Raw genomic sequence first — 114,913 nt, forward strand, 5'->3', positions numbered from 1 at the left:
AAGTGAAATAGTCCTAATATCAGCACGCCAGACCGGCTAGCCGTACAACCTCACCAACACATCGTGTCGTTTAGGCCATCTTTAGGCGCTGCGGTGGAAGTACTGCTTATACACAAGTGCATTAAGCTCGAATACGGCCGAGTAAGAGAACCAAGCGGGGATCCTTGAGGCCATCGGACGGCAGTGTTGAGGAGAATCCTGGATTAGTTTGTCGTAGATTTTTCGTGTCTCCACCTGGCCGTCGACTTTGGTGGTCTGCACAATATTGTCTGGCGATACTGCCCTGCCAGGTTCATGAGTTGCTAACGAGGTTTAAAGAATGCCCTGTAGATCTCGGCTTCAGGCCTATTTTTCCAGTTGAAGCCGGAAGCCCATGTGCCTTGGTACGCCCTGCTGCCTTGCATGAGGCAGCGGTTTCGTGCGGCTAAACACCGGTGCGAGTGGTTGTACCATTGTCCACAACTCTAGACCGGCTTCTAGATACGTAGAGCGCCCCGAGCGCGTTAAATGTTCCTAGTAATCAGTAGACTGGCGCGGGTGTCTCCAAAGCTTGCTCGAAGGGGCCGGAAAGTGCTGTAAGCGAGTCTGAGGCCAAGCCGTAACTCTTGATACTCCCTCGAGCTTCTAAGCCTGCTTAACCGCCGTAGCGGCGTCCCACGTGAACGTCTACGCCGCCGAAGAGGCTGTAGCAATTGACGTTGATTTCTGGTGCGTCCACTGGCAGGTCATTCGGATGAATGGCGCTGTTTTCTACCTTGAGGTCATGCCCGCCAAAAAGGCCTACACCGCCGACGTGGACGCGGAAGCCTTCGGGGATATAGACATCCACGCCACCAAAGACGCCCACCGCCTCGATGGTGGTAGAACGACTGTGCAGGGCTACGCCCGTGAGATCAATGTCCACGCCGCCGAAAAGGCCCAAGGCCGTCAGGGAACGAGCTACTGCCCCACCGCTGACAGTGGAACCGCCAAAAATCCCCACCGCAAAGGAGCGGGTCTCCTGCACGCTCGGCTGTACCTGTCGGATGGCCTGCTCCACCTTGGCGATGGCTTTGGATTCTTGCTGCCCCGCGTAGGCTTTTGCGAGTTTTCTTTCTTGTCCAAAAAGGAGAACTTCTGGGTCCTCTACAAGGTCAGCCAGCGGCTCGATGAGCTCAGCGCGGGTCGTTGCATTTACGCAGGCGGCCGAGCGCTTTTCAAAATCATCGAGGTCAATCTGCCCTGCCGAAAGCGCATCCCCTAAGATGTCTGCAGCTTTCGTGCGTTCTCGGTGGTTACAGCGGATATCCAGCGGTTTCATACCTTTAATATATCCGCTTTCTCCGGCAGGCGCGCGAGTTATTCCTTGCCTTGGGCCCCTTAGAGGAATCGACCTCCGGCAGAAATTCTTCTACGCGCTCGCCTACCCCGGTCAGCTGCGCGATGGCGGCGACGGCGCGCTGCGCGCCCTTGCCGTCGCCATAGGGGGTAACGGCGTTGGCCATGGCGTCGAAAGCGGCGCCGTCGGAAAGCAAAAGCTTCGCCTCTGCCACGATGAGCTCGCGATTAGTGCCCACCAGCTTAACCGTGCCGGCGACAACGGCTTCGGGGCGCTCGGTGTTTTGGCGCATGACTAGCACCGGCTTGCCCAATGCTGGTGCCTCCTCCTGGACTCCGCCGGAGTCAGTCAGGATGATGGTTGCGCGGTTTTGCAGCTGCGTAAATTGGTCATAAGGCAGCGGATCCGTGATGATGATATTCGGCAAGTGGTCGACCTCTGGCAGAACAGCCTGGCGCACCTTAGGGTTGAGGTGCAGCGGCAGTGCGAAGTTAATCTCCGGGTAAGCTTCTGCCAAGTCCTTAACTGCACCACCAATTTCCTTCATCGCCTCAAGGTTCTCACGGCGGTGGGTCGTAACCACAACGAGGCGCTTATCGGAGTCTGCGGCTTCCGGCAGGGCAGTGTCCGCGAACTCCGTATTCCACGATGCTACTTCGAGCAGAGCGTCAATGACGGTATTATCGGTAATCACGATGCCCTTGGAACGCACATTCTCGCGACGTAGGTTCTCCATCGATCCCTCGGTTGGAGCCAAGTGCAGCTCGGCTACCTGACCAATGAGCTTACGGTTCGCCTCTTCAGTGAACGGCGAGTGGATATCGCCGGTACACAAACCGGCTTCAAGGTGAACGATCTTTACCCAGCGATGGAAACCGGCGAGTGTTGCAGCCATAGCGGTAGAGGTATCGTCCTAGGAGATGATGACGTCTAGCTCTTCTTCAATGATGGAGCCCAATCCAGCAATGGCGCGGGAGACAAGCTCATTAAGCCCCTGTCCCTGTTTCATGAGCCCCAGATCGTGCTTCGGCTGGATGCCAAACATGGTGTTGACCTGCTCCAGCATCTCTGTATGCTGACCGGTAGAGACTGGGATCGAATCAAAGCGCTCATCTTTATCCAGCGCCTTAATGACCGGTGCCACCTTGATAGCTTCCGGTCGGGTGCCATAAACGCACATAACCTTAGCCCTACGCATAGAACTCCTTTGGTGTTGATCAAGCGTTTACGGAAAGTTGTAAATACTTTAACTCTCAATCCGACTAGGCCACAAAGTTCAGGTTAAGCTACCGGCATTGTTGAATTCATTCGCTGACGCTCACGCCGCCGTCTGGGGCGACGGTCACCTTGGCCGCCATGGCGCGGGCTAGATCGAGGCGTTGCCACGAGCCTCCCTCTGCCTGCCAATCCAATGGATTGCCGGCTGGACGCGCAGTCTGGCGGAGGACCTCGGCACGCTGATCCCAGGTCAGTTCTGGGTGGGATGCTGCTAGCAGCACTGGAGCGGCCTGCGGGACGACCATCGGGACGTCGGTGCGGTAGCGCGGGGCAAAGTCATAGTCCATGAATGTGGAGTACTGTTCTACCGCATCGTCGGTGGACTGATAGTCGGCACCCTCTGCCCTATCCTGGGCCACCAATTCTTCCACCGTCTTGCCGGTGCGCCACTTAATCTCCTTGCGCACTTCCATCGAGGCTTGCCAGAGAGCATTGCGCATGCGCTTGTCATTGAGGCGGTCGGCTGCGGCGGCTTGGCCAGTCATGCGGCCGCCGATGACATCCAGCGGGTAATGCACTCCTAGGACCACGCGGTGGTTGCCGGCCTCTGCGCCTCGCAGCATGAGCTGTGGACCTACCTCAGGCAACATGAAGGACATCAGCGTGGTAATCCAGGTTGCCTGATTGGTATGACCCGAGGGGAACGCTGGCGAGGTGGGGTAAAGGTCCTTGGAACCATCGTCATAGCGCTTAATCGCCTGCGGCGCGCGCTGGTACGGGCGCTGATAGTTGAAGTAGTACTTTTCTGACATGGTGGAATTGGCTAGCCCACCCGCACGAGCGGCGTAGCCATTGCCCAAGAGGTATTCGGTTTTGGGCAGGCGGTGCTCGGCCAAGGCGGCGCGGAAGGCATCGCCTAGGTTCTTGCCCATCGAGTCAGAAACGGCTTTGAGCACGCTCGTCGAGCTGGCCTTGGCATCGGCCTGCGCGCGGCGGATTAAAGCGGGGTCACCGGCTGCGGCGTTATTGATGGCCACGGCCTTGTCCATATTTTCTTGGCGGATTTCTGGCTGGACCTTGATGTGATCAAAAAGCTGGACTACCTGCCAGTAGTTGCCAAATTGATAAGAGGAAACATCGGATTCAAAGCCCGCGATATAGTCCGTGCTAAACGGCTCTGGTACCGGGGCACCGGGGTGCTGGACTGGGGCTGGGCCGGTGGACTGCTGGGTGACAGGCTCACGCAGCTGGGGCACGGCTACGGGAAGGGCTGTGGCCGACGGTGCGAGGGCTATAGTCAGCCCAGTAGCCGCGCACAGGGCGAGCCCACGGACTGCGGGGCGAAGATTATTCCGATAGTTCAACGTAGAAACCTTTTGCTAGTATCAAATTCCCACGAATAATATCTAGCTAAAGTTAAGGGGAAGTGAACGCGACGCTAAACTCACATGCACAATCGTGGATTGGCGGTTAGACCTTTGCGGTCACCACTCAGCGTTCTTCAGCCCAATTGGGGCCTTGGTGCGCCGCGGCGGTATCCGGTTGGTGGCCGGAAGATTCCGCAGAAATGCTCGCGGTAAAAAGCGCGGCCAGCGCCACTGCTGAAGCCGCTGCCGAATCCCTGCGCTTGTTATTTTCCACACATTTAAACTAGCGCGTATTGCGCGCCATGAAAAGTGCTAGTCCAATGCGGGGCTAGCGCCACCCCTCACTCGTGGTTGGCGGCGCGCGCCAAAGCTTCGCGGTAGGCTGGTGGGGAACTTTTACTCGCACAGGAATAAGGGGACACGCTAAGCAATGATCCAATTCGTCTTCGGCGCCGCAGCAGGATACGTTTTTGGCACTAAGGCTGGCCGCAAGCGCTACCACCAGATCAAGGGCGCCTACGAAAAGGCCGTCAACTCCCCCGTGACCAAGTCCGCCGTCACTTCTGCACGTAAGGCGGTGGCCAACCGCTTGGACCCGGAACCGCGTATGCGCGAGGTTCGCGATTTGTCTTCCAAGCGCAACAGCAAGGGCCGGCTGCGCGGATCGCAGATGGATAATGCGGACCGCATTTATGAGCCCGATGAGGACTAGGTCGATTGCAGACTAGCTTTTAGGCCTCCTCCCCTCCCCTCGGTGCGACGACGATTTGGTCGCGTGCCGAGGGGAGATTCTTATGCTTGGGGAGGCGTGCCGCGGAAGGCACGGTCGTTGAGTTCGCGGCGGGCCTGCTCGAGGGCGACGAGGTCAGCGAAGAGCGAGTTATAGCTGGCCTCATCATCGGAGGGGCGCATGCGGCCGAGGCGGGCCTTGAGCTGGGCGATCTGATCGCCCACCACGGTTTCTTGCAAGCGGGAAAGGACAGAGTCGGCGTATTTTTCGGGGCCGACGTCGGTAGGCAGGATTGCTTCTACGGCGAGCTCGGAAACGAAATTGCGGCCGGTGAGATCCTGCATCTCGCCGGCTACTGCGGCAATCCATTCCACGGCGGGCATGGATGCGCCTTGGGCGGCGCCGCCGGCGGTGGAAATTGCCTGGCGGACGAGGCGGTAGGCGTCGTTAGTATAGGCGTCGGCAGTAATGCCATCAAAGTACGAGCCTGCTACCTGCGGCATCTGCAGAGCCAGCTTGAGGGCCTCGCGCTGAGGCCACAGGTGGGTTTCCTTGGGGCTCGGCGGATGGATCATCGGCACGTCCTGCTGCGCCGGCTGCTGCTTCGCGTTATCGAAGCGGCGGATCGTGGGTTTTTCGGCCTTCTTGGGCTTGCGCGCCTCCGCGCGGACCTGCTGGAGGACCTCCTCTGGGTTGGCCCAACCCACCCAACCGGCGAGGCGGCGGGCGTACTCGCGCTGGAGAGGCTGATCGCGGATCTGCGCCACCACGGGGACCGCGCGGCGCAGGGCCTGCAGGCGCCCCTCCGCGGTATCGATGCGGTACTCCGCGATGACGGATTGGATGACAAACTCGAACATGGGGATGCGGTCCGCGATGAGCTCGCGCACTGCGGCATCGCCCTTCTGCAGGCGCAGATCGCACGGGTCCATGCCGTCAGGTGCCACGGAGACAAAGGACTGACCGGTGAATTTCTGTTCGCCATCAAACGCGCGCATGGCGGCCTTCTGCCCTGCCTCATCGCCGTCAAAGGTATAGATGAGTTCACCGTTGAAGTAGGAATCATCCAGCATCAACCGGCGCAGCACCTGGAGATGCTCGCCGCCAAAAGCGGTGCCGCACGATGCCACTGCGGTCTTCACGCCGGCGGCGTACATAGCCATGACGTCCGTATAGCCTTCTACCACCACGGCCTGGTGGTTATCGGCAATATTGCGCTTGGCCAGATCGAGGCCGAAGAGCACCTTGGACTTGTGGTAGAGCATGGTCTCGGGGGTGTTCATGTACTTGCCGAGCTTGTCGTCGTCGAAAAGCTTGCGGGCGCCAAAGCCAATCACGTTGCCGGATAGGTCCTTGATGGGCCACAGCAGGCGGCGGTGGAAGCGGTCAATGGGACCACGCTTGCCCATCTTGGAAATGCCGGCCGCCTCCAGCTCCTCGAAGGAAAAGCCCAAGCGCAGCAGGTGCTTGGTGGCGGTATCCCAGCCCTCCGGCGCATAGCCGCACTCAAAGTCATAGATGACCTCGCGGGAAAAGCCGCGATCCAGCAGAAAATCGCGCGCGGTGGCCGCCTGCGGGGTCTCCAATTGCTGGCGGTAGAACTCGTGCGCGGCCTTATTCGCGGCAATGAGGCGCTGGCGCGTGCCGGGCTTCTCATTGCGCGCGCCCGTGGAACCGCCCTGGTAGTTAATGTGATAGCCGATCTTCTGCGCTACCGCTTCTACCGCTTCCGGGAAGGAAACCTGCTCCATTTCCATCAGGAAGCTAAAGACATCGCCGCCTTTGCCGGTGGAAAAGCAGTGATAGTAGCCGCGCTGCGGGCGCACGTGGAAGGACGGGGTCTTTTCATCCTTGAAGGGGCTCAGACCCTTGAGCGAATCGTGTCCGGCGGGCTTGAGCTGAACGTACTCGCCCACGATCTCTTCTAAAGGCGCGCGTTCACGGATAGCTTGGATGTCGCTGTCCGGAATTCTGCCTTTTGCCATGCGTACAGACTACCCCGCGCGCGGCGGGAATGTTCAACTGGCTGCGCCAGGATGGTGTGGTGCCTGTGGGTTCACGGTTTGGGCGGAATTTACCCTCTGATGGGGTATATTCCACCTGCCTTTACCTACCCCCGTGACGGGGAATTTTTGGCCTTGTTGGGAGCGTCGGCCGATTTCGGTATTCACCGCTGCACCTGCAAGAATAAAGGTATGCCCAAGTCCCAAGCGTCTAAGAAATCGCTCCCAGTAGCCCTCGGCGGCCTTGCGCTTGCCGTCGTTGCAGGCTACTTCGGCTTCGACCTCGGCGGCCATGATGATTCCTCTGCTTCTTCGCCGTCAGAATCCGCAGGAGGCGCTAAGGCTGACGACGCCGATACCTGCGAGATGTCCTCCCTCCCCGCCGAGGCGAAGGACACCGCGGACGATATCTTGGCCGGTGGCCCCTATAACTACCCGGATAATGACAACGCCCGCTTTGGCAACTACGAGGGACGCCTGCCGCAGCAGGACAAGAATTACTACCGCGAATACACGGTAGAAACCCCGGGCAGTAAGAACCGCGGCGCCCGCCGCATCATCACCGGCGGCGGCAGCGAGACCGACCCAGATGTGTGGTACTACACCGATGACCACTATGAAAGCTTCTGTTCTATCCCGGACGCGGAGGAGTAATAATGCAACGCATCCTCATTACTGAACACATCCGCACCCGCGCGGATTTCTTCAACGCGCTTGGCCGCACCCGCGGCTGCGAGGACTGCGGCCCCCGCAACCTCGATGACCTCGCGGACTTCCTACGCGAGCAGCGCACCACCGTCATCATCGCCTCCGACATGGAAATCGCGGACGCGGAGTTGGAGGGTGTTGTTACCGTTTTAGAGGATCAGGGCGTGAAGTTGGTGCGCTAGCGACTCGGGCCCTGGGGCTGGGGCGTTAGGTCCATTGATATCAGGCCGAATTGAGGGTTGTGCGCTCTCAATTCGGCCTTTTCGCGCTCAGATTGGCCTGATGAGTTTCGACCTAACTCTAGCGGTACAGGGTGGGCCAGGTTTAGCTGAGGAACCCCGACAGCTCCGCGCTCCGCCGAGCCAAACGCTCCAGGCGGGACTCGGTCATGGAGGCAATCTGGTCGATGATGGCGCGGTCGCGGCCGGCGTCGGTATCGGCCTGCTCCCACCACAGGCGGAAGGTGGCATCGAGGGAGCCGGGGGCGCCGGCGACGAGGTAGTCGTAGACGCGGTAGATGCGCTCGCGCTGACGGTCTTGACGTGCGAGGTGGGCGGGCTCGTCCATGACATAGAGGACGGCGATGGTTTTCAGCAGCTTAACCTCGGCTTCGGCTTGCTTGGGTACGACGAGATCGCCGTGCATGCGGCCAAGTCCATTGGAGGCGATGAGATCAGCATTGGCCTCGCTGGTGGCGCCAACGGTCGCGCCCACATAGCGGCCGACGAGCTCCGAGGTCATCTTCTTCAGGTTGGCGTAGTCGCGCAAGGAATAGTCAAAGTCACCGATGGCGTTGATAACACTTAAGTTGCGCAGGCTATCGGCCGCCTCCAAGAGCTCGTCGGCGGTGCCGCCGAAGGCCTTGGCGCCCTTTTCTGCTAGTTGGGCCAGCTCCACTAAGTCCCACAGCACGTTCAATGAAATGCGCCGGGAGATGATGCCATCTTCCACGTCGTGCACGGAGTAGGCGATGTCATCCGACCAGTCCATGACCTGGGCCTCGATGCACTTGCGGTTATCGGCATGGCCCTCGCGCAGCCAGTCCAAAAGGTGCGCGTCTTCGTCGTAGGCGCCGTACTTGCGGTTGGTGGTGCCATCCGGGTTGGTCTTGGTCCAGGGGTATTTGCAGGCGCCGTCGAGGGCCGCGCGGGTGAGGTTGAGACCAAAGCTTTGGGGTTCGCCGCGGGCATCGTTCACGATGACCTTTGGTTCTAGGCGGGTGAGGATACGCAGGGTTTGGGCGTTGCCCTCGAAGCCGTTGAGGGCAACCTCGTTGAGCGCATTCTCGCCATTGTGGCCATAGGGCGGGTGGCCAATGTCATGGGTAAGGCCGGCCATATCGCAGAGATCGGGATCGAGTCCGAGCCCGGAGCCGATGCTGCGCGCGATTTGGCCGACCTCCAGCGAGTGGGTCAGCCGGGTGCGCGGGGTATCGCCGTCGCGCGGGCCAACGACCTGCGTTTTATCCGCTAGCCGGCGCAGCGCCGCCGAGTGCAACACGCGGGCGCGATCGCGGGCAAAGACCCCGCGGTGTTCCTCCACAGGGTGGAAGGCTGAGCCCTTCGGCTTTTCATCAGCCAGGCGGGCAAAGTCGGCGGCGGAATAAGAATAGGACACGGCCTAAAGTTTATTCCGCGAACAGGCCTTTTGGGTGAGCAACGTGGCTTAAGCGCGGTCGTCTTCCTGCTGAATCGTCTGATGCCGCAGCTTCTGATTGGGCCGCAGCACCTGCTCCACGCGGTAGAAACCATTGCGCAGTGCTGCGGCACCGCGAGCGGGAAGCAGGCCGGCCACCAGCGCGTAAGCTACGCCACCGGTTTCGTGGGCAAGATAGCGCCACCAGGGCTTAGAAAAGCGCGCGGCCGGGTAGTACGGCGTGCCGGAGACGATGGCCGTAATGCCCTCTTGGCGGGCGATGAGTGCGGTGCGCAGGCGGTGGAGGGGATCGGTGATGATGGTGGCGTCGGAAAGCGCGAAGGCTTCCTTGACCGCACACAGGGAGCTGCGGGTATCCATGCCCTCCTCCACCGCGTGCACGGTCAGGTGCGGGAAGCGCTCGCGCAGGTAGGTGCGGCCGACACCGGCCTCCGTAAACCTATCCCCGGGCAGCTTGCCGCCCACGGTAATGACCTCCAACCCCTCGGCCGTGGCGAGCTCACCGGCGTGACGCAGGCGGCCGGCCAGGATGCGGGAGGCGCGGCCATCGTATTGGGCGGTTCCTAAAACAATTGCGTACTTCACTGCCCCACTACATTACCTGCCAGAGCGCAAAGTTAAGCCGGTAAAGTGGTGGGCATGAATTTGAGTGCACGTTTGGGCCGCGCGGCCATTGCCGCTTTCATTTTAGGCTGCACCTCCGTCGGTGCGGGGTCTGCCTTCGCCGCCGAGACCACCGCGGTGGCGCAGGGCACTGCCACCCTCCAGGACAAGGTCACCGATGAGGCCGGCGTGCTCAGCGCGGAGGAAAAGAGCCAGCTGGAGCAGAAGATCGCCCAACTGCAAAAAGACGAGCACCGAACCCTTTTTGTCTATATCACCGATGAGCTGGGCACGGATCCGGAAAGTTTTGCCGGCCAAGCGGTCAAGGACAAGGGGCCGAACTCCGCGGTCTATGCGCTTTCCATTGAGGAGCGCAAGATGGGCGTGCAGACCGGCAAGGACTGGCCGCAGGGTCGGCTGGACCAGATGTATGACGCCGCCTATGACAAGCTGGCCAGCGATGAATACGGTGCTTCGGCCGTCGCGCTTGCCGACGCCGCCCTGGGCAACTCCGCTTCAAATAGCTCCGCCTCCGATTCCTCTGGCCTGGCGTGGCTGGGCGGTGGCGCGGCCGCCATCGTCGCCGCCGGTGGCGGAATCATGTACTACTCGCGCCGCAATACCAAGAAGAATAATGCACAGACCTTGGAGTCCGCCCGCGAAATTTCCCCGGGTGACACCGACCAGTTGAATCGCCTGCCGCTGGAGACCTTGGAGCAGCTGGCCCAGGAGGAGTTGGTCTCTACCGATGAGTCCATCCGCCGCGGCAAGGAGGAGCTCAATATCGCGCTCTCTGAGTTCGGTCCCGAGCGCGTGCGCCCGTTTACCAAGGCAATGAACCACTCCACCTCTACCCTGCAAAAGGCCTTCCACCTGCACCAGCGCCTGGATGATGCCGTGCCGGAATCCCCCGCCGAGCGCCGCCAAATGCTGGTAGAAATCGTCTCCTCCTGCGGCCAGGCCGACGACGCCCTCGATGCGCAGGCCGAGGAGTTTGCCAAGATGCGCGATCTGCTCATCCACTCCGATGAAAAGCTGGACGAGCTCACCCAGCGCACCGTAGGCCTGCGCGCCCGCCTGCCGGAGGCCGAGTCCACGCTGGCCGGCCTAAAGTCCAACTATGACGAGCACGTGCTCTCCTCCATTGCCGATAACCCCGAGCTTGCCGCAGCGTCCCTCGACGAGGCCGAGAAGCTGCTCGACAAGGCTCGCGGGGTCCAGGCCCAGCCGGCCGGCCAGCAGGGCCCACTGGTGGGACTTATTCGCGATATCGAGCACGCCTGCGAGATGACGGATCGCCTCATTTCCGGCGTGGAAAACGCTGAGGAGAATATCGCCACCGCCCGCGGCAACCTTGAGGCGCTTATCGCCGAGGTCGAGGGCGAGATCGACGAAGCCCGCGAGCTCGAGCGCCAAGGCAAGGCCCAGGGAACCACCGCGGATTGGGACAAGCTCGAGGATCTTCTCGGCCGCGCCGGCACCGCCGTCAACGAGGCCAAGGCCCACGGCCACCAGGATCCGTTGGGCCAGCACACCGCGCTGACCTCCATCGATACCGAGCTGGATGAGGCGCTCGACCGCGTGCGTGAGAAGACCTCCACGCACGCGCGCCAGCTAGACCTCTTCCGCCAGCAGATTTCCGTGGCGGAATCCAATATCCAGGCCGCAGAAGACCTCATTTCCTCCCGCGGTCGCATCATCGGCTCGGGTGCGCGCACCGCGCTTGCCGACGCCAAACGTCTCCACGCCCAAGCCCTCCACACCGAGCGCAGCGATATTCGCGCCGCGCTGCAGTCCTCCCGCGAGGCGGTGGCCGCTGCCCAAGCGGCGCTGCAGCGCGCGAAGGAGGACATAGACGAACACCGCCGCCGCCAGCAGCGCCAGCAGATGGGCAATGCCGCCAATAACATCGTCACCGGCGTGGTCATCGGCCAGATGCTCGGCGGCGGCCGCGGATTCGGCGGTGGTTTCGGAGGCGGCGGCTTCGGTGGAGGAAGCTTCGGCGGCGGTGGCGGCGGAGGCGGCTTCCGCGGCGGCTCCTTCTAGGTCTCCCAGCCCCACGGCCCGGAAGCCCGGCAGGCCTCCAGTCCGGCTCTAGGCTCGCGCGGGGCCCAGTCTCCCCGGCGCTGGGCTAGGTGCGGAGGGTGCGCGGGGTGGCGTCGAGAAGCGCGCAGGCGTAGCTCAAGAAAATAGCATCGAGCTCCGGCAGCTCGCCCACGCTCACGCGCAGGCCATCGCCGGCCGGTGCGGTGCTGGCAACCTCGGCGCCCGTGCCGCGGGCCACGATGCGGCGCTCGCGGCGGAAGGGGTTGCGGCGCTCGAGCAGGTACTCGCGGTCGGCGCAGGTCGCGCGCAGTCGGGTGACGGTAATCCCAGCCTGGGAGACCGAGAAATCTTCGCCCGCCGCGGTCTGCGCGCGCAGGAAGAACCGCGGGGAGGAGGAATCCATCGAGGATTCCACAGAGAGGCGCTCACCGGCCGCGGTGGCAAGCACTCCGTCGCGCGCGGAGGCGAGCTCGTTGCCTTCGGCGTCAGTAAGCGCGCTCGCACGCCAGGTCCACTGCGCAGTCATTAGAAGATAAATAGCGCAGCGAGGGCAACGATGGACGCTAGGACCAAGGTGATGATCCACGCCCAGGCTTTGCCTTGGGTGGTGGCATCCAAGATGACGCGGGTAAACCAGCTTAGGCCGGCGATTTCGGCGGTGGTCAGGCCCTCGGCATCGTGCTCGAATTCCAGGATGGCCTTGCGCACGCCAGAATTGCGGGCAGAGAACTGGCCTACCTTTTCATCATCGACGTCATCGATGATCCAGTCGCCGCTGTTTTCGTTAATGAAGGTGAAGGTACGGCCGTTGAGCGATGCCTCTAGGCGCTTGTCGCGGCCGGGGCGGCCGGCGAGGCGGTAAATGGAGCCGTCGGCAAGCGTGGCAGAAGCGCCAAGGTCACTGACCTCGGTGCGCCAGAAGTGGCCGTCCACCTCCGCGGAATGCTCCGAGAATACGCCCAGTTGCTCCGGGCCTTCCTCGGCCAAGAGCACGGGCTTTGCGCGGTCGGAGCGATCCCAGCTGGTGTAATGCATTAATAGCACCCAATCAGGCGAGCGACGAGGTAAGCCTCGAGGTCATCGAGCTTCACGCGCTCCTGCTCCATGGTGTCGCGCTCGCGCACGGTTACGGCATCGTCTTCGAGGGTGTCGAAGTCGAAGGTGACGCAGAACGGGGTGCCGATCTCATCCTGGCGGCGGTAGCGGCGGCCGATGGCGCCGGAGACGTCAAAGTCCACGTTCCAGTGTGCGCGCAGCTTATCGGCCAGCTTGCGGGCCGGCTCGGAAAGCTCTTCCTTCTTGGACAGCGGCAGGACGGCCACCTTGATCGGTGCCAGGCGGCGGTCCAGGCGCAGGACCACGCGCTTATCGGTGCCGCCCTTCGCGTTGGGAGCCTCTTCCTCGTCATAGGCATCCACCAGGAAGGCCATCATGGAACGGCCCAGGCCGGCGGCCGGCTCGATAACGTACGGGATCCAGCGCTCCTCGTTGGCCTGGTCATAGTAGGACAGATCCTCGCCCGAGCCCTTAGCGTGAACGGACAGGTCATAGTCCGTACGGTTGGCCACGCCTTCCAGCTCGCCCCACTTGGAGCCCTTGAAGCCAAAGGCGTACTCCACGTCCACGGTGCGCTTGGAGTAGTGGGAGAGCTTTTCCTTCGGGTGCTCGTACAGGCGCAGGTTTTCTTCCTTGATGCCCAGGTCCACGTACCAGTTGTAGCGGTCATCAATCCAGTACTGGTGCCACTCTTCGTCCTCGCCCGGCTTGACAAAGAACTCCATCTCCATCTGCTCGAACTCGCGGGTGCGGAAGATGAAGTTGCCCGGGGTAATTTCGTTACGGAAGGACTTACCAATGTTCGCGATGCCAAATGGCGGCTTCATGCGCGAAGAGGTCATCACGTTCTTGAAGTTGACGAAGATACCCTGTGCGGTCTCCGGACGCAGGTAGTGCAGGCCCTGCTCATCGTCCACCGGGCCCAGGAAGGTCTTGAGCAGGCCAGAGAAGGCCTTCGGCTCGGTCCAGTCGCCCGGTTGGCCGGTCTCTGGATCATTGATGTCTGCCAGGCCGTTTTCTGGCTCGTGGCCGTGCTTTTCCTCGTAGGCCTCAATCAGGTGGTCCGCACGGTAGCGCTTGCCGGTGTGGCGGGATTCCACCAGCGGGTCAGAGAAAACCTCGACGTGGCCAGAAGATACCCAGACCTGGCGCGGCTGGATGACGGAGGTGTCTACACCCACGACGTCTGCGCGGGACTGCACCATGTGGCGCCACCACTGGCGCTTGATGTTTTCCTTGAGCTCTACACCAAGAGGGCCGTAATCCCACGCGGAGCGGGAACCGCCGTAAATTTCACCTGCCTGGTAGACCAAGCCGCGGCGCTTACACAGGTTTACAACGGTATCGATGACGGATGCCATTAGTTTTCGGACTCCTCTGGTAGGGGACAGTCTTGACAATCTCGTTCAGTCTAACCCGAAGCACTTCCCGGCGGTGGGATTGGGGCATGAATTTAATTTGAAATATATACGAGCTATTGAACACATCGGGTAATATAAGAGTACCCGACAGGTAATAGATATTGAATTGAAGGTGACACCCCCTATGACGACCACTGACACGGCCTTTATTAATTCTGCGGCCGCCGGCGTGATCGCTGCCCTCGATTCGCCCCTACGCATCGCAATCATTTCCCGCTTGGCCGAGCGCGATCACTTTGTCCACGAGCTGGTCAAGGCCACCGGCAAGTCCCAGCCCCTTATCAGTCAGCACCTGCGCGTGCTCAAGCAGGCGGGCATCGTAGACTCCGAGCGTAGCGGCCGCGAGGTAACTTACTCGCTCATTGCGCCGCGGGTTTTGGACCTGCTTGCCGACGCCGCCAAGATCGCCTCCTAACCCCTCCCCGCCTGCATAAAAAGCCGCCTGACTGTGCAGTTGTTGAAAAACTATTGATAATGTTAAGGGCATGGCTTTACACGACAGTATTCCCAAACTAGGCGCGCGCAATACCAAGCAGCGCACCGCAGTCGTTGAGGTATTGCGGGAAATGGAGAAATTCGCCTCCGCCAAGGAGATCTACCACGAGCTCCAGGAGCGTGAGGAAAAGGTGGGCCTGACCACCGTGTACCGCACCCTGCAGTCCCTGACCGATATCGATGCAGTGGATGCCCTCCACATGCCCAATGGCGAAACCCTCTACCGCCATTGCGATACCGATGCCCACCACCACCACTTGGTGTGCACCAAGTGCGGCCGCACCGAAGAAATCGATGGCGGCCCCATTGAAAAGTGGGCTACCTCCGTAGCCAAGGAATACGGCTTCGAGCTCACCGGCCACGATGCCGAGGTCTTTGGCATCTGCAGCGACTGCGCCGCCTCCGCATAATCGCGCTCGCGCCTCCCCTCAAAGTCGCCCCTCCCCTAACCTCAGCCTCCAGTTCCCGGCGGCTGAGGTTTTTCTTTTGCACTACTTCTTCACACCACCGAAGCGGCGGTCGCGCCGTGCATACTCCTCGATGGCGGCGAAGAGATCCTCCGGCGTGAAGTCCGGGAAGAGCTTGTCCTGGTAAATCATCTCCGCGTACGCAGACTGCCAGAGTAGGAAGTTGGAGGTGCGCTTCTCCCCGGACGGACGCAGAAAGAGGTCCACATCCGGCATGCCTGGGTCATAGAGGTGCTGCGTGATGGTCTCTTCCTTAATATCGCGCGGGTTAAGCTCGCCGGCGGCAACCTGCTTGGCGATGTCCCTAAAGCCATCTACCAGCTCTGCCCTACCGCCGTAGTTCACGCACATGGCCAAGGTCATCTTGGTATTGTCCTTGGTCAGCTCCTGGGCAGCCTCGAGCTCCTTAATAACCGAGCGCCACAGGCGCGGGCGGCGGCCCGACCACACCACGCGCACGCCACGTTCATTGAGCCACTCACGCTGGCGGCGCAGCACGTCGCGGTTAAATCCCATAAGGAAGCGGACCTCCTCCGGGCTGCGGCGCCAATTCTCCGTGGAGAACGCGTACGCGGAAAGGTAGGGAACGCCGGCGGCAAGGCAAGCATCGACGACGTCAAGAAGCACGGCTTCTCCGCGCCTATGCCCCTCGGTGCGCTTCATGCCCTTCTCCTGGGCCCAGCGGCCGTTGCCATCCATGACCAGCGCAATATGGCGCGGCATGAACTCATCCGGGATATTCGGCGGGGTCAAAGTGCGGTTCGGGTCTGGCGTAATCACGGGCTATATTCTACTGCTCCATAACCTGCAATGCGGAAACATTGCGCTCCATGTGCCACTGCAGGTACGCCCGCGCTAGGCGATGCCCCTCCTGCTTTTGCGCATTCGTCGGGTTCGTCGGGTGATTATGCGCCAAAAGCCACAGGTGGTGCAGGGTTTCCGGGTCTACTTCCGCAGCACCTGGCGGACGGCATTCGTGGCACGCTGCGCCGCCTACTGCCGGGTGGAAGGCGTGGTGCGGACCAGGCCGGTTGCACTGGGCGCAGTTGAAAAGGCTTGGCGCCCAACCGGCATGCGCCATGGCCTGCAGTAGGAAGGCATCCAGCGCCATGGTCGGGTCCGCGGTCTGGAGCTGCTCCAAGGTCGCGGTGACGGATTCGTAGAGGTAGGGATCATGGGCGGCGTCGGCAAATGCAAGGCGCTCGGCCGATTCCAGCACCGCGCACGCGGCCGTATAGCGCTCATAGTCCTCAATGAGGCGCGCGCCAAAGTAGTCGACGGTATCCGCCTGGGAAATGGTAGCTAGGTTCTTGCCCACATACAGCTGGACATCGAGGTTGACAAAGAGCTGCAGGCGCGAACCAAAGCGCGACTTGGCGCGGCGCACGCCTTTGGCCACCGCGCGCACGAGGCCATGATCGCGGGTAAGCAGGACTATGACGCGATCGGCCTCGCCAAAGTCGTAGGTGCGGATGACCACTGCGCGGTCACGATAGTTCTCGCGCATAGTGGATTAGAACCCGAGCCTACCCAGCGACTTCGGGTCAGACTGCCAATTCTTCAGCACCTTGATGCGCAGATCCAGGTACACATTGTGGCCGAGCAGCTTAATAATCTCCTTGCGGGCATTGCCCACAATGCGGCGGAAGCGCAGGCCATCCTTGCCCTCGATAATGCGCTTCTGGCCTGGGCGCTCCAGGTACAAAATGGCGTGGATATCCAGCACGCCCTCACGAGTGCGCGACGGCAGCATCTCATCAACCTGCACCGCCACCGAGTGCGGCAGCTCCGCCTTCAAGCCGGACAGAGCAGCTTCACGAATGAGTTCCTCGATGCGCTTTTCCTGGCCCTCATCGGTGATGTGGTCATCTGGGTAGAACTTCGGGCCTTCCGGCAGGTGGTCCACGATGACCTGCACCAGCTCATCCAGTTGCACACCCTCCTTGGAGGAAACCGGGATGACTACCGCATTCGGGTCATCCTGGGAGAGTAGCTCGTGCAGGGCCAACAACTGCGCGCCAACCTGATCTTTGCTGGCCTTATCCAGCTTGGTGACGATGCCGATGATCGGGGTCTTTGGCGCGATGCTGCGCACGTTTTCCAGGATCCAGCGGTCACCCGGGCCAATCTTTTCATCGGCCGGGATGGTCAGGCCGATTACATCCACATCGGCATAGGTGTCTTTGACTACCTCGTTGAGGCGCTCGCCCAAAAGGGTACGTGGGCGGTGCAGACCCGGCGTATCCACGACGATGACCTGGGCATCATCGCGGTGGACCAAACCGCGAATGGTGTGGCGGGTAGTCTCCGGCTGGTCTGCGGTAATCGCAATCTTCTGCCCCACCAGGGCATTAGTCAGGGTGGACTTGCCGGTATTCGGGCGCCCAACAAAGGAGACGAAGCCTGAGCGGAATCCCTCCGGGGTATCGGTGTATTGCGAATAATCAAGCGGGGCTGCCGTATTTTCGGCGCCTTCCGGCACGGCATCATCGGGGTCTTCTGGCAGACCCTCGAATGCCGCATCAAACTGTGCATCAAAATCAGAACTCATTACCCGCAATAATAGCCCACGGAGTCAAGATCTCCGATTAGTTCATATCCAATTCGCACCGGTGACACGACATAGGGCTAATCTATGGAGAAACCTCTTCTCCCCAGCGCATACCACGCTAACTCTCCGAAAGGCCCTCATGCCCCGCAATTCCCCTGCCCTACTTTTGGGCGCTGCCCTTACTCTGATCCTTTCCGCATGCTCCTCGCCCGATTCCGAGCCGCCCGCCGAGACGAGTACTAGTTCCTCAACTACCTCTACTTCGAGCTCTACTAATTCTTCGAGCACCACCTCTTCCACCACGACCAACAGCGAAGAGGCCATGACTGAAGAACCTGCAGATAGCGTTGCTGCTGAACCGGAGACCCAACCCCAGGCAGCAGCCGCGGAGCCGGAGTTACTGTATTGCGATATTGGATTAGGGGCAGTTGGACACTTCTCCGATGGATCTTGGCACCAAACTGAGCTCTGCAATACTCCAGAGCTACAGAGATCTGTTCGAGCCGAAGGAGTCTGCGGCGGTGAGGAAGGTCGCTATAAGTACCCTGAGGAATGGGCCGAGCTGTGCAACGGAGGCCTTCCACCTTCCGATTCAGACTATCTCGATAGCTACGGCGATATAGATGCAGGCTACACACCAGAGTCTGGCGCAGATACGAATACGCCAGCGGATTCGGATACGGGTGCGGTTGAAGGCTACGAGTATTAACAGATAGAAGGAAGAGCGTTAAGCAACGTCAAGGCCCTGCGCCCGTAAAGATGGGTGCAGGGCCTTGGTGGTCGATTATCGGGGCTTACTTAAACTCGTCCGGCAGCGGGCCGAGCTGCGGGCCGTCCGGGTAGTACTTCCAGCCGTCCTTGATGCGGACGTCGTCAGCCCAAGGCAGCCTATACTCGCCCTTGGCCAAGTCCTCGACCCAGGTGAGATAGTTGTCGGTCTTGCCGCCGGGGTAGCCCACGTACCCGCGGTTGCCCAGGTTGAAGATGTTGTTTTCTAGGCCCCAATTGATGCGGGCCTTATCAGCCAGCTCTGGGAAGATTTCGGCAGTGACGATTTCGCCGGGATTGCGGTGGCCCTCAGAAATCATGTGGCCGTCGTAATTGCAGACGTTGCCTTCACCGAAGTAGTAGAAGGTGTTGTCGTAGCCAGCCAGGTTCACGGAGGCGGTATACATCAGGTTTTGGAAGGCATTGGTCTTATTAGTCATGATCCACTGATCCTGGGTCTGCGTGGAGTAGCCAGAGATACGGATATAGACGTTGGCGCCCTTGTATGCAGCCTCGCGCGCGAGCTCAGGGAACATGCCATCGTGGCAAATGTTCACGGCAAGCTTGGAGCCCTTCGGGCCGTCGCAAACCGGCATGCCCAGATCGCCTGGGTACCAAGGCTCGATGGGAGTCCACGGCTGAAGCTTGCGGTAGTGCAGTGCGATTTCGCCATCGGAGTTGATGATGATGGCGGTATTGAAAGGCGGCTTTCCTTCCTCATGGTTTGGCTCCATGATGGAAAAGACGCCCCAGACATCATTGTCTTTGCAGGCCTGCTTGAACTGGTCCACCTTTGGGTCATCGAGGCCGATGAGGAATTCATCATAGGACCAAATCTTGGTGTTGAGACCGGAGGAAGAATATTCCGGGAAAACAATAAGGTCGAGGTCTGGGTAGCCGGCCTTGGTGGAACCCACCATGCGGCAGATTTCGTCCACACTAGCCTGGACGTCTTCCGGGGTATTGACCACCGGAACGGGATACTGAATGAGGGCCATCAACAGGCCGTCGGGGGATGCGCTAATGCTGCCGGTGCTGGACATAGTGGACTCCTATCGCAAGGTAGATGATGTGATGGGAGCCATATTACCGACGCACTAGTGGTACGTCACACTATTCGACCGGAGAAGTAGTCTCGTATAAGAGACTCATCGTAAGTCGCCTTGATGAAATAAGAGAGCCGAGCTAAGGGGAAGGTTTACTCAGCTCGGCCGACACTCGATAGACCTAGCAGATTAGGCCCAGGCGTGGATTAAAGCTCCTCGGCGCTGAATTGCATGCGCGGGTGCGCAAATACGTCTTGGGACTGGATGAGCTGGAGCTCGGCGGTCTCAGCCTCGTAGGTGTTTTCCAGCAGGTCATATACGGAAGAGGCGGTGCGGCGCAGGGACTCCTTAACATCGCTGGTCTCGGTGTAGTGGCCGGTAAACAGGGCGGCGGTGACGTCGCCGGAGCCGTTGCGCTTGAACGGCAGCAGCGGCGTGGACACAAGGAAGGCGCGGTCGCCGTCGACGGCAAGCATCTCAATCTGGTCGTCGGCAGTCTCTGGGCGCTTGACGGAGGTAACCAGAACGGTCTTCGGGCCGATTTCCTGCGCCTTCTTTACTGCGGCGAGGGTTTCATCCAGGGTGCCGACCTCGGAATCGGTGAGGTAACCCAGCTCAAACTGGTTGGGGGTGATGATATCGGCGACGGGCACGACGCGGTCGCGCAAGAGCGGCGGGATCTCATCGGAGACGAAGCAGCCGGACTTGGCATTACCCATTACAGGGTCGCAGGCGTAGAGGGCCTTAGGGTTGGCGGCCTTGATGCGGCGGACGGTTTCCACGATGGCGTCGGCAATGTCGGCGCCGCCCTGGTAGCCAGAAAGGATGGCGTCGATCTGCGGGAAGGCGCCGCGCTTTTCAATGCCGTCGATGATGGAGGTGACATCGCTGGCTGGAATCATCGGTCCGCCCCAGTCACCGTAGCCGGTGTGGTTGGAGAAATTCACCGTGTGAACCGGCCATACCTCATGGCCAGCGCGCTGCAGGGGAAAGACGGCCGCAGAGTTGCCAACGTGGCCGTAGGTGACGTGGGACTGGATGGAAAGGATAGTCATAGCTACCCATTGTGCTACGCTGCCCGCGCGCTCACCAAGGAAAAGACAAAAATTATTCCTCCGGGTTATCTTGCGGTTCGCCCACCGCAGGGATTCCGCCGCCGGGAACCTGCTTGTCTAGGTTGGCGCGCTCGGCGGCGTCAGGAAAAGCCTTGGGGCCGGAGGGCTTGGGCTGATAGGCAACACCGCGCTCGGCTAGATCGTCGTACCAATCCGCAAGCAGCTCGTTTTGGCGGCCGAACATTTCTTTTTCCTCGGCCGGAGTGGAGTGGTCATAGCCCAAAAGATGCAGGCACCCGTGGACCGTAAGCAAGGCAAGCTCATGGCCTAAGGAATGGCCGGCGGCTTCTGCCTGGCGCAAGGCAAATTCGGGGCACAGCACAATATCGCCCAGCATGGCCGGGCCTGGGTCGACGGCGTCGGGGCGGCCGCCGCCTGCAATCGCGCCGGGGGTGAGCTCATCCATGGGGAAGCTCATAACATCGGTGGGGCCTTCCAGATCCATCCAGCGCACGTGGAGATCCTCGATGGTCTTCAAATCCACACAGGTGATGGTGCACTCAGCATCGGGGTTAATATCCATGGCGCCGAAGGCATAAGAGGCGACGTCAATCAGCATCTCCTCGTTGACGCCCTCGAAGCCGGATTCATTGAGAAATTCGATACTCATTCCATTCCCTCGTATTCAGCGGCTTTCTTATTATCAAAGGTCTCATACGCATTGACGATGCGCCCGACCAGCTGGTGGCGCACCACGTCCTTAGACCCCAGGTCCGCGAAGTGGATATCATCCACATTGCGCAGGATGCGGCGCACGATGCGCAGGCCCGAGACCTGGCCGTGTGGAAGGTCTACCTGCGAGATATCGCCGGTGACCACAATCTTGGAGCCAAAGCCCAAGCGAGTGAGGAACATCTTCATCTGCGCCGGAGTGGTGTTTTGAGCCTCATCAAGGATGACAAAGGCATCGTTCAACGTGCGACCGCGCATATAGGCCAGCGGGGCGACCTCAATGATGCCGGCTTCCATGAGCTTAGGAATCATTTCTGGGTCGAGCATGTCCCGCAGGGCGTCATAGAGCGGGCGCAGGTACGGGTCAATCTTGTCATTGAGCGTGCCCGGCAAAAAGCCGAGCTTCTCCCCTGCCTCCACGGCCGGGCGAGTGAGGATAATGCGCGAGACCTGCTTGGTCTGCAGGGCCTGCACGGCCTTGGCCACCGCCAGGTAGGTCTTGCCGGAACCGGCCGGGCCGATGCCAAAGACTACCGTATTATCGTCGATGGCCTGCACGTATTCAGACTGACCCACTGTCTTTGGGCGGACGGCCTTGCCGCGGCGCTTAACGATGTCCGCCGCCAGCGCCGCCGATACCGACTGCGGCGCCTCCACGGCCACCATGTCCATGGTGTGCTTGACCGTATCGGTGGACACGGCGTGGCCGCGGCGGGCGATGGCCTCGAGCTCATCGAGGATCTTGGCGGCGCGAGCCACTTCATAATCAGGACCGGTGACGGTGACGACATTGCCGCGGGCAAACAGGTCCGCATCCAGGCGGTTATTGAGCACGCGCAGGTTATCGTCCGCACTACCCAGCACGCTGCTGACGTAGGCGGAATCTAGCTCACATTTCTTCGTGATGATAGGCACGTGCTTTAGGCTACCAGCGCCTGCTACCAACGCTCGGTGCGCATGCCGATTGCCGCTAGCGCCACCATTGCCGCACTCGCCGTGCGCAGCACTTCCGGGCCGAGCTTGATGGGCGTGGCGCCGGCTTCTTTGAGGCGATCGAGCTCAGCGTCGCCAATGCCGCCCTCGGGGCCGACGAGCAGGACGACGTCCTCTGTGAGCGGCACGTCCTTGATGGAGACGGTTGCTTCCTCGTGCAATACAAGCACGGTCGGTGCGTTGGAAGAAGCGCCGTCGCGGCGACCGGTGAGCTCTCGAACGAGCTGCGGGGTGGTCAGCGGACCGCGCACCTGCGGGATGCGGGCGCGGCGGGATTGCTTGGCCGCGGAATCAGCGGCCGCCTGCCACTTGGCCACCGCCTTCGGCGCCTTCTTTCCGTCCCATTTAGCCACGCAGCGGTCCGCCTGCCAGGCGATAATCTCATCCGCGCCTGCCTGGGTGGCGAGATCCACCGCGAGCTCGGCACGCTCGGATTTCGGAATGGCCTGCACCACGCTCACCCGCGGGGTGGGATCGGGCGCGGTCTCGATGGAGTCGACCGTACCTTCCAGGGAATCCTTGCCCGAGGTTACGGTGATGGTGAGGGTAAGGCGGGTACCGGTGCCGTCGATAAGCTCGAGGCGCTCGCCCTCCCCCATGCGCTTGACCGTCACGGCATGGCGGGCCTCCGGGCCGGAAAAGCTGAAGGCCTCGCCGGTGCGCGCGACGGAAAGATCCGGATGGATGAAGACGGGCAGCGACATTAGCGGCGGAACTTATCGCGGATGCGGCTGAAGAAGGATTCCTCTTGGCCGTCGCCGGTGGTGCGCACGCGCGCTCCCTCGTCGCGGGAGTTGCGGATCTTCTCCAGGGACTCGCGGGTCTTGCGGTCCAGGTCCTTCGGCACAACAACGTCCACGTGGGCAAAGAGGTTGCCGTAGCCATCGGTGCGCAGGCGAGGCATGCCGGCGCCATCGACCTTGATGGACTCGCCCGGCTGGGTGCCCGGCTCGATGTCGATGGTGAGCTCTTCGCCATTGAGCTGGTCGATGGTGAAATTGGTGCCCAAGGCGGCATCAATCATCGGCACGCGCACGGTGAGGTTCAGGTCATCGGCGTTGCGCTGGAAGACGGGGTGCTCCTCCGTGTGGACCTCGACGTAGAGATCGCCGGCTGGGCCTCCGCCGTGGCCGACCTCGCCTTGGGAGGCCATGCGGATGCGCATGCCATCATTGATACCGGCCGGGATATTCACGGTGATATCGCGGCGCTTCTTTACGCGGCCGTCGCCGGCGCAGTGGTTGCACGGATCAGTGATGACCTCGCCAAAACCCTGGCACTTCGGACACGGACGGGTGGTCATGACGTTGCCCAGGAAGCTGCGCTGCATCTCCTGGATTTCACCCATGCCATTGCAGTTATCACAGGTAACCGGCTTGGCCTTGGACTCGGAACCGGTACCACCACAGCTATCGCACAGCACCGCGGTATCCACGGTGACCTTCTTCTTTAGGCCGGTGTAGGCCTCTTCCAAAGTGATGCGGGTGCGCAGCAGGGCATCATTGCCCGGCTGGACGCGAGACTTCGGGCCGCGGGAACCGCCGGCGCCGCCGCCAAAGAATTCGGCGAAAATATCGCCGAGGCCGCCGCCACCGAAGCCGCCAAAGCCACCGGCGCCAGCACCGGCACCGCCGCCCTGCTCCATGGGGTCGCCGCCCATGTCCACGATCTGGCGCTTTTGCGGATCCAGCAGTACCTCCTGGGCCAGCGCGGCATCGCGGAACTTTTCCGCGGCAGCGTCATCATCCGGGTTCAGATCCGGGTGATACTTGCGGGCCATTTTGCGGTAGGCCTTCTTAATCTCCTGGTCAGTTGCGTTTTTATCAACACCGAGGATGCCGTAATAGTCACGAGCCACTGTAAGAGATATTCCTTCTAATTCGTCTTGTTGGGGTTAACTTGAAAAAATTATTCGCGGCCAGCCAGTTTACTCGCACTGCTCGCCGGCCAAAATTTCGCTCACATACCGTGCAACGGCAGAGACCTTAGAAATTGTTCCCGAGTAATCCATAAAGGTCGGCCCCACCACGCCGAGGCCACCGAGCGTGGCCACCTCATCGCCGGTGCCCAAGCCGTAGCCCGTGGCGACGACGGAGGCTTGGCGCAGCTGGTCTTCCTCGTTTTCCTCACCGATGACCACGGAGACGTTGCCCAGATCGGGCACGCGGGCAAGCAGCTTGAGGACGACGACCTGCTCTTCTAGTGCCTCAATAATCTTGGGCAAACCTTCCGGAAACTCGCGCGCCACGCGCGTCAGGTTAGAAGCACCGGCCATAATCAGCCGGTCGGAGGGCTGCTCCACTAGGGTCTCGATGAGGGTGGTGGCCACCTTGAGCACGTGGTGGCGGATATCCAAGGGGGCGTCATCGACAAGGTGGGCGAGTTCCACGGAGGCGTCGCTAAGCGTCTTGCCCACTAGCGCGCTATTGACGATGTCGCGCAGGCGGAAGGTCTGGTCCTGGTCAATGATTTCATCGAGCTCCACATTGCGCTGATCCACGCGGCCGTTATCGGTGATAAGCACCAGCAGCAGGCGCACTGGGGAGAGTGCCACGACCTCGCAGTGCTTGACGCGGGATACCTTGAGATTGGGCAGCTGGACGACAGCCGCTTGCTTCGTCACCTGCGCCAGTAGCTGCACCGAGCGGCGTAGCACATCCTCCAAGTCGACGCCGCCTTCCAAGAAGTTAAGCATCGCGCGGCGCTCCGGGGCCGACAGCGGCTTGACCTCGTGGAGGGAGTCCACAAAGTGGCGGTAGCCCTGCTGGGTGGGCACGCGGCCGGAGCTGGCGTGCTGCTGGGAGATAAGGCCCTGGGATTCGAGCACGGCCATGTCATTGCGGATGGTGGCCGAGGAAACTCCCAATTGGTAGCGCTCCAAGAGCGACTTAGAGCCAACGGGCTCCTGGGAGGCAATATAGTCCGCCACGATGGCGCGCAGGACTTCCTTGCGGCGGGCATCGGTTGAGGTAGACACTATGGCGCTCCTATTCGCTTCGGCGAATGATAAATTCTTTAAAGTTCGGGACGGTGTACCTGACTTTACCGTGCTCAGGGGAATAAATGAGACCTTTGTTTATGAGCTTAGCCCGCACCGGACCAAGAGCTTTATTATCCTTCCCTAGACGTTCACCGATTTCTTTCGTTTCCGCTGAACCATCGCCTAAGGCTGCCATGGCACTGAGATAGTCTCTTTCAGCTGGCGTAGCTCGATCCCAGCGAGCTTGGAAGAAGCCTGCGTCTAGTTGCTTTGTTCCCAAGCGAGCGGCCTGCCTTGCATCCGCAATGGTAAACGGTGAGATTTCGCCTACCTTCCAAATTTGGGATCCAAACTCCTGTAAAAAGTACGGATACTGTCCACTTGCCTCCGCAAGAAAATCCAGAGCGTCATCTTCGAATTCCACGTCTTGGCGCTCAGCGGGTGCAGATAGAGCTTTGCGCGCCGAATGCAAGCCAAGGCGGTCAATGGTGTGTACCTCAAACATGCGCTCCGCATAGGAGCGCGACCTAGCAACTTTTCCGGGCAAGCTCGGTAGACCAGCGCCGATTATATAAAAGGGTAGACGGTTTTGGCCTGCTTCATGCTGGGCTGAAATTAACGCCTCCATCATTTCCTCATCTAGGTCTTGCATTTCATCGATAAAGAAAGCAAGGGCCTTTCGATCCCTTTTTAGGGTTTCCGCTACAGCAGAGGTGACATCCTGCAGGTCGAGCTCTAGGTTTCCGGTAACAGGAGCTAAATCCTTAGTCTCCACTCCTAGGTTCATTGCTCCGTCCCCCAAGGAAAGGTGAAATGATGCAACCGCCCGCGACAGTGCCAAAGCACTCTCTTTCACCAACGCCTTCGCACGGTAGCGCAGCGAAGCTTTTCCTAGCCCGTTGGCAATTGCCCGCCGTACGCTCTCTGCCCCGCGCACTCCTTGCGAAGCTTCAACTTTTACCGTGAGCCAGTCACACTTATCGGCCCGTGATTTCAATTGGTTCAAAAGGACCGTCTTGCCGACTCCACGAAGGCCAATGAGCAGCATCGGGCGGCCAAGCAAATTGTTTTCTGCACGCTTAATCAAGTTGTCAAAAGCTTGTAGATCCCTGTCGCGCCCAGTGAGGACTGTAGGGGCAAGTCCCGAACCGGGGGTATACGGATTTAGTGCATCGTCCATATCAAAAGACTAACAAGAAAATAGCGGAATAACAGGTTTCTCATCGACTGAGTCAAAACTAACTGGTTTGGTTTCTACTGGACTAAGTCTAAAGATCTGGGAACGAGGATTAGGTTTCTTCGGCGACGAGGAGATCGGTGATGATGCCATCGGCCAGCAGGCGGCCGGGCTTGGTGATGCGTACGCGATTGCCGGCGCGCTCGAGCAGACCGCGGCCGATCAAGCGCTCGAGGGTGGGGGCAGCGTGGGCATCGAGCCAGGCCTCCGGGATGCCCTCGCGCAGGCGCAGGCCGAGCATGATCTTTTCCATGTGGCGGTCGGCGTCGGTAAGCGTCTCGGTTTCTTTGATGGGCAGCTCGTCGCGGCCGAGGGCCTCGATGTAGCGCGAGGGGTGCTTGACGTTAAAGAAGCGCTCGTTGCCCAAATGCGAGTGGGCGCCTGGGCCTGCACCCCACCAATTGCCGTCTACCCAGTAGATGCGGTTGTGCTCGCACTCGCCGCCGGGCTTGGACCAGTTGGAGACCTCGTACCACTCGAATCCTTCTGCCTCGAGGGTGGTAGAAATCATCTCATAGCGCCGTGCCAGCACGTCCTCATCGGGGGCGGGCAGGATACCTTTATTGACTTTGCGCGCCATGCGCGTGCCGTCTTCTACGATGAGCGAATAAGCACTGACGTGGTCTACGCCGGTTTCTAGCACTCGGTCGAGCGTCTCGCGCACATTGTCATCGGTTTCAGTGGGCGTGCCATAGATCATGTCGAGGTTGACATGCTCGAAGCCGGCGGCGCGGGCCTCGCGGGCGGCGGCAAAGGCGCGGCCGGGTGTGTGGGCGCGCTCGAGGACTTGGAGGACGCCCGGGGATGCGGACTGCATGCCGAGGCTGATGCGGGTATAGCCGGCGTCGGCAAGCTGGGCAAAATACTCCGGCGAGGTGGACTCCGGATTGGATTCGGTGGTGACCTCCGCCCCTGGTTTCAGGCCAAAGGTGGAACGGACGGTGTTCAGGATGCGGCTCAGGCCCTGCCCACCCAGCAGCGAAGGCGTGCCGCCGCCAATGAATACGGTCTCGGCCGGGCGGCCCACGCGCGCGGCCGCCAATTCCAACTCGCGATCCAAGGCATCCAGGTAGGGCCCAGTGAGATCACGCGGGCTGCCAAGCTCGCCCGGGGTATAGGTATTGAAATCGCAATACCCGCAACGAGTGGCGCAGAAAGGAACGTGGATATACAGCCCGAAGGGTTCAGTCATGGATAAAACCCTAATAGGCCGGGAACAAAATGGCCGAAAGCGGGGTTAAGCATGTAGTATGTTTCCATCTTCCCAAGTAGAAAGGCACCCTCAGTGGAACCTCCGAGTCGATGTCCCTACCTCCTTCTAGGCGGTGGGGAGTAAATCATGTTATCGGCTATTTTGATGATTCTGGCCGGCTTCGTAGTCATTGGCCTCATCATCGTCGCGAACGCATACTTCGTGGCCCAAGAGTTTTCCTATATGTCCGTGGACCGCACGCAGCTGCGGACCCAGGCTGCTGAGGGGGATAAGACAGCACAACGCGCGCTGGCTATTACTCAGCAGACCTCCTTTATGCTCTCCGGCGCGCAGCTCGGTATTACGATTACCGGCCTGCTCATCGGCTATGTGGCCGAGCCGCTCGTGGGCCAAGGCCTGGGTACCTTGCTTGGCGGCGTCGGCGTTCCCTCCGCGGTATCAGTCACCGTTGGTACCATCGCGGCACTTTTCATCTCCACGATTGCGACGATGCTGTTTGCGGAGCTCTTCCCCAAGAACTACACCATTGCCGCACCGATGAAGACGGCGCGCTGGCTGGCCGCCTCCACGCAGCTTTACCTGCGGATTTTCGGCTGGCTCATCCACTTCTTCGAGTACTCCTCCAATGCCATCCTCAAGCTCTTTGGCATCGAACCGGTAGAAGACGTCGATTCCTCTGCCACCGCCGATGACCTGGAATCCATCGTGGATTCCTCCCACGAGGCCGGCGATCTGGATGAGAATACCTACATGGTGCTCGACCGCCTGCTGGACTTCCCCGAGCACGACGTTGAACACGCCATGATTCCACGCTCCCGTGTGGACGTCATTGACCCGGACACCACCCTTGGTGAGGTCCGCGAGATGATGTCTACCGACCACACGCGCTACCCCGTCATCGACGATGAACACAATCCAATCGGCGTGGTGCATCTTATCGACGTCCTGGGAAGCGACCTGCCCGCCGCCACCAAGGCCACCAGCATCATGCAGGAGGCCGTCGTGGTCCCTGAGCTGATGCCGCTGCCGGATGTGGTGGAAGAGCTGCGCGATAGCGACCAGAAGATGGCGTGCGTTATCGATGAATACGGCGGCTTCGTGGGAATCGTGACCATGGAGGACTTGGCCGAGGAAATCTTGGGCGATGTCACCGATGAGCACGATATCGAAGAAACCGAGGAAATCACCGAGCAGGACGATTCCCACTGGTTGGTCGACGGCGATACGCCGATTGATGAGATCGAGCGCGCCATCGGCCACGACCTGCCTGAGGGCGACTTTGAGACCGTCGCCGGCCTCGTCATTGCGCACTCCGGTGCGCTGCCTGAGGTAGGCGAGGAACACACCATCCAGCTCGAGGCCGAGCCCGAGGACTGGGTGGACCACGATGAGGCCCCCGTTCGCTCCATCCGTCTGCGTGTGCAAGAGGTGGACCGCCACGTGCCGTCCGTGCTTGCCATCGAGCTGGTGGAGGATTACTCCGACCACTCCGATGATGATGCCGCTAAGAAGGAGGATGCATAATGACCGAATCTTGGTGGTTTAACCTCCTCGTTACCCTGCTTATCATCGCCGCTTCCGGCTTCTTTGTGATTATCGAGTTCTCCTTGATGGGCGCTCGCCGCAACCGTTTGGAAGAGGATGCAGAAAATTCCCGCACCGCTCGCGCCGGCCTACGCTCGCTCAATGAGCTGACCATCATGCTCGCCGGCGCGCAGCTGGGCATTACCGCCGCCACCTTTGTGCTCGGTGCTGTAACCAAGCCCTGGGTGCACCACCTGCTCATGGCACCGCTGGAGGCCGCGGGCCTGCCGCTGGGCATTGCCGACGTCGTCAGCTTCCTCCTCGCCCTCTTCATCGTCACCTTCCTCCACCTCGTGCTGGGTGAGATGGCACCGAAGTCTTGGGCTATTACTCACCCGGAGACCGCCCTGCAGTTCATCGCGGTCCCCGCACGTGGCTTCGTGTGGATCTTCCGCCCGCTGCTGAAGTGGATCAACGTCATGGCCAACAAAATGGTTTCCATGGCCGGCGAAGAACCCGTCGACCGCGCCGGTGCGGCCGGCTACGACGCGGAAACCCTGCGCACCTTGGTCGAGCACTCCCGCGAGACCGGCGCTTTGGACGATGAGTCTGCCAACCAGATTTCTGATGTCATCGAATTGGAAAACTCCACCGTTGGCGCCATGGCTCGCGAGCACGGCTCTGAGGTAGTGCCCCTGCCTTCCGACGCCACCGTGGAGGACCTCCAAGACCTCGTCGTACGCAAGAACATCATGCGCGTGCTGGTCTTCCCTAAGGACTCCCGCGTCCCCCGCGTGGTCCACGTGCGCGATACCTTGCTGGCAGAACCAGAGACCCCGGTTCTCGAGTTCTCCCGCCCTGCCCTGTCCGTGTCTTCTTCCACTACCGTGCAAAAGACTCTGGACCACATGCGCGCTCGCAACGAGCAGCTCGTCATGGTGGGCAAGGCCGATAAGGACAACGCCGTGTGGATCCTTACCTGGGACGACATCATGGGCCAACTGTGGCCGCAAATTACTGAGCAGCTAGATAAGGTCACCCCTCCCCCGGCCGTCTAGTTCCCGCCGCGTCCTCGCCCGTGCCCGTGCCCGCTTCATTGTGGCCGGCGCGGGCTTTGCCGTTTTCGCGCCCACGCGCAAGGGCTACTTCCCGGACTGTGGATAACTGTGGCCGTAACTTTCCCAGCCGCCACTTCGCTCACTCTCCTTTCCCTGCGGCCTTGTTATCCACAGGCCCGGCCGCCACCTCCTCGCACCAGCCGACAGCGTGCCCTTTCCTAGGAGTCATGACACCACCACTGACCAATATCGACTCCATCCGCACCAACCACCCCACCTTTTGGACCGACCTGAAAAACGGCACCTACCTCAAACTCGCACCACGCATCGCAGTCCAGCGCGATCACTACCATTGCCTCGACTTCCCCTCCCAGCTGCGTCTGCGCGCCATCGCCGCCGCCCGCAGCGCCTATACCGCGGTGCTCATCTCCAAGTCCGCTGCCCGCGTCCACGGACTGTGGGTCATCGCCACGGCCGAGGAAAAGATTGAAATGGCCCTTCCCACCAATACGCTTCCCCACAAGGACCGCCGCCATCCCGAGCGCATCTACCGCAAGGCTTCCCTTCCCGAACCCGTCCTCGTGGACGGCACCCGCTGCGTTTCCAAGGCCCGCGCGGTTATCGACGTCGCCCGCTACCACGGCTTCACCGACGGCCTCATCGCCGCCGACTCCGCTTTGCGCTCCGGTCTCAACCGGGAAGACCTCAAGGAAGAGTTCGCCCGCATGGGCCGGGTGCGCAATAGCCGCATCGTCCGCGCCGTAATCCACCACGCCTCTGCTCTTTCCCGCTCTCCCTACGAGTCTTTCGCTTGCGCCCTTATCATTGAGGCCGATTTCCCCTGGCCCATGTTCTTCGAGGCGCCGTTTAACGCGCTGCCTGGCATCACGACCGCCCTATGCATCAACAGCGCCTACCTCATCGACATCATCCCTGCGAAGGCGCTTGCCCACCAGCGTGAGCGCCACCGATGGCTGCGCGAGGCCGGCTTCACCGTCCTCTGCTATACCCCGCGGCAACTCATCGACCGCCCCACTCGCTTCCTGACCGACCTCATTTCCACCATCTCCGCCAGACAAAAGGCCGCCCGTTCTGCCTAAGACTGCGATTTTTCCTCCCGCCTTCCTCTACCCCGCCCTTCGCGCTCACCAGCGGTGCTTTCGCCGCGGAATCCGCTGCGCCGGTGAGCGCGAAGGGCAGGCGACGGCGAATGCCTCGCAAGAGAGCCCACCGAGACTTCACCCGCAATAAGAAAGAGCCTTCGCGAGCATATGCTCGCGAAGGCTCTACTACTTCCAGCTAATGCCTCAACAGGAAGGTCTTACTGGTTGATGCGCCATGGGACGCTATTCTTCGGCAGCATGCCGCGGGTGTAAAGGTAGTCAATGGTGGACAGGATGCCCAGCACCGTGCCGCCGCCTACGAGCGCAGCCAGGAAGGAGAACCCTGCGACGGAAGACATGTCTGCGTCCTTGCCGTCCTTACCGTTGATGCCTTCGCGGCCGTCACGTCCGTCGCGACCGTCTCGGCCATCACGTCCGTCTCGGCCATCGCGACCATCCTGGCCATCTTCGCCGTCGCGGCCGTCACGACCATCGCGTCCATCGCGGCCGTTCTCGCCATCCTTACCGTCACGACCGTCACGGCCATCGCGACCGTCGCGGCCATCTTGGCCATCCTGGCCGTCCTTACCGTCTACGCCATCCTGGCCGTCCTTACCGTCCTGGCCGTCTTTGCCCGGAACAACCGCAGCTTCGGTAGTGGAAGGTTCGGTGGATTCCTAAGAGGTCGGCTCTTCGGTGGCCGTTTCTTCTGCGGAGGTCTCCTCGGTGGAAGTCTCTTCTGCGGAGGTCTCTTCTGCGGACTCAGACGGGGTGCTCTCCTCAGAGGTAGCATCCTCAGAAGCCGGAGCCTCGGAAGTGGTTTCCTCGGAGGAAGGCTCCTCAGAAGGGTTGTCCTCAGCAGGCTGGTCCTTGGTCTTCTTACCGTTGAGCATATCGGAGCACAGCTGGCCGGCTGGGGCGTTCACGGCCGCGAGATCGGAAGCTGCGGTAGAGATGTTTTTCAGGGAGTCTTCGATGCTCTTCTGCTGGTCCTTGCTCAGCTTCAAGTCGCCAGCAACGCCGGCACCAGGAACCAGGCCGGCGATGGTGACGGCTGCATTAAAGAGCTTGAGGATTACCTTGGTGCCCTTACCAAAGGCGCCGTCCGCGAACTTGAGCAGGCCGGAAACGGTCTTCTTAGCGCCATCCGGGTTGTTCATATCAACGTCGGCATCGGCGTTATCGATACGGCCGATGGCCATGCCCTGGGCGCGGGAAAGATCCCAGGTCACGGTCTTGTCCTTCTCGCCTTCCTTGACCAGCTTGGCAATGCCGTCCCAGGTCTTGCCGGAAATCTTGTCAATGAAATCGGCCGGAACCAAGTCACCGACAACCGGGATGATCTCCCAGACGGTCTTGAGAATCTTTTCGCCGCCATCGTAGAAGGCCTTAGCCAGCGCAAGCTTGAGGTCAAGCATGTTGCCTTCCTTGTCAGGGGCATCAGTTACCTCACAGACGAGCTTGTCTTTCTTCTCATCCTTGACGACCTTGACGTTGACGTCGCCGTTGGAGGCCTCGGTCTGTGCAAGTTCCTCGAGGGTGGTCGGCTTTGCAGACTCCTCAGAAGCCGGAGCTTCGGCGGTCTCCTCCGCGCCGTCTACGGCGTACGGGGTGATGGACTCGGCAGCGTCTTCTTCCGCATCAAGTTCTTCCATCGCCTTATCGCCGGCGTTGTTTTCCTCCAGCAGGTTGCCGTCTTCATCGAATTCGATGCCGTTGAGGCTTACGGTATCGTCGGTGCTCTTTTCCTCGACGAAGGTGGTGTCGTCAGCCGCGACGGCGGTAGGCACAACAGTGATGGAAGAGAAGGTGGCTACGGCCACTGCGCTGGCAATAAGGCGAGAAGTTCGGCGTGCGCCCATGGATTAACTCCCTGTAGATGTGATTATAAATGAGATTGCGCTCGCCGCGTGTGGATGGTGCTAGGTCGCGGCGTTCGCATGGACAGGGAATACCGTACAGCGCGTTAAGAGTATTTTCTACTTAGATTTTAAGGTTGACTTAGCAACAATACCGCTGGATACAGCACCCAAGCCACTGAACAGGCATAACAGAAATTGTATAGAACGGCCGTTAACCTAAAATTTCCCTAAATGCTTCCCCGAATTGGGGCACCCTAGTGCAGAAAACTTCAACGGCCACCGAGAGAGGGAATCTCGGTGGCCGTGAACATCCCCTTGCGTGAAACAAGGAAGTCTATGTGATTTATGCAGTTGTAGCCCGGCGGGCCGCCTCGCGCTTAGCGCGGACCTTTTCCACCACTGCGGCAACGCGGGCGCGCTCTTCTAAGAACTGTGGTGGGTTATGCCCGCGCATCGTGCGGACATAGGCCGGGTGGGTATCAAGCACCGTGTGCTTCCACGCTTGGACCGCAATGAGTGCGGACTCGCCGGTGCGCTTGTACAAGTGCGGCAGCGAGACCATATCGAGGTTGCGGGCCACGGCGTCGGTTTGCGCGAGCACGTACTCGACTACCTCGCGGAGGTAATCCGCCACGGCCTGGGTGCGAGAGCGCAGGGACTCGGCCAGCTCGTGCACCACGATGGGCTTGGAGATGGGGAATCGCTCATCCAATAGGCGCGGGGTAAGTTGTTCCGGCTCTTCCACGTCATTCACGCCGGAAGAAGCGGCGGAAATGGTGCCGGAGCGCACGCCGGAGACTAGGGCTTGGCGCAGGCCCATTAGCTCGCCAACGCAGCGGCCGGAGTCAACGCGGGCGTCTTCGACGATATCGCCCAGCTCAGCTAGGCAATCCATGCACAGCTCTTCGTCCCAATCCTCGATGGCTTCAATGAGGTGCTCGAGATATTCTGCGACTTCGTCGCCGATATTGTAAATCTCTTGCGTAAGCTCGCGGTGGCGCAGCTCGGCGGCGATTTTATGCATAGGCTTCGAGCCACTCCTTCCACGGTCCCATTTCTAACCTCTAGTAGAGGTTGAGGTTTGCTGTAACGCCTCACGACTTTATGCGAGATCCGCCGCCACGAGCGTGCGACACTCCGAAGCCATTCACAGGTTTATGGCAGGTTCGCCCGCACTGGGGTGAGGATGGTGGGGTGAGCTGCAGAAGGGGGCGTCGGCAAGCAGGGCAAAAAGAAACACCCGAGGGAATTCCCTCGGGTGTACCCGTCGCGCAGTCTAGCGCTTGTACAGGTGCTCGATGGCCGCGGCATAGCGCTGCGCTACCACGTTGCGCTTGACCTTCATGGTGGGGGTCAGCTCGTTTTCTTCCTCGGTAAGGTCAGATTCAAGGATGTAGAACTTTTTGATGCCCTCCGCATGGGAGACGGTGGCGTTAACTTGGTTGATGGCATCCTGCAGCTCCGCGCGCAGGGTCGGATCGGTAGCCAGCTCGCGCATGGAGCGATTCTCCGGAATGTTGTGGTCCAGCTTCCAGCGCTTCAAAATGTCCGGATCCAGTGTCAGCAGCACACCGACAAAGGGCTTGCCATCGCCAACCACCATGGCCTGGGAGATAAGCGGGTGTCCGCGCAGGATATCCTCCATCGGGCCGGGCGAGACATTCTTGCCGCCGGCCGTGACAATGAGGTCCTTCTTGCGGCCGGTGATAACGAGCTTGCCGTCCTCATCAATCTCACCCAAGTCGCCGGTGTTGTACCAGCCATCCTCGAGGGCCTCGGCCGTGGCTTCCGGATTATTCCAGTAACCGTGGAAGACGATATCGCCCTTGATGCAGATTTCGCCTTCCTCATTGATGCGGAAGGTCACGCCACCCATTGGCGGGCCAACGGTGCCGATGGACTGATCCACAAAGTCCACCGCGGCCGCGGCGGCGACCTCGGTCAGGCCATAGCCCTCATAGACCGGGATGCCGATGCCGCGGTACCAGTGCAGCAGGTCATGGCCCATGGCCGAGCCACCGGTAATGCAATAGTTCACGTTGCCGCCCACGCCCTTGCGGATGGCGGAGTAGACCAGCTTGTCAAAGACCTTGTGCTTGGCCTTCAGCAGGCGGTCCGGGCCCTCCGGCTTATCCAAAGCCTTGGAGTACTCGATGGCTACCTTCTCGGACTGCTCAAAAAGCAGGGTCTTGATACCGGAATCGGCCGCCTTAGCAGCGGCAGAGTTGCGCACCTTCTCAAAGACGCGCGGCACGCCCAAGATGACGTTCGGGCGGGAGCGGGCGAATTCGATGGAGATGGTGGAAAAGTCCGACCAGTGGTTCTGGGAGGCACCACGCATGGCCACCGCAATGGATACCGCGCGGGCAAAGACGTGGGCCAGCGGCAGGAAGGTCAGGGTGTGGCTGCCCGGCACTGCGAAGATGCCGATGGGGTTGGTACACAGGCCACGGGTCTGGGCCAGCCAATTGCGGTGGGTCAGGATGCAGCCCTTGGGTCGTCCGGTTGTGCCGGAAGTATAAACCAAAGAAGCCAGGTCATCGGTGGAGGTGGCCTTGATGCGGGCGTATACCTCGTCGGCGGTCACGCCGCGGCCCTCGAACTTCAAGGTATCGATGGCAGAGGAGTTAATTTCCAGCACGCGGCGCAGCTGCGATGGGGAGCCCTTGAGGTTCGGCTCGCCGTCTTCTTGCAGCACCAAGTTTTCTACCAGCTCGGAGTGCTCGCGGGTTTCCGTGATGGCGAGCACGGCGCCGGAGTCCTCAATGATCCAACGCACCTGGGAGGCGGACGAGGACGGGTAGACCGGCACGGAGGCGGCACCGGCGGCCCAGATGGCGAAGTCCAGCAGGGACCACTCATAGCGGGTGGCAGAGATGAGGGCGACGCGGTCCCCCTGCTGCACGCCTAGGGCGATAAGTCCCTGGGCTACTTCAAAGACCTCATCGATGAATTCTTTGCCCGTAACGTTGACCCACTCGTAGTTAGCCGGGCGGGTAAACATGACGCCGTGAGGGCGCTTCTTCGCGGTATCCATCAGGGCGGTCAGGCAGGTTTCGCCCGGCTCGATAGTAAATTGCGCCGGGGTATGCACTTCTTGCAGGGTCACGCGGTGTCCTTTCGAACAGCTAATTATTAATCTTCGCCTACTGTACCAATCTGTTCCCCAGCAGGCGCGTTGTCCCCGTGGCACAATGTGGCCTGTGACTACCCGCGACTTGCTTGAAGAACTCGCTCAGCGCCACGGCGTGGCCACCAGCTATACCTCCCAATCTGGTTTCCCCGTCCACGTCGCTGAAGACACTATTGCCTATACCCTGCGCGCCTTGGGCGTGGCCATCGAAGACAATCCGGACGATGCGGCGCTCACGCAGCTGCTTTACGACGACTACCTGGACCGCTCCTCCCAACCCCTCCCCCACTGCGTTGTCGCGCCCCAGGGCCAGGAGCGCGGGTTCGTGGTCCACGTGCACGCGGGCGATGCCGCCGTCGTTCACATTGAGCTGGAGGAAGGCGGCACCCGCGAGGTCTACCAAGACCCCAATGACGCCCCGGATGCCAATGTTGATGGCACACTGTGGGGCGAGGCGAGCTTCCACATCCCCGGCGATCTGCCCATGGGGTACCACGAGCTGGTGTTGGAGTCCGAGGGCATCGGCAAGCATGCCTGCCCGCTGATTATCACCCCGGCGCGCCTTTTCACGGCCGATGAGTTTGTGGAGCGCCCCATTAGCGGCGTGATGGCGCAGCTGTATTCGGTGCGCTCGGAATCCTCCTGGGGCATTGGCGATTTCCAGGATCTGGGGCAGTTGGCGGAGACGCTGGCCCCGCACGCGGATTTCTTGCTGGTCAATCCGCTGCATGCGGCCGAGCCGCTACCACCGGTGGAGGACTCGCCGTACCTGCCCACCACGCGGCGCTTTATCAATCCGCTCTACCTGCACATCGAATCCATCCCGGAGCTTAAGCTCCTGCCGGAGGACCTGCAGGATGATGTGCGCGAGCTGGCCGAGGAGTTTCGCCAGCGCAATCGCAGCGCCGAGGAGATTGACCGCGACACCATTTTTGAGGCCAAGCTGCAGGTGCTGCGCGAGCTCTTCAACTACCAGCCCTCCCCGGAGCGCGAAGAGGCCTTCGTGCGCTACGCCCGCGAGGAGGGCCGTGGCCTGCGCGATTTTGCGTATTGGTGCGCGCAGCAAGACGCCGCGGCGCAGTCGGGCCAGCGCCATGCCGAAGGCCTGGACATGGACACGCTCACGCGCTTTTATTCTTGGCTGCAGTTCCTGTGCGATGAGCAGCTGGCCGCCGCGCAGCAGCGCGCACTCGAAGCCGGCATGCGCCTGGGCTTGGTGACTGACCTTGCCGTGGGCGTGCACCCGGGCGGCGCCGATGCGGTCAACCTCACCGAATACTTGGCGCCGCAATGTTCGGTAGGTGCCCCGCCGGATGACTATAACCAGCAGGGCCAGGATTGGTCGCAGCCGCCATGGCACCCGCAGCGCCTGGCCGCCGCGGGCTATGCCCCGTGGCGCGAGATGCTCTCCACCGTGCTGCGCCATGCCGGTGGCGTGCGCGTGGACCATATCTTGGGCCTTTTCCGCCTGTATTGGATCCCGCGCATGGCCAGCCCGCTGACGGGCACCTATGTCTCCTATGATTTTGAGGCCATGGTGGGCATCTTGGCCTTGGAGGCGCAGCGCGCCGGTGCGGTGGTCATCGGTGAGGACCTGGGCACCGTCGAGCCGTGGGTACAAGACGTGCTCGCGCAGAAGGCGGTGCTGGGTACCTCCATCGTGTGGTTTGAACGCGACGATGATAACTACTCCCCGCTGCCGCAAGAGAAGTACCGCCAGCTGGCGCTGTCCTCGGTCAATACGCACGATCTGCCGCCAACCTTGGCGTACCTGCGCGGCGATCATATTTCGCTCCGCGCGCGCTTAGGCGTGCTGACCCGCTCGGTGGATGATGAGCAGTGCGATGACATCGAATGGCAGGCCCGCGTATTGGGCGCGGTGGCGGACCGTGGCCTATTGCCGCAGCGCGATTACCTGGTGGATCCGGCCGAGCGCGCCTCCCGCGGCGAGGAGGAAGACATCTCTGTGGCGCTGCACCGCTATATTGCGGGCACGCCTTCGGCGCTTGCCTGCACCAGCTTGGTGGACATGGTGGGCGATGTGCGTGCGCAAAATCAGCCGGGCACCACGCACGAGCTTTATCCCAATTGGTGCGTGCCGCTGTGCGATACCAACGGCACTGCCCTGCTTATCGAGGATCTTGCTGAGGTGGAATTCTTCCAGCGCTTAGCAGCCACCAGCCGGAAGGACTAGCGCTGGCCCCGGCCTCGGCAGGCGGTGGGCGCGCCTAGGTCCACAGGCCGATGAGGGCAACGACGATGACCAGCGCGATCATCGTCCACAGTGTAAGAGAGACGCGGGATTTGGGCAGGGCGCGCTTGCGCTTTGCCGGCTGTGCGCCGGGAGCGGTTGCCGGGGCGGAACGCTGGCCGGCGCGCTTGGCTTCGGGGTCCCACAGGCCCTCGCGGGGGTTGGCGCGCAGCTCGGCGCGCTCCTGGCGCGCGCGCTCGTAATTTTCCTCAGCCATGATGGTCTACCTTAGTGCTGCGGCTGCGCTGCTGGGAAATCACTCCGGCGGCCCGATTGGCCACGCGGTCAACCGCCCACATCAGGCACCAGGCTATGACCACCATGAGTGGCACGGCGATGGCCACCACGATGACCATTTGAATCCACACGGGCGCCTGCACCAACAATTGCGATAGCGTGCTGCCCAAGCTCGTCAACCACTCCATAGCTACTTATCCTACTTGCTCGCGGTAATCTGGCTGTCATGTCGAGCGCCCAGATTCCCGTTACCGTCGCCACCGCTTCCGGCCGGATCACCGGCGTGCGCCGCGATGGCCTGCACTATTTCCATTCGGTGCGCTATAGCACCATCCCCAGCCCCTACTCGCCTGCCGAGCCGCTCGAAGGCACCCGCGACCAGGATGCCCGCGAGCCGCACCCAGCAGATATTGCGCTGAGCATTACCGCGCCTGCCGACGCCGCCGAGTGCCCCGTCGTGGTCTATATTCACGGCGGCCGCTTTGAGCACGGCTCGCACGAGGATTCACGGCTTACGGGAACGAAGAATGCCCGCCACGGGGTAATCCAGGTCAACGTGGGTTACCGGGTGGGCTTGGCCGGCTTTGCGCGCTTCGACGGCGATGAGGCGGACCGCTACCGCGGCATCGATGATTGCCTCTTGGCCTTGGAGTGGCTCCAGGACAATATCGAAGCCTTTGGCGGCGATAAGACCAAAATCACCTTGGTGGGCCAATCCGCCGGGGCGGCGATAAGCCTGTGGCTGGCGCGCCGCGATCATTTCCTGGGTGGGTTCCGCCGCGTGCTGGCGCTCTCGCCGGCATTCCCGCGCGACCGTTTTGAGCACCGCGTCACCGACCTGCGCCGGGCCCTGGGCGTGCCGGTCACGCGCCAGGCCCTGGAAAAGATGGACCCGGAATCGCTGGCCAAGGGCTATGCCAAATTCCGCAAGAAGTACCGCTTCGACGTCGCCTTGGGCCCCGCACCACTGCGCGCCGAAGAACTAGCGGATATTCCTATCGTGGTGACCTCCACCCGCGATGAGTTCTACACCATGCCAGCGGCCCAGCGCATAGACAAAATGGCGCTGGCCGGCTTTATTACCAGCTACCTCTCGCCCAAGTTTGGGATGTCGCACGATCGATTCAAGCAGTGGCGGCAGCTGGCGCACTACGTCGATCCGCAGCGGCCGATGGGCCGCCTCATCGGTGATGCCGCCGTGCGCCGCTGGACCGCCCAGGTAGCCGAGCACGCTCCAGGACCGACCTGGATGATGGAATTCACCCGCTCCGATTCGCCCGCGGTGCACTGCGCCGAGTTGGACCCGCTCTTTGGCGGCAGCGGAGGCGAGGAGGCGAACCCTACACCGGCCGGCGAGCTCAACGAGTGGCTGCGCCACTATGCCACCACGGGCGAGCCCGGATTCCCCAGCTACGGCGATGACCACCAAGTGCTGGAATTTGACCTGGATACAGGCGAGCGTCGGCTAGCCTATGCCACCTTGGACTATGTGGCCACGGCCTTCTATAACGACGACGAGCTTGGGGTGTAGCGGGCACCGAAAATTACAACGCGGCACGCAGCGTGCTGTCCGCGAGCTCGTCAATCATCCACGGGCTAAAGACGCCGGGCATGGCATCGGCGGCGGCGAAGAGGTTTTCTGGCTCGACCCACTGGTAGGAATCGACCTCGTCGGGATTGGGCTCCCAGGCGGCGTCGGCAGCAAGCTCGACGGTATATACCGGGCAGATTTCATTTTCTACCGTGCCGGAGGAATCCACCGCGCGATAGGAAAAGTCCGGCAGGATAAGCCGCGGGGTGGATAGATCCGTCGGCGCAATGCCGAGCTCAAAGGTAGCGCGACGCAGCACCGCGTCCGTGGTCTCTTCGCCGGGTGCGGGGTGGCCGCAAAAGGCATTGGTCCACACGCCGGGCCAGGTGCGCTTGCTCAGCGCACGGCGGGTGACCAGCACCTTGCCGCCGCAAGTCAGCCAGGCAGAGAAGGCAAAGTGCAGCGGAGTATCGGTGGTATGAACTTCGGCCTTGGGAGCGGTGCCGATGGCTTCACCTGCGGCAGAGGCCAAGACTACAAGTTCTGTCATAGATTAAGGTCTCCTACCCAGGTCACGTTGCCAATGTGCAAACGCGCATTCCACAGGTTGCCAGGCGTCACGTCATAGCGGTACTGCAGATTGACCGAAGCGCCCGCGCCCAGCGGATGATCGAGTCCCGGGGGTTCTACGCCCGGGGCGGACTCCTTGTCATAGGGCAAGGAATTGATCTTGGCCCAGCCGCCATTGCCATCGGCGCGCTCCAGGGTGGGGTCATCGAAGGCGTCGACAGGCAGGGGCACGTCGTTGTCGTTCTTGAGCAGAATGGTCACCACGGTGCCACCGGAGTTGCTATCGGTATACACGCCCTGCAACTCCCAGCTCACACCAAGGCCCTTATCCTCTACCGGCTCGGCCAGGTTGGAGGTAACTTCCTTATCGTCGGTGTCCTTGGCCTCGTACGGGGCTTCTTCGGAGCTGGAGACGGTGATATGGTCCCCCAGCCCGGTTTCTTCCGGCTGGAGAACGCTACATCCGGTCAGGGTCACGGCGAGTACGCTGACTACGCCCGCGCCGAGTGTGTGGGAAATTTTCACCGTGGATGGATCCTTTGCACGCGAAGATTGTTGTATTTCTGCACAAGTACCTTAGCCTAAACCTCCCTGAACTTAAGTATTTACGCTCGTTAACGCCGCATATGGCATACTGGGCAGTCGCTTAAATCTCTCCCTCCTTTTCCCTAATTCCGCGCACTAACCGCCGTTTCGAAGTGAGTGTGGTCTACTTATGAATTCCATTTTGCGCATTACCCGCAGTGCCTCCGCCCTGTGGCCCTTTTACCTGGGCGTGCTGCTGACCGCCACAATCACCGCAGTCGTCGCACTGGTCTCGCCGTTTTTGACGCGCGAAGCCACCGATACCATCGTGGACGCCCTGCAGAACGACACCCCACTAAGCGATGCGCTGCGCACGGTACTGTTGCTGGCAGTAGCGCTTTTTCTTGCCGACGCCGCCAATGCCCTCTTCCGCAATATCGGCGGCTACATCGGCGATGTCATGGTCTCGCGCCTGCGCGAGATTTTGTCCACGCGCTACTTTGCCAAGCTGCTGGCCCTCCCGCAGGGCTATTACGATAACCAGGTCACCGGCACGATCATCGCCCGGCTAGATCGCTCGATTGCCAATATCACGCAGTTCGTGCAGTCCTTTGCCAATAACTTCTTCACGATGATCATCCAGACCCTCGCGGTGCTGGCCATTACCGCGTGGTATTACTGGCCACTGGCTATCCTGCTCGCGCTGCTCTTCCCGGTCTATATGTGGCTTACCGCGCTCACCTCGAAGCGCTGGCAGAAGTTTGAGGCGGTCAAGAACGAGAATATTGACGTCGCCAACGGCCGCTTCGCGGAGGTCATCGGCCAGGTCAAGGTGGCTAAGTCCTTCGTGAGCGAAACCCGCGAACTCTCCCACTTTGCTCAGCGCTACCGCACCGTGGTCGATACCACCAAGCCGCAGTCACGCTGGTGGCACATGATGGATACCTTCCGTGGCCTAGCCATGGCGGTTATCTTCCTCGGCATTTACGGCGTAATCTTCTGGCGCACGCTCGAGGGGCATTTCTCCTTGGGCGATATGGTCATGTTGCTACAAATGGTCTCCAGTGCAAAGCAGCCGGTTTTCATGATGAGCTGGATTGTCGATACCGCCCAGCGCGCCATCGCCGGTTCCAAGGACTACTTCAAGGTCATGGAAGAAGAACTCGAGCCTACCGCACCGCGCGAGCTGGTTGCCGCCACCACCGGTTCACATACCCCGCAGCTCGACCTCACCCCGGTACGCCCGCTGGAGCCCACACCCGGCGCGCCGGTCTTCTCCTTTGACCATGTCTCCTTCGCCTACGAGGAAGGCAAGCCCGTGGTGGAGGATATTTCCTTCACCGCCTCTGAGGGCCACAAGGTCGCTCTCGTGGGCGAATCCGGCGGCGGCAAGTCCACGTTGCTCAACCTCCTGCTAGGCCTTTACCATCCCTCGGCCGGGCACCTCGATGTGCTGGGGCACCGAGTAGACGATCTCACTGCCTCGCGCCTGCGCGCCTCGGTGGGCGTGGTCTTCCAGGAGTCCTACCTCTTTTCTGGCACCATTCGCGAGAACATCGCTTATGGCAAGCCGGGTGCCACGGAGGCGGAAATCGTGGACGTCGCCAAGCGGGCCAATGCCCATGAGTTCATCCAAGCCTTCCCGGACGGCTATGACACGGTCATTGGTGAGCGCGGTCTGAAGCTTTCCGGCGGGCAGAAGCAGCGCGTCTCCGTGGCGCGCGCCATGCTCAAGGACGCGCCCATTCTGGTGCTGGATGAGGCCACCTCGGCGCTGGATACCAAGTCCGAGCGCGCTGTGCAGGCCGGCCTGGATGAGCTAATGAAGGACCGCACCACGCTGATTATTGCCCACCGTCTCTCCACCATTGCGGATGTGGATACCATCATCACCCTGGATCGCGGCCGCATTGATGAGATGGGCTCGCCGGCCGAGCTGGCGCAATCCGGTGGCATTTATGCCGAGTTGCTCAAGCTCACCCAATCCACCTCGGCCGCGGACCGCCGCCGGTTGAAGAAGTATGGTTTTGTCTCCGGCCCTGCCTCCGAATCCGAAGACGCGGAGGAGGACTCCCGGTGGGCCGACCAGGCAGATGAATAAAAGCGCATAAAAGCGCTGGGGTGGCCGCGGGCTGCGCGTTATGGTTATGGTCATGGAGTTTCCTAGCCTAGAAGAGTTGCAAGCCCGCGGAACCCGCAAATGGACCGTCTTCGAGGAAGACGTCCTGCCGCTGTGGATCGCGGAGTCCGATTTCCCCACCGCGCCCGCCGTAAAGAAGGCGCTGGAAGACATGGTGGATAAGGAAACCTTCGGCTATACCCCAGCACCCAAGGCCTCGGGGCTGCGCGAAGCAGTGGCCGATTTCTACAACGACCGTTACGGCTGGCGCCCCAACCCGGAGCACGTCTTTTGGATTGGCGATGTAGTGCGCGGCCTATTGCTCGGCGTGCAGTACTTCACCCGTGAGGACTCCCCCGTGATCGTGCCGGTTCCTTCCTACCCACCGCTTTTGGAGCTGCCACGCACCGCGGGCCGTGAGAAAATCGAGACCAGCTTGGAGCTCGATGATATTGAGCGCGCCTTCCAGGCGGGCGCGGGCTCTATTTTGCTGGTCAATCCCTATAATCCGCTCGGCCGCGTCTTGGACGAGGACTACCTCACCGAGCTAGTGGAGCTGGCGGAGAAATATGATGCGCGCATCTTGGCCGATGAAATCCACGCCCCGCTGGTCTATGAGGGCCGGCATATCCCGGTAGCCTCGCTCGGCGCCTCAGCCGCGGAGCGCACCATCACGGTCACCGCTACGTCTAAGGCCTTTAATACCGCAGGCCTCAAGTGCGCCCAGATGATTTTCTCCAACGCGGCCGATGTTCGCACGTGGAATGGCCTTTCTGGCGTGGCCAAGGATGGCACGGGCACCTTGGGGGTGTTGGCCGCGGAGACCGCGTACCGCGAGTGCGGCGATTTCCTCGATGAGGAGGTGGCCTACCTGCGCGAGACTCGCGATTGGTTGGTAGAGGAGCTACCCAAGCGCATCCCCGGCCTAAAGACCAGCAAACCGGATGCCACATACCTGCTGTGGTTGGACTTTGCCGATACCGCCATTGGCGGCAATCCACAGCCGGCCAAGTGGCTGCGCGAGAATGCCAAGGTGGCACTCAATGAGGGCGATACCTTCGGTACCGGCGGCCCGGGCCATGCGCGGTTGAACTTTTCTACCTCGCGCGAAATCTTGGAAGAAGCGCTCGACCGCATGGAGCGCGCCTTCGCGGACCTCGATTAGGCCGGCCCAGCTGGGGCCACCATGTATTCTGCGTCACCCCCACGCTTTGATTTCTCACCATGTGGGCGGTAATGTCTCATTACACGAACAGGCGTGACCCGCCACCTCGGACCGCGAAGAGGCACCCCGCCTCCGCCACCACCCTCGGCGGAATGGGAAAGCTTCCTCGCATTCTAGCTGTACATGGAAAATTAAGGAGCCACAATGGCTACCCCAGTTGCGTCAAGCACCTCTAAGCCCGGCGCCACCATCGTAATCGCGTCGCTGATGCTGTTTTCGATGTTCTTCGGCGCCGGCAACCTCATCTTCCCGCCCATGGTGGGCGTTTCGGCCGGCACCAACTTTTGGCCCGCCGTCCTCGGCTTCCTGGCCGCCGGCGTACTCCTTCCGGTTCTAGCTATTGTTGCCGTTGCCATTTCTGGTCGCTCCGTGCGCGATTTGAGCTCTAACGGCGGAGCCCTCTTCGGCCTGGTTTTTTCCGTGATGGCCTACCTGGCCATCGGAGCTTTCTACGCCCTTCCGCGTACCGGCGCCGTGTCCATGGAAACCGCCATCACCCCGCTTCTGGGATGGGAAGGAACGATGGCCAATGGCATCTTCAATATCGTCTTCTTCCTTATCGCTTTAATGCTGGCCTGGAGCCCAAACACCATCATCGATACCTTGGGCAAGTTCCTTACCCCAGCCCTGGTAGCGCTGCTGATCGTCCTTATCACTTTGGCCGCTTTTAGCAACGGCCGCGATCCCCAGACCCCTACCGAGGATTATTCTTCTTCCCCCATGGTCACCGGCCTGTTCGAGGGCTATAACACCATGGACGCGATTGCCGGCTTGGCCTTTTCCATCGTGATTGTCGCGTCCTTGCGCTCCAAGGGTTTTAAGACCCGCAAGTCCTTGGTCAATGGCACGATCACCGCCGCGCTTATTGCCGGCTTTTTGCTGGGCGCAATCTACCTGGGCTTGGCCTGGGTGGGCCAAACTATCCCTAACGGCCAGTCCTATGAGTCGGGAGCGCCCCTGCTTGCCGACGCCGCCAATCTCACCATGGGCACCATCGGCCAGGCCGTCTTCTCTGCCATCGTCATCCTGGCCTGCATGACCACCGCGGTGGGCCTTATCACCTCCACGTCGGCCTTCTTTGAGATGCTCATGCCCAAGGTCAAGTACCACGTATGGGCGTGCCTGTTTACCGCGCTGTCCATCCTCTTTGCCTTCCAGGGCCTGGATACGGTGCTGTCTATCGCGGTTCCGTTCATCACCTTCTTGTACCCACCGGCCATCTCCCTTATCGCTCTCACGCTGATCCAGCCGATGGTGAAAAAGTCCGTCGTCTTTTACTGGACCTACCGCCTGGCGCTGTGGGTATCGGTGCTGTGGTCGGCTCTGTCCGTCATCGCCGCCCAGGGCTGGGGCACCGACGCACTCGATCCCCTCTTGAGCCTGGCGCCCGGCCAGTCCGTGGACTTGGGCTGGATTGTTCCTACCGCTATCGCGGCAGTCATCGGCCTCGTTGTCGATATCGCCACCAAGGCCGGCGAGAAGCACGCCGCCGCCAACCCACAAGCGGAAGAACCGGCCGAGACTGAGGCCCTCGCTGAGGCTTAGTACCCTTCTCCTGTTTCACTCCGTTCCACTCCCCTCCCTCTCCGCACTGCATCGCAGCGCCGAGGCGGAGGGGAGATTTCTGTGCGTCTCTAGCTCCCCACGCTGCCTTGCTGTATCGCCCCGCCCGGAATAGTCGGGTGGCGCGTACCGTTGGAAGGAGAGAACTTATAGAGCATCTACCGAAGCAAAGGAAGGCCCTCCACCGTGACCGAACGCGCGCATCTTTCCGTCTTGGACTTCTGCACCATCTATGAGGGCGAAACTCCAGCACAGTCCATTGCCCGCTCCGTGCAATTGGCACAGGAAGCAGAAAAGCTGGGCTACTCCCGCATGTGGTACACCGAGCACCACAATATGAAGTCCATCATGTCCTCCTCCCCGGCCGTGCTCATCGCCCACATCGGTGCAAAGACCGAGCGCATCCGCTTGGGCTCCGGCGGCGTGATGCTGCCCAACCACTCCCCTTATGTCATCGCCGAGCAATTCGGCACCTTGGAGGAGATGTACCCCGAGCGCATTGACTTGGGCGTGGGCCGTGCCCCCGGTACGGACATGAATACCCTGGGCCGCGCGCTGCGCCGTGACGCCCACTCTGCCGAGCGCTTCCCCGAGGACGTCAAGGAGCTCAACTCTTATCTCGAGGGCAAATCCTATATCCCGGGAGTCAGCGCCATTCCAGGCGCGAATACCAACGTGCCTATCTATATTTTGGGCTCGTCCATGTTCGGCGCCTCGCTGGCCGCCAAGCTCGGCCTGCCTTATGCCTTTGCCTCCCACTTTGCCCCGCAGCACCTCGAGCAGGCCACTACCTACTACCGCGAGCACTTCCAGCCTTCCGAGCGCTTTAGCAAGCCCTATGTCATCGCCGGCGTCAACGTCACCGCCGCCGATACCACCCAAGAGGCACAGGAAGAATACGAGCGCGTGTGCTTCAACCGCGTCAAGGCCTTCGCCGGCCGCGGCAAGCACCTCACCGATGAACAAGTAGAGCAGATCATCGGCTCCTACCAGGGCCAGCAGATCCTAGACATGCTGAAGTACTCCGCTGTCGGCACCGCTGATGAGGTGGCCAACTACCTCGATACCTTCCAAGAGCACGCCAAGGCTGATGAGCTCATGGTCTCGCTGCAGTCCAGCTCGCACGAAGAAGTAATCAAGAATATGCAGCTGCTCGCGCAGGGCTGGCAGCTCGATCCGGCACGCGTAGCTGGCACCCCGAGCTAGTCTTCGGCCCGCACCTGACCTAGGTGGTCAATGGGAACGCCGGGAAACCGTTCCCGGAGCTTCCCCTCAAGTTCCCGCGGGCCCAGGTTCGCCTGCTCCGGCAGGCGGGCCGAATACCGTCGCGCCTCGTCCAAGGTAGAAACGCGCACCCCGCCTGGAATCAGGGCAAGGAAATTCTGATCCAACTCGAGTGAATAGAACTGCACGCGCTCTAGTTCAGAGGCGGCGAAACTGGTCCGTTGGTGGGGCAAGGAAATCTCCTCGCCGATCCGCAGCACCGGACGCGCCCGGCGCCGCACGGAGGCCACCACCGCCAGCATGGCGCACAGCGCCCCGCCTAGTGGCATGAGCGCGGCAATGAGATAAACGGAGTGCAGGCGCGTATCGGCCGGTTCCTGCAACGCCGAGTAGATAAGCACCCCACCGATTACTAGCAGCGCGACGGCGATGATGACCGCCACCGCTACCGCCTTGCCTAGGCGCGCGCTGCCGCTGGCCGCGCGTACTTCAATCGTTTCGGTGCTCTCGTCCACGGACACTTAGCCTAGCGTGCTCGCCTAGCATCTCGGTGCTGGTCGGACGGCGCGTGGCCTTTTCCTTTGCCTTCCTCTTGGCCGGGCGGGGAGCACATGCTCGGTAGCTTTGCTGCATTAGCGCGCCTTTGCAAAATGGAATAGCATTACTGTGTTTCGCTCCGCTGGGAAAGGCCCCGGAGAAACTAAGGACAAAGGTTGAATGAGCCCACGCGATAAACAGCAGCATCAGAAGATCGCTGATTTCCTGCGGGAGCAGATCAGCTCCGGCGTGCTGCAACCAGGCGATTTCCTGCCTAGTGAAGCAGACTTGTGCGAGAAGTTTTCTTCCTCCCGCGGCCCCGTGCGCCAAGCCGTTGCGGCTTTGCGGGCCGAAGGGCTAGTGTCCTCAGGCCGCGGGCGCCGCTCTACCGTTTTGGCCTCCACCCAGGCAGAGCTTTTTGAATCGATTTACTCCATTTCCAGCTGGCTGAGCGAATATGACGAGAATCCGCAGCAGCACACCCTGTGGTTAGCTCGCCGCCGCGCGCCGCGGGACATCACCCGCTTTCTGCGCGTAGACCCAGAACACAATGTCGTCTTTGTCCACCGCGTGCGCTATACCGAAGACCACCCCATTGCCATCGAGCGCATGTATTTCCCCATGGTGGTGGGAAAGCACATCTTGGACTTCGATGCGGATGCCGGATCCATTCATGCGCACCTGCGCGAGTGCGGCGTGGACTTTGATAGTGTGCGCCGCGAGCTCACGTTGGAAGAAGCCGATGCGGAGGACGCTGAAGCGCTTGGCGTGGCTACGGGTACCCCGCTGTGGCGGCTGCAGATGGAGATTTCCAACCACTCCGGCGAACCGGTGGAATTGGCGGTCTACCTCTACCGCGCGGACCGCATGAAACTGGCGATGAATAGCGTGCGCGGGGGCGTATCCCCCCTAGAAGTTATCCCCACTCCGGGCAATTTTGCATAAGTTTCACGGCAGCTATATCCACCGGCTACCCTGCTTTCTATGAGAAGATTTCGCGCCGGTAGGGCGCTGGGCAGCATCGCCATGGCGGCCGCTGTAGGAACCCTCTCGGCGTGTTCCGCGGGCCATACCGCGGTGGTCGATACTACCCAGGCAGGCAGCGACACCGCACCTTCTTTCCTCACCGTGGCTTCCACTTCTGCGGCCGCCTCGCTGGATTTCACCACCACCGGTGGCGCCGCCATCCCCGCCGTGCTTATGGACAACGTCTACGAGACCCTTGTGCGCATCGATGAAGACGGCTCCATTGCCCCAGGGCTTGCCACTTCGTGGGATATCAGCGATGACGCCCGCACCTATACTTTCCACCTGCGCGAGGGCGTCACCTTTTCCAATGGCGATGCCTTTAACGCTGAGACCGCCGCCTTTTCCATTGACTACGTGCGCGAGAAGTGGACCAACGGCATCGCCGCCGCCATGGATCCGGTAGACAAGGTCACCGCAGCCGAGGAGCACACGCTTCAGGTGCGCCTCAAGCAGCCGTCGAATGGCTGGCTATGGTCCATGGGAACAGCCACCGGCGCGATGATGACGCCACACGGCATGGATAACCTCGCCGCCCAGCCGGTGGGAACCGGCCCCTATGAGGTTTCCCGCTTTGCGCCTTCGGAGTTCGTAGAGCTGCACGTTCGCGACCGATATTGGGGAAAGCCCGCCGCACAGGATGTCACGGTGCGCTATTTCCCGGATACCATCTCCTCGGTCAATGCGTTGCAGGCCGGCGGCGTGGACGTGGTCTGGGGCGTGCAGAACCCGGAGCTTCTTGATGACGTCAAAGAGGGCATCGCTACCGAGGTCGGCACCACCAATGGTGAGGTGCTGTTGTCCATGAATAATGCCCGCGCGCCTTTCGACGATCCACGGGTGCGCCAGGCCGTGGCCTATGCCGTGGACCGCTCGGCGGCCAATGACATTTTGTGGAATGGCATGGCTAAAGACACCGGCGGCGCGCCGATCCCGCCTACGGATCCGTGGTTCGAGGACAAGCACTACTACGACTACGACCCAGAAAAAGCCCGCCAGCTGCTCACGGAAGCCGGCGCGGAAGGCGCCGAAATTACGCTGACCACGCCGACGCTGCCCTACGCCCAGACCGTCGCCGAGCTGCTGTACTCGCAACTTACTGAGGTTGGTTTTAAGGTGACGCTGGAATCCGCCGAATTCCCGGCCGTGTGGCTAGGTCAGGTGATGGGAGCAAAGGACTATCAGATGTCGCTCATCTCCCACGTGGAGCCGCGCGATATGCCCACCTTGTTCGGCGATCCGGATTATTACCTCAACTACGATTCCCCACGCACCCGTGAATTTTTGGCCCAAGCCGATTCCGCCCCAGAGAAGGACTACCCGAAGCTCATGGCACAGGCCGTGGATCAGATCATGGCGGATGCTGGCGCGCTGACGTTGATGAATATGCCCAATATCGTGCTCACCCGCGCCGGCGTGCACGGATTGCATCCGGATCAGGTCACCGACGCGCTCATCCTGCGCGACCTAACCTCTGCCGACGCGGACGCGGGCGCCAAAACCACCGCCGCAGAAAACACCGAAAAGGAGGCCCGATGAGTTCCCTTCGCACCACGGGGCGCGCCATCGTACGCCCGCTGCTGCGCTTCGCATTGACGCTCTTTGTTGCCTCCATCATCATTTTTGCGCTCATGCGCGCGGTGCCGGGCAACCCGGCGCGGGTGGCGCTGGGAGTGAATGCGACCGAAGAGGCCGTCGGCAAGCTGAGCTCCGAGCTGGGGCTGGACCGCCCGCTGCTTACGCAGTATTGGGAGTGGATAAAGGGCCTATTTACCGGCAACTTTGGGCAGTCTTTGTCCTCGCAGCAGGATATTACGCCGCTGGTGCTAGACCGCGCCCAGGTCACGCTCATCCTCATTGGCCTAGCGATGCTGCTTGCGCTGGCGGGGGCTATCCCGGTGGGCATGTGGCTGGCACTGCGCAACCGTAGCCGCGGCGCGGATGTGGTGTCGGCCGGCACGCAGCTGGGCATTGCGGTGCCGAGCTTCCTCCTCGGCATCATTCTGGTGGCCATTTTTGCCGTCCATCTGGGCTGGCTGCCGGCCAATGGGTGGGTGCCGCCAAAGCAGGGCGCGGGCGAGTTTATCCGCCACCTTATTTTGCCGGTCATTGCGCTGGCCGTGGTGCAAGGTGCGATGCTGACGCGCTACGTGCGCTCGGCGGTGCTTGATGTGCTGCAGCAGGACTATATCCGCACCGCCCGTGCGCTCGGCCAGTCCCCGTGGGAGGCGCTCAAGCGCCATGGCCTGCGCAATGCGGCGCTGCCGGTACTTACCGTGGCCGGAGTGCAGCTGACCACGATGGTCGTGGGGGCCGTGGTGATCGAATCCGTCTTTGTCATCCCCGGTATTGGTTCCATGCTGTTGGATGCGGTATCGGTGCGCGATCTGACCACGGTGCAAACCCTGGTCATGCTGCTCGTTGCCTTCGCCTTGGTGGTCAATGCCTTAACGGATGTGGCCTACCGATTCATCGATCCGCGCATCACGGCAGGTGAGAAGTAATGAAGCTGCGTTTTTCTGGCTGGCTGGGTGCCTTCCTCGTAGCCGCCACGGTGCTGGTGGCGCTGGTTTCGCTGGTGTGGACGCCGTATGACCCGACGCTGGCGCACCCGGATGTGCGCCTTGCTGGCCCCAGCGCCGAGCATCTCCTGGGCACGGACCGCTTTGGGCGCGATACCGCCTCCCGCATCATGGCGGGCGCCCAGATTACGGTCTTTGTCGGGCTCATTGCGGTGGGCATCGCCGCCCTCGTGGGCGTGCCCTTGGGCATCCTGGCCGGCATGCGCCGCGGCACGTGGGCCGATGCGCTGGTGATGCGCGGCGCGGATTTACTGCTTGCCTTCCCCGCGCTGTTGTTGGCGATTATTGCCGGCGCGGTGTGGGGCCCTTCGACGCTGACGGCCATGGTTGCCATCGGCATCGCCGGCATTCCCTCCTTCGCCCGCGTGGCGCGTTCGGGCACGCTGCAGGTTATCACGCAGGACTTTATTTCCTCCGCGCGCATTTCCGCGGTTCCGGGATGGAAGGTGGCGCTGCGCCATATCCTTCCCAACCTCACCGGGCTGCTCATCGTGCAGGCCTCCGTCTATTTCGCCCTCGCCATCCTGGCCGAGGCCGGCTTGTCCTACCTCGGCCTGGGCACCGCCCCACCGGCGGCCTCTTGGGGCCGGATGCTGCAAGATTCCCAGTCGCTGCTGGGCACCGCTCCCCTGCAGGCCGTCTGGCCGGGGCTGGCCATTGCTGCCACGGTGCTGGGCTTTAACCTGCTTGGCGACGCCCTCCGTGACCTCCTCGATCCCCGCCTGAAAGGATCCGCGCGATGAGCCTGCTCCACGTAGATAACCTGACGGTCACCGCCACCGGGTCCACCACTGCCCTGCTAGGCCCCATCAACGTCGAGCTCGCAGCCGGCGAGAAGCTCGGCATCATTGGTGAATCCGGCTCCGGCAAGTCCCTCACGGCGCTATCCATCATGGGTCTCCTGCCCGATGGGGTGCGGGCGAGCGGCTCCGTGACCGTGGACGGGACCGAGGTGATCGGCGCGCGCGATGCCCGCATCCGCCCCTTGCGCGGGTCCACCATGGCGATGGTCTTCCAAGAGCCGATGAGCGCACTGGATCCGCTCATGCGCATAGGCACGCAACTGTCCCAGGCCGGAGTGCGCGATTGTGCGGCCGCGCTCGACGAGGTGGACCTAGCCGCCGATGTCGCCTCCCGGTTCCCGCATCAGCTCTCCGGAGGGCAGCGCCAGCGCGTGCTCGTCGCCATGGCCATGGCCGGGCGCCCCGACCTGCTCATCTGCGATGAACCAACCACTGCACTGGATGCCACCACCCAGGACGGCGTGCTGCGCGTTATCGAGCGGGTGACCAAGGCCCACGGCACCGCTCTGATCTTTATCACCCATGACCTGGGGGTCATTCGCCGCATGTGCCCCACCGTCCTCGTCATGCATCAGGGCACGGTGGTGGAATCCGGCCCCACCGAGCGCGTGCTTGTCCACCCCGAGCATCCCTATACCCGCACGCTCATCGCCTCCTCGCGGCCACCGGAACTTAGCCTCTCCCCGGCCGCAGCGGAAGATGCGCTGGTGACGCTACGCGGGGTCAGCAAGGTCCACGGCGCACATGCGGCGCTCGATGGCATCGACCTGCGCGTACACCACGGCGAGCGCCTCGGCATCGTGGGCGGCTCCGGCTCGGGCAAGACCAGCCTGCTCAAGCTCATCGCCGGGCTCGACCAGCCTACGAGCGGTGACATCGACGTCCGCGGCCGCGTGCAGATGGTCTTCCAAGACCCGCAGGGCTCGCTCAATCCGCGCCTGAAAATCTGGAAATCCATCGCAGAGGCCATCCCCGGCAACCTCGGCAAGACCGACAAGCGCGCTCGCGCCGCGGCCGCACTCGAGGAGGTCGGCCTGCCGGCCGATAGCCTCGGTCGCTTCCCGCACGAGTTCTCCGGCGGCCAGCGCCAACGCATTTCCATCGCCCGCGCACTGTGCGGCGAGCCGAATATCTTGCTGGCCGATGAAGCCGTCTCTGCCCTCGATATGTCCGTGCGCGCCCAGGTGCTGGAGTTATTGGCGGGGATCATCGCTAAGCGCAAGCTCACCCTGCTCTTTGTCACCCACGATCTCGCGGTGGTGCGCCACCTGTGCGATAGCGTTGCGGTCCTTGACCGCGGCCGGCTCATCGAGCACGGAGCGACCGACTCCATATGGTCCTCGCCCAGCACGGATTACACGCGCCGGCTCATCGCGGCCGCCGACATGTAAAGCGGGTGGCTTCGGGCGTAAGGTAGTCGGGTCAGATAACTCCGCCGAGAAAGGATCCTGCTGCTCCGTGGCCACCCAGCTTGACTATCCCATCCCGCAGCGCCCCAGCACCACCCAGTTGCTCACCGCGTTTAATAGCGCCTCGGTGCGCTGGCCCAGTGCCCTGCGCGCGGGCTTGGCGATTCTCATTCCCGGCGCCATCGCGCTGCTGACCGGCCACGACTACGCCATCCTGCTCATTTCCACCGGCGCGTTCACCGTCATCTTTGGCGAGGGCCACCCTTATCGCACCCGCCCGCGCGTCATGCTCACCGCCGGCACCGCACTCATTACCGTCGCGGCCGTGGGCGTGCTGGTAGGCCACCTCATCTTTGCGCCTGGCCACGGGCATTGGTGGCTGCTGCTGGCGGGCCTATACACCACAGTTTTGGCCGCCGTGTGCGGCTTTGCCCAAAATGCCCTGCGCTTGCCGCCGCCGGGCACCTTCTTCTTGGTCATGGTCGGCGGCGGTTCGGTGATGCTCGCGCGCACCGATGTCACCGTGGGCCAGCTGCTCTTTTGGGCGCTGACCGGCATGGTAGCCAGCCTCGTACTCGGCATGGCGCCAGCCCTTATTGACGCCCACGGCCCCGAGCGCCGCGCGGTCGCCGCACTGGAAAAGGCCGCGGCCGCATTCCAGGATGACCGCGACGATTCCTTGGCCCGCCACCACCAGGCGCAGACCGCACTCTTTGCTGCCTGGCAGGCGCTTTCCGACGCCCACATTATCCGCGGCGGCCGCATCATCGACTCCCAGGGAGCCCACCTAGTAGAGCGCACCCTCGCGGCGCAGCACACCATCGTGGCGCATAATCGCGCCTTGGATTTGGGCGCCGATTCGGATCAGCTCACCGATAATGTCACCGACGTCGATCCGGATCGCACCGCCATCCCGCACACCCGCCCCACCGGCCGCTACCGCCTGTACCGCGCCGCGGTCCGCGATTCGCACGCCATGGTCACCACCCAAAAGGTTGTCCTTTCCGCGGTCATTACCGTGCTCGTAGGCCTTACCCTCGGCTTTGACCGCCCGGACTGGGGCGTGGTCTCTGCCTTCCTCATGCTGCAATGGGGACCCGATCATGTGCCGGGCACCGTCCGCGGCATCCACCGCATGCTCGGCTCTGTCGTCGGCGTGCTGCTGTTTTCTATCCTCCACTACTTTGGCATTAGCGGCTGGACCCTCCTGCTTGCACTGGCCGCGTGCCAATTCTGCGCCGAAATCTTCGTGGCCAAGAACTACGCCATCTGCGTTATCTTCTCCACCCCGCTCGCCCTTCTCATGGGCAACTCCGCCAACCGCCCCCTGTGGCCCACCATCCAGGCCCGCTGTGGCGAAATCATCTTGTCCATCCTCATCGCCACCGCGGTGCTGTGGCTGTGGCAGCGCAGCGCCCCCGTGCGCAATCAGGCCCGCCTGCAGGTCCGCGCGATGGAGTCCATGGCTACCCTGCTCGGTCTGCTCTTTGTCAATACCCCAGATGCCGTACTGTCCGCGCGCCGCGACCTGCAATACGAGCTGCTCTCGGAGCGCCGCGCCATCCAGTCCCTCGCCGTGGATAACCCCGATGCCGTGCGCCAATTCTGGGCCCGCCACATTGCCGTACAGCACGCCGGCTACTTCCTGCTAGATTTCTGCACCACCCACCCGGATCGCACGGCCACCCGCGCGGAGCTCGACTCCCTCGTCCACGAAATCCGCACCGCCCGCGCCGCCTAAAACAGCGGATACTCCTCCATCACCTCGTAGCGTGGGCCACCGCCGCGGCCCTCGCCGAGGTGCGATTGCATCAGGCACACCCGGTCCGCGCGAAATTCCGGCCCCCGATACACCGATAACGCGCGCACATAGTCCGCCAGCGCCCACGGCTCGCGGGTCCGCCGGCCGGCACGCGCGACGGTGAGGTGGGGGCGGTGGTGGCTAAAGGGGACGTCGGCAAGCTGGCACTGCGCCATCAACTCCCGCACACCGCGCGCCTGCCCGCCGACGCCCACCCACAGCGTGCGCTGCTCAAAGCTGCCCGCCCCGCTCAAGTGCACATCCAACGCCGAGCGACCGGCCACCGCGTGGGCTAGGTGCTCGCGCACCGCCGCGGCATCATTGGGCTGCTCGCCATAAAACGCCATGGTCACATGCCAGTTATCCGGATCCGTCCAGCGCAGCTCGTTGGTGGTTGCCGCGTGGATGGGCCGCAGCGTATGCACCAAATGCTCGCGCGCGGCGGCCGAGGGCAATAGCGCAGCAAAGACGCGGATCATGGCCTAGCTGGCATAGACGTTGAGGCGCAGTTCCGCGTCCAGCAGGTGTTCTTCCTCGCGCTCAAAGACGGCGAAGGCATGCAAAATATCCGCAACAGCGGTGGAATTATCATCAAACTCGGGCATGCGATAACTTCTTTCAAACCACAAAGGAGGCACAAGAATCACGCTCGATTCTTCTGCCTCCACATAGTAGCTGACAATGATGTAATTAGCCGCCCTTGACCACCGTGACCTGCCAGCCAGCATCGCCCGAGCGGTGGAAATCACGAATCTCATGGCCCTCATCGGCCGCCCACTGCGGAATGGATTCGGTGGCCTGGGTGCAGTCAAAGTCAATAACCAGCGCCTCGCCAGTCTCCAGCTCCGCCATGACCTGCTTGGCCTCAATCAGCGGGAACGGGCACACCGCGCCAAGGGTATCGAGCGCATAGCGCCCGCCGCCCAGCGCGCGGGCCTTCTCCTTGGCCTGCGGCTTGGTCTTGAGCGCTACCGCCCCGGTGGCAGTGGCGAAGCTCGGCAGCACCTTATCCTCGGCGGAGACCACCGAGTTATCCACGGATTCCTCGGTGGAGTAGGTCTGCGGCTGCTGCGGCTCACGGCTCTGCGAGTTCTTCGGCTTGAGCCACAGGCGCGCGCCCGCGCCGACGCCCAGGGCCATAAAGAACAGCGATACCCAGCCCTGGAAGCTAAACAGAGAGGTCTCCACCATGCCATTGCCCACGGTGCAGCCGCCGGCCAGCGACGCGCCAACTCCCATCATGATGCCGCCCCAAATAGCGCGGGTCGCAGTCTGTGCATCGGGCACGCGCACGCGGAACTCACCGGCGGACTTGGCGGCGATAAACGCGCCCACCAACAGGCCGATGACCAACAGGGTGCCCCAGTTCATGCGCGCGGAATCACCGGTGGCGGTCCAGCGGACGATGTCCGCGGTCGGCGTGGTGATGCCGAGGCCGCCGTTGCGGCCAGCGTCGGCCGAGAGCACAAAGCCCACCGTGCCGATGATGCCGACGGCGGCGGCCGCAATATTCATGTTCAGCGGCTTGGCGTACCACGGCTGCCCCAAATCCACCTTCGGGCGGCCGGCGTCCTTTGCCCGGTAGTGGCGCCACAGCAGGAAGGTTACGACCCACAGGACCGCAACCAAGATCCACGGCGAGATGTGCAGCGCGCCATGGATGGTGGTGACCGGCAGGCTCCACTGCTTGAACCAGTCATTGGCACCGGACAGCGGCCCCGACTTCATGGCCGCGGCCGAAAGCCCATAAAACAGCAGCGCAATCCACGAGCCGACTAGGCCCTCGGCTGAGCGGTACCACGTGCCGGACGCGCAACCGCCGGACAAGATGATGCCGAGGCCAAAGATGAAGCCACCCACGATGACGGCTACCGGCTTGAAATCGCTAATCTCCGGCGAAAGCACGCCCGCGCCAGTCAATAGCGTCAGGCCAAAGGCATGAACCGAAATCAAAATGAGCAGGGCGGTAAAGCCGCGCCACGTCTTATTGAGGAAAATATCGCGCAGCATGCCGGTTACGCAGAAGCGCCCGCGCTGCAGCACGGCACCGAAGACGATGCCGGTGAGAAGTCCGGTAATAATCACTATTTCTCCTTGTATCGAGTTAAGGGCTTCAGCCTACGACACCTAAGACAGAATTGTCTATATCCACTGCACAACCCTGTTTTATAGCGTGACATTTATGCACTACATTTGCGGTTTTTGCAGCGGTGCAGGACAATAAGAGAACCGTCTAGTAAGGCAGGGACATACCCCTGCCGCGTAAGGAACTCGTGAACTCCTCCCGATCCACCCGCGCGTATCATCGCTCCCTTGAACCACGTGACAAGGGCAGCGCCGTGGGCTTATACCCCCATAACATGCACCCAGGGCTTGTGCCCGGCATCAGCGTCGAAGACCAGCGCAATAAGTTTGGCCTGGATAGACCGCTGTTTTTCATCACCGCCATCCTCATCGTCGCCTTCATTATCTGGGGCGTCCTCATGCCCGATAGCGTGGCCAGCGCCTCCTCCTCCGCCTTTGGCTGGGCCATTACCAACGCCGGCTGGCTGCTCAATATCACCATGATGCTGGCCATTGTCACCATGGCCTATATCGGCTGCTCTCGGTTGGGGCGCATCAAGCTCGGCACCGATGACGAGGAGCCCGAGTTCAGCTACTTCAGCTGGGTGGCCATGATGTTCGGCGCCGGCATCGGCGTGGGCATCTTCTTCTATGGCCCGTCCGAGCCGCTATCGCACTACCTCACGCCGCCGCCGCACACGGTGGACGGCAATACCGTCGAGGCCCTCCACCAAGCCATGGCCCAAGCCCACTACCACTGGGGCATATCCCCATGGGCGGCCTATGCGCTGGTCGGCGCGGCGATTGCCTATTCCTCCTATCGCCGCGGGCGCGTGCCTTTGGTCTCTTCCATCTTCAAGCCGCTTTTCGGCTCCCGCGATACGGATGGGCCGGTGGGCAAGCTTATCGACGTCCTCGCGCTCATCGCCACCCTCTTCGGCACCGCCGCCACCCTGGGTCTATCCGCCATCCAGATCGGCGAAGGCGTCACCATCATCCGTGGTGCTGGCGCTATGACGAATACCGCGCTCATCATCATTATCGCCGTGCTCGGCTGCGCGTTTATCCTTTCTGCAGTCTCCGGCGTGGCGCGCGGCGTGCGCTACCTATCCAATATCAATATTTCGCTGACGTTGGGTCTGGTGGTCTTCGTCTTCCTTGTCGGCCCCACCCTGCTCTTGCTCAACCTCATCCCGGCCGGCATTGTCACCTACATCGATCAGCTTCTGCCGATGATGGCCAAGGGACTGTCCTGGGGCGATGAGACCATCGAGTTCCAGTCCTACTGGACCGCCTTCTACTGGGCCTGGTGGATTGCCTGGACGCCGTTCGTCGGCCTCTTCGTCGCCCGCATCTCCCGCGGTCGCACCATCCGGGAGTTCACAGCCGTGACCGTCTTCGCGCCTACCATCATTCTTATTCTCGCCTTTACCATCTTTGGCGGCACCGCGATTTCTTTTAACCGCGAAGGCATCGCCGGCTTCGACGGCGAATCCTCTAATGAGCAGGTGCTCTTCGCCATGTTCCAGGACCTGCCTTTAGGTTCCATCACGCCCTATATCCTGCTGGTGGTGCTGGCCGTCTTCTTCGTCACCTCGGCGGATTCGGCCTCCGTGGTGATGGGAACGATGTCTTCCAAGGGTGATCCCACCCCGAATAAACTCGTGGTTATCTTCTGGGGCGTGTGCATGATGGGCATCGCCATCGTCATGCTGCTGACCGGCGGCGAAGACGTGCTAACGGGTCTGCAAAACCTCACCATTCTCGCCGCCCTCCCCTTCTGCGTGGTCCTTTTAGTCATGATGGTGGCTTTCATTCGCGACCTGCGCTCGGACCCGATGTTTATCCGCCGCACCTACGCCCGCACGGCGATGGATAACGCGATCATGCGCGGCATCGAAGAGCATGGCGATGACTTCGAGTTCACCGTTCAACACGCCGAGGGAGACCGCGGCGCCGGCCACGATTTCGATTCCTCCGCCGAGCGCTATACCGAGTGGTACCAGCGCACCGATGAGGAAGGCGAGAACGTCGACTACGACTTCGATACCGGAGTCTGGTCCGACGGCTACGACCCCAAACACGATAAAAACCACCCCGACTTTGAGGGTGAAAAGAAGGAGAAGTAATGGGCATTCCAGACGACGTCGTCCTCGATGGATATACCCTCATCGAGCAACACGCAATCGACCACGAGTTCCTGCTGCGCGGCTCTCCGCTGGGCACCGAAACTCCCCTCCTCTTCGCCCTGACCATTGCGGGCGTCCTGCTGGTTGCGGCGAGCTTCTTCCTGCGCGGTGGCGCGCGGGTGGCGGCCGGCTTGGTGGGCGCGATCCTGGCGCTGAGCAAGCTGTGGTGGATGCCCTTCGCACTATGGCAGCAGTTCGATGACGGCCAAGTATTCGGCTACACGCTCAAGTACTTCCCGCAGTACTGGCCGGTAGCGTCCCTTATCGTCGGCGTCATCGCGCTGGTAGGCCTAGCCTCCGCCATTTTCCGCCGGCCCTAGCCACGCCTAACCACCGAGCACCACAATCGCGATATGCACCCGGTTGGTGCCATCGATTTTGGCCAGGATGTGCTTCATGTGCGTCTTGACCGTGGTCAGGGAGATGAACAGCTGCTCGGCAATCTCGGCGTTGCTTAGCCCCTGAGCCACCAGCTGGGCGATTTCATTTTCGCGCTCGCTCAGCTCGGCCAGCCCGCTAGGCTGAATCATTTCCTGCTCCGGCTGCGGCGGCGTGGCCGCCAGCCCCACCAGGTTTTCTAGCACCTTTGGGCTGAGCTGTTGCTGGCCTTGGGCCGCCGCTCTTACCGACGCCACCAGCGCCTCCGGCGCCGTCGTCTTCAACAAAAAGCCCACCGCCCCAGCGCGCAGGGCGTGCAGGATGAATTCGTCGGTATCAAAGGCGGTGAGCATCACTACCGGGATATCACGCGCACCGGCCAGCGAGTGCAGCTGCGCCGTCGCCTCGATGCCGTCCATGACCGGCATGCGAATATCCATCAGCACCACGTCCGGCTCCTCGGCCAGGATGAGCTCGACTCCCTCCTTGCCGTTTCCGGCCTCGCCGATGACGCTGATGCCCGGCGCGCCTTCCAAGATCATGCGCAGGCCGTGGCGCAGCAGCGGCTCATCATCGACAAGCACCACACGAATCTCACTCACTGTACTTCCTTCCTGGGCAGGCGCAGAGTCCACGAGAACCTATCTTCCTCATCGTTTACCTGCAGTGATCCGCCCACCACACTAGCGCGCTCGCGCATGCCGACGATCCCGTACCCGCCACTGTTCCCGCTCTCCTTCTTCCCGGCTGGGCCGACGGGGTTGGACATGGTGATCAAGAGGGCGTCGGCAAGCGCGGCGATGGTGATGGTCACCGGCTCGCCCGGCGCGTGCTTGCGGGCGTTGGTCAAGCCCTCCTGGACCGCGCGATTGAGCGCGTGGCCGGCCATGGTGCTAAGCTCCGCCAGCGACTGCGGCCCCGTGCCCTGCTTGTAGCGCACCTCCACGTCCATGCCCGCCCGGCGGGAGCGCTCCACCAGCGAGTCCACGCCCTCGCGCGGATCGATGCGCCCCTCGCTGCGCAGCGAGTGCAGCGCCTCACGCAGATCTCCTACGGCGGCCTCGGCTTCATCGCGAATCGTGCGCGCAGATTTCCGCGTCTCCTCCGGATCCAAGTCTTTGCGGTAGGCCAGCCCACCCGCGTAGACCGCGATCATGCTCAGCCGATGCGAGAGCGTATCGTGCATATCCCGCGCAATCCGGTCGCGCTCCTCCTGCCGCGCAAAGTTCTCCCGCGTGGCCATTTCCTCATGCGTGAGCTCGGCCTGCGCTTGAAGCGCAATCGTGCGCTCCTTCTGGTTCGACCGCACCAGCCCAACAACCAACACAATTAGCGCAGGGTAAACAAGGCTACCGAAGTAACCCAGCTTATACGCAAAACTTTCACCCGCAGGTATGGAAATATCCGTGGCTGCTAGCTTGGAAACCAGCATGGCCACGCACACTACCGCCATCCACAGCCGGCTGCGCCGCGAAGCAGCGGAAAACGCCGCCATAAATACCGATGGCCGGACCTCAGCTATCGAGACCGTCGCGGAAATGATCGTCGCCGCTACCAACGCGCTGCGCGGACCCGGCTGGGTGCTACGCGGGTCGCGCTCCGCAGCGGTATGGCGCAGGGCAAAGGGCAACAGTATCCAGGTGCCTATCATCGCTGCAAACGTGGGCACTAACCGATCTTCAACGACCTCGGAAGAACTTAGGCGGACGGAGGCGACCAAAAAATCGCCGATCAAGGCCACCGCGGCGATGACGAGCTTTAGCCACAGCGGTCGCTGCAGCATCGCGTCGGATTTTCGGAATAACTTCATAACACGCACCAGTTTAAGCCGGCCCGCCACCCGCGCGGTATCCCCCGGAGGGAGGATTCTCTGCGCCCTATCCGCGGGCTTCCAAAACCATGATCGCAATATGCACGCGGCTCGTTCCGCCGATCTTTTTCAAAATGTGCTGCATATGGGACTTTACCGTGGCCATGGACACCACGAGCCGGTCGGCAATTTCCTGGTTATTCAAGCCCTGGGCTACTAGCTCGGCGATTTCGAGCTCGCGAGAACTAAGCCTCCCTAGGCGGTTGCGGGCGGTGCGGGTGTGGTGCGAATAGGCGTCGTCAAGCGCGGGCCCCTGCATGCCTACCAGCTTATCGACGACCTGCGGGCTCAACAGCGGCTGCCCCGCCGCGGCCGCACGCACGGCCGCCATGAGCGATTCCGGCGGCGTCGATTTCAGCAGGAACCCAGCCGCCCCGGCGCGCAGAGCCTGCAGGATGAAGGAATCGGTATCGAAGGCCGTGAGCATGATGATCGGCACTGCGTGAACGGACAAAATCTTCTCCACGGCCGCGATGCCATCCATGACCGGCATGCGAATATCCATCAGCACCACATCGGGCTGCGCGTCGAGCACGGTAGCCACCGCGTCCCGGCCATTGCTCGCCTCAGCTACGACCTCGATATCGGGTGCGTTGGATAGCAGCAGGCGCAGACCACTGCGGACAAGTTCCTCGTCATCAACGAGCACTACGCGCAGGGCATCGGCCATTATGCTCCCTTTCCCACTGGTTGATTCCACCGCGCGCGCCACAGTTGCGACGCGACGGGCGTATAGGCCACAGTAACCGCCACCACTGCCGCGAGCGCTATCGGCACGATTCCCACGTGGCCCGCCACTACGCCGTTGAGGAACGAGGGCACGAGAATATCGTTTAGCTTTTCGAAGAATTTGGGGAAAAATTCGATGACTAGTGTGGCCGCGATGAATGTCAGCGCAGTCTGCAGGAGCAACGTCCACAGGCTTACCCGGTGCAGCTGCTTATCGACGTCCGGCTTCCCCACCGCCGCAAACATCACCCTTGCGCCTTGCCCGCGAAACTCCGGCACGACGTAACCGCGGCGCTCCACCAGCTCGATGCGGTCGGCGTCTTCGGGCGCGTTATCGTCACAGTGTCCGCGCAGGAACTCCAAGCTATAGGCCGAGTCATCGGTATCGGTATAGCTGAGCTTGCGCGAGGTTCCGTTGACGGTAGAGGTAAAAAGACTGCGCTTAAAGTCTAGGTATTCTCCCGTCCATCCCTCGCGGGCTGTGGTCTCTTCTAAGTCGATGCGCATGAGCCCATAATCGGGATGGCGCAGTTGCCAGCTCATCTCGCTCATTGCGCAGCCTCCTTGTGCGCTAGCGGTAGCTGGATACTCCATCCGAATTCCTCGCCTCCCTTTCCTCCTGGGCTTTCCTGGTTAGCCGCGATGCTCATGCGCCCGCCGGAAAGCTCCACGCGCTCGCGCAGGCCCACTAGACCGTAGCCACCTGTGGCGTCCGCGCCATCGCCCGTTTCGGATCCTGCCTTCCCGCGCGGGACTGGGTTGCGCATCTCGATGTCTACCGCGCCGCTCGTCTCGCGCACCGTGATACTTACCGGCTGACCGGGCGCGTGCTTGCGAGCGTTGGTCAGCCCCTCTTGAACTGCCCGATGCACGGCATGCTGCGCCATCGTGGACAGTCCGGCAAAAACGTCCGGGCTGGCACCGTCCGCGTAGGTCACCGTTACCTCTGCGCCAGCCTCCCGCGCGCTCGCGACCAGCTCCTCTAAACCAGTGCGCGGGTCCTGGGAAAGGTCTTCCCGCAAGGCGCTTAAAACAGTCCGCAAATCTTCTACCGCGTTTTGGGCTTCGGCGCGGATGGTGCGGGCTGCGTCGGTAAACTCCTCCGGCACGCCCTCGCGCGGATAGCTCAGCGCACCCGCATGAATAGCCACAAGGCTCAACCGATGCGAGAGCGAATCGTGCATATCCCGCGCGATGCTCTCGCGCTCCTCTCGCCGTGCATGTTCCACCTTGGCGCGCATCTCTTCGCGGTTCATCCGGGCTTGCTGTTCAACCCGCCACCGCTTTTCGCGCTGATTGCCGCGTTTTTGGCCTACCAGCAAGCCCGCGACCATCACAACCACGACGAAAATGGCACCAACCCACCCGATCTCGTCCCAGCTTAAGTACGGGTTGAAGCTAGCATCTATCGCAAACGCCACTACAAAGCATGCCACCGCGGCCACCGAGCGCGTGGTCGAGCGGCGTGAAACCATAGAAATAAAGGCCACGACTCCGCTGACCGCGCCGAAATAGGAACTAGACCCCAGCAATACGATGCACCCGGCGATGAAGCTGCGGGTGGTGCCGGCATAGTCGACGTCGGAAAGCTCGCGCGGCTGGTGCTCCAACGCGAATGGCAGGGCGAAAATTGCCAGCAGGCCCACTGCAAACCCGGTGCAGATATAGGGCCCGTACTCCTCAAATGTCGGCGAATACTCCTCAATGTCGAGGTTCATCAGCACCATGCCGACGAACCAATTCCCCACCGCGCAGGCGGCCACGATGCCCGCCGTACTCCACTTCGTTCTGACCATGGCCCCAAGCTTAAGCCCGCGGCCATAGTCCCTAGGGATGATTTATTTCTGCACCCCGGCCGCATCGCGCATGGCCTTCGTCTGCGCGGACGGATGCTCATTCTCGGTAGCGAGGCGCTCAAACGCCACGGCCGCCAGCGCGGCGGCCTGCATGCCGAGTACGGAATCATCAAAGCGCATCATCGGCGAGTGATTCCACTCGCGCTGATTTTCGGGCTTTTCCGGATTGGCCGTGCCCATCCACATAAACGTGCCCGGCACCTGGGAGAGGACGTAGCCGAAGTCCTCGGAGGCCATCATCGGGGCGTCGAAAGGCTGGACATTCTCCGCGCCAAACATCTGGCCCCACAAGGTGGCGGCGAACTGGTTCTCGCGCGCATTGGTCTTGGTGGTGGGGTACAAAATCTCGAAATCCACCTGCGCGGTGCAGCGGTGCGAGGCAGCGACGGAGCTGGAGACCTCCGTAATCATCTGCCGCACGGCGTCGATTTTCTCATCGCGCAGCACGCGCACCGTCGCGCCCAAAGCCGCGCGCTCCGGGATGGCGTTATATGCGCCGTCGCCCGCCCACAGGTTGGTCACGGTAATCACGATGGGCTCCAGCGCATCAAAACGGCGGGTCAGCGCGGTCTGCAGCGACATCTGAATCTCTGCCAGCGCCGCCACCGGGTCGATGGCATCGTGCGGGCGGGAGCCGTGCCCGCCCTTGCCCAACACCGTGATGGTCAGGTTGGAGGAGCTGGCCATCATCGGGCCCGGCACATAGTGGAAGGTACCGCGATCCTGCGGGCCGACGTGGAGGCCGTAGGCGGCAATGGGGCGTCGGCCAGCGGCGTCGAGCACGCCTTCCTCAATCATCGGCAGTGCGCCGCCCGGGCCTTCCTCGCCGGGCTGGAACATGAAGGTGACATCGCCGTGCAGCTCCTCGCGGTGCTCGCACAGAATCCGCGCCGCGCCCACCAGGCCGGCGGTGTGTAGGTCATGGCCGCAGGCGTGCATATAGCCATTCGTCGACGCAAACGGGCTGCCGGTCTGCTCGCGCACCTCCAAGGCGTCCATGTCCGCACGCAAAAGCACCGACACCGGCCGCTCGCCGCGCTGGCCGCCACGCAGCACGGCAACCACCGAGCTCAAATCCTGGCCCACGTGAATCTCCAGCGGCAGGCCCTCCAGCGCTTCTAGGACCTTCTTTTGCGTGCGCGGCAGGTCCAGGCCGATTTCCGGGTTGCGGTGCAGGTCGCGGCGGAAGTTCTGCAGCTCCTCGAGCATGCCTTCGCCCATTTCCTGGAATACCTCGGTGGCCACCCGCTCACCAATGCGCGCCCGCGTCACCGGCAGGGGCGGCAACTGCTGGGCCTGGCGCGGGGCGGCCAGGCGTCCGGGGTTGGTGGGGCGAATCCGCTTGGTCGGGTCAGTCATGGGGAGCTCCTTTCTCGCTTTCCTATTCGAGGGTACCGCAGGTTATCCACAGGGCGCCCGGCGGGTTCGGGGTTGGTGTGACGGATGGGGCGAGTTATCCACAGGCGGGCGCGGGTGGGCTACCGCGGGCTTGCGGGGTGTCTTAGGCTCGCCGGCATGACCCGCTTGCAGGACTACGCCCGCCAACTTGCCTCGCCGATGGAGCTTCTCGGCGAGGTCTCTGGCGCGCGCGAGGCCGACCTGCGCCGGCTGGGGCTTCCCCGGCAGGAGGCCCGGAGCCTGCTTGCGCTTGCCGACGTCTACTTTGGCCCCACCCCCTTCACCCGCCGGCAGCGCTCGTGCCGGGCAACCAAGCATTGCTTGGCGACGTTGAAGATTATCGAAAAGTACGTCTCACGCACGAAGTCCAAACGGGATGCTTGGGCGCTACGCGCTGAACTATGCGCGACCGACCAGGACGTGGAGCGGCTTGCGCGCACGCGGTTGAAGGAGCTGTATCCGCCAAGGCAGCCGGAGAAAGGTGTGCGGATGACGCGGCGCAAGGGCGGCCCGTCGACGCTTTCGATTACCGGCGATTCCGATTTCATTGCTGACCTGCACGCCAGCATCAACGAGGAGAGGCCGCTTGATTCCGTGGAGAATATCTTCTTCCGCGGCGAGGCTACGGCGCGGCCTGCCGCGACGACGAATATCATCATCCAGCTCGATGAATTGGATGAAATCTTAAGCGGTGGAGGCGAGGAAATCACGCTGCGCCTTACCAATGGCGCCGAAATCAGCGGCGCGAAGCTGGTAGAAAAGCGCTTGGCCGAATGCGGGCTCGTCACCCTCGTCCATCCCTTTGAGGGAGCGGTGAACCTGTATCGCACCTCGCGGCATGCCTCGGAAAAACAGCGGCTCATGGCGGGCGCGGAAAACCCCACCTGCCCGTGGGCCGAGTGCAACTATCCGGCGGATAAGTGCCAGATCCACCACCTGCAGGCGTGGAAACACGGCGGCGAGACCAATATGGCGAATCTCAGCGTGGCGTGCCCGTATCACAATGGCGTCAACGACGACGATCCGCACGCTCCGCCGGTGCGCGGCCGCCTCGAGCGGCGCCAGGGCCGAATAGTCTGGGTCCCACCCTGGGCCAATTCCAGCTGAACGTCCTGCCTCGCTATTTACGAACGCAGCTCCCCCCTGCACAGTTTCGCACATGCTGCAGGGCAGCGAAGCTTGCCTAGGCTTGGAGGAGCGAGCGGCCGAAGAAGTCGGAGTCGTCAGCAACGCCGGGCAAAGCATAGAAATAGCCGCCGCCGTAGGGGCGGATATAGTCCGCGAGCGGTTCGCCCTCGAGGCGTTTTTGCACCGTGATGAACTGACGCTCCAAGTCCTGCTGGAAACAGATGAAGACCAAGCCGACGTCGAGGGTGCCGTTGTCGCGCACTCCGTTGTCATAATTATAAGCGCGACGCAACATGAGCTGGTCGGAGGTTTCTGGCGTGCGCGGATTGGCAAGGCGAATATGCGCATCTGTGGGGATGACGTCACCGGTGGCATCGTCGAGGTAATTCGGCTCAGCGTGCTCGTCACCGCCGGAAAGTGGGCCGCCGGTAGCACGGTCGCGGCCGAAGATTTGCTCCTGCTCGGCAATGGAGATGCGATCCCAGAATTCGGTATACATAGCAATCAGGCGAACCACCATATAACTGCCGCCGGCGGCCCAATCTGGCTCGTCCGCGCCGGCCCACACCAGCTTGTCTTGATCCTTTTCGGCCGGATTGACGATGCCATCTTTGAACCCAAGATGATTTCTTTGGGTGCCAGAAGGCCGTGGCTCGTTCATGTAGCCGTTTTGGCGCCAGCGCACGGCGACGTCGCCGCGGGTGTGCCGAAGGATATCGCGCAACGCGTGAATGACGGTATCGTGCTGATCGGCGCAAATCTGCAAGGCTAGGTCGCCGTGGCACAGCTCGTCCTTCAAGGTGTCATCAGCGAAAGCCTGCATAGAGCTCAGGTGGACAGGCTTGTGGGGTTTTAGGCCAAAGCGGTCGTCGAAAAGCGAATCGCCCACGGCAAGGGTTATGGATAGGCTATCGGTGGGAAGCTTTGGACCCAGCTCACCGGAATCACCGGCAGGATAGGCTATACCATCGGCCGCGGTGGCTCCGCCGGTGGTAAGAATGCGGGCGCGCTCGGTGATGGCACGAAACAGCTCTTCCAAGCGCGCTTTCCCTGTGAACTGTACGTCGAGGGCGACGACCTCAGAGTACTTTTGGGCTGGGTTGACAATACCCTGCTGGTGCTCGCCATGGAAAGGAAGATCGAGCGGGTCATCCGCATCGGTGCGCGGCGAAGGCACAGCGGGGTCGGCCGAAGAATCCTTGCCATGCTTTGAGGAACCGAACGAGGAACCAGCAAAGCTTGACTGCGCGTTGGCGGCCGCGGCTGGGCCGGTAAGCGCAGCGGTTGCAGCAAGGCCAGAGAGAAAGGAGCGGCGGGAAAAATTAAACGGGCAGGGCACTAATCCATCCTTCTAATAACGGTCATCGTGGCGACCGGGGCAAGCAACTCATTAGCACGGGCAACGGCCGACTGCAGGCGCATCCGATCCTTTTGCGACCATTTGTCAAAAGCGGTGTCATACTTTTCATCGAATTCACCGGCGATCTTGTCGAGCTCATCGAGCTGATCATAGATTGGCGCGGTATCCAACCCACGGCCCTCAACGAGGGAGCGGACGGCATCCAGCGTCAGCCGTGTGGAGGTAACATCGCCGCGCAGTGCGGTGGGCAGAGCATGAGCGCCGAAGTCACGCTCGCCACGCATGTCGAAACGCTCGAATTCCTCCATCACCTCGTGGGTGCGCAGACCGTAATCGGGCGCGGGAATAGCAAAGTGGGAGGTCTCGAGGGCGCGGGCGGTTTTATCGACGGCGTCGGCAAGCGCGCGGGCGGGCTTGGCCGCATCCTTGACAGGGCGCTTGGACCACAGCAGCTTTTCAACCTCCGCGTACCCCTCCAAATCCGGCCCAGGCCACATTTCACTGGAATCGTCGAAGGAGCGGTAGGTCTCGAGGTAATCGAGGTAGGCTGCTCGGGCGGTGGGACGGTCTTTAGAGGTGGCATCGGCAAGTGCGTGAGCCTTTTTCTGCAGCTCAGGAACGCGCTTTTTCTGCTCCGCTGCCTGCTGGATAGCAACGGCTGCGACCTCGCGGTCAGTAATAGGTACCATCTTGGGGGCTTCGGTGATGGTGGAACCGGTGACCGTGAAATCATCAGACTTCACGGCCGAATCATTGTGGAAGACACAGGTGAGGTGGTAGGTGCCGTCCTGCAGCTTCGGGGCCCACGCGCGCTTGGCTGGAGTACCCACGCGCTCTAGAACTTGGTATGCATTGCCCGCATCGTCTGCAACGTAGACGGTAAGCGCGAGTCCAGAAGTGTTATAGACCTTCCACTCCGCTTGCCTCTGGACCTTGTCGGGCGTAGGGCACGAATACACGTCACGCACGTTTAGCTGCGGTTCTTTCGGCTTCGCGCTTTTGCTTGTCGACGGCGCCGCCGACTGCGAGTCCCGGGAGCTGGAGCCGAAGGAGCTTAGGGAGCTTTGGGCTACAGCATGTGGGGATACGGCCGCGATGGCAAGCACCGCGGCGGTGGCGATGTGGAAGGTCTTCATGGGTTAGAACGGGAGGTTAGGCAGTGGTGGGAGCTTGAAATCCTGCAGCTTTTTCAGGTCCAGACCGGGGTGGCCATTCATGTACCAGGCGACTACACCAGCACCAACGCCCAGTGCGGTAAGGATAGCCGCGATGGTACCGGCCTTGGAAGAACCAGCAGAAGAGCTGGAACTCGAGTCAGCAGGCTTGTTTGTGCCAGGCTGCGGCTTGGACTCTTGGTGCAGCTTGGTGATGGAAGGCACGTCCTTTTCAGTAACCTTCGGGTCATCCATGCCCTCGACGACGTCCTTGAGGTTGGTGCCGGCACGAGAGGAATTATCCACCTTCTCAATGGACGCGTAATCCTTAGCGACGGTGCCGTCAGTCTCGTTTAGGAACAGCTTCGGCGCCTTCTTGGTGGTGTTGAAGTCGAACATGTTGTTCAGCTCTCCGGCACGCTCGTCGAAGGCGATTCCACCTAGGCGGCCGAGGCCCCAATTGTCCTGGATGAACTTAGTGACGGAGGTCTGCTCGGTGTAGGTGGAATCGATGTGGTTAGTCTTTGCGTACGGGGAAATGACCAGCAGGGGCTGGCGGGTACCCGGACCGCACTGGCCGTGCTTATCGCCTGCGACGCCGACCTTAGCTGCGGCGGCGGTGCAGATTTCTTTATCTTGGTGCGGATCGTTGGAGCCGTTGCGGATTTCTGGGGCCTTGTGGTCGTACCAGCCGTCGGAATCGTCGTAAGCGATAACCACCGCGGTGGAATCCCACTCCGGGGAATTTTGCAGCTCGTTTATGTAGTGGGTGATAAAGGCCTGCTCGTCCAACGGATTCGAATAGCCGGCGTGGCCGTCTTGGTAGTTAGCGGCCTTCAAGAAGGACACGGCCGGCAGGTTGCCCTGCTCGATTGCGGTGTCGAAGTCCTTCAGGTCGTATTGGTGGTTGGCCCGGTCGGTCTTGCCAATCATTTCATCGCTCGAGGGCGCCAGGTGGTGCGGATTAGCGGTGGATGCATAGTACTGGAACGGCTGGTGGTGGGGGTTGTAATCCGTCTGATTCTGGCCAGTCAGCGTGGTGTGGGAAGCACCGCAGCGGGCACGGGCATTATCGGTGGCTTCGTCAGTAGGGCGGAAGCCGCCTTGGAACCAGCCCCAGGTGACGTCCTTGTCGTTGAGTTGGTCGCCGATGTTCTTGGAGTGCATTGCGGTGACCTGGTTGGTGCCTGCGGAGGAGTTATTAGAGCAGTCATCGTAAAGCGGGTCTGGGTCGCCGACGACGGTAGCGGTCTTGCCGTCCTCGGAAACGCCAGCGAGGGCGTGGTTCTTGCCCGCCTCAATCTTCTTCTGCTCACCGGTGGCGGGGTCATGCATGGTGCCGCCGGCCACGGTGCCGGAAATCAGGTTCAGCGCGCCTGGGGTGGACGGGCCGAAAATAGTGGAGTAACTGTTGTCGTTCAGAGCGAAGTTCTGCGCATAATTCCACATGCCAGTCACGGTATTGCCGTCGTAGTAGCCCATGGTCATGCCAGGGGCGGCATAGTACCCATTGGAGGACTTATCGATGTCGGTGGACACGGTCTCTGGGAACTTGTCCATCTTGCCGCCATTGTATGCGGCCTGCTCATCGCCGTAGTGATGGTTCTGGTCCGTAGTCACGGCGTGGTCAGGCCCGATGCGGAAAGGCTTGACGGAGTTGGGGTTCTTCTCCCCCATTACGTCATCATTTTCGAGGTTTTTCGCCTTTGGGGTGCCTTCTTTTGCGGTGAATTTAGGGGCGTTCTTGCCGCTGCCCTGCAGCTTCTCACCGTCCTTGTTCAGCGCATTAGGGTAGGTTCCGAAGTAGTGGTCGAAGGAAATGTTCTCCGAGTAGATAACTACAACGTGCTCGATTGGGGTGGTAGTGGCCGCCTGAGCGATGCCGGGGACAAGTGATGTAGTGGCAGCTGCGGCGGCGCAGATGGCCACAGCGCGAGAGCGAAGCTTCATGAAAAGTCCAACCTTGGTCAAGAAATAGCGGTGCAGGTCGAAAGTGGCTGTGGCTCATCGAGCGAGTCATCGGTCGCTTTCGAATCGAGATTTAACGCCGCCAACGCATAAACCGCAACTAGTTCAAAAGGGTGTCCCCGGCCGTGGGAACACCCTATAGAAGCAGCTCACTTCGGACTTTGTGATAGCCACACCCCGAAAGCTGTTAACGAAAAGTTAAAGATTTATTCGGCTCTACTTTGCAAACAGGTGGTGTTTTAATCGTCGGCGTCGGTAGACAGCGCGGCCACGAAGGCCTCCTGCGGCACCGAGACGGAACCCAAGGTCTTCATGCGCTTTTTACCGGCCTTCTGCTTCTCCAGCAGCTTGCGCTTACGGGAGATATCGCCGCCGTAGCACTTCGCCAGCACGTCCTTGCGCATGGCGCGGATGTTTTCGCGGGCGATGATCTTCGAGCCGATGGCCGCCTGGACGGGCACCTCGAACTGCTGACGCGGGATGAGCTCCTTGAGCTTCTTGGTCATCTTATTGCCGTACCACTGGGCGGAATCGCGGTGGACGATGGCGGAAAAAGCGTCGACCGGGTCGCCGTTGAGCAGGATGTCGACCTTGACTAGGTCCGCGAGCTGCTCGCCGGCCTCCTCATAGTTCAGCGAGGCGTAGCCCTTGGTGCGGGACTTCAGCATATCGAAGAAGTCGAAGATGATTTCGCCGAGCGGCATGGTGTAGCGCAGCTCCACGCGGTCCTCGGAAAGGTAGTCCATGCCGCCCATCTGGCCGCGCTTGGACTGGCACAACTCCATGGTGGGGCCGACGAATTGCTCGGGCACGATGACAGTCATCTTCACCACGGGCTCATAGACCTCGTTGAGCTTTCCTTCCGGCCAGTCAGACGGGTTGTGGACCCACTTTTCCTCGCCGTCTTCAGCCACCACGCGGTAGGTTACCGAAGGCGCGGTGGAAATCAGGTCGAGGCCGAACTCGCGCTCCAAGCGGTCGCGGGTGATTTCCATGTGCAACAGGCCCAAGAAGCCGCAGCGGAAACCAAAGCCGAGGGCGACGGAGGTTTCGGGCTCGAAGGTCAAGGAGGCGTCGTTAAGCTGCAGCTTTTCCAGAGCATCGCGCAGGTCCGGGAAGTCGGCCTGGGAAATGGGGAAAAGGCCGGAGTAAACCATCGGGTCTGGGTCCTTGTATCCCTTGAGTGGGGTTTCGGCACCGCCGTTGGACCAGGTGACGGTATCGCCCACCTTGGTCTCACGGACGTCTTTTACGCCGGTAATGAGGTATCCCACCTCGCCGGGCCCTAAGCCCTCGCACTTTTGCATCGTGGGCGAAACAATGCCGATTTCCAGCAGCTCGTGGTTGGCGTTGGTCGACATCATGGTGACCTTCTGGCGTGGGGTGAGCTTGCCGTCCACCATGCGGATATAGGTCACCACGCCGCGGTAGGTGTCATAGACGGAGTCAAAAATCATGGCGCGGGCCGGTGCATCGGCGTCGAATTCAGAGGACGGCGGCGGGACTAGCTCGCAGACCTTGTCCAGCAGTTCGACCACGCCCTCGCCGGTTTTGCCCGACACGCGCAGCACCTCTTCCGGCTCGCAGCCGATGATATTGGCGATTTCCAGCGCGTATTTTTCCGGGTCGGCGGCTGGCAGGTCGATTTTATTGAGGACCGGGATGATTTCCAGGTCGTTTTCCATCGCCAGGTAGAGGTTGGCGAGGGTTTGGGCTTCGATGCCCTGGGCGGCGTCGACAAGCAGGATGGCGCCCTCACACGCCTCGAGCGCGCGGGAGACCTCGTAGGTAAAGTCCACGTGGCCGGGGGTGTCGATCATCTGCATGACAATCTGCTCCCCCTGCGCGGTGCCGGACTGGGGCACCCACGGCAGGCGCACGTTCTGCGCCTTAATGGTGATGCCGCGCTCGCGCTCGATGTCCATATTATCGAGGAACTGGTCACGCATATCGCGCTCCGCAACCACCTTGGATAGCTGCAGGATGCGGTCCGCCAGCGTCGACTTGCCGTGGTCGATGTGAGCAATAATGCAGAAGTTTCGGATTCGGGCGGGATCCGTAAACGTCGTGGCCGCAAAGTTTTCAGACATACGTCTACAATAGTCGACATGAAAAGCGCCATGCTCACCCGTCTGCGCCAAGCGCTGGGAATCAGCGAGCGCGAGCCGATAGACACCGGCCTGAGCCGCATTAATTCCCGGTTGGGACTGGATAGGTCGGATGAGTTCCACGAGCCGCGCAAGGCCGCCGATATCCGGGTAGAGGCCACTGCCTCCCACCCCCGGTCCATATTTTTCACCCCCGATATGGACGGCCAGGCTGATTCCGGCGAGGTGGTCTGGGTGTGGGTACCGGCCGAAGGTAAGCAGGCGCCACCGCGCGAGCGGGCTATCTTGGTCGTCGGCCGCACCCGCACCACGGTAATGGGCTTACTTATCTCCCCCAACCCAAAGCATGCGCTTGACGACGCCTGGCTGGAAATCGGCGCCGGCGAGTGGGACGAGTCCGGGTGCGATTGCTGGGTACGCCTCGACCGCCTGCTCGAGGTATCCGAGGAGCAGGTGCGCCGGCAAGGCACGCTTTTTCCGGAACGCAGGTTCGAACGAATCGCGAATAGGTTGCGGTCGCGCTACCACTGGGCCTAGCCGACGCGCAGGCCGCGGCCGCGGGGAGGGTTTTGGCAGGTCGGGTTCGGTACTGCTATTGTATGTTGGTTACTTACTTGCCGGGCGCGCTGGTCGGGGCGGGCAGGACCTTGGGTTCGCTCTTCGAATACCAGCGCCGAGCGCGCCAGCGTTTGCTGGCCGCGGGAGTAGTCCGAGTAGGTCGGTTTCTACGTCAATCACTTTCGATTACTAAGAGGTATTTTTCATGGCAAATATCAAGTCCAAGCAGAAGCGCGTTATCACCAACGAGAAGGCACGTCAGCGCAACAAGTCCGTTCGCTCCGCCGTCCGTACCGAGATCCGCAAGTTCCGCGAGACCGTTGCCGCTGGCGACAAGGCTGCTGCTGAGAAGCAGCTGCGCGTGGCATCCCGCGCCCTGGACAAGTCCGTGTCCAAGGGTGTCTTCCACCGCAACACCGCAGCCAACAAGAAGTCCGGCATGGCTTCCGCGTTCAACAAGATGGACTAAGAGCCATTGCACAGATCATCCCCCGGTCGCGCTCTACGGAGCGCGCCGGGGGATTTTCTTAGCTTACTTTGGCCGGCGGAACCGGCAGGCAGGGCCGGTGAGACTTAGGCGGGGCCCTTAGGCCAGGTCGTCGTTGAAGTAGTCTTCGAAGATGGCGCCGGCACTACGGAAGGCGTCGGCAAGCGAAGTGCCGCCACGGGTTTCCACGAAGGTCTCGTAGGCCGTCAGAAACTGGGTGTGGATGATGTTAACGGTCGGCGTGAGACGCGGATCGGAGGACTTCCAGCCCTCGCGGGCCTGCACCGCCTGGCGGACACGCTGAATGATGCGGCTATTGCGCTGACAGTACAGTGCGCGCAGCTTCGTGTCCTTTGCCAGCGCCTGGGCCGTAAGCTGGGAGATTTCGGGGAAGAACTCATCTCCTACGGCACGGTTAAACTCGGCCATCGCCATAATTTCGGAATCTTCGCGCAGGCTTCCGGTGGGCAATCCTGCGGCGAAATTTTGGAGTTGGTTCTCCACTTCCTCCGACATTTCGGGTCCTAAAACTGCCGATTCTTTGTCTTTTATGTAATTAAAAAGCGTACGGCGGGAAACGCCCACTTCGTGAGCGAGCTCTTCCATGGTGAACCCGTCATAACCGTTCTCGATAACGAGGTTGAGCGCAGCGACTCGGATTTTTGATATACGCGGCATAAATGCCCCTTTCTGTCCCGACGCTCTTCAAGCTTCAGTTTCTTTTCTTTCTCCCTAAGAAATTGTGAGGAAATTATATTTTGTCTACAAACTATAGGGATTTTGAGGCGATTTTATTACCTTATATTCGGTCAGAGAAACCGCCATGCACACCACGGGAATTCCCCGCCGACACGTCTGCGCATTTTCGCCCGTCATGGCACCATTCGGCAAAACTGTGACGTTTGACAACCAAGGCGCTAAGCTCGCCCGGCCGCGCACTCGATTTATCCGCTTGCACGTTCGAAAGCCCGATGGTGCTTGTGTCCGGTAGGGCGGCTAAGATGAGTCAACGATGAAAAACGTTAAGCCACTGGTGAAATGGGCGGGCGGGAAGCGCCAGCTCTTGCCGCATATCCACGCCGCTCTGCCGGCGGAGAACCCGCGGCGTTATTATGAACCCTTCATCGGTGGCGGTGCGGTGCTTTTCTCTCTCGAACCGGCCAGCGCACGGGTCAACGATCTCAATAGTGAGCTCATTAACCTCTATGAGGTGGTGCGCGGCGGCGTCGATGAGCTCATAGAGGAACTCGCGGGCTACCCCAATGAGGCAGAGTTTTTCTATGCGCTTCGCGCAGTGGACCGGGATGCCCACAAGTTTGCCGCCCTCTCCCCCGTCGAGCGCGCGGCACGAACGTTGTATCTGAATCGCACCTGCTATAACGGCCTGTACCGCGTGAACGCGGCCGGCCAATTTAATGCCCCGTTTGGGCGTTATAAGAATCCCACTATCTGCGATGAAGACACGCTGCGCGCGGTGCACCACTATTTTGCGGAGAATGATGTGGCCTTCTCGCAGGGCGATTTCGCCGCGGCGGTAGCACAGGCACGCGAGGGGGACTTTGTGTACTTCGACCCTCCTTATGACCCGGTGAACGTGACGAGCTCGTTTACCGGCTACCAAAAGGGCGGCTTTGACCGTGCGGAGCAAGAGCGCCTCAAAGAGGTCTGCGATGACTTGGATAGGCGTGGGGTGAAGTTCCTGTTGTCTAATTCGGCCACCGAGTTCATCCGCGAGCTCTATGCGGACTATGAAGTAGGCATCGTGGGGGCAACGCGGGCGATTAACTCCGTTGGTTCGAAGCGGGGCAAGGTCGACGAGGTCCTGGTGCGCAACTACGAGGTCCGCGGTGACTAGCGGGCCGGAAGCGCCGGAGCTGCGGGCGCGCTTTGGTGTGCCGGAGTCGGTGAAACTCGGCGTCAATGACTGGGGATGGCTGCGCATCCTGGCGGCGGGATACGACGCGGAGCTGGAGCGGCGCGGGTATTTCTATATCGGCGCGCGGGAGCTAGAACGGCTCTCGGGCCGGCAGCCGCGGCTGATGGCCAAGCATGATTTTTCTACGTCGCGGCCGTGGATTTTTCAGCGTCTCCAACTGGGAATCTTACCGGTCAGCCGCAGCGAATATCTGGTGGGGCGATTCAACCTGTACGAGCAGTTTCCACAAACGCAGCGCGGCGAGGTACGCACGCTGGAGCTGCCGGCGGGTCTGGACACTCTTTCGTTGGAGGGGGTGAGCTCGGAGGCGGTGGCGTTAAATGGGGCGTCGGCAAGCGGGATGCTAGAGGACTTCCTGGGCTGCAGGCCATTGCAGGCGACGGTGGCCGGGCGCATGTCCACGCACGGGCTTAAGGTGCGGCTGCCGGACTTGGACGTGGATGTGGCGGTGGACCGCGCGCAGATGGAAATCGACGGCGGCTTTGAATCGCTCGAGCACCTGGTGCTGGTGGAGGCGAAGAACCACCTTTCGGATGATTTCAATATCCGGCAGCTGTATTTTCCGTATCGCCGGTTCCAGCAGCGCCTGGCCAAGGATGTCGTGCCGGTTTACCTGGTGTATTCCAATGGTATTTTCCACCTCTACCGCTATGAGTTTCGGGATCCGGCGGATTTTCGCAGCATTGCGCTGGTCGATAGCGCCCGCTACGCGCTGTCCGCCTCGCACCTGGACGCGCAGGCGGCGCTCGACATTGTGCGGGCGGTAGAGCCCGAACCCGAGCCGGCCGTGCCCTTCCCACAGGCTAATAGCTTCGAGCGGGTGGTCAACCTTCTCGAGCTCATCGCACTGCAGCCGCTAAGCAAGGCGGAGATTACCCAGCGCTATGACTTCGACCCGCGGCAGGCGGACTATTATGCCAACGCCGCGCGCTACCTGGGCCTGGCGGAGCCGGTGGAGGACACGTGGGAGCCGACGGAGCACGGGCGGCGGGTTATCGAGCAGCCGCAGCGCGACGCCCGGAATGCGGCGCTCATACGGGCGCTGGCGGCGCGGCGGGTTTTCCGTGAGGTGCTTGAGCTCAGCCTGGCCCGCGGCGCGGTGGCTAGCACCGCGGAGATTTGTGCGGCCATGGAGGGGCTGGGGCTCAGCTTGGCGACGTCCCGGCGACGCGCCTCCACCGTCGCCCGCTGGACCCAGTGGGTGCTGGACACGGTGGCCGAGGGCACGCCGCGCCTGTTTTAAGCCAGCAGGTTCTGCCCGCCGGAGATGATAAGGACGATGCCGGCGATGATGAAGAAGAGGCCAGAGCCGATGTCGATCCACGGGCCGGCGGCGATGAGCTTGCGGCGCACGGCATTGGTGGAAATTACCGTGGCGACGACGAGGAAGAAAAGGAAGGCCGACAGCGATAACGAGAGCGTGAGCGCGATGGCCAACCATGCGGGTGGGCTGGCGGGAAGCAGCGGGGCAATCATCGCGGCGAGGAAGAGCACGATTTTCGGGTTGGACATATTCGTGGCTAGCCCCACCTTGAAGGCGGTGCGCAGGCGGCCGAGCTGGGCGGCGGCGTCTTCTAAGTCCACGGGAGGGTTGGCGCGCTGGGCGATACCGCTGCGCAGCGCGCGCGTTCCCATAAACACCAGGAAGCAGCCGCCGACGGCCTGGACCGCGCCCAAAATTTCCGGGAAGGCCGTCAGCAGCGCGGCGGCGCCGAAAACGGTGGCGGCGCACCAAAAGAGCACGCCGATCTGAATGCCGGCGGCCGCCGCAATGGCATGGCGGCGCGAGCGGGTGGCGTAGCGGGTCACCAAAATGATGTCCGGTCCCGGCGAGGCCACGCCCACTAGGTTCATCAGAAGGAGGGTGAAAAAGGATGTCCAGGTCACTCCCCCGCCTCGCTTTCGAGGCGCGGGATAAGGTCCTCGCGGCCAAACAGGCGGGCGGAATCCAGCGCGGAAGGCTGGCCGGCGGTGGGGTCGGCGTGGGCGGAAAGGAGGGCGTCGATAACCGCATCCTCCTTCTTGAAGATGGCACCGGCCAGTGGAGACTGGCCGCGATCATTGAGCAGGTTGACGTCCGCGCCGGCGCGGGCAAGTGCGGAAACCAGCTCGGCGTAGCCATGATAGGCGGCGAGCATGATAAAGGACTGGCCTTCGTGGTTGACGAGGTCGATATTCACGCCGTGGTCGATATAGGCGAGGAGGTCTAGGTCGCCCTCGCGCGCCATGTCAAAGAGTCGACCGGCGAATTCTTGCACTTGCGTTTCAGACATAGTTTCTAGCTTATCGCGCCAGTTCCGCGACCCGTTTGACGGCCGCCTCTATCGCGAATTCAGGCTCGCCGCCTTGGCCCTTGACGGCGGCATCGAGCTCCGAGACGAGGATGACCGCCTTGGTAACGTTATCGGCAGACCAGCGGCGGGCCACCGGTTGGGTCATTTTGACCACGTAGGGCGCCAGGCCGGTTTGGCTCGCCAGCGAGTACTGGTCCCCGCGCGCGGAGTAGAGGCGGGCGACGGCGCCGACCTTATTGGCCAGCGCGGCGGCAATCGCCACGGGGCTCGCGCCCAGCTGGAGGGCGCGGCGGCAGGTGGATACGGCGGCTTCGACGCGGCCGGCGACGGCGGCGTCGGCAATGTCCCAGTTGGCCACCTCGGCCACGCCGACGTAGTAGTTTTGCACCGCCTCGCGGGTGACATTGCCGCCGGTATCGGAGACCAGCTGGGAGATGGCAGAAGCTAGCTCGCGCAGGTCAGAGCCCACGCCCTCGAGCACGGCGTGGATAACGTCCGGGGTGGGGCGCACGCCGTGGCTGGAAAATTCGCGGGTGGCCCATTGGCCCAGCTCATTGGGGTAGAGCGAGAAGACCTCGTGGACCTCGGCAATCTTGCGCAGCTTGGCCACGAGCTCGGGCTGCTTCTTCTTTTTCTTCAGCGTCTTGGCCGTCACGGAGTAGATGATGACCATGGTCATGCCCGGCGCGGGATTGGCACAGGCGCGCAGGAGGATATCGACTACTTCCTTGCCGGCGCGCTCGCAGTCGCTGATGACGATGACGCGGTTATCGCCAAACAGCGACGGGCTGGTGGCCTCGAGGAGCTCTCCCTCAGAGACCTCGGAGGCCTTGAGCTTAGTCAGCTCGGGCCGGGCACCGGTAGGTCCGCTCTCCTCGGCCGCGGCGCGCTGAATCTGCAGGCGGGCGCGTTCGGTGAGGAATTCATCGTCGCCGAGGATGAGGTGTACTGGAGGCATGCCCGCCATTCTAGCCTGCGGCCAGACCGAGCCAGGCGATGCCCGCCAGCGTCAGCGCCAAGGTGAGCCACGGGCGGTGATAGAGGAGGCCGGCGATGATCCAGGCGTAGGCAAGCAGCGTAAATAGCGGGTTGGCGGGGATGGTGACCACGAGCAGGTGGGCCACGCCGTGGGCAATGGTATTAATCCACCATGAGAAGGGCTCGATAAGGCGCAGCAAGCCGGCACCCAGCACGTCGAGCGGGCCGAGCTGGGCAAAGATGGCGGCGATTAGCCCCACGATGGTAATCGGCACGGTGGCGGGCTCGACCAGGATATTGGCCAGCACGGAGACCACGGAGACCTCGCCGGACATGAGCGCCACCAGCGGCAGGGTAACGATATCGGCGGCGATAGCCACGGCGACTGCGCGCAGAAAGATGGCGGGCCAGCCGGTTACGGCCAAATGCTTATAGATGAGCGGGCTCAGCGCCACGATGCCGAGCGTCGCCGCGCAGGATAGGGCAAAACCAAAGTGCACGGCGAGGTCGGAATCCACAAAGAGCAGCGCGATGATGCCCAGGCTGAGCGCATGGATGGGCTCCATGCGCGTGGAATTGAGCACGGCGAGCAGCCCCACTACCCCGGCGACGGCCGCGCGCTGGACGGAGGGCTCGAAGCCCACAAGCAGAACATAGGTGGCAAGGGCACACAGGGAGGCGGCCACGCGGGTGCGGGGACCGAGCGCGAAGGCGGCGCAGACCACGGCCGCGGCGGAGCAGACGATGGCCACATTGGCGCCAGATACAGCACTCAAGTGTGAGAGCCCGGTGGCAATATACAAGTCGCGTTCGGCGGTATCTTGCAGCGCGGTATCGCCAAGCACCATGCCGGGAATAAGGCCCTGGCTGGAGGGCCCGACGGTATCAAGGACCAGCGCGCGGAAATTCTCGGCCACGCTGACCGCCCAGCCGTCCATGCCTTCGGGTTCGGCGGTTACCTGCACGTCGGTGGCATTGGCGCTGAGCTTTCCGACGCCCGGCCTATCCGACTCCCCTACCCTCACCCTGACCGTAAGCTCGACGCCAGCGGCCGCCGGGACTGGTTCCGGGCTAAAGACCGGCAGCTGGGTGGGGTATCCCGGAACCTTGAGCTTGAGCAGCCAGCCGCCCGTACTCGTCTGCGTCGGTGCAGTGACAAGGCGCCCGGTGACTTCGGTGCCGAGGTCGAAGGCGGCAGCACGAGCCTGGCGCACCGCGGCGACGAACGCCGCACCCGAAGCGACCGCCCCGCAGAAGAGCGCTTGGCCCCACTGACGGGCAATGAGGCACAGCGCGACGACGACTGTGATGAGTGCGATGGCCCAGCCGCGGCCGGCGAGGAGTACGGCGATGACGGCCAGCCAGGCGGTAGCCGCGCCGGGGACGAGCCGCAGTTCTCGCATCGCACGCTCAAATACGAACTAGAGCTGGACTTGGTCTGTGAGCTGTTCCAGCTTCGCCGGCCCGATGCCGGAGACCTCGAGGAGCTCTTCCACGTCCTTGAAACCGCCGTGCTCCTCGCGGTAGGCCACGATGGCCTGCGCGGTCACCTCACCGACGCCCTTGAGTTCCATGAGCTCTTCGGCGGTGGCGCTATTAAGGCTCACGCCGCTGCCGCTAGCGCTGCCGCCTGGGCTGCTGGAGTTGTCGCCGGCGGGGGCGGGTTCGCCGGGTGCGGGAGCTGGGGCGGCGCCGGAGGGCAGGATGTGGAGCTGTTGGCCGTCGGAAAGCCGCTGCGCATGGTTGAGAGCCATGGTCTCGGCGCCTGGTAACGGCTGGGCGGCGTCGAGGGCATCGGCCACACGCGCGCCGGGCTCGAGTGTTTTCAGTCCGGGCTCTGCAACTTCGCCGATGACCGAGACGATGATCTCGCTAGGCTCTTCGCTGGCGGCCGCGCCTGGGCTCATTGCCGCAGGCTCGGGCATGCCGGAAGATTCTTCGGAGCGTGCATTGATGCCGAGCCAGACCACCACGCCGATGACAAGGAGGACAGCCATGGCGCAGGCTTGCCAGGAGCTGATGCGCAGTCGCGGGCGCGGGTAATCGACGGCGAGGAGTTCTTCCTCACCGGTGGGTTGGGTAAATTCGCGGAGTCGTTCGCTGATCTTGGGTGCCGCCATGGCGCTGAGCCTAAGCCCGAGCGCAATTAAGTGGTATGCCAGGCGAAGGCGGGCTGTGGATAACTTGTTGTGGGTGTCAACGAACCCGGCGCGAAGGGCCTAGTTATCCACAGATCGGCGCGGCGGGAAGGCGCGGGGTCGACCACGTGTGTGAGAATGCACAGGTTCCGCGGGCGGCTCGGAGCTAAACACGGCGGAGACGCCAATGGCGGAGGGACCGGCGTGGACAGCGAGGACGTCGTTAAGCGGAGTGCAGATAAAGGAGGACCCCTGCGGCAGCGCCGCTTCAAGGAGCGCCTCCAGCTTGGCAGCCGCATCTTCGGCCTGATTGTGCTGAATGGCGACGAAGGCCGGCTCGCCGTCCGCGCGGGAGGCGATGAGGTCCACCAGCTTGGTAAAAGCCTTGGTCTGGGTGCGGGTCTTGCCCACCAGCTCCAGCTTGCCGCGGGTAATCGACATAATCGGCTTGGTGGCCAACAGCGCCGTAGAAAGCATGGCCGTGGCCGGGGAAAGGCGGCCGGAGCGGCGCAAGTCCTCCGTGGAATGCAGGTAGACCCAGGTGGCCGCGCGTTTAAGCGTATCGACGGCCGCGGCATAGCACTCGTCCAAGCTGGCGCCACGGGAGGCGAGCTTAGCCGCGGACATGGCGGCCGCGCCCATGGCCATACCGGCCGAACCGGAATCGATCACCCGCACCGTGTGCGGAAAGACGCCGGAGGCGGATACCGCCGCAGAATAGGTGGAAGATAGCTCTTTAGACAGATGTATGGCCACCACGCCCTCATCCTGGGCGCGCTCCATTTCGCGGCCGTAGGCGGCGGCCAGCTCCAGCGCGCTCAAGCCCGAGGTGGAACGCTCCAGACCATCCTTGCCGTGGCTTTCCATAAGGTGCAGGTCAATGACGGTAATGGATAGCTGCTCCGCCAGCTCCGGCGGCAGGCCCGCGGAGGAATCCGTAATGACGCGGACCGTCACTAGATATCCGCCCCGCCGTCCCCGGTGACCTCGCCGCCCATATTCCAGCCGTCGAAATACCACTGGGCGCTGCCCACATTGTCTGGGGTGAACTCCAAGGAGGATAACGGCGTTTCCGGGTTAAAGTCCGGGCGGGCGGTCAGCTGCGACCAGTGGGTATTCTTCAATCCGGAAAGGATGCTGTACTGCGCGTGGTCAAGGCCCAGCAGGTGACAAGTCAGCGCCGAGATAGCGCCGCCATGAGCCACGATGAGGACGGGGCCCTGGTCCCAGCTGGCGAAGTCTGCCATGAGCTCATCGATGACGGGGCGGGCGCGCTCGGCCACATCCACGCGGGACTCGCCCTGCGGCGGGGCCCAAGTGGGGTCGTGGCGCCAAATGGCGCGCGCGCCTGGAAACTCCTCATCCACCTCGGCAGAGGTCCTGCCCTGCCACCGGCCTAGGTGGGTCTCGCGCAGGCGGGCATCCGTGGTGAAGTCCATGCCAAGGGCATCGGCGACCACGCGCGCGGTTTCGCGCGCACGGATGAGGTCGGAGGCGACAATTTTAGACACTCCCTGATCCTGCAGCAGGCGCGCGGCGGCGCGGGCCTGCTCATAGCCCAGCTCGGACAGCTCAGTGTCCAAGTGGCCCTGCATGCGGCCGGTGGCGTTATAGGTAGTTTGTCCGTGGCGGATCAGGATCAGGCGGCGGCTCATGCGGGTTTAAAGCTCCTCGTCCTCACCAGGGACCTTATCGGCCAGTGGGAGCTCGTCGATGGAATCAACTTCGCGCGGGTTAACGCCATTGGTCCATTCGCCGGGGCGCTCTGGGGCCTCGATGCCCTCGATCTCCAGTGCCGGGCAATCGTGGTACAGGCGATCCAGACCATAGAACTCGCGCTGGTCATTGCGCTGAACGTGGACGACGATATTGCCATAATCCAGCAGCACCCAACGGTTCTCGCGGTTGCCTTCGCGGCGCTGCGGCTCGAAGCCTTGCTTGGTCATTTCGTCTTCGACTTCATCCACGATGGAGCCCACCTGGCGCTCGTTGTCTGCAGAAGCGAGTACGAAGACCTCGGTGATAGCGAGAACATCGGAGACATCAATGGCCGCGATATTGGTGGCCAGCTTTTCTTGCGCGGCGTGGGCCGCGGTTTCTGCCATGCGGCGGGCGAGATCAGAAGTAGACAATGTGTAAAAATTCCCTTTTCGCGTCTGAGTATATTCGGTATGAACTATCTCTATTGAGAGTCTATTCTTGCACGTTTAGCAGGCCCGTGCCCAAAATCTGGGGAAGGCCGCGGAAGTTTCTACAAAGGCTTATCTGGGTTGGGCCCGTAGAGATTATTCTTGGTGATGTACTGCACCACCCCATCCGGAACGAGGTACCACACGGGCTGGCCTTGAGCGGCGCGTTCGCGGCAAGCGGTAGAAGAGATAGCCATCGCGGGAATGTCGATAAGATCGATATCCTCCTGCGCATCGGCGGGCAGCATATCTGCGCTTAGCTCATAGCCGGGGCGGGTAACGCCCACAAAGTGCGCCATCTCCAGCATCTCTTCCCAGTTATGCCAGCTCATGATGGATGCCAGCGAGTCAGCTCCGGTGATGAAGTAGAACTCCGCGTCTGGGAAGAGTTCGCGCAGGTCGCGCAGCGTATCGATGGTATAGGTGGGCCCCTCGCGGTCAATGTCTACGCGCGAGACGGTAAAGCGCGGATTAGAGGCCGTGGCCACCATCGTCATCAGATAGCGGTGCTCGGCCGCAGTGACGTCGCGGTGGGACTTTTGCCACGGCTGGCCGGTGGGCACGAAGACGACGGTATCGAGGGCAAAGCGGTGGGCGGCCTCACTGGCCGCTACCAGGTGGCCGTTGTGAATGGGATCAAAAGTGCCACCCATGATGCCGATGCGCTGTGGGCTAGTCATGGATGGCGATTATAGCCGCACTACTAGGGGCGGGTCTGACCGGTACCCTGCAAGATCCACTTGGTAGAGGTCAGCTCCGGAAGTGCCATAGGGCCGCGGGCGTGCAGCTTCTGGGTGGAAATGCCGATTTCCGCACCCATGCCGTAGACCTCGCCATCGGTAAAGGCGGTAGACGCGTTGAGCATGACTGCGGCGGCGTCCACCTCGTTGCCAAACTTCACTAGGACGTCGGCATCCTGCGCGGCAATGGCCTCAGTGTGGCCAGTGGTGAACTCGGCGATGTGGGCGATGGCGCCGTCGACGCCGTCAACCACCTTGGCGCAGATATCCATGGACAGCGACTCCTCGCGCCAGTCCTCATCGGTGGCTTGCACGGCATCCTTGACGCCGAAGGCCTCGAGCTCAGCGACGTCGCCGTGGATGGTCACGCCCGCCTCCTGCAGCGCGGTGATGATGCGCAGCTTGGCGGAGTCGTCCAAGGCGGCGTCGATAAGCACGCACTCCGTGGAGTTGCATACGGAGGTGCGGCGGGTCTTGCCGTTGATGACCATGTCGATAGCCTTGTCCAGGTCCGCAGAGGCATCCACATAGAAGTGGCAGTTGCCGGTGCCGGTCTCGATGGCCGGGACGGTGGCGCCGGTGACCACGGCTTCAATGAGCTTCGCACCACCACGCGGAATGACCAGGTCCACCAGGCCACGAGCGGTGATGAGGTCCTGGACGGAATCGTGGGTCTCGCACGGCAGGAGCTGCACGGCCTCGCGCGGTAGATCGAACTCGGCGAGGGTATCCTGCAGGATTTCTACCAGCTTGGCATTGGAGTTGCGGGCAGACTTGGAACCGCGCAGCAGCGGCACGTTGCCGGACTTGATGGCCAAACCAAAGGCGTCCACGGTGACGTTCGGGCGGGCCTCATAGACCATGCCCATCACGCCGAGCGGGACGCGCACCTGCTTCATCTGGATGCCGTTGTCCATGGTGCGGCCCTGCAGGATCTCGCCTACTGGGTCCTGCAGGCCGGCTACCTGGCGCAGGCCGCCAGCGATGCCTTCGACGCGCGCGGCGTCGAGGGATAGGCGGTCAATGAGGGACTCGGACATGCCGCGCTCGCGGCCAGCTTCGATATCTTGCTTATTAGCGGCGAGGATATCCTCGGTGTGGGCAATGAGGTTTTCGGCTGCGCGCTGCAAGATTTCGTTCTTGCGCGGCGTGGATAGCTGCGCCACGACGGGCGCAACATCCTTGGCAGCACGGGCTTTGGACAGAACTTCTTCGCGTTCAGTGTTGCTCATGCCATACCAGCCTAACGAAAGGCCACGCGCTTTTCAGCGACCTCAGCCGCGGTGGGGTTAAGCTGGCCATCGTCAGCGCGGTTACCGGGGCCTATCCATCAGTAGCCGGCTTCAGTATCTACTTCCGTGGGGATTGCCTCACCAGCGGCAAAGCGCTCCATGACCTTTGCTGCATGCGCGCCGATGCGGCGGCGCACCGAATACGGCGGATTGGCAAGGTGCGGGGTAATGACCACGTTGGGCATGTCCCACAGCGGGTGCCCATCGGGCAGCGGCTCGGGGTCGGTGACGTCCAGGCCGGCGCCGGCGATCTGGCCGGCCCGCAGGGCGTCGACCAGCGCATCGGTATCCACCAACGGTCCGCGCCCAACGTTAATGACCACGGCGTGATTGGGCATGGCGCGGAAAGCGGCGGCGTTGAAAAGCTGACGGGTTTGTTCCGTGAGCGGAGCGAGCGCCACAAAATAGTCGGCGGCCCGCCACACGCGCTCGATATCGGAGGTGGAATAGGTTTCATCGGCGCCTTCAACCGGGTTACCGGAGCGATTGACCGCAATAATGCGTGGGCCGAAGCCTTCTAGCATGCGGATGAGCCGCTTTCCGATGCCCCCGGCACCCACCACCGCCACCGTCTTATCCTCAAAAAGGAAGCTGGTGTGGGCCTCGACCTCATCGCGGTTATCCCAGCTCGTTCCCACGCGCTTGTGCGCATGCAATTGGGCGAGCAGGAGCGCAATGGTGGACTCGGCCACGGTGGCATCATATAGCCCTGCCGCGTTCGACCAGCGGGCGGAGGTATTTCGCATGACGTCGAGCAGGTGGTCTACACCAGCAAACGGGACTTGGACTAGGCCTACGCTTGGCGGCAGCGGCTGCGGGAAATCATCCGGGCCACCGTTGAAGATGAGGGCCTCGGCCTCCTCCAGTGGGGCGCGTTCGTGCCCGGCGGCATCGAGGGCCTGCAGGGTTTCCTCCCACGGGGTGGGCAGCATCGCGTACTTCATTAGTATCCGGCCTCCACATCGACGCGGGTGGGCATGGCCTCTCCCCTCTCCCACGCCGCAGCATTGGCGTTGAAGATGGCGCCTAGGTGATATTGAGCTACGTGCGCAGAGGCGGCCATGTGGGGCGTCATGGTGCAATTAGGCAGATCATAAAGGGGATGGCCATCGGGCAGCGGCTCGGGATCCATAACCTCCAAGCCGGCGCCGGCGATGTCGCCGCTGCGCAAGGCTTCCACGAGGTCATCGGTTACTACGGTGCTGCCGCGGCCGACGTTGATGAAGATGGCGGAGGGCTTCATGGCGCGGAAAGTGGCGGCATCGATAAGCCCCTCGGTGTCCTTGGTGGCCGGGAGGATGCAGAAGATGAAATCCGCCTCGCCCCACACGCTTTCGGCCTGGTCCATGGGCACGACCTCATCGGCGCCTTCCACCGCGCGGCCGGAGCGATTGATCGCGGTAATGTGCACGCCGAACGGCTGCAGGAGCTTAATGAGCTGCTTGCCGATGCCCCCAGCGCCAAAGATCGCTACCCTCTTCGGTCCTTGCTGGTTATAGAGCCAGGCCTGGGATTCATCCAGCTCCTTGGCCACCGACCACGTAGCAGCTTGGGCGAAGGCCTTGTGGTGGTGCGCCTGGGAAAGGGCCAACCCGAGTGCGGACTCGGCCACTGGCTGGGCAAAGGCGCCGGCGGAGTTGCACCACGGCACGCCGTCTGGGGTAATGACGCCTGCATCAATGAGCTGATTGACGCCGGTAAAACAGTGCTGCACCCAACCGATATTCTCCGGCATCTCCGGGATGCGGCGCGGGTTGGGCGCATTATTGATATAGACCTCGGCGTCCTCGATGCTGCTTACGCGTTGGTGCCCGGCAGCCTCGATGTCTTCTACCATCGGCTGCCAGGTTTCCGGTCCCATGAAATACTTCATGCCCCAACCATACGGGGAATCTCGGACTCGGGTTTAGATGCGGGAGGCGAAATTGGAGAGGTAATCCGCGTGGACGACGGAACGGCGCTGCTCCTCAGGAAGCTCTTCCATCTTCTTGCCCTTAATGGCGTGTAGCTCCTCGGAATCGAAGCGCACTTCACCGCGGCCGATGACCTCACCATTCGGGCCCAGGATGTCGATGATTTCTCCCTTGTTGAACTCGCCTTGCACATCGGTAATACCAACGGCGAGCAGCGAGGTGCCGCCCTTGGTGACGGCCTCCTTGGCGCCTTCATCGAGGCGGACTGCTCCACCGGTATCGGCGCAGTAGAGAGCCCAGAACTTCCAGGCAGACAGCTGGCGTTCCTCGCGGGTGTGGAAGACGGTGCCCACGGAGGCGTCGGCAAGCGCGGGCCCAATATTGTCCGTGGAGGTCAGCAGCACTGGAATGCCGCCGCGGGTAGCCAGGCGGGCCGCGGAGACCTTGGTGGCCATTCCGCCGGTGCCGACCTTGCCGCCATCGCCAGCAACAACGCCCTTCAAGTCCTTGCCGGTGCGCACCTCATCGATGAACTTGGCATCCGGCTCGGCCGGGTTCTTATCGTAGAGGCCATCCACGTCGGAGAAGAGGAAGAGCGCGTCCGCGCCCACCAGGTTGGCCACCAGCGCGGAGAGGCGGTCGTTATCGCCAAAGTGCATCTCGGACGTCGCCACCGCATCGTTCTCGTTCACGATCGGGATGGTGCGCAACTGGCGCAGGCGATCAATGGTGCGCTGCGCATTGCGGGCACGGTCGCGGTGGCCGGTATCGGACGCGGTGAGGAGAACCTGGCCGATGGTGCGCTTATAGCGCGCAAAGGACTGGCCCCACACAGAGGCCAAGTGCACCTGGCCGACGGACGCGGAGGCCTGCTTAGTAGCCAAATCGGTGGGGCGCTGGTGCAGGCCGAGCGGGCCCATACCGGCGGCAACCGCACCGGAGGAGACGATGATGACATCGGAGCGGCCCATGCGCGCATGGACGGCATCAACGATGTGATCGATCTTTTCTTGGGAAACGCGGAAATTTTCATCCGTGAGGGAAGAGGAACCAATCTTGACCACTACGCGCTTTGCCTGCGCGATGTCGCGGCGGAGATCCGATTCAAAACCGGACGCCACCGGATTTTCATCGAGCGGTTCCGGGAAAGGGGTATCAGCGGTAGGACCGTCAAATGGCTCTACCGGAAGCGGAAGGATGGGTTCTTTCTGTTGATCAGAAGACATGCCAACCGAGTCTACAAAGCGCCCCCTCTTATACACCCCAAGAAGAGGGGACCTACCGAGCTAGCCTTGCCACCTATCGCGGTTAGCGCCCTCGCGAGTGACCTCTTCATCGGTGCCGTAATCATACTCATCGACAAGGCCACGGCGCGCCTGCGAGGCGCGCTTGCGTTCGGCGGCGGAAACGCGGCCGGTGCCCTTCAGGCGGGCGTCCTCGCCACGGCTTGCCATCGTTGGATCACCGCCGGTCATCGGCTCCCACTCGAAGGTGATGCCACCGATGGTTACCGGGCAGCCCTCCACTGCGCCCTGCTCGCGCAGCTCATCCTCCACGCCGGCCTTGGCCAAGCGGTCAGCCAAGAAGCCCACTGCCTCATCATTTTCAAAGTCAGTCTGGGTAATCCAGCGATCAATCTTCTTGCCCTCAACAATGAAGCCACCCTCGACCTCAGGATCGGGCTTCACGGTGAAATCAGCAAACGCGCCGGTATGTTTCTTATGCCCCTGCGCCTTGGGATGGATAACGGTGTGGTTCTTATCCTTTTTCGGCAACGGCTGGGCCTTGCGGTGCTCGGTCACCATATCCATGAGCCGGAACTTCAGCGGGTCCAGACCCTTGCGAGCTACTGCCGAAATAATAAAGACAGGCCAGCCAAACTTCTCTTCCAGATCATCCTTGACAAATTCCGCCAGCTCTTCGGCCTCAGGCACATCTGCCTTATTCAAGATGATGACGCGGGGGCGCTCACGCAGATCCCCCAAACCAGTATCTTCCTGCAAAGCCTCCTGGTACTTTGCCAACTCATTTTCCATCGCCTCAATATCAGAGACCGGATCACGGCCGGGCTCAATAGTGGCGGTATCCACCACATGGGCAAGCACCGCCGTGCGTTCAATATGGCGCAAAAAGTCTAGGCCGAGCCCCTTGCCATCGGCCGCGCCCGGGATAAGCCCCGGCACGTCCGCGATAGTAAAGGAGCTATCTCCCATATCCACCACGCCCAGGTTCGGCTGCAGCGTGGTAAAGGGATAATCACCGATCTTTGGCTTCGCGGCCGACAACACCGAAATGAGCGAGGACTTACCTGCCGATGGAAACCCCACCAGCCCTACATCCGCCATGGACTTCAGCTCGAGGATCAGATCATGGGCCTGGCCCGGCTCACCTTGTAGAGCAAACCCCGGTGCCTTGCGGTTCTTTGAGGCCAATGCGGCATTACCCAAACCGCCAAAGCCGCCTTCTGCGGCCACGAACCGCGTTCCCGGAACGGTAAGGTCCGCAAGGGTTTCGCCCTTTTCAGTGCGGACCACCGTGCCCGCCGGGACCTCCAAAATCAGGTCTTCACCGCGAGCACCATTGCGCATATCGCCGGCACCGTTGCCGCCGCGTTGCGCCTTAATATGCGGGCGGTAGTGGAAATCCATAAGAGTATGGATTTGTTCAGAGACCTCGAGGATGATGTCACCGCCGTGGCCGCCATTGCCGCCATCAGGTCCGCCCAAAGGCTTAAACTTCTCGCGGTGGACAGACACACAGCCGTGTCCACCGTCGCCTGCTTGCAGGTGCAGGACGACGCGGTCAATAAAACGTGCCATGGTCAAACCCTCCGTAAGTTAAATCTTTGTCCCCGCCAGTGTAATGCGTGTCTTGGGCTGGACTCCAACCGCAACCGGATTGAATCCGCCTACCTAGTCGGCCATCCCATCGGCTGTGTCCGCTAGCGTGGTGTATCTATTACCCGGGTGGAGCCTCGTTTCGGTATCCAGAAAACAAGAAAATCCTCGAGCCGCCCTCATCGGGACGGACTCGAGGATTCACCTCATCGGCCTGAAGTTAGGCAGTTGCTTCTGCAGCAACCTCTTCAGCCGGAACAATGTTGACCATGCGACGGCCACGCTTGATACCGAACTCAACGGAGCCAGCTGCAAGCGCGAACAGGGTATCGTCGCCGCCGCGGCCTACGTTCTCACCTGGGTGGAACTTGGTGCCGCGCTGACGCACGATGATCTCGCCGGCATTAACCTGCTGACCACCGAAGCGCTTGACGCCGAGACGCTTGGACTCGGAATCGCGACCGTTGCTGGAGCTGGAAGCACCCTTCTTGTGTGCCATGTGGTTTTCCCTCCTTTAGGGATAATTACAGCCGGTTAAGGCTTACTTGATACCGGTGATCTTCAAGGTGGTCACAGGCTGACGGTGGCCCTGACGCTTCTTGTAACCAGTCTTGTTCTTGTACTTCAGGATATCGACCTTCGGGCCCTTACCCTGCTCAACGATTTCTGCGGAGACAGAAACCTTCTCCAAGTCGGAAGCCTTGGACTTAACATCGGCGCCATCGACGAGCAGAACCGGGGTGAGAGCTACGGCAGAGCCTGGCTCACCCTCGATCTTCTCGACCTTGACGAGGTCACCTTCAGCAACCTTGTACTGCTTGCCGCCGGTCTTGACGATCGCGTACATAGAGGGTTACCCCTTATCTAAACTCGCTCGGAAGCAACCAGGGAGGCCGCGTTCCGAATGGACACTTACACATTGCGTTTAGTTCCCGCGCGAACATGCCCGCACAGCTCACTAAGTGAGTGTCGGACTGATCCAGCGCCGTGAGTACTAAACAGCGACTGTCAAAGACTACCCCGTAGCGGGCACAAAATACAAACCACGCTTTTTGTGCCCGCGTGGCGTAGCCCTAAGACTTGCTTCGCCGTGCAACGCGGCGTCGGCCACGCCCAGACTTAGCCCGCGCTTTTTCCTGGGGTGCACCGCTTCCTGCACCCTGCTTTTGAGCGGCGTTATCCTGCGCCTTTGGGGCCTTGGCGCTTGCCGACGTCCCCTTCTTGCGTACCGCCCTCTTCTTTCCACGGCGCAGCACCTTGGTCTCGCCCGTGGTCGCCTGCTGGCCAGCACCGGAACGCTCCGTCGAGCCATCCTGCTGCGTCGAACGGCCCGGGGCGGTCTTCGCTACCTTCGGATTCTCTGCTACCGCCTTTTTCGGAGCGGCCTGGCGCACGGCACGGCGACGCCCACGGCCCTTGCCACCGGCGCGCTCCGCGCGTGCGGCGCCAGCGGCCTTTTCATGACGCTGCTCGGCGGATCCGCCCGCCTGCTTGTGTTCGTGCTCCTGCGCCTTTTCCTTGACCTCGTGCGGCACGCGCGAGGTAGTCCGACGCTTGGCCTGCTGGGTGCGCACCGAACGACGGCGGCCACGCCCGCGTCCCTTGCGCTCTTCGCGCGAGGTCTTCTGTCCGTGCTGGTCTTCAGCCCCGCTGGCATTACCGTCGGCGTCGGCAGAGTCCTGCTCACCAGAGACCGCGAAATCCTGCGGCTGCGGGCGCCTATCGGAGCGCGAATTGCCGCGGGTGCGGCGCTTACGGCGCGGGGAAGCCTCAAACTCGGCTACTGCCTCGGCATAGGTCTTTTCAGTTACTTTCTCCGGAGCAACTTCCTTTTCCGGTGCCTTCTGCTCGCCGCCTGCAGCCGTGTGCGTGGCCTTCGACCGGCGGGTCGCCCGCCGCGGCTTCTTGCCACGCTTGGAGCCGGCCGCTGCACCAGGGTCTGCCTGCGCAACGGCACCCGAGTCCGCGTCCGTATCGGCATCGGGGACGTAGGAATTAAATTCCTGCACCTCATCGCTCTCGGCAGCATTATCCGCCGCGGCGTACGCGATAGCCTCGATATCGGATACCTCAGTCTGAGTGCGCTTGCGCGCGCGGCGGCGACCGCGTCCACGTCCGCGATCCTTGTTGCGGTCGTGGTCTCCGCTGTGCTCTTCCGATCCAGCGTGGGACTGAGCCGGACCGCGCTCGTCCACAACGACGTTTGCTACGAGGTCTTCTAACGACGTCTTGGCAGATTCCCGTGCGGCCTCTTCGCTCTCGGTACCGTAGACCGGCGCCTGGGTTTTCTTGAAGCGCTTGGGTTTGGAGGAGCTTTCGGGGGCGTCGTCAAGCTCGTGCTTATGCATCGCCACCGCAGCCGGGTGCTGCTGTGGATCATGGTGGTGCTTCTTGTGCCCCTTGGACTTTCGGCCAGAATGCTTGGAGCGCTGATCGCCCTCGGCCTCGTCCACCGGATACTGGTGAATGATGATGCCACGGCCGTTGCAGCACTCGCACTCGGTGGAGAAGGTCTCCACCAGGCCGGTGCCCAGGCGCTTACGGGTCATCTGCACCAGACCCAGCGACGTAACCTCGGAAACTTGGTGGCGGGTGCGATCGCGGCCCAAGGCTTCCTTCAGGCGGCGCAGCACCAGATCCTGGTTTTCTGGCAGGACCATATCGATAAAGTCCACGACGATCATGCCGCCGAGATCGCGCAGGCGCATCTGGCGCACGATTTCTTCGGCCGCCTCGAGGTTATTGCGGGTAACGGTTTCTTCCAGGTTGCCGCCGGAACCGGTGAACTTGCCGGTATTGACGTCGATGACGGTCATGGCCTCGGTGCGGTCAATAACCAGCGTGCCGCCCGAGGGCAGCCATACCTTGCGCGAGAGCGCCTTATGCAGCTGCTCATCAATGCGGTAAGCCTCGAAGGCATCCTGCCCGCCGTGGTCCTTAGCGCGGTAGCGCACCACGCGGTCCGCAAGGTCCGGCGCCATGGAATCTACATAGGCGCGGACGGTATTGAAGGAACGCTTGCCATCGACGATGAGCTCGGTGAAGTCCTCATTGAAGAGATCGCGCACCACCTTGATGAGCATGTTTGGTTCTTCATACATCGTCACCGGCTTGGCGCCCTTGGAGGACTTTTCCTTCTTAGCGTGTGCCACGATGTCCTCCCACCGGCTGTGCAGGCGGTTGACGTCGGTAGCGATTGCCTCTTCTGGAACGTTTTCGGCGGCGGTGCGGATGATGGCGCCACCATCGCCTGGAACCACGCGGCCGAGAATATCCTTTAAGCGCTTGCGCTCCGGGGCGGGCAGCTTGCGGGAAATGCCGGCGCTGCGCCCACCCGGTACGTAGACCAGGTAGCGGCCGGCAAGGGAAATCTGGGTGGTAAGCCGCGCGCCCTTGTGGCCGATGGGATCCTTAGCCACCTGCACCAGCACCTGGTCACCAGACTTCAGGGCGTTTTCTACCTTGCGGGCGCGCCCGTGCAGCTTGGTCTTGCGCCAGTCGATTTCACCGGCGTAGAGCACGCCGTTTCGGCCCTGTCCGATATCCACAAAGGCCGCCTCCATGGACGGCAGCACGTTTTGGACGCGGCCCAAGTAGATATTGCCAATGAGCGAGGCCTGGGATTCGGTGGTCACGAAGTGCTCGACCAACAGGTCATCTTCTAACACACCCACCTGGGTGATAATGCCGGCGCCGTCCTCGCGCTCCTTATCGCGCACCACCATGGTGCGCTCCACGGCTTCGCGGCGGGCAAGGAACTCCGCTTGGGAGACGATGTGCTGGCGGGTACGGCCCTTTTCGCGCAGCTCGGCACGACGGCGCTTCTGCGCCTCGATGCGCGTGGAGCCGCGGATCGCCTTCGGCTCTTCAATGTGCTCGGGCTCGTCTGCCTGCTCTTCACGCTTCGAACCCGCGCCACGCCCACGGGATGCGCCACGGCGCCCACGGCGGCGGCCCTCAGACTTTCCGGAACCGCGGCCGGAGCCGGAGTGCGCACGGTTATCGTCGGCGGAATCCGCCGCGTCCTCATCGTCATCGCGCGCGGAGTCGGCGACGGAGAAGTCCTCCTCCGCTGCGTCTACTGCCGGTGCGAATACCGTTGCCTCGTCCTGCTGCGGGGCCATGAAGATGGGTGCAAAGTCATAGTGCCCAGAGTCTTCCTCGGATTCAGCGCGCGGAACGATGTGCGGGGCGTAGTAGTCATCCTCGAAGTCTTCGCCGGCTTCAGCCAGCACCTCGTGCAGCTTCGCCGCATCAACCGTTCCGGTATCGAGTGCACTAGCCGGTGCTTCGTCCGTCTCATCCGTGGGTTCAGCTGCTTCGGGGTGCGCCGCTTCAGCGTGCTCGGCGTCCTCGGCGGCTGCGCCAGTTTCGGCTGCGGCCTGGGCGAGGGATGCTTCTACCTTGTCCTCGATCTGGGAGATCTCATTGTCCACGTTCTTGCGCACGCGGTGGCGCAGGTGCTCTTCATCTTCTGCGGACTGCTCCCCTTCCCCTGACTCGGCGGCATCTGCCGGCTCTTCAGGCGCTACAGCGGCGGTCTTACGGGTGGCCTTGCGGACGCGCTTGGCGCGCTTTTTCGCCGGCTTCTTTTCCCGCTTCTCGCCCGCGTTTTCTTCCGGTTGCGCAGCGACCTTGTCCTCGGGCTCTTCAGCCGGCACTTCGGTGGTGTCGCTCGCGGGGGCGTCGGCAACCGCGGCGGCGTTCGCTACAGCGTCCAGCACCTGGCCTGCTTCCTCGCGGGAAAGGGAGCTCTGCGCGCTCTTTTTCAGGCCCATGTCTTTGAGCTGTGCCACCAGCTCGCGCGAGGAAAGCCCCAGCTGCTTGGCTAGGGAATACACGCGGGTCTTGTCCTTGAGCTGGCCGCGGTCTAGGTTCTGGGCCAAAGACGCCGCTGCCTTGAGGCTTTCAGTTGTTTCTTGAGAGTTCTGTGCCACCATGTTCGGGCTTACTCCTGTACATCGTCTGTATGAGGCGCCGCCTCGGGCGCAGGCACGGCCGGAGACCGTACCGCCGCCGCACGAGGCATAGTGCGCGCTAAAAAAGTTTGTGGGATATGAAGTTATGCCGCGTCTCGTACGCGCTATCCCCCATTGTGTCACAGAACCGCGGGCAAGCTGGCAGGCGGTGTTATGTTGGCGGGGTGGCAGAACTAGCACGAATCCCCGCGCGCGAACTCGCGCAGTACCGACAGCGCAATGAAGTCCCGGTGCGCTCGGCGCTTTACTTTGGCGTGCCGGCCGGCTTTGCCGTTGGCTTCGCCAACACGGGCGTGGATTATATGTTGATGGGAGCCGGTGTTTTTGCCGTCTTTGCGGTGCTGGGGTTGGTGCACCTCATTCGCAATTACCCGCGCGGCATCAACGCTGCGCAAGAGGAATTCCGCGATGGTGACTATCCCACGATTGCTTATATAGCGCCGTTTATCCCCATCGCGGCACCACTGGTCATGGCTCCACTGAGCGCGGCCGGTCTGCTTCCAGAGGTAGAGCTGGCCCCGCCCGTTGCCGGGATGCTGTCCGGGGCGTGGTGGGCCTTTGGTTTGCCGCTGGGTATCTGGAGCATGTTTTCCCAGTCCTTCCGCATCGGCCGGCGCCGCATTAACAAGATCCTGGAAAAAGACCCGCTCGACGGGGTTACGGAGGCTCGCTTGCAGCTTGCCGACGCCCACTCGGACATCCTCACCGCCCTCGTCGCCGCCGGCGCGGTGCAGGGAAACACGATTAATTCCACTGCCCTCTCCAAGTTCATGAAGGTAGACCTCGACCCACTTTGCGAGCGCCTCGATGCTTTAGCAAAGGCGGACCTGGTGAAGCTCAGCCGCATGGGACTGCGCACCGCGCCCGCAAAGTGGACCATCACCATCACGCCGACTGGGGTGCGGTGTCTCTATCAAGTGGGCCGGCGTTAATTTGGCAAGCTTTTGTCTCCTGGGAAAATTTTCGGACCTATCCAGAGCATCACGTAAACAAGTCCTACGAGTACTGGGATTTCAATCAGTGGCCCAATGGTACCGGCAAGGGCCTGTGCTGACGCAGCACCAAATGTACCGATGGAAACCGCGATGGCTAGTTCGAAATTATTACCAGCTGCGGTAAAAGCCACGGAAGCAGATTGCGCATAGTTCATTCCTCCGACTTTTGCTACGCCCAAGGCTAGGAAAAACATTCCAACGAAGTAAATAACCAGCGGAATCGCCACTCTCACCACGGCTGTCGGCTGGGCTACCAGCTGCTCGCCTTGCAGCGAAAACAGCAGCACGATGGTGTAGAGCAAACCAATCATCGCCAAAGGCGAGACTGCCGGGAGAAAACGGTCTTCGAACCATTCGCGTCCTTTGACCTTTTCTCCCCACACCCGTGAGAGCACGCCAAGCAGCAGGGGTATTCCTAGGAACACAAGAACCGCAGTGACGATGGACCAGAAAGAAAATTCAACAGAGGTGGTGTCTAGGCCTAGCCATCCAGGTAGAACTTGCAAGTAGAACCAACCCATGACGCCAAACATGGCTACTTGGAAAATCGAATTGATAGCCACAAGTACCGCGGTGGTCTCTCGATCCGCGCAGGAAAGGTCGGACCATACCAAAACCATGGCGATGCAGCGCGCCAATCCGACGATGATTAAGCCGGTTCGCAACTCCGGCTGGTCTGCCAGAAAGATCCACGCCAAGGTAAACATCAACGCGGGCCCCACCACCCAGTTCAGCACGATAGATATCACCATCAGGCGACCATCGGCAGCAATGTCTCGAGTCTTTTCGTAGCGAACTTTAGCCAGGGGCGGATACATCATAACTAGCAGGCCCAGCGCGATTGGAAGAGAAATACCGCCAACCTCTAGAGCAGACAGTGCTTCTCCAATGCCTGGCAGGAAGTGGCCTATCAATAGCCCCACAGCCATGGCCATGATGATCCAAACGGGAAGGAATCTATCGAGAAATGACAACTTTGGGCGTTGCGTAACGGCCATGGCTCTCCTTGTGCGACGAGGAACTCAACATTCGAGCAGTACTTTAATCGCCCATATTGATACTCGTCAATATACCGGAGTGGGAGGCAGACTCCTTATACTGTGTGCATGGACTCCTCCCCTAGCAATGCCGATAGCACCCCGGATGCACAGTGCTGTTCCCTGAGCAGTGGCCCGCTCAGCCAGGGCGACTCCCTCCGCTTTTCCCAGCAATTTAAAGTACTTGCTGACCCAGCCCGCCTGCGCCTGCTATCCATATTGTGCGACGAGGGCTGCGGCCCGATGAGCGTTACGGAGCTGACCGCACTTTCCGGCCTGAGCCAACCGACGGTATCTCATCACCTCGGCAAGTTGAGGGAATCCGGTCTTTTAATCAAGCAACAATCGGGCCGTACCGTTACCCATCGAGTGCAAAAGGAAGCCTTCCGCACACTGCGCCAGTTACTCTCCTTCGATTAGGAGAACTCCAGTCCTAGTCTGAGAGGTGAATGACCTCGCGTGCATTATCCTCAGCAATGATCTGCCGCGTTAAGCACCTTCAGCCCCGAAACAAAACCCCTGCTCCAGTTCTGCTTCTCTACGTATTTGCGGCTTTGCCGTTTCAATACTTATTCAGGGTAGGACCGGATACTCGGTATGCGGCTCTCCGCCTAGGCTTATGGATCAAGCAATAAATAAAGCCCGAGCCTACAGGCTCGGGCTGAATGATGCGCTAAGTGCGCAAAAGTTTAGAGGTTCGGGAACCAGATAGCGATTTCGCGCTCTGCGGACTCTGGGGAGTCAGAGCCGTGCACGATGTTCTCGCCAACGGTCAGAGCGAAATCGCCGCGGATGGTACCCGGGGTGGCCTTGGAGACTGGGTCGGTGCCGCCAGCCAGCTGACGCCATGCCTCGATGGCACGCTCGCCCTCAACAACACCAGCGATAAGCGGTGCAGAGGTGATGAACTCGACGAGGTCACCGAAGAATGGCTTATCCTTGTGCTCCTCGTAGTGCTTTTCCGCGGTCTCACGGTCAGCAACGCGCAGGTCGAGCTCGGCCAGCTTCAGGCCCTTGCGCTCGATGCGGGAAATGATTTCGCCTACGTGGCCGTTCTTTACGCCGTCCGGCTTGATGAGAATCAGTGTACGTTCAGTCATGCCCCACACTGTACCGAAACCGCACGCATGCGTCGCGCGCTGGGGTATTCCTTTGGGGTAAAAGTGTGGGGTTCTAGGGCTACGCGAGTTGTTTAACTATCTCTTCGGCGCGCTCCTGCGAGGTGCCTCGAAACCATAGGCGTACCTGGCCTACTGCGGCGCCAAACTGTCCATTGCCCAACAGTCGCTGCAGCTCCGCGCGCTGTTCTTTATCCAAATCCTCGAAGGTTGCTTCTTTGGCCGGCTCGAAGTTGCTCCGCAGGGCCAAAACCAGAAAAACGCCGCCAATAATGAGGGCGACTAGCGGTAGCCATGGCGTTCCCGTAGCGGCGCGGGCTACCACCGCGGCGATGCAGGCGAGGGCGGCAAGGACGAGATAGAGAGTGCGCATGGCCGCTAGTCTATCGCGTCTTGCCCACTCGCCGAAGGCGTCAAGGCTACCGTGCTATTTCTCGTTGAGGTGCTGCGTGGTGAGGTATCCGCGCTTCATGCGGGCGATGAGGTTGCTGCGCAGGTAGACAGCCAGCAGCCACTCCATGCCAAAGATGATGAAGATGGCGGCCACAGCCCAGTGGACCATAAAGCCCACAATGACGCACAACAGCTGTGCCCATACGATGACAGACAGCGCCCACTTCTTATTCATGAACGCGATCATCACGAGGTGGAATACCACTGCGGCGATGACAAAGCCGTAGTTGAAGGGGGTCCACAAGGTGCCGTCATAGAGCTTGTAGAGCATCGGCAGTGCGAAGGATAGGGCGAGCGCCTCCATGGTCAGGGAGCTGGCAATGACCATCCCGTTGAAGCTTTTGAGCGGGTCCTTGACTGGGGCTTGGCCCATGCCGAGGGGACCGATCTCGCTTTCCGGGATCTGTTCTTCGCGGCCGCGGGTGCGGCGGGGCGGGCGGGGTTGGTGCTCTCCGCGCGGATGGTGATTGTCGCGGCTCATGCAGGTTCCTTTCCAAACATCGCGCGGGCATCGCCAGCGGTGACGACCGAGCCGGTGATGATGATGCCGGAGCCGGACTGGACCTCGGCGTCCTCGGCAAGCTCCACGGCCTGGGCATAGGCGCCCGGCAGGTTATCGGCTACGTGCACGCGCTCTTCGCCAAAGATATCGCGGGCGGTCTCTGCCAAGTCGTAGGCATCGAGGGCGCGCGGCGAGGAGTTTTGGGTGATGACTACCTCGGTGAGGTAAGGCTCTAGTGCGGTGAGGATGCCGGTGGAATCCTTATCCGCGAAGATGGACAGCACACCGATGAGGCGAGCGAAGTCGAAATCGCGGTCCAATGCAGCACCTAGGGCCTTGGCGCCATGTGGATTATGGGCGGCGTCAATAAACGTCGTCGGCGACGTGCGCACGCGCTCTAGACGGCCAGGAGAAATTGCCTGCGCGAAGCCATTGCGCACGGTCGCAACATCCAGCGGGTGGCCGGCCGAGGCGCCGAAGAATGCCTCCACCGCAGCAAGAGCCACGGCGGCATTCTTGGCTTGGTGCTCGCCATGCAAGGGCAGGAAAATATCCTCGTACAGGCCGCCAAGGCCCTGGATATTAACCTGTTGGCCACCGACGGCGATGCGAGACTCGAGGGCAGCGAACTCAGAGCCGGAGCGGGCGACGCCCGCCTCCACGTCCACGGCCTGCTGCAGGATAACCCGCATTGCTTCCGGATCCTGCTCGGCGATGACCACGATGTTTTCATTCGGGGTCAACGGGTCATCAGCATCCTCGCGCGGCTTGATAATGCCGGCCTTTTCACCGGCAATCTCTGCGAGGGTATCGCCCAAGTAGTCCGTGTGGTCCAAGCCCACCGGGGTAATAACGGAGACATCCGCGTTGACCACGTTGGTGGCATCCCACCGGCCGCCGAGGCCGACTTCAACGACGGCGACGTCCACGGGGGCGTCGGCAAACGCGGCATAGGACAAGCCAACGAGAACCTCGAACTTGGACATGGGGACGTCCGACTGGGCATCGACCATCTCCACAAAGGGCTTGATCTCGTGCCAGATGCGCACATAATCGCGCGGATGGATGGGCTGGCCATCGATGCCGATGCGTTCGGTGACGCGCTGCAGGTGCGGGCTGGTGACAAGGCCGACGCGGCGGTGGAAGGCGCGCAGGAGCGAATCCACCATGCGCGCGGTAGAGGACTTGCCGTTGGTGCCGGCAATGTGGATGACGTCGAAGGAACGCTCAGGATGGCCGAGCAGATCCATGAGCATCTCGATGCGATCGAGGGAAGGCTCAATCTTGGTCTCGGGCCAGCGCTCGTTGAGCTCTTCTTCTACCTCCGCGAGGGCGCGCAGCTCTTCGGCCGACACCTCTTGTGGTGCAGCCTCGTTGTACTCGTCCTCACTGCCCATGCCCAAGTTGAGCGTCAGGCCGGACTCGGTGATTTCCACCGGGCCACCGTCGGTGCCTTCTTTGAGGGCATCGACGATTTCGAAGTCCTCTGTCTCCTTGTCCTTGTCCGCCACTACTTCAGGCCCTCCAAACGGCTGGTGATGCGATCGACCTCTTCGCGGGCGACCTGCTGGCGCTCCTTAATCTTATTGACCACTTCTTCCGGTGCCTTGGACAAGAAGTTCTCGTTGCCCAGCTTCTTGCCGGTCTGCTCCAGTTCCTTATTGGCCTTGGCCAGGTCCTTCTCCAGACGTTTGCGCTCGGCTTCTACGTCCACCGCGCCGTGGGTATCCAGGGTGACCTCCACGGTGGCTTGGGAAAGGCGCACCTCGATGGAGGCGGAAGGATCGAAATCCTCGCCCGGGGCGGTGGTATTGGCCAGATTGCGCACCAGTTCCTCTTGGCCGGCGAGATCCGCTGCGGCGAAGTCAAGGCGGCCCGGCACCTTCTGGGAAGGCTTTACGCCCTGGTCCGAGCGGAAGCGGCGCAGCTCGGTGATGAGCTTATCGGCGTCCTCGATGCGGCGGGCGGCCACCTCATCCTTGGTGGCGCCACCATTGGTATCGGCAACGGTAGGCCACGGTGCAATGACGATGGACTCGCCGCCGGTCAGTGCCTTCCAGAGCACCTCGGTGACGAAAGGCATGGTCGGGTGCAGCAGGCGCAGGACGACATCGAGCACGCGGCCCAATACGATCTGGGTATTGCGGCCCTGCTCGCTTACACCATCGCGCGGGATCTGGGTCTTAGCAATCTCCAAGTACCAGTCACACAGCTCGTCCCAGGTGAAGTGGTAGAGCAGCTCGTTGGCCTTAGCAAACTGGTAGTCATCCAGGTAGGCATCCACCTTGGCGCGGACTTCTTCGGCGCGGTCGAGGATCCACCGGTCGGCGTCGCTAAGCTCCTCGCGGTTCGGCAGCGTGGCCACTCCAGCGCCGTTCATGAGCGCGAACTTGGTGGCGTTAAAGAGCTTGGTGGCAAAGTTGCGGGCGGCCGCGGCGGCATCGGAACCCAGCGGCAGGTCCACGCCCGGGTTGGCGCCGCGGGCAAGGGTAAAGCGCAGCGCATCCGCACCGTAATCGCGTACCCAATCCATCGGGTCAATGCCGTTGCCCAAGGACTTGGACATTTTGCGGCCCTGCTCATCGCGGACTAGGCCGTGCAGGTAGAGGTCCTTGAACGGAACCTGCGGGCGGCCATCGGTGCCCTCACCCAAAAGCTCCGGGGTGTGGGTGCCGGCAAAGGTGCCGAACATCATCATGCGGGCCACCCAGAAGAACAAGATGTCATAGGCGGTGACCAGCACGTTGGTGGGATAGAACTTCTCTAGATCCGGGGTCTTTTCTGGCCAACCCAGGGTGGAAAAGGGCCACAGCGCGGAGGAGAACCAGGTATCCAGCACGTCCGGATCCTGTTCGTATCCTGCCGGCGGCTCCTCATCAGGGCCGACACAGACGATATCTCGCTGGCCGTCCTCGCCTTCTGGTCCATACCAGATAGGAATGCGGTGGCCCCACCACAGCTGGCGGGAGATGCACCAATCGTGCATGTCATCAACCCACTCGAAGTAGCGCGGCTCGAGCGACTGCGGGTGCAGGGTGGTATCGCCCTCACGCACGGCGTCGCCAGAGGCCTTAGCCATCTTGGCTACGTCCACAAACCACTGCAGGGACAGGCGCGGCTCGATGGGCTCGCCGGAGCGCTCCGAGTGGCCCACGGAGTGGACGTACGGGCGGATTTCCTTAACAATGCGGCCCTGCTCGCGCAGCGCTTCCCGGATCTCCACGCGTGCTTCCTCGCGGGTCAGGCCGTCGAAGCGGGTGCCGGTATTGGCAATGTGGCCGGTGGTATCGATGACCGTGGGCATCTCCAGGTTGTGGCGGGTGCCCATTGCGTAGTCATTCGGGTCGTGCGCCGGGGTGATCTTCACCGCGCCGGTACCGAATTCCATGTCCACGTAATCATCGGCGATGATCTTCAGCGTCAGGTCATCGCGGAACGGGTGCGGCAGCTCCTTGCCCACCAAGTCAGCGTAGCGCTCGTCGTCTGGGTGTACGGCAATAGCGACGTCGCCCAGCATGGTTTCCACACGGGTGGTGGCCACGATGAGGTGCGGTTCATCGTCATTGAGCGAGCCATAGCGGATGGAGACCAGCTCGCCCTCGACGTCCTTGTACACCACCTCAATATCGGAGACGGCGGTCTCCAGCACCGGCGACCAGTTCACCAGGCGGTTGGCCTGGTAGATCATGCCCTCATCGTAGAGGTTCTTAAAGATGGTCTGGACGGCGCGGGAGAGGCCGTCATCCAAGGTGAAGCGCTCGCGGGACCAGTCCACGGAGTCACCGATGGCGCGCATCTGGTTTTGGATGGTGCCGCCGTACTGCTCCTTCCACTCCCAGACCTTGCCAATGAACTCTTCGCGCTCATAGTCCCAGCGCTTTTTACCCTCGGTCTCCTTGAGCTTGGCCTCGACCTTGGTCTGGGTGGCAATGCCGGCGTGATCGGCGCCGGGCAGCCACAGGGTGGCGTAGCCCTGCATGCGCTTGCGGCGGATAATGGAATCAATCAGCGTGTGGTCCAGGGCGTGGCCCATGTGCAGCTGGCCGGTCACATTCGGCGGCGGCAGCACGATGGAATAAGGCTCGGCCTCCGAATTCGCATCCGGAGTGAAGTAGCCCTTTTCTACCCAGCCCTCATAGAGGTCCTTCTCTACGGCCTGCGGCTCCCACGACTTAGGCAGCGCATCGGCGCGGTTGGTACCAACTAATTGCTCATTATTTTGCTCAGTCACCTGGCCGATTCTACCTTGCACGTCAACCGGCTCAGCCAGGCAGGGTGCGCACCGAGTATAAGGTGCGCACCGAGCGGGTTCTAGAGCAGGTCCGCCACGGCTTGGCGCTCCTCACGCAGCTCGGCCACAGAGGCCTCGATGCGCTCCTTTTGGAACTCAGTGAGCTCCAGTCCCTGCACGATCTCCCACTGGCCATTGCGGCTGACTGTGGGGAATCCGCAGATAAGCCCCTTGTCGACGCCGTAGGATCCGTCCGATGGCACCGCCGCAGTGCGCCAGTCCTCGGTGCCATGAATCCAATCATGCATGTGGTCCACGGCTGCCGACGCCGCCGAAGCGGCCGAAGAGCTGCCGCGTACCTCAATAATCTCCGCACCGCGTTTGGCCACCTTGGGGATCATTTCCTCGCGGTACCAGTCCTGGTCCACCTCGGCGTTGGAGTAGGTGATATCCGGGAACTGGCTAGCGGAATGGTTGCCCCAGACCGCCACCTTGGTGAAATCGGTGGTGGACTTGCCCGCCTTCAGTGCTAGCTGGCTCAGGGTGCGGTTGTGGTCCAAGCGCATCAAAGCGTTGAACTGAGAGTTATCCAAATCCGGCGCATTATTCGCAGCGATGAGGGCGTTGGTATTAGCCGGGTTGCCCACAACGAGCACGCGGACATCGCGCGCGGCGTAGTCATTGATGGCCTTGCCCTGCTTGGTGAAGATGGCGCCATTAGCCTCCAGCAAGTCGGCGCGCTCCATTCCCTTGCTGCGCGGGCGAGCGCCGACTAGGAAGGCGGCAGAGGTGTTCTCAAAGGCTTCCTTGAGATCATCAGTAACCGTAATGGAGTTAACCAACGGCAGGGCGGAGTCATTGAGCTCCATGGCTACGCCTTGGGCCTTTTCCACCGCAGCGGGAATTTCCAGCAATGCTAGGTCTACCGGGGTGTCTTTTCCGTACACATCGCCGGCAGCGATGCGCCACAGCAGCGAATACGCGATGTTGCCGGCGGCGCCGGTGACAGTGATCTTGACGGGCTGAGTCATGATGTAAAGCCTCCTCAATGGCTGCGACATGGGCGGCACACGCGAGCCAGATTGCTCGCACCGCCACGGAATGTAATCCATCACCGAGCTTAGCCCCACCGCCAGCATCCGCGCTGTGAATCTGACCCCCTCTTTTGGAGGGAAAATCTAGAGCACTTGCGTTAAATTACCCCCATTTACCTCCAAATTAGCGCCCCCAATGGGCCAGAAACTCCCGCACGAGGTGATTAATCGGGCATGATGGGAAAAGGAAATGCGGGATACTCCCCCGCGCTGCACACCCAGAATGCATAGGGATTGCCTACTCCCGCACTATTAGACATCAGTTCACCGCGCCACCGCCGCGCCGCAAGGATTAAGGACTTACGCAATGAGCACTGAGAATACTGACCCACTGCAGGCTGCAGATCAGGCGGATTCTCCTCACGCTGCCCACGCGGAATCCGTCAGCATTGACTCCGTGGTGGACGTTGCGATCAAGCAGTTTTCCTGCTTTGGCTTTACAGAAACCAAGCTCGAGACCATCGCCCAAGAATCCGGCATGTCCAAGCGCATGATTCACTACCACTTTGGCGATAAGAAGGGCTTGTACCTGCGTGCGCTGAGCACCGCCGCGCAGCGTCTCAATCCGCCTGAGGATGCCCTGGAAATCGATACCGCAGTTCCGGTCGAAGGCGTGCGCAAGTTGGTGGATTGGCTTTTCCGCGAGCGCGTAGCCAACCCGGAGGCCATCCGCATGCTGGTATGGGAAACTAACCAGCAGATTGTGGACCCGGCACAGCAGGCTATTGCCGACGTCGCCGGAGTGGCCCTCCACCTTGACCGCTTGCTGCTCTTGGGCCAAGACGCCGGCGCCTTCCGCCCGGGCATTTCCGCCAATGACATCTTCACCCTGATTTCCTCGTTGACGGTCTACCGCGTGACCAACCAGGTGATGGTGGAAAACATGCTGGGCGTGAACTTCAATACCCAAGAAAATATCGATGGCATGCATAGGCTCACCGTCGATGCTGTGCTGGCGTTTTTGACCGCCAATATTCCGGACTCTGGCCACGAGTCTTACCTCACCTCGTCCTCGTTCGATACCAAAGAAGGCGACGAGGCCTCCCCGCAGGATATCTACAACGAGGAGTAATAGCGCGGGCCTTCCGGTCCACGCCCTACCCTGCCACAGCCCGCCAGTAGGCGCTGTGGCAGCTAAGGCCTAGGCAGATTCTTTTGCCTCATCCGTATAACTAAACTGCGGATCCGCTCCCTCGGTCACGCACTCCGACGTAATGTGCACCGTGGCAATATCCTCACGGTCCGGCAGGTCGTACATGACCGGGACCAAAAGCTCTTCCATGATGGCGCGCAGGCCACGCGCACCCGTCTTGCGCTCCAAGGCGAGCTCCGCGATGGCGTCCAATGCCGCAGGCTCGATGTCCAATTCGCAGTCATCCATCTCAAAGAGGCGGCTGTACTGCTTGACTAGGGAGTTCTTGGGCTCGGTGAGCACCTTGACCAAAGATTCGCGGTCCAGGTTATCCACCGTGGCCACGACAGGCAGGCGGCCGATGAACTCTGGAATAAGGCCAAACTTCACCAGATCCTCGGGGCGTACCTGGGAGAAGAGGTCAACCTTTTCGCGCTCGTCCTTGGTATCCAGGTTGGCGCCGAAACCCACGCCCTTCCTGCCCACGCGATCCGCAATGACCTGATCCAGGCCCGCGAATGCGCCGGCCACAATGAACAAGATATTGGAGGTATCCAGCTGGATAAACTCCTGATTCGGGTGCTTGCGGCCGCCTTGCGGCGGGATGGCCGCCACGGTGCCTTCTAGGATCTTCAGCAGCGCCTGCTGCACGCCCTCACCAGATACGTCGCGGGTAATGGACGGGTTCTCCGACTTACGGGAAATCTTGTCCACCTCATCGACGTAGATGATGCCGCGCTGGGCACGCTCCACGTCAAAATCCGCGGCTTGCAGCAGCTTCAGAAGGATATTTTCCACGTCTTCACCCACATAGCCGGCCTCGGTGAGGCTGGTGGCATCGGCGATGGCAAAGGGGACATCGAGAAGCCGGGCCAAGGTCTGCGCCAGGTAGGTCTTACCGGAACCCGTAGGCCCCAACATCAAGATATTGGACTTGGAGATCTCCACCTCATCGCCCTCGGCCTTCTTGCGGCGGGCCTCCAACGCCGCCGACTCTTCGGCCTTGATGCGCTTGTAGTGGTTATACACCGCTACAGACAACACGCGCTTGGCCTTGTCTTGGCCGATGACATACTTATCTAGGAAGGCAGAAATCTGCGAGGGCCGAGGCAGGCGCACCTCTGCATCGGAGGATTCTTGCGCCTGCTCTTGGCCCAGTTCCTCTTCGATGATCTCATTGCATAGCTCGATGCACTCATCGCAGATGTAGACACCGCCGCCGGCGATGAGCTTTTTCACCTGCTTCTGACTCTTGCCACAAAAGGAACACTTGAGCAGGTCAGCGCTTTCTTGCATACGTGCCATTAAGTTCTTTCACACTCGCTTTTCGTACCGCTATCCACAGTTGGAAGGACGATTCTACCCTTCCGAGCGGCTTAATCTTCATCTGTTTCTACCTTAGTAAATCAACCCGACAGGCCCTTCATTCATTCCTTCCCGCGTGGCGAAATTCCCAGGCCTTTCCTGCTCTTGCGGCCTAAACTAGAAGGTGAAATCACCCTCATCCCACCCCTTTTAGGATCAGGAGCATCATGTTCGATCTCACAGGCCGGGTAGCCATCGTCACCGGCGGCGCCTCCGGCATTGGCCGCGGCATCGTCGCCTCGCTGCGTGAGGCCGGCGCCACCGTTGCCATCGCCGATATCAACCTAGACCACGCCAACACTACCGCTAAGGAGTTGGGTGCCAGTGCCATTCGCGTGGACGTCACCGACCGCGCTTCGGTTAGGGACATGTACCGCCAGGTCACTGCCGAGCACGGCGGATTCGACATTGTGTGCTCCAATGCCGGCGTCTTTCCCAACTGCCCGCTGGCAGAGATGACCGATGATAAGTGGGAGGCAATGTTTGCCATCAACACCCACGGCACCTTCAAGGTGGTCCAGGAGGCACTCCCCTACCTCAAGCAACGCCGCTATGGGCGCATCGTCATCACCACATCTATCACCGGCTCACACACGGGCTTTCCGGGCTGGGCCCACTACGGCGCCTCCAAGGCCGCCCAGCAGGGTTTTATGCGTTCAGCCGCGCTCGAAGTGGCCCGCGATGGCGTCACCATCAACGGCGTCCTCCCAGGCAATATCCTCACCGAGGGCCTCGAGGCCCAAGGCCAGGAGTACCTCGATCAAATGACACGCTCGGTACCGTTGCACCGCCTGGGCACCCCGCGCGATATTGGCACTGCAGCAGCCTTCCTAGCTTCGGAAGAGGCAGGCTACATCACCGGCCAAACACTAATTATCGATGGCGGCCAGCTTCTGCCCGAGACCCCTGAGGCCATCCTGCCGCCGCGGGATTAGCCGCGCTTGCCGACGCCCCCGTGTACCCCACGCAGCACAAAGCCCCCTGCTACACAGTGTGCGGCAAGGGGCCTCGTGGGGATTTCATTAAGTTGCTGCTTACTGCAGCCAATCGAAGTCGAGCAGGAAAAGTTCTGCATCGAGCATCTCGTGTTCATCCGGAGCATGACCGGTGACGGTTTCTAGTGCCTCTGCTACGTCCTTGGTAGTAGCAGGGGTCTTATCAGCGTCAAGCAGGGTTTCTGCCACCAAAGCGCGAACCGGAGCTTCTGAAACGGTGTCCAGGCCGGTTCCAGTGGTGGAGCCCTTGAACACATCAGCGATGCCGTCCATCAAAGTACGCATCTTGTTCATTTCTCACACCTCCATGTGGCTTTCTCTCTGTTTGATAGAGAAGAATATACGCGGCACACTTCCACTAAGCAACCCCTAGGCCGCTTAAAGTTAACCTTTTGTTAACTTTGGAAAAGTGTGCCGCGCGTCACATGAGAGGTTTACCCCCCCAGGAAGGACAGTGACTTAGAGGTCACCAAACGGCGCGAAGCCAAAGTAGTGGTCCAGCGTCTCGCGGGCAATCCACATGATGGCCACGAGGATAATTACGGCCAGCACCGCATAGACAGTCCAGCCAAGCACCTTCATCTGAGTGCTTGCCGGAGTATCACCTACGACAACGCCATTGTCATCACGAATGGGGTCACCGGTCATGCACCGCATACCCAAGGAGAAAAGGAGCGGAATGCCAGCGCCGAAGACCAGGGCCAAGCCTGCAACGTGAATGAGGGACTGGAAGATTTCTGCAGCAGTCATGGTTTAGCGCTCCTCTTGAGCAGTAGACGGCGCGGAGGCATCCTCCGCATTGGTAGCGGACACTGGTGCGGCGCCGGCAGCAACTGGCTCCTTGCGGCTAGAGCCCGCACCCATGGAGGAATCCACGGACTCGGAGTTTGGATCCCAGTCGTTGTTGACGTTGGAAGCATCCACCGGGTTCATGCGGGAACGGATGACAATGAGCGCGGCCATTGCCAGCAGCAAGACGAAGTCCACGATGGCACCGGTTGCCACGTTAGTGAAGGAGGAGACGCCGTGTGCCAACCACCAGGTAGCAAAGCCCACGAACGCTGCGCACGGCAAGGTGATGAGCCATGCGGACACCATGCGCATGGCCACACCCCAGCGAACCTCGGCACCACGGCGACCCAGGCCGGTACCCAGGATGGAACCGGTGGATACGTGGGTGGTGGACAGTGCCATACCACCGGTAGCAGAGGTGAGGATGATGGCTGCAGAAGTAGCTTCAGCGGCCATACCCTGCGGGGACTCAATCTCCACCAGACCCTTGCCCAGGGTGCGGATAACGCGCCAGCCGCCGGACAAAGTGCCGGCCGCGATAGCCACAGCACAAGAAACGATAACCCAGGTTGGAATGCGGGCGTCGGCAACCGCATGCCCAGAGGCAACCAGTGCCAGGAAGATAACGCCCATGGTCTTCTGCGCATCGCCAGCGCCGTGCGCCAGGGACACCAGGCAGGCGGTGACGATCTGACCGTGGCGGAAGTGCTCGTTCTTCGCCTTATTCGGGATGGTGTTGGTTACCCAGTAGATAAGGAACGTGGCACACGCCGAAACCAGCGCCGCAATGATAGGCGAGGCAACGGCCGGGATAATGATCTTGCCGGCAATGGAAGACCACTCCACGCCAGTCGAGCCCATCGCAGCGAAGGCGGCACCGATGAGGCCACCGAACAGGGCGTGGGAGGAACTGGACGGCATACCCAGCAACCAGGTGAACAGGTTCCAGATAATACCGCCGATAAGGCCAGTAAAGACGACCATAAGCAGCGCTTGGCCGTCAGTGTCAGCGGCGGCGCCAGATAGGTCGTAGGAATCAAGGTTAACGATGCCCTTTGCCACGGTCGCAGCAACATTGACCGAGAGGAAGGCACCCACAAGGTTAAGCACTGCGGAGATTGCCACCGCAGTAAAAGGCTTCAAAGCACCGGTGGCAATGGACGTAGCCATCGCGTTGGCAGTGTCATGAAATCCGTTCGTAAAGTCAAAGGCAAGGGCGGTTACCACCACAATGCCGAGGATAATCAGAGTCGCTGTCACAGCGTTGGCCCCTTGGAAAGAAAACAGATGAACACGGTACGCATCGGCGGCGCCTTCACGCGTCGCGGACGAAATGCAGAGTACTCCTGCGCCTATCCACAGACAATTGATTTTCTTTAATATTCCCTTTGGTTAACCTTTTGTTAACCTGTTGGACCTCAGAATCGAGCCCAAAAGAAGCCCAGCGGGACACAACTTCCCCAGCTCATGCCGTCTATGTTCCCCCGCCTTCCTTGCTTAACCCGAGTGATAAAAACCACTTAGGGAGGTATGCCAACATCACGCCGACATACCTCCCATTTAAGGGTGTTTTACAGCACCTAGCGGAAGGTAGAGAACTTCTTTACCACCCAGCGGCTTAGAGCAAGCAGGATAGCACCCAACACGATGGATACAACGCCGAGAGAGATAAAGAAGGTATTCTCCGCGCCTGCATCATCTGGGTTATAGAAGCTAGCCAAGGAGCCGGCCAGCGAGGTACCCATAGCCACCGCCATCATCCACACCGCCATCATGCGGGATGGGAATGCCACCGGCGCCACCTTGGTGGCAAGCGCATTGCCAACCGGCGACAGGAGAAGCTCCGCCATAGTGAACAGGAACAGAATGAGGATGATGACATACATCGGCGTGGAATTCGCCGCCGCACCCGAGTACGGCAGGAAGAAGAACAAGGAGATGCCGATGACGATATTGGCTACGCCGAACTTCACTGGGGTGGACCACTGCCTATTTCCTAGCTTCGTCCACATCGTTGCGAAGATAGCGGAGAAAATAACAATAAAGATCGGGTTAATGGACTGCACCAGTGATGGCGGGATTTCCCAACCAAACATGTGGCGATCCAAGCGCACATCCGCATAAATCGTCATTACGGTGAACTGCTGCTGGAAGATACCGAAGAACAAAACACCGGAAATAAACATCGGAATAAAGCCCAACAGACGGTTCTTTTCCTCACGGGTCACCAACTTCGAGGTATACATCTGCGCCCACAGATAGATTGCAGCAACCAGAGCAACCGCGGTGACAATATTGGACAGCCAATCAACCTGAATAGCGCCGGTAGCCACTGCCACCACCATAACCACGATAATGGCTGCAACTACCACCACACCCATGAGCAATTGCTTCGGGCTAGCCGGGTTTGGAACTTCATGCCCTGCATCCTTGATGGTGGTTTTGCGCATCAGGGAATACTGAGTCAGGCCAAGCGCCATACCAATAGCCGCGATGCCAAAGCCCCAGTGGAAGCCCTTCCAGCCCCACAGCGCGGTGGTAATCAGAGGGCCAAAAAGGCCACCGATATTGACGCCCATATAGAAGATGGAGAAACCACCATCGCGGCGCGGGTCATCGCGGGAGTACATAGAACCAAGCACAACCTGCGCAGTGGTCTTAACGCCACCGGAACCAATCGCAATGAGGACAAGACCAATGGCCAAACCGGTTACCGCGGGGATAAACGCCAACGCGAGGTGGCCGGCCATAACCAGAACGGCCGAATAGAACAGAGTGCGCTCTGCACCCAAGACTCGGTCAGCAACCAGGGAAGCCAACAAGCAGGCCATGTACACCAAGCCGCCATAGGCACCCACGATGGAAGTCGCGTCCGCGCGGTCTAGACCAAGACCGCCATCGGTAGTGGCGTAATACATGTACAGCAAGACAAGTGCCTGCATGCCGTAGAAGCTGAAGCGCTCCCACATTTCCACGCCAAAGAGGTTGGCCAAGCCCCATGGGTGGCCAAAGAATGTACGTTCGCTGCTCTGCGGCGTGGGCGCAGCAGCCTGAGCCGCCGCGTCAGATGTGTGTTTCTCCATGAAAATATCTGACCACTTGGAGGCCTAAATCACAAATTGGCTGTTATAAGTTTAGTGTCGCACGATAGAATTAAACCTAACGACCTGCAGATATTGCGCAGAGGGCATTACCCCATTCGGGTGCAGCAAGAATTACCGGGGATTGCCCCTTCCCTGCCCCACAACGCCAAAAGCCCCTGCAACGCAACCGGAATCCGGCTGCGCGGCAGGGGCCACCTGGAATAAGTTATTCCAAATTAAGCGTTGAGCTTGCGGTAATCAAAGACCGTATCGATGATGCCGTATTCAACGGCTTCCTGAGCGGTCAGAATCTTATCGCGATCCGTATCGATGCGGATCTGCTCAGCGGTACGACCAGTGTGCTCAGACAGGGTGGTTTCCATCAGCTTGCGCATGCGCTCAATCTCGGCGGCCTGGATCTCTAGATCAGAAACCTGACCCTGAGTACCCTGAGTTGCCGGCTGGTGAATGAGCACGCGGGAGTTCGGCAAAGCTGCACGCTTGCCCGGCGCACCGGCGGCAAGCAGCACAGCTGCCGCCGAAGCGGCCTGGCCCAAGCACACGGTCTGCACGTCCGGGCGGACGTAGCGCATGGTGTCATAGATGGCCATCAGCGCGGTAAAGGAGCCGCCCGGGGAGTTGATGTACATCGTGATATCGCGGTCTGGGTCCTGGGACTCCAGGACCAGCAGCTGCGCCATGATGTCGTTAGCGGAGGTGTCATCGACCTGGGTGCCCAGGAAGATGATGCGCTCCTCAAACAGCTTGGAGTACGGGTTGGTTTCCTTAGTGCCCTGTGCGGACTGCTCAATGAAGGACGGCAGAACGTAGCGGGAACTTGGCATCTGGGACTGATTCATAGTGATTTTCTCCTTATTCCCTAGTTGCTCAGCGGGCCGTTAACGGACTCAATGACGTGGTCAACAATGCCGTAGTCCTTGGCCTGTTGGGCGGTCATCCAACGGTCACGGTCGGAGTCCTTGGTGATCTGCTCAAAGGTCTGGCCGGTGTGCTCGGCAATGAGCTCCGCCATCTCCCGCTTGGTCTGAGCAAATTGCTCAGCCTGGATGGCGATGTCCGCAGCGGTACCACCGACACCAGCGGAAGGCTGGTGCATCATAATGCGCGCGTGCGGCAGAGCGTAGCGCTTGCCCTTGGTGCCGCCGGAAAGCAGGAACTGACCCATGGAGGCAGCCAGGCCCATGCCGTACGTGGCAATATCGCACGGCGAGTACTTCATGGTGTCATAAATAGCCATGCCCGCAGTGACAGAGCCACCCGGGGAGTTGATGTAGAGCGAAATGTCGCGAGTGGGGTCCTCGGCAGACAGCAGGAGGATCTGGGCGCACAGCTTGTTCGCAATCTCATCATCGACCTGGGTTCCCAGGAAGATAATGCGCTCGCGCAACAGGCGCTCGTACACGCTATCGCTCAGATTCATACCCGTAGACGACGAGTTCATTGAAATCTTCTCAGACATTAGTGGTTCTCCTTCAAGTGAAGAATGCTTTAACTGGCCCCACCTTACCGGCATTCCTCTCAAACTTGGCCTCTGTTCGCTATGAGCGTTGGGCCACAGCGCCAAAGGCGCACACGGAAGCTGGGTTAACATTTACTCATGTCTGTTTCCGAGCTGTCCACCAGTACCCAGAACTATTTGAAAGCTATCTGGGGGCTAAAGGAATGGTCATCCGAGCCCGTTACCGCCACGCTTATAGCGAAACAGCTGGGACTCAAGCTCTCCTCGGTTTCCGATGCAGTGCGCAAAATGGCGAAGCAAGGGCTCGTGTCACACACGCCCTATGGCTCTGTGGAGTTAACCGAACT

Annotated in this window: 109 protein-coding genes and 1 pseudogene (1 of these 110 cut by a window edge); 33 read left to right on the top strand and 77 right to left on the bottom strand. The window is 61.3% G+C overall.

The window, feature by feature from the left end:
- Positions 1-634 precede the first annotated feature (634 nt).
- The 4 genes and pseudogenes from QP915_RS07375 to QP915_RS07390 form a co-directional block, all read right to left on the bottom strand.
- Entirely contained in the window at positions 635-1,300 is a 666-nt protein-coding gene (locus QP915_RS07375) for a DUF1707 SHOCT-like domain-containing protein (RefSeq protein WP_284768873.1), read from the bottom strand.
- 4 nt (positions 1,301-1,304) lie between these two features.
- A pseudogene (gene wecB, locus QP915_RS07380) lies at positions 1,305-2,516 on the bottom strand (non-hydrolyzing UDP-N-acetylglucosamine 2-epimerase).
- Between the two features lie 106 nt (positions 2,517-2,622).
- On the bottom strand, positions 2,623-3,900 hold the full coding sequence (locus tag QP915_RS07385; RefSeq protein ID WP_284768874.1) for an acid phosphatase: 1,278 nt from the start codon (positions 3,898-3,900) through the stop codon (positions 2,623-2,625).
- A 127-nt stretch (positions 3,901-4,027) separates the two neighbouring features.
- Positions 4,028-4,177 carry a hypothetical protein gene (locus QP915_RS07390; protein ID WP_284768875.1) on the bottom strand — a complete coding sequence of 50 codons (150 nt, stop codon included), beginning with the start codon at positions 4,175-4,177 and terminating at the stop codon, positions 4,028-4,030.
- Positions 4,178-4,333: 156 nt separating this feature from the next.
- On the opposite strand from QP915_RS07390, the gene QP915_RS07395 reads away from it, so the two are divergent.
- The gene (locus QP915_RS07395) at positions 4,334-4,615 is read left to right on the top strand and encodes a hypothetical protein (protein ID WP_284768876.1); all 282 of its coding nucleotides are present in this window, start codon (positions 4,334-4,336) and stop codon (positions 4,613-4,615) included.
- Between the two features lie 80 nt (positions 4,616-4,695).
- On the opposite strand, the gene dnaG is transcribed toward QP915_RS07395, so the two are convergent.
- On the bottom strand, positions 4,696-6,618 hold the full coding sequence (dnaG, locus tag QP915_RS07400; RefSeq protein WP_179386822.1) for a DNA primase: 1,923 nt from the start codon (positions 6,616-6,618) through the stop codon (positions 4,696-4,698).
- 210 nt (positions 6,619-6,828) lie between these two features.
- Between dnaG and QP915_RS07405 the strand changes: the two genes are divergently transcribed.
- Both QP915_RS07405 and QP915_RS07410 read left to right on the top strand, forming a co-directional pair.
- Positions 6,829-7,290: a guanyl-specific ribonuclease gene (locus QP915_RS07405; RefSeq protein ID WP_284768877.1), complete on the top strand. Its 462-nt coding sequence runs from the start codon at positions 6,829-6,831 to the stop codon at positions 7,288-7,290.
- 2 nt (positions 7,291-7,292) lie between these two features.
- Positions 7,293-7,526, top strand: coding sequence for a barstar family protein (locus QP915_RS07410; protein WP_284768878.1), 234 nt, complete (start codon positions 7,293-7,295; stop codon positions 7,524-7,526).
- A gap of 142 nt (positions 7,527-7,668) precedes the next feature.
- Here QP915_RS07410 and QP915_RS07415 read toward each other — a convergent pair whose 3' ends face one another.
- Positions 7,669-8,961, bottom strand: a complete 1,293-nt coding sequence (locus tag QP915_RS07415) for a deoxyguanosinetriphosphate triphosphohydrolase (protein WP_284768879.1) — start codon at positions 8,959-8,961, stop codon at positions 7,669-7,671.
- A gap of 48 nt (positions 8,962-9,009) precedes the next feature.
- Complete coding sequence (locus QP915_RS07420) at positions 9,010-9,585, bottom strand: YdcF family protein (RefSeq protein ID WP_284768880.1); 576 nt, start codon at positions 9,583-9,585, stop codon at positions 9,010-9,012.
- 54 nt (positions 9,586-9,639) lie between these two features.
- Between QP915_RS07420 and QP915_RS07425 the strand changes: the two genes are divergently transcribed.
- Positions 9,640-11,649 carry a TPM domain-containing protein gene (locus tag QP915_RS07425; protein WP_284768881.1) on the top strand — a complete coding sequence of 670 codons (2,010 nt, stop codon included), beginning with the start codon at positions 9,640-9,642 and terminating at the stop codon, positions 11,647-11,649.
- Positions 11,650-11,734: 85 nt separating this feature from the next.
- On the opposite strand, the gene QP915_RS07430 is transcribed toward QP915_RS07425, so the two are convergent.
- From QP915_RS07430 to QP915_RS07440, 3 genes are read right to left on the bottom strand one after another with little or no spacing between them, the layout of a single operon-like run.
- A complete protein-coding gene (locus tag QP915_RS07430; RefSeq protein WP_284768882.1) occupies positions 11,735-12,175 on the bottom strand; it encodes a hypothetical protein in 441 nt (146 codons plus the stop codon).
- Complete coding sequence (locus tag QP915_RS07435) at positions 12,175-12,684, bottom strand: hypothetical protein (RefSeq protein ID WP_284768883.1); 510 nt, start codon at positions 12,682-12,684, stop codon at positions 12,175-12,177. The genes QP915_RS07430 and QP915_RS07435 overlap by 1 nt, the downstream gene beginning before the upstream one ends.
- A complete protein-coding gene (locus tag QP915_RS07440; RefSeq protein ID WP_284768884.1) occupies positions 12,684-14,066 on the bottom strand; it encodes a glycine--tRNA ligase in 1,383 nt (460 codons plus the stop codon). The genes QP915_RS07435 and QP915_RS07440 overlap by 1 nt, the downstream gene beginning before the upstream one ends.
- A gap of 184 nt (positions 14,067-14,250) precedes the next feature.
- On the opposite strand from QP915_RS07440, the gene QP915_RS07445 reads away from it, so the two are divergent.
- Together QP915_RS07445 and QP915_RS07450 are read left to right on the top strand one after the other, a co-directional pair.
- Positions 14,251-14,541, top strand: a complete 291-nt coding sequence (locus tag QP915_RS07445; RefSeq protein WP_284768885.1) for an ArsR/SmtB family transcription factor — start codon at positions 14,251-14,253, stop codon at positions 14,539-14,541.
- A gap of 70 nt (positions 14,542-14,611) precedes the next feature.
- Positions 14,612-15,031, top strand: a complete 420-nt coding sequence (locus tag QP915_RS07450; protein ID WP_005326453.1) for a Fur family transcriptional regulator — start codon at positions 14,612-14,614, stop codon at positions 15,029-15,031.
- Between the two features lie 81 nt (positions 15,032-15,112).
- Here QP915_RS07450 and QP915_RS07455 read toward each other — a convergent pair whose 3' ends face one another.
- From QP915_RS07455 to hemW, 12 genes are all read right to left on the bottom strand, one after another.
- Complete coding sequence (locus QP915_RS07455) at positions 15,113-15,868, bottom strand: isoprenyl transferase (protein WP_284768886.1); 756 nt, start codon at positions 15,866-15,868, stop codon at positions 15,113-15,115.
- A gap of 10 nt (positions 15,869-15,878) precedes the next feature.
- Positions 15,879-16,595 carry a DNA repair protein RecO gene (gene recO, locus QP915_RS07460; RefSeq protein ID WP_284768887.1) on the bottom strand — a complete coding sequence of 239 codons (717 nt, stop codon included), beginning with the start codon at positions 16,593-16,595 and terminating at the stop codon, positions 15,879-15,881.
- Between the two features lie 6 nt (positions 16,596-16,601).
- Entirely contained in the window at positions 16,602-17,639 is a 1,038-nt protein-coding gene (era, locus tag QP915_RS07465) for a GTPase Era (protein WP_284768888.1), read from the bottom strand.
- 794 nt (positions 17,640-18,433) lie between these two features.
- On the bottom strand, positions 18,434-19,450 hold the full coding sequence (locus tag QP915_RS07470) for a formamidase (protein WP_284768889.1): 1,017 nt from the start codon (positions 19,448-19,450) through the stop codon (positions 18,434-18,436).
- 209 nt (positions 19,451-19,659) lie between these two features.
- Complete coding sequence (gene pdxY / locus QP915_RS07475; protein WP_284768890.1) at positions 19,660-20,508, bottom strand: pyridoxal kinase PdxY; 849 nt, start codon at positions 20,506-20,508, stop codon at positions 19,660-19,662.
- A gap of 52 nt (positions 20,509-20,560) precedes the next feature.
- On the bottom strand, positions 20,561-21,178 hold the full coding sequence (ybeY, locus tag QP915_RS07480) for an rRNA maturation RNase YbeY (RefSeq protein WP_284768891.1): 618 nt from the start codon (positions 21,176-21,178) through the stop codon (positions 20,561-20,563).
- The gene (locus QP915_RS07485) at positions 21,175-22,155 is read right to left on the bottom strand and encodes a PhoH family protein (protein ID WP_005326444.1); all 981 of its coding nucleotides are present in this window, start codon (positions 22,153-22,155) and stop codon (positions 21,175-21,177) included. The genes ybeY and QP915_RS07485 overlap by 4 nt, the downstream gene beginning before the upstream one ends.
- A 23-nt stretch (positions 22,156-22,178) precedes the next feature.
- Entirely contained in the window at positions 22,179-22,937 is a 759-nt protein-coding gene (locus QP915_RS07490) for a 16S rRNA (uracil(1498)-N(3))-methyltransferase (RefSeq protein WP_284768892.1), read from the bottom strand.
- Positions 22,937-24,091: a molecular chaperone DnaJ gene (dnaJ, locus tag QP915_RS07495; RefSeq protein ID WP_284768893.1), complete on the bottom strand. Its 1,155-nt coding sequence runs from the start codon at positions 24,089-24,091 to the stop codon at positions 22,937-22,939. Before dnaJ ends, QP915_RS07490 begins: the two co-directional genes overlap by 1 nt.
- 69 nt (positions 24,092-24,160) lie before the next feature.
- Complete coding sequence (gene hrcA, locus QP915_RS07500; protein ID WP_023020999.1) at positions 24,161-25,210, bottom strand: heat-inducible transcriptional repressor HrcA; 1,050 nt, start codon at positions 25,208-25,210, stop codon at positions 24,161-24,163.
- A gap of 10 nt (positions 25,211-25,220) precedes the next feature.
- A complete protein-coding gene (locus QP915_RS07505; protein WP_086589206.1) occupies positions 25,221-26,393 on the bottom strand; it encodes an ATP-binding protein in 1,173 nt (390 codons plus the stop codon).
- A gap of 109 nt (positions 26,394-26,502) precedes the next feature.
- The gene (gene hemW / locus QP915_RS07510; protein ID WP_284768894.1) at positions 26,503-27,642 is read right to left on the bottom strand and encodes a radical SAM family heme chaperone HemW; all 1,140 of its coding nucleotides are present in this window, start codon (positions 27,640-27,642) and stop codon (positions 26,503-26,505) included.
- A gap of 147 nt (positions 27,643-27,789) precedes the next feature.
- On the opposite strand from hemW, the gene QP915_RS07515 reads away from it, so the two are divergent.
- From QP915_RS07515 to QP915_RS07525, 3 genes are all read left to right on the top strand, one after another.
- Positions 27,790-29,187, top strand: coding sequence for a hemolysin family protein (locus QP915_RS07515; RefSeq protein ID WP_284768895.1), 1,398 nt, complete (start codon positions 27,790-27,792; stop codon positions 29,185-29,187).
- Positions 29,187-30,245 (top strand): CNNM domain-containing protein, encoded by a 1,059-nt coding sequence (locus tag QP915_RS07520; RefSeq protein WP_239278682.1) that lies wholly within the window; start codon positions 29,187-29,189, stop codon positions 30,243-30,245. The genes QP915_RS07515 and QP915_RS07520 overlap by 1 nt, the downstream gene beginning before the upstream one ends.
- A 227-nt stretch (positions 30,246-30,472) precedes the next feature.
- On the top strand, positions 30,473-31,345 hold the full coding sequence (locus tag QP915_RS07525) for a hypothetical protein (RefSeq protein WP_284768896.1): 873 nt from the start codon (positions 30,473-30,475) through the stop codon (positions 31,343-31,345).
- A 221-nt stretch (positions 31,346-31,566) separates the two neighbouring features.
- On the opposite strand, the gene QP915_RS07530 is transcribed toward QP915_RS07525, so the two are convergent.
- The 5 genes from QP915_RS07530 to QP915_RS07550 form a co-directional block, all read right to left on the bottom strand.
- Positions 31,567-31,707: a hypothetical protein gene (locus QP915_RS07530; protein WP_284768897.1), complete on the bottom strand. Its 141-nt coding sequence runs from the start codon at positions 31,705-31,707 to the stop codon at positions 31,567-31,569.
- Positions 31,665-31,922, bottom strand: coding sequence for a hypothetical protein (locus tag QP915_RS07535; RefSeq protein ID WP_284768898.1), 258 nt, complete (start codon positions 31,920-31,922; stop codon positions 31,665-31,667). The genes QP915_RS07530 and QP915_RS07535 overlap by 43 nt, the downstream gene beginning before the upstream one ends.
- Positions 31,923-32,025: 103 nt before the next feature.
- Positions 32,026-33,210, bottom strand: coding sequence for a hypothetical protein (locus QP915_RS07540; protein WP_284768899.1), 1,185 nt, complete (start codon positions 33,208-33,210; stop codon positions 32,026-32,028).
- A 343-nt stretch (positions 33,211-33,553) separates the two neighbouring features.
- On the bottom strand, positions 33,554-34,234 hold the full coding sequence (locus QP915_RS07545; RefSeq protein WP_005324183.1) for a hypothetical protein: 681 nt from the start codon (positions 34,232-34,234) through the stop codon (positions 33,554-33,556).
- A gap of 252 nt (positions 34,235-34,486) precedes the next feature.
- Positions 34,487-36,319, bottom strand: a complete 1,833-nt coding sequence (locus QP915_RS07550; protein ID WP_284768900.1) for an AMP-dependent synthetase/ligase — start codon at positions 36,317-36,319, stop codon at positions 34,487-34,489.
- Between the two features lie 94 nt (positions 36,320-36,413).
- On the opposite strand from QP915_RS07550, the gene malQ reads away from it, so the two are divergent.
- A complete protein-coding gene (malQ, locus tag QP915_RS07555; RefSeq protein WP_284768901.1) occupies positions 36,414-38,537 on the top strand; it encodes a 4-alpha-glucanotransferase in 2,124 nt (707 codons plus the stop codon).
- A 34-nt stretch (positions 38,538-38,571) separates the two neighbouring features.
- On the opposite strand, the gene QP915_RS07560 is transcribed toward malQ, so the two are convergent.
- Together QP915_RS07560 and QP915_RS07565 are read right to left on the bottom strand one after the other, a co-directional pair.
- Positions 38,572-38,811, bottom strand: coding sequence for a hypothetical protein (locus QP915_RS07560; protein WP_284768902.1), 240 nt, complete (start codon positions 38,809-38,811; stop codon positions 38,572-38,574).
- Entirely contained in the window at positions 38,804-39,019 is a 216-nt protein-coding gene (locus QP915_RS07565; protein ID WP_005324176.1) for a hypothetical protein, read from the bottom strand. Before QP915_RS07565 ends, QP915_RS07560 begins: the two co-directional genes overlap by 8 nt.
- A 38-nt stretch (positions 39,020-39,057) precedes the next feature.
- Here QP915_RS07565 and QP915_RS07570 point away from each other — a divergent pair, with 38 nt between their 5' ends.
- Entirely contained in the window at positions 39,058-40,362 is a 1,305-nt protein-coding gene (locus QP915_RS07570; RefSeq protein ID WP_284768903.1) for a carboxylesterase family protein, read from the top strand.
- 13 nt (positions 40,363-40,375) lie between these two features.
- Here QP915_RS07570 and idi read toward each other — a convergent pair whose 3' ends face one another.
- Together idi and QP915_RS07580 are read right to left on the bottom strand one after the other, a co-directional pair.
- Positions 40,376-40,912 (bottom strand): isopentenyl-diphosphate Delta-isomerase, encoded by a 537-nt coding sequence (gene idi, locus QP915_RS07575; RefSeq protein WP_284768904.1) that lies wholly within the window; start codon positions 40,910-40,912, stop codon positions 40,376-40,378.
- Positions 40,909-41,457, bottom strand: coding sequence for a hypothetical protein (locus tag QP915_RS07580; protein WP_284768905.1), 549 nt, complete (start codon positions 41,455-41,457; stop codon positions 40,909-40,911). The genes idi and QP915_RS07580 overlap by 4 nt, the downstream gene beginning before the upstream one ends.
- 190 nt (positions 41,458-41,647) lie before the next feature.
- Between QP915_RS07580 and QP915_RS07585 the strand changes: the two genes are divergently transcribed.
- The 4 genes from QP915_RS07585 (at position 41,648) to QP915_RS07600 (ending at position 47,570) form a co-directional block, all read left to right on the top strand.
- Positions 41,648-43,558, top strand: a complete 1,911-nt coding sequence (locus tag QP915_RS07585) for an ABC transporter ATP-binding protein (RefSeq protein WP_284768906.1) — start codon at positions 41,648-41,650, stop codon at positions 43,556-43,558.
- A gap of 52 nt (positions 43,559-43,610) precedes the next feature.
- Entirely contained in the window at positions 43,611-44,741 is a 1,131-nt protein-coding gene (locus QP915_RS07590; protein WP_284768907.1) for a MalY/PatB family protein, read from the top strand.
- Positions 44,742-44,945: 204 nt separating this feature from the next.
- On the top strand, positions 44,946-46,346 hold the full coding sequence (brnQ, locus tag QP915_RS07595) for a branched-chain amino acid transport system II carrier protein (protein WP_284768908.1): 1,401 nt from the start codon (positions 44,946-44,948) through the stop codon (positions 46,344-46,346).
- Positions 46,347-46,550: 204 nt separating this feature from the next.
- The gene (locus QP915_RS07600; RefSeq protein WP_239192482.1) at positions 46,551-47,570 is read left to right on the top strand and encodes an LLM class flavin-dependent oxidoreductase; all 1,020 of its coding nucleotides are present in this window, start codon (positions 46,551-46,553) and stop codon (positions 47,568-47,570) included.
- Here QP915_RS07600 and QP915_RS07605 read toward each other — a convergent pair.
- Positions 47,567-48,103, bottom strand: a complete 537-nt coding sequence (locus QP915_RS07605; RefSeq protein WP_284768909.1) for a hypothetical protein — start codon at positions 48,101-48,103, stop codon at positions 47,567-47,569. The two genes, QP915_RS07600 and QP915_RS07605, sit on opposite strands and share 4 nt — an antisense overlap.
- Before the next feature lie 202 nt (positions 48,104-48,305).
- Between QP915_RS07605 and QP915_RS07610 the strand changes: the two genes are divergently transcribed.
- The 6 genes from QP915_RS07610 to QP915_RS07635 all read left to right on the top strand — a co-directional run bounded on the left by QP915_RS07610 (position 48,306) and on the right by QP915_RS07635 (position 55,686).
- The gene (locus tag QP915_RS07610; RefSeq protein WP_284768910.1) at positions 48,306-49,070 is read left to right on the top strand and encodes a GntR family transcriptional regulator; all 765 of its coding nucleotides are present in this window, start codon (positions 48,306-48,308) and stop codon (positions 49,068-49,070) included.
- Positions 49,071-49,109: 39 nt separating this feature from the next.
- Positions 49,110-50,690, top strand: a complete 1,581-nt coding sequence (locus tag QP915_RS07615; protein WP_284768911.1) for an ABC transporter substrate-binding protein — start codon at positions 49,110-49,112, stop codon at positions 50,688-50,690.
- Positions 50,687-51,655: an ABC transporter permease gene (locus QP915_RS07620; protein ID WP_284768912.1), complete on the top strand. Its 969-nt coding sequence runs from the start codon at positions 50,687-50,689 to the stop codon at positions 51,653-51,655. Before QP915_RS07615 ends, QP915_RS07620 begins: the two co-directional genes overlap by 4 nt.
- Positions 51,655-52,476, top strand: a complete 822-nt coding sequence (locus QP915_RS07625; protein WP_284768913.1) for an ABC transporter permease — start codon at positions 51,655-51,657, stop codon at positions 52,474-52,476. Before QP915_RS07620 ends, QP915_RS07625 begins: the two co-directional genes overlap by 1 nt.
- On the top strand, positions 52,473-53,927 hold the full coding sequence (locus QP915_RS07630) for an ATP-binding cassette domain-containing protein (protein ID WP_284768914.1): 1,455 nt from the start codon (positions 52,473-52,475) through the stop codon (positions 53,925-53,927). Before QP915_RS07625 ends, QP915_RS07630 begins: the two co-directional genes overlap by 4 nt.
- Positions 53,928-53,994: 67 nt before the next feature.
- Positions 53,995-55,686 carry an FUSC family protein gene (locus QP915_RS07635; RefSeq protein WP_284768915.1) on the top strand — a complete coding sequence of 564 codons (1,692 nt, stop codon included), beginning with the start codon at positions 53,995-53,997 and terminating at the stop codon, positions 55,684-55,686.
- Here QP915_RS07635 and thpR read toward each other — a convergent pair.
- The 3 genes from thpR to QP915_RS07650 all read right to left on the bottom strand — a co-directional run bounded on the left by thpR (position 55,683) and on the right by QP915_RS07650 (position 57,831).
- A complete protein-coding gene (gene thpR / locus QP915_RS07640) occupies positions 55,683-56,225 on the bottom strand; it encodes an RNA 2',3'-cyclic phosphodiesterase (protein WP_284768916.1) in 543 nt (180 codons plus the stop codon). The two genes, QP915_RS07635 and thpR, sit on opposite strands and share 4 nt — an antisense overlap.
- Before the next feature lie 3 nt (positions 56,226-56,228).
- Positions 56,229-56,351, bottom strand: a complete 123-nt coding sequence (locus QP915_RS07645; RefSeq protein ID WP_255342548.1) for a hypothetical protein — start codon at positions 56,349-56,351, stop codon at positions 56,229-56,231.
- An 85-nt stretch (positions 56,352-56,436) separates the two neighbouring features.
- Positions 56,437-57,831 carry a YeeE/YedE thiosulfate transporter family protein gene (locus tag QP915_RS07650; protein WP_284768917.1) on the bottom strand — a complete coding sequence of 465 codons (1,395 nt, stop codon included), beginning with the start codon at positions 57,829-57,831 and terminating at the stop codon, positions 56,437-56,439.
- Between the two features lie 275 nt (positions 57,832-58,106).
- On the opposite strand from QP915_RS07650, the gene QP915_RS07655 reads away from it, so the two are divergent.
- Together QP915_RS07655 and QP915_RS07660 are read left to right on the top strand one after the other, a co-directional pair.
- Entirely contained in the window at positions 58,107-59,939 is a 1,833-nt protein-coding gene (locus QP915_RS07655) for a BCCT family transporter (RefSeq protein WP_284768918.1), read from the top strand.
- Positions 59,939-60,319 (top strand): hypothetical protein, encoded by a 381-nt coding sequence (locus QP915_RS07660; RefSeq protein ID WP_239192441.1) that lies wholly within the window; start codon positions 59,939-59,941, stop codon positions 60,317-60,319. Before QP915_RS07655 ends, QP915_RS07660 begins: the two co-directional genes overlap by 1 nt.
- Before the next feature lie 6 nt (positions 60,320-60,325).
- On the opposite strand, the gene QP915_RS07665 is transcribed toward QP915_RS07660, so the two are convergent.
- From QP915_RS07665 to QP915_RS07690, 6 genes are all read right to left on the bottom strand, one after another.
- Entirely contained in the window at positions 60,326-60,979 is a 654-nt protein-coding gene (locus QP915_RS07665) for a response regulator (protein ID WP_284768919.1), read from the bottom strand.
- The gene (locus QP915_RS07670) at positions 60,976-62,187 is read right to left on the bottom strand and encodes a sensor histidine kinase (RefSeq protein ID WP_284768920.1); all 1,212 of its coding nucleotides are present in this window, start codon (positions 62,185-62,187) and stop codon (positions 60,976-60,978) included. The genes QP915_RS07665 and QP915_RS07670 overlap by 4 nt, the downstream gene beginning before the upstream one ends.
- A gap of 67 nt (positions 62,188-62,254) precedes the next feature.
- Positions 62,255-62,917 (bottom strand): response regulator, encoded by a 663-nt coding sequence (locus QP915_RS07675; protein WP_284768921.1) that lies wholly within the window; start codon positions 62,915-62,917, stop codon positions 62,255-62,257.
- Positions 62,917-63,528: a hypothetical protein gene (locus QP915_RS07680; RefSeq protein ID WP_284768922.1), complete on the bottom strand. Its 612-nt coding sequence runs from the start codon at positions 63,526-63,528 to the stop codon at positions 62,917-62,919. Before QP915_RS07680 ends, QP915_RS07675 begins: the two co-directional genes overlap by 1 nt.
- On the bottom strand, positions 63,525-64,772 hold the full coding sequence (locus QP915_RS07685; RefSeq protein WP_284768923.1) for a sensor histidine kinase: 1,248 nt from the start codon (positions 64,770-64,772) through the stop codon (positions 63,525-63,527). Before QP915_RS07685 ends, QP915_RS07680 begins: the two co-directional genes overlap by 4 nt.
- A 42-nt stretch (positions 64,773-64,814) precedes the next feature.
- On the bottom strand, positions 64,815-66,191 hold the full coding sequence (locus QP915_RS07690) for a M20 metallopeptidase family protein (RefSeq protein ID WP_005326385.1): 1,377 nt from the start codon (positions 66,189-66,191) through the stop codon (positions 64,815-64,817).
- Positions 66,192-66,347: 156 nt separating this feature from the next.
- Here QP915_RS07690 and QP915_RS07695 point away from each other — a divergent pair, with 156 nt between their 5' ends.
- The gene (locus QP915_RS07695; RefSeq protein WP_284768924.1) at positions 66,348-67,337 is read left to right on the top strand and encodes an HNH endonuclease signature motif containing protein; all 990 of its coding nucleotides are present in this window, start codon (positions 66,348-66,350) and stop codon (positions 67,335-67,337) included.
- Positions 67,338-67,413: 76 nt separating this feature from the next.
- Here the strand turns inward: QP915_RS07695 and efeB are convergent, their stop codons facing one another.
- The 4 genes from efeB to lepA form a co-directional block, all read right to left on the bottom strand.
- Entirely contained in the window at positions 67,414-68,697 is a 1,284-nt protein-coding gene (gene efeB, locus QP915_RS07700) for an iron uptake transporter deferrochelatase/peroxidase subunit (protein WP_284768925.1), read from the bottom strand.
- Positions 68,697-69,854: an EfeM/EfeO family lipoprotein gene (locus QP915_RS07705; RefSeq protein ID WP_284768926.1), complete on the bottom strand. Its 1,158-nt coding sequence runs from the start codon at positions 69,852-69,854 to the stop codon at positions 68,697-68,699. The genes efeB and QP915_RS07705 overlap by 1 nt, the downstream gene beginning before the upstream one ends.
- A 3-nt stretch (positions 69,855-69,857) precedes the next feature.
- Positions 69,858-71,822 (bottom strand): phospholipase C, encoded by a 1,965-nt coding sequence (locus QP915_RS07710; protein ID WP_284768927.1) that lies wholly within the window; start codon positions 71,820-71,822, stop codon positions 69,858-69,860.
- A 257-nt stretch (positions 71,823-72,079) separates the two neighbouring features.
- Entirely contained in the window at positions 72,080-73,930 is a 1,851-nt protein-coding gene (gene lepA / locus QP915_RS07715) for a translation elongation factor 4 (RefSeq protein ID WP_005324118.1), read from the bottom strand.
- An 18-nt stretch (positions 73,931-73,948) separates the two neighbouring features.
- Between lepA and QP915_RS07720 the strand changes: the two genes are divergently transcribed.
- Positions 73,949-74,485, top strand: coding sequence for a type II toxin-antitoxin system PemK/MazF family toxin (locus QP915_RS07720; protein ID WP_284766953.1), 537 nt, complete (start codon positions 73,949-73,951; stop codon positions 74,483-74,485).
- A gap of 226 nt (positions 74,486-74,711) precedes the next feature.
- A complete protein-coding gene (gene rpsT / locus QP915_RS07725) occupies positions 74,712-74,975 on the top strand; it encodes a 30S ribosomal protein S20 (RefSeq protein WP_005324114.1) in 264 nt (87 codons plus the stop codon).
- A gap of 117 nt (positions 74,976-75,092) precedes the next feature.
- On the opposite strand, the gene QP915_RS07730 is transcribed toward rpsT, so the two are convergent.
- Positions 75,093-75,671: a TetR/AcrR family transcriptional regulator gene (locus tag QP915_RS07730; RefSeq protein ID WP_284768928.1), complete on the bottom strand. Its 579-nt coding sequence runs from the start codon at positions 75,669-75,671 to the stop codon at positions 75,093-75,095.
- A gap of 334 nt (positions 75,672-76,005) precedes the next feature.
- On the opposite strand from QP915_RS07730, the gene QP915_RS07735 reads away from it, so the two are divergent.
- Complete coding sequence (locus QP915_RS07735; RefSeq protein ID WP_284768929.1) at positions 76,006-76,848, top strand: DNA adenine methylase; 843 nt, start codon at positions 76,006-76,008, stop codon at positions 76,846-76,848.
- Positions 76,841-78,172 carry a type II restriction enzyme gene (locus QP915_RS07740; RefSeq protein ID WP_284768930.1) on the top strand — a complete coding sequence of 444 codons (1,332 nt, stop codon included), beginning with the start codon at positions 76,841-76,843 and terminating at the stop codon, positions 78,170-78,172. Before QP915_RS07735 ends, QP915_RS07740 begins: the two co-directional genes overlap by 8 nt.
- Here QP915_RS07740 and QP915_RS07745 read toward each other — a convergent pair.
- The 17 genes from QP915_RS07745 to QP915_RS07825 form a co-directional block, all read right to left on the bottom strand.
- Positions 78,169-78,816, bottom strand: coding sequence for a LysE family translocator (locus QP915_RS07745; protein ID WP_284768931.1), 648 nt, complete (start codon positions 78,814-78,816; stop codon positions 78,169-78,171). The two genes, QP915_RS07740 and QP915_RS07745, sit on opposite strands and share 4 nt — an antisense overlap.
- Positions 78,813-79,202: an ankyrin repeat domain-containing protein gene (locus QP915_RS07750; protein ID WP_284768932.1), complete on the bottom strand. Its 390-nt coding sequence runs from the start codon at positions 79,200-79,202 to the stop codon at positions 78,813-78,815. Before QP915_RS07750 ends, QP915_RS07745 begins: the two co-directional genes overlap by 4 nt.
- Positions 79,203-79,212: 10 nt before the next feature.
- Positions 79,213-80,190 carry a DNA polymerase III subunit delta gene (holA, locus tag QP915_RS07755; protein WP_284768933.1) on the bottom strand — a complete coding sequence of 326 codons (978 nt, stop codon included), beginning with the start codon at positions 80,188-80,190 and terminating at the stop codon, positions 79,213-79,215.
- A 1-nt stretch (position 80,191) separates the two neighbouring features.
- The gene (locus tag QP915_RS07760; RefSeq protein WP_284768934.1) at positions 80,192-81,604 is read right to left on the bottom strand and encodes a ComEC/Rec2 family competence protein; all 1,413 of its coding nucleotides are present in this window, start codon (positions 81,602-81,604) and stop codon (positions 80,192-80,194) included.
- 18 nt (positions 81,605-81,622) lie between these two features.
- Positions 81,623-82,321 carry a ComEA family DNA-binding protein gene (locus QP915_RS07765; protein WP_284768935.1) on the bottom strand — a complete coding sequence of 233 codons (699 nt, stop codon included), beginning with the start codon at positions 82,319-82,321 and terminating at the stop codon, positions 81,623-81,625.
- A gap of 99 nt (positions 82,322-82,420) precedes the next feature.
- Positions 82,421-83,296, bottom strand: a complete 876-nt coding sequence (locus QP915_RS07770; RefSeq protein WP_284768936.1) for a DegV family protein — start codon at positions 83,294-83,296, stop codon at positions 82,421-82,423.
- Positions 83,296-83,994 carry a histidine phosphatase family protein gene (locus QP915_RS07775; RefSeq protein ID WP_284768937.1) on the bottom strand — a complete coding sequence of 233 codons (699 nt, stop codon included), beginning with the start codon at positions 83,992-83,994 and terminating at the stop codon, positions 83,296-83,298. The genes QP915_RS07770 and QP915_RS07775 overlap by 1 nt, the downstream gene beginning before the upstream one ends.
- Positions 83,995-84,000: 6 nt before the next feature.
- Positions 84,001-84,444 (bottom strand): ribosome silencing factor, encoded by a 444-nt coding sequence (rsfS, locus tag QP915_RS07780; protein WP_179387589.1) that lies wholly within the window; start codon positions 84,442-84,444, stop codon positions 84,001-84,003.
- Positions 84,445-84,590: 146 nt separating this feature from the next.
- Positions 84,591-85,208 carry a nicotinate-nucleotide adenylyltransferase gene (nadD, locus tag QP915_RS07785; RefSeq protein WP_269945770.1) on the bottom strand — a complete coding sequence of 206 codons (618 nt, stop codon included), beginning with the start codon at positions 85,206-85,208 and terminating at the stop codon, positions 84,591-84,593.
- A 23-nt stretch (positions 85,209-85,231) separates the two neighbouring features.
- Positions 85,232-86,500 carry a glutamate-5-semialdehyde dehydrogenase gene (locus tag QP915_RS07790; protein ID WP_284768938.1) on the bottom strand — a complete coding sequence of 423 codons (1,269 nt, stop codon included), beginning with the start codon at positions 86,498-86,500 and terminating at the stop codon, positions 85,232-85,234.
- A 98-nt stretch (positions 86,501-86,598) separates the two neighbouring features.
- Positions 86,599-87,504, bottom strand: coding sequence for a D-isomer specific 2-hydroxyacid dehydrogenase family protein (locus QP915_RS07795; RefSeq protein WP_284768939.1), 906 nt, complete (start codon positions 87,502-87,504; stop codon positions 86,599-86,601).
- A complete protein-coding gene (locus QP915_RS07800) occupies positions 87,504-88,433 on the bottom strand; it encodes a D-isomer specific 2-hydroxyacid dehydrogenase family protein (protein ID WP_284768940.1) in 930 nt (309 codons plus the stop codon). The genes QP915_RS07795 and QP915_RS07800 overlap by 1 nt, the downstream gene beginning before the upstream one ends.
- Before the next feature lie 33 nt (positions 88,434-88,466).
- The gene (proB, locus tag QP915_RS07805; protein WP_284768941.1) at positions 88,467-89,699 is read right to left on the bottom strand and encodes a glutamate 5-kinase; all 1,233 of its coding nucleotides are present in this window, start codon (positions 89,697-89,699) and stop codon (positions 88,467-88,469) included.
- A 60-nt stretch (positions 89,700-89,759) separates the two neighbouring features.
- Positions 89,760-91,292: a GTPase ObgE gene (obgE, locus tag QP915_RS07810; protein ID WP_284768942.1), complete on the bottom strand. Its 1,533-nt coding sequence runs from the start codon at positions 91,290-91,292 to the stop codon at positions 89,760-89,762.
- Between the two features lie 238 nt (positions 91,293-91,530).
- Positions 91,531-91,809 (bottom strand): 50S ribosomal protein L27, encoded by a 279-nt coding sequence (gene rpmA, locus QP915_RS07815; protein WP_005324079.1) that lies wholly within the window; start codon positions 91,807-91,809, stop codon positions 91,531-91,533.
- A 42-nt stretch (positions 91,810-91,851) separates the two neighbouring features.
- Entirely contained in the window at positions 91,852-92,157 is a 306-nt protein-coding gene (gene rplU / locus QP915_RS07820) for a 50S ribosomal protein L21 (protein ID WP_005324077.1), read from the bottom strand.
- A gap of 226 nt (positions 92,158-92,383) precedes the next feature.
- Positions 92,384-96,250 carry a translation initiation factor IF-2 N-terminal domain-containing protein gene (locus QP915_RS07825; RefSeq protein WP_284768943.1) on the bottom strand — a complete coding sequence of 1,289 codons (3,867 nt, stop codon included), beginning with the start codon at positions 96,248-96,250 and terminating at the stop codon, positions 92,384-92,386.
- Between the two features lie 203 nt (positions 96,251-96,453).
- On the opposite strand from QP915_RS07825, the gene QP915_RS07830 reads away from it, so the two are divergent.
- Entirely contained in the window at positions 96,454-97,221 is a 768-nt protein-coding gene (locus QP915_RS07830) for a hypothetical protein (RefSeq protein ID WP_284768944.1), read from the top strand.
- On the opposite strand, the gene arsB is transcribed toward QP915_RS07830, so the two are convergent.
- On the bottom strand, positions 97,218-98,282 hold the full coding sequence (arsB, locus tag QP915_RS07835; RefSeq protein WP_284768945.1) for an ACR3 family arsenite efflux transporter: 1,065 nt from the start codon (positions 98,280-98,282) through the stop codon (positions 97,218-97,220). The two genes, QP915_RS07830 and arsB, sit on opposite strands and share 4 nt — an antisense overlap.
- Positions 98,283-98,390: 108 nt before the next feature.
- On the opposite strand from arsB, the gene QP915_RS07840 reads away from it, so the two are divergent.
- Positions 98,391-98,741: an ArsR/SmtB family transcription factor gene (locus QP915_RS07840; RefSeq protein WP_040425217.1), complete on the top strand. Its 351-nt coding sequence runs from the start codon at positions 98,391-98,393 to the stop codon at positions 98,739-98,741.
- Positions 98,742-99,010: 269 nt separating this feature from the next.
- On the opposite strand, the gene ndk is transcribed toward QP915_RS07840, so the two are convergent.
- The 6 genes from ndk to QP915_RS07870 form a co-directional block, all read right to left on the bottom strand.
- Positions 99,011-99,421, bottom strand: coding sequence for a nucleoside-diphosphate kinase (ndk, locus tag QP915_RS07845; protein WP_005324068.1), 411 nt, complete (start codon positions 99,419-99,421; stop codon positions 99,011-99,013).
- 79 nt (positions 99,422-99,500) lie between these two features.
- Positions 99,501-99,812, bottom strand: a complete 312-nt coding sequence (locus QP915_RS07850; RefSeq protein WP_284768946.1) for a hypothetical protein — start codon at positions 99,810-99,812, stop codon at positions 99,501-99,503.
- A 54-nt stretch (positions 99,813-99,866) separates the two neighbouring features.
- Complete coding sequence (locus tag QP915_RS07855) at positions 99,867-100,373, bottom strand: DUF4233 domain-containing protein (protein ID WP_200435305.1); 507 nt, start codon at positions 100,371-100,373, stop codon at positions 99,867-99,869.
- Positions 100,370-101,905, bottom strand: a complete 1,536-nt coding sequence (folC, locus tag QP915_RS07860) for a bifunctional tetrahydrofolate synthase/dihydrofolate synthase (RefSeq protein WP_284768947.1) — start codon at positions 101,903-101,905, stop codon at positions 100,370-100,372. The genes QP915_RS07855 and folC overlap by 4 nt, the downstream gene beginning before the upstream one ends.
- Complete coding sequence (locus QP915_RS07865; RefSeq protein WP_284768948.1) at positions 101,905-104,625, bottom strand: valine--tRNA ligase; 2,721 nt, start codon at positions 104,623-104,625, stop codon at positions 101,905-101,907. Before QP915_RS07865 ends, folC begins: the two co-directional genes overlap by 1 nt.
- Before the next feature lie 80 nt (positions 104,626-104,705).
- The gene (locus QP915_RS07870; protein WP_284768949.1) at positions 104,706-105,656 is read right to left on the bottom strand and encodes a malate dehydrogenase; all 951 of its coding nucleotides are present in this window, start codon (positions 105,654-105,656) and stop codon (positions 104,706-104,708) included.
- A 370-nt stretch (positions 105,657-106,026) separates the two neighbouring features.
- On the opposite strand from QP915_RS07870, the gene QP915_RS07875 reads away from it, so the two are divergent.
- Positions 106,027-106,791 carry a TetR/AcrR family transcriptional regulator gene (locus QP915_RS07875; RefSeq protein WP_284768950.1) on the top strand — a complete coding sequence of 255 codons (765 nt, stop codon included), beginning with the start codon at positions 106,027-106,029 and terminating at the stop codon, positions 106,789-106,791.
- A 69-nt stretch (positions 106,792-106,860) separates the two neighbouring features.
- Here the strand turns inward: QP915_RS07875 and clpX are convergent, their stop codons facing one another.
- Complete coding sequence (clpX, locus tag QP915_RS07880) at positions 106,861-108,156, bottom strand: ATP-dependent Clp protease ATP-binding subunit ClpX (RefSeq protein WP_284768951.1); 1,296 nt, start codon at positions 108,154-108,156, stop codon at positions 106,861-106,863.
- Positions 108,157-108,383: 227 nt separating this feature from the next.
- Between clpX and fabG the strand changes: the two genes are divergently transcribed.
- A complete protein-coding gene (fabG, locus tag QP915_RS07885) occupies positions 108,384-109,151 on the top strand; it encodes a 3-oxoacyl-ACP reductase FabG (RefSeq protein WP_284768952.1) in 768 nt (255 codons plus the stop codon).
- 99 nt (positions 109,152-109,250) lie between these two features.
- Here the strand turns inward: fabG and QP915_RS07890 are convergent, their stop codons facing one another.
- From QP915_RS07890 to QP915_RS07915, 6 genes are all read right to left on the bottom strand, one after another.
- Positions 109,251-109,505, bottom strand: coding sequence for a hypothetical protein (locus QP915_RS07890; protein ID WP_284768953.1), 255 nt, complete (start codon positions 109,503-109,505; stop codon positions 109,251-109,253).
- Between the two features lie 165 nt (positions 109,506-109,670).
- Positions 109,671-109,961, bottom strand: a complete 291-nt coding sequence (locus QP915_RS07895) for a hypothetical protein (RefSeq protein ID WP_284768954.1) — start codon at positions 109,959-109,961, stop codon at positions 109,671-109,673.
- Between the two features lie 3 nt (positions 109,962-109,964).
- Complete coding sequence (locus QP915_RS07900; RefSeq protein WP_284768955.1) at positions 109,965-111,263, bottom strand: inorganic phosphate transporter; 1,299 nt, start codon at positions 111,261-111,263, stop codon at positions 109,965-109,967.
- A 320-nt stretch (positions 111,264-111,583) separates the two neighbouring features.
- Positions 111,584-113,086: a peptide MFS transporter gene (locus tag QP915_RS07905; protein ID WP_284768956.1), complete on the bottom strand. Its 1,503-nt coding sequence runs from the start codon at positions 113,084-113,086 to the stop codon at positions 111,584-111,586.
- A 236-nt stretch (positions 113,087-113,322) separates the two neighbouring features.
- On the bottom strand, positions 113,323-113,946 hold the full coding sequence (locus QP915_RS07910; protein WP_005324052.1) for an ATP-dependent Clp protease proteolytic subunit: 624 nt from the start codon (positions 113,944-113,946) through the stop codon (positions 113,323-113,325).
- Between the two features lie 20 nt (positions 113,947-113,966).
- The gene (locus QP915_RS07915) at positions 113,967-114,566 is read right to left on the bottom strand and encodes an ATP-dependent Clp protease proteolytic subunit (RefSeq protein WP_005324051.1); all 600 of its coding nucleotides are present in this window, start codon (positions 114,564-114,566) and stop codon (positions 113,967-113,969) included.
- Between the two features lie 138 nt (positions 114,567-114,704).
- Here QP915_RS07915 and QP915_RS07920 point away from each other — a divergent pair, with 138 nt between their 5' ends.
- Positions 114,705-114,913, top strand: partial view of a metal-dependent transcriptional regulator gene (locus tag QP915_RS07920; RefSeq protein WP_005324050.1) — the start only. It continues 472 nt past the right edge of the window; the window shows 209 of its 681 coding nt (coding positions 1-209); the start codon lies at positions 114,705-114,707; its stop codon lies beyond the right edge, outside the window.

Origin of the sequence: Corynebacterium sp. MSK158 (assembly GCF_030229085.1) — a bacterium.
In the GTDB taxonomy this organism is placed as follows: domain Bacteria; phylum Actinomycetota; class Actinomycetes; order Mycobacteriales; family Mycobacteriaceae; genus Corynebacterium.

Bases quoted from the DNA above. Each gene is read 5' to 3' on its own strand.
- QP915_RS07375 (WP_284768873.1), bottom strand. From the start codon at position 1,300: ATGAAACCGCTGGATATCCGCTGTAACCACCGAGAACGCACGAAAGCT.
- QP915_RS07395 (WP_284768876.1), top strand. From the start codon at position 4,334: ATGATCCAATTCGTCTTCGGCGCCGCAGCAGGATACGTTTTTGGCACT.
- dnaG (WP_179386822.1), bottom strand. From the start codon at position 6,618: ATGGCAAAAGGCAGAATTCCGGACAGCGACATCCAAGCTATCCGTGAA.
- QP915_RS07405 (WP_284768877.1), top strand. From the start codon at position 6,829: ATGCCCAAGTCCCAAGCGTCTAAGAAATCGCTCCCAGTAGCCCTCGGC.
- QP915_RS07410 (WP_284768878.1), top strand. From the start codon at position 7,293: ATGCAACGCATCCTCATTACTGAACACATCCGCACCCGCGCGGATTTC.
- QP915_RS07425 (WP_284768881.1), top strand. From the start codon at position 9,640: ATGAATTTGAGTGCACGTTTGGGCCGCGCGGCCATTGCCGCTTTCATT.
- QP915_RS07430 (WP_284768882.1), bottom strand. From the start codon at position 12,175: ATGACTGCGCAGTGGACCTGGCGTGCGAGCGCGCTTACTGACGCCGAA.
- QP915_RS07435 (WP_284768883.1), bottom strand. From the start codon at position 12,684: ATGCATTACACCAGCTGGGATCGCTCCGACCGCGCAAAGCCCGTGCTC.
- QP915_RS07440 (WP_284768884.1), bottom strand. From the start codon at position 14,066: ATGGCATCCGTCATCGATACCGTTGTAAACCTGTGTAAGCGCCGCGGC.
- QP915_RS07445 (WP_284768885.1), top strand. From the start codon at position 14,251: ATGACGACCACTGACACGGCCTTTATTAATTCTGCGGCCGCCGGCGTG.
- QP915_RS07450 (WP_005326453.1), top strand. From the start codon at position 14,612: ATGGCTTTACACGACAGTATTCCCAAACTAGGCGCGCGCAATACCAAG.
- recO (WP_284768887.1), bottom strand. From the start codon at position 16,595: ATGCGCGAGAACTATCGTGACCGCGCAGTGGTCATCCGCACCTACGAC.
- era (WP_284768888.1), bottom strand. From the start codon at position 17,639: ATGAGTTCTGATTTTGATGCACAGTTTGATGCGGCATTCGAGGGTCTG.
- QP915_RS07470 (WP_284768889.1), bottom strand. From the start codon at position 19,450: ATGTCCAGCACCGGCAGCATTAGCGCATCCCCCGACGGCCTGTTGATG.
- pdxY (WP_284768890.1), bottom strand. From the start codon at position 20,508: ATGACTATCCTTTCCATCCAGTCCCACGTCACCTACGGCCACGTTGGC.
- ybeY (WP_284768891.1), bottom strand. From the start codon at position 21,178: ATGAGTATCGAATTTCTCAATGAATCCGGCTTCGAGGGCGTCAACGAG.
- QP915_RS07490 (WP_284768892.1), bottom strand. From the start codon at position 22,937: ATGTCGCTGCCCGTCTTCATCCATCCGGATCTTTCCGTCGCGCGCACC.
- QP915_RS07505 (WP_086589206.1), bottom strand. From the start codon at position 26,393: ATGGACGATGCACTAAATCCGTATACCCCCGGTTCGGGACTTGCCCCT.
- hemW (WP_284768894.1), bottom strand. From the start codon at position 27,642: ATGACTGAACCCTTCGGGCTGTATATCCACGTTCCTTTCTGCGCCACT.
- QP915_RS07515 (WP_284768895.1), top strand. From the start codon at position 27,790: ATGTTATCGGCTATTTTGATGATTCTGGCCGGCTTCGTAGTCATTGGC.
- QP915_RS07520 (WP_239278682.1), top strand. From the start codon at position 29,187: ATGACCGAATCTTGGTGGTTTAACCTCCTCGTTACCCTGCTTATCATC.
- QP915_RS07525 (WP_284768896.1), top strand. From the start codon at position 30,473: ATGACACCACCACTGACCAATATCGACTCCATCCGCACCAACCACCCC.
- QP915_RS07530 (WP_284768897.1), bottom strand. From the start codon at position 31,707: ATGTCTTCCGTCGCAGGGTTCTCCTTCCTGGCTGCGCTCGTAGGCGGC.
- QP915_RS07535 (WP_284768898.1), bottom strand. From the start codon at position 31,922: ATGGCCAAGATGGCCGCGACGGTCGCGATGGCCGTGACGGTCGTGACG.
- QP915_RS07540 (WP_284768899.1), bottom strand. From the start codon at position 33,210: ATGGGCGCACGCCGAACTTCTCGCCTTATTGCCAGCGCAGTGGCCGTA.
- QP915_RS07545 (WP_005324183.1), bottom strand. From the start codon at position 34,234: ATGCATAAAATCGCCGCCGAGCTGCGCCACCGCGAGCTTACGCAAGAG.
- QP915_RS07560 (WP_284768902.1), bottom strand. From the start codon at position 38,811: ATGGCTGAGGAAAATTACGAGCGCGCGCGCCAGGAGCGCGCCGAGCTG.
- QP915_RS07565 (WP_005324176.1), bottom strand. From the start codon at position 39,019: ATGGAGTGGTTGACGAGCTTGGGCAGCACGCTATCGCAATTGTTGGTG.
- QP915_RS07570 (WP_284768903.1), top strand. From the start codon at position 39,058: ATGTCGAGCGCCCAGATTCCCGTTACCGTCGCCACCGCTTCCGGCCGG.
- idi (WP_284768904.1), bottom strand. From the start codon at position 40,912: ATGACAGAACTTGTAGTCTTGGCCTCTGCCGCAGGTGAAGCCATCGGC.
- QP915_RS07585 (WP_284768906.1), top strand. From the start codon at position 41,648: ATGAATTCCATTTTGCGCATTACCCGCAGTGCCTCCGCCCTGTGGCCC.
- QP915_RS07590 (WP_284768907.1), top strand. From the start codon at position 43,611: ATGGAGTTTCCTAGCCTAGAAGAGTTGCAAGCCCGCGGAACCCGCAAA.
- brnQ (WP_284768908.1), top strand. From the start codon at position 44,946: ATGGCTACCCCAGTTGCGTCAAGCACCTCTAAGCCCGGCGCCACCATC.
- QP915_RS07610 (WP_284768910.1), top strand. From the start codon at position 48,306: ATGAGCCCACGCGATAAACAGCAGCATCAGAAGATCGCTGATTTCCTG.
- QP915_RS07615 (WP_284768911.1), top strand. From the start codon at position 49,110: ATGAGAAGATTTCGCGCCGGTAGGGCGCTGGGCAGCATCGCCATGGCG.
- QP915_RS07620 (WP_284768912.1), top strand. From the start codon at position 50,687: ATGAGTTCCCTTCGCACCACGGGGCGCGCCATCGTACGCCCGCTGCTG.
- QP915_RS07625 (WP_284768913.1), top strand. From the start codon at position 51,655: ATGAAGCTGCGTTTTTCTGGCTGGCTGGGTGCCTTCCTCGTAGCCGCC.
- QP915_RS07630 (WP_284768914.1), top strand. From the start codon at position 52,473: ATGAGCCTGCTCCACGTAGATAACCTGACGGTCACCGCCACCGGGTCC.
- thpR (WP_284768916.1), bottom strand. From the start codon at position 56,225: ATGATCCGCGTCTTTGCTGCGCTATTGCCCTCGGCCGCCGCGCGCGAG.
- QP915_RS07645 (WP_255342548.1), bottom strand. From the start codon at position 56,351: ATGCCCGAGTTTGATGATAATTCCACCGCTGTTGCGGATATTTTGCAT.
- QP915_RS07655 (WP_284768918.1), top strand. From the start codon at position 58,107: ATGCACCCAGGGCTTGTGCCCGGCATCAGCGTCGAAGACCAGCGCAAT.
- QP915_RS07660 (WP_239192441.1), top strand. From the start codon at position 59,939: ATGGGCATTCCAGACGACGTCGTCCTCGATGGATATACCCTCATCGAG.
- QP915_RS07670 (WP_284768920.1), bottom strand. From the start codon at position 62,187: ATGAAGTTATTCCGAAAATCCGACGCGATGCTGCAGCGACCGCTGTGG.
- QP915_RS07675 (WP_284768921.1), bottom strand. From the start codon at position 62,917: ATGGCCGATGCCCTGCGCGTAGTGCTCGTTGATGACGAGGAACTTGTC.
- QP915_RS07680 (WP_284768922.1), bottom strand. From the start codon at position 63,528: ATGAGCGAGATGAGCTGGCAACTGCGCCATCCCGATTATGGGCTCATG.
- QP915_RS07685 (WP_284768923.1), bottom strand. From the start codon at position 64,772: ATGGTCAGAACGAAGTGGAGTACGGCGGGCATCGTGGCCGCCTGCGCG.
- QP915_RS07690 (WP_005326385.1), bottom strand. From the start codon at position 66,191: ATGACTGACCCGACCAAGCGGATTCGCCCCACCAACCCCGGACGCCTG.
- QP915_RS07695 (WP_284768924.1), top strand. From the start codon at position 66,348: ATGACCCGCTTGCAGGACTACGCCCGCCAACTTGCCTCGCCGATGGAG.
- QP915_RS07705 (WP_284768926.1), bottom strand. From the start codon at position 69,854: ATGAAGACCTTCCACATCGCCACCGCCGCGGTGCTTGCCATCGCGGCC.
- QP915_RS07710 (WP_284768927.1), bottom strand. From the start codon at position 71,822: ATGAAGCTTCGCTCTCGCGCTGTGGCCATCTGCGCCGCCGCAGCTGCC.
- lepA (WP_005324118.1), bottom strand. From the start codon at position 73,930: ATGTCTGAAAACTTTGCGGCCACGACGTTTACGGATCCCGCCCGAATC.
- QP915_RS07720 (WP_284766953.1), top strand. From the start codon at position 73,949: ATGAAAAGCGCCATGCTCACCCGTCTGCGCCAAGCGCTGGGAATCAGC.
- rpsT (WP_005324114.1), top strand. From the start codon at position 74,712: ATGGCAAATATCAAGTCCAAGCAGAAGCGCGTTATCACCAACGAGAAG.
- QP915_RS07730 (WP_284768928.1), bottom strand. From the start codon at position 75,671: ATGCCGCGTATATCAAAAATCCGAGTCGCTGCGCTCAACCTCGTTATC.
- QP915_RS07735 (WP_284768929.1), top strand. From the start codon at position 76,006: ATGAAAAACGTTAAGCCACTGGTGAAATGGGCGGGCGGGAAGCGCCAG.
- QP915_RS07750 (WP_284768932.1), bottom strand. From the start codon at position 79,202: ATGTCTGAAACGCAAGTGCAAGAATTCGCCGGTCGACTCTTTGACATG.
- holA (WP_284768933.1), bottom strand. From the start codon at position 80,190: ATGGCGGGCATGCCTCCAGTACACCTCATCCTCGGCGACGATGAATTC.
- QP915_RS07760 (WP_284768934.1), bottom strand. From the start codon at position 81,604: ATGCGAGAACTGCGGCTCGTCCCCGGCGCGGCTACCGCCTGGCTGGCC.
- QP915_RS07765 (WP_284768935.1), bottom strand. From the start codon at position 82,321: ATGGCGGCACCCAAGATCAGCGAACGACTCCGCGAATTTACCCAACCC.
- QP915_RS07775 (WP_284768937.1), bottom strand. From the start codon at position 83,994: ATGAGCCGCCGCCTGATCCTGATCCGCCACGGACAAACTACCTATAAC.
- rsfS (WP_179387589.1), bottom strand. From the start codon at position 84,444: ATGGCAGAAACCGCGGCCCACGCCGCGCAAGAAAAGCTGGCCACCAAT.
- nadD (WP_269945770.1), bottom strand. From the start codon at position 85,208: ATGACTAGCCCACAGCGCATCGGCATCATGGGTGGCACTTTTGATCCC.
- QP915_RS07790 (WP_284768938.1), bottom strand. From the start codon at position 86,500: ATGAGCAACACTGAACGCGAAGAAGTTCTGTCCAAAGCCCGTGCTGCC.
- QP915_RS07795 (WP_284768939.1), bottom strand. From the start codon at position 87,504: ATGAAGTACGCGATGCTGCCCACCCCGTGGGAGGAAACCCTGCAGGCC.
- QP915_RS07800 (WP_284768940.1), bottom strand. From the start codon at position 88,433: ATGAAGTATTTCATGGGACCGGAAACCTGGCAGCCGATGGTAGAAGAC.
- proB (WP_284768941.1), bottom strand. From the start codon at position 89,699: ATGTCTTCTGATCAACAGAAAGAACCCATCCTTCCGCTTCCGGTAGAG.
- obgE (WP_284768942.1), bottom strand. From the start codon at position 91,292: ATGGCACGTTTTATTGACCGCGTCGTCCTGCACCTGCAAGCAGGCGAC.
- rpmA (WP_005324079.1), bottom strand. From the start codon at position 91,809: ATGGCACACAAGAAGGGTGCTTCCAGCTCCAGCAACGGTCGCGATTCC.
- rplU (WP_005324077.1), bottom strand. From the start codon at position 92,157: ATGTACGCGATCGTCAAGACCGGCGGCAAGCAGTACAAGGTTGCTGAA.
- QP915_RS07825 (WP_284768943.1), bottom strand. From the start codon at position 96,250: ATGGTGGCACAGAACTCTCAAGAAACAACTGAAAGCCTCAAGGCAGCG.
- arsB (WP_284768945.1), bottom strand. From the start codon at position 98,282: ATGGCCGTTACGCAACGCCCAAAGTTGTCATTTCTCGATAGATTCCTT.
- QP915_RS07840 (WP_040425217.1), top strand. From the start codon at position 98,391: ATGGACTCCTCCCCTAGCAATGCCGATAGCACCCCGGATGCACAGTGC.
- ndk (WP_005324068.1), bottom strand. From the start codon at position 99,421: ATGACTGAACGTACACTGATTCTCATCAAGCCGGACGGCGTAAAGAAC.
- QP915_RS07850 (WP_284768946.1), bottom strand. From the start codon at position 99,812: ATGCGCACTCTCTATCTCGTCCTTGCCGCCCTCGCCTGCATCGCCGCG.
- QP915_RS07855 (WP_200435305.1), bottom strand. From the start codon at position 100,373: ATGAGCCGCGACAATCACCATCCGCGCGGAGAGCACCAACCCCGCCCG.
- QP915_RS07870 (WP_284768949.1), bottom strand. From the start codon at position 105,656: ATGACTCAGCCCGTCAAGATCACTGTCACCGGCGCCGCCGGCAACATC.
- QP915_RS07875 (WP_284768950.1), top strand. From the start codon at position 106,027: ATGAGCACTGAGAATACTGACCCACTGCAGGCTGCAGATCAGGCGGAT.
- clpX (WP_284768951.1), bottom strand. From the start codon at position 108,156: ATGGCACGTATGCAAGAAAGCGCTGACCTGCTCAAGTGTTCCTTTTGT.
- fabG (WP_284768952.1), top strand. From the start codon at position 108,384: ATGTTCGATCTCACAGGCCGGGTAGCCATCGTCACCGGCGGCGCCTCC.
- QP915_RS07890 (WP_284768953.1), bottom strand. From the start codon at position 109,505: ATGAACAAGATGCGTACTTTGATGGACGGCATCGCTGATGTGTTCAAG.
- QP915_RS07895 (WP_284768954.1), bottom strand. From the start codon at position 109,961: ATGACTGCTGCAGAAATCTTCCAGTCCCTCATTCACGTTGCAGGCTTG.
- QP915_RS07905 (WP_284768956.1), bottom strand. From the start codon at position 113,086: ATGGAGAAACACACATCTGACGCGGCGGCTCAGGCTGCTGCGCCCACG.
- QP915_RS07910 (WP_005324052.1), bottom strand. From the start codon at position 113,946: ATGAATCAGTCCCAGATGCCAAGTTCCCGCTACGTTCTGCCGTCCTTC.
- QP915_RS07915 (WP_005324051.1), bottom strand. From the start codon at position 114,566: ATGTCTGAGAAGATTTCAATGAACTCGTCGTCTACGGGTATGAATCTG.